Source organism: Faecalicatena contorta (assembly GCF_021531895.1).
Taxonomy (GTDB): Bacteria; Bacillota; Clostridia; order Lachnospirales; family Lachnospiraceae; genus JAFBIX01.
This window is the reverse complement of record NZ_JAFBIX010000013.1, coordinates 1-94,028: the sequence shown is the minus strand read 5'-3', so window position 1 is coordinate 94,028 and position 94,028 is coordinate 1. Positions and strand designations below refer to the sequence as shown.

90 protein-coding genes, 1 pseudogene and 1 riboswitch are annotated in these 94,028 nt (G+C 42.8%); of the genes and pseudogenes, 67 read left to right on the top strand and 24 right to left on the bottom strand.

The genetic code is table 11. The features are described 5' to 3' along the window. The first annotated feature begins 150 nt into the window (after positions 1-150). From glpK to JQM81_RS06740, 3 genes are all read left to right on the top strand, one after another. Positions 151-1,650 (top strand): glycerol kinase GlpK, encoded by a 1,500-nt coding sequence (gene glpK / locus JQM81_RS06750; protein ID WP_235232774.1) that lies wholly within the window; start codon positions 151-153, stop codon positions 1,648-1,650. A 340-nt stretch (positions 1,651-1,990) separates the two neighbouring features. Further along, on the top strand, positions 1,991-3,847 hold the full coding sequence (locus JQM81_RS06745) for an alpha/beta hydrolase (RefSeq protein ID WP_235232773.1): 1,857 nt from the start codon (positions 1,991-1,993) through the stop codon (positions 3,845-3,847). A gap of 212 nt (positions 3,848-4,059) precedes the next feature. Further along, entirely contained in the window at positions 4,060-5,418 is a 1,359-nt protein-coding gene (locus tag JQM81_RS06740) for an MATE family efflux transporter (protein WP_235232772.1), read from the top strand. A gap of 11 nt (positions 5,419-5,429) precedes the next feature. Here JQM81_RS06740 and JQM81_RS06735 read toward each other — a convergent pair whose 3' ends face one another. Together JQM81_RS06735 and JQM81_RS06730 are read right to left on the bottom strand one after the other, a co-directional pair. Beyond that, a complete protein-coding gene (locus JQM81_RS06735) occupies positions 5,430-6,257 on the bottom strand; it encodes a TrmH family RNA methyltransferase (protein WP_235232771.1) in 828 nt (275 codons plus the stop codon). Positions 6,258-6,365: 108 nt separating this feature from the next. Next, positions 6,366-8,636 carry a glycogen/starch/alpha-glucan phosphorylase gene (locus JQM81_RS06730; protein WP_235232770.1) on the bottom strand — a complete coding sequence of 757 codons (2,271 nt, stop codon included), beginning with the start codon at positions 8,634-8,636 and terminating at the stop codon, positions 6,366-6,368. A gap of 140 nt (positions 8,637-8,776) precedes the next feature. On the opposite strand from JQM81_RS06730, the gene JQM81_RS06725 reads away from it, so the two are divergent. Both JQM81_RS06725 and JQM81_RS06720 read left to right on the top strand, forming a co-directional pair. After that, the gene (locus JQM81_RS06725; RefSeq protein WP_235232769.1) at positions 8,777-9,664 is read left to right on the top strand and encodes an AraC family transcriptional regulator; all 888 of its coding nucleotides are present in this window, start codon (positions 8,777-8,779) and stop codon (positions 9,662-9,664) included. Between the two features lie 154 nt (positions 9,665-9,818). Beyond that, the gene (locus JQM81_RS06720; RefSeq protein ID WP_235232768.1) at positions 9,819-10,871 is read left to right on the top strand and encodes a helix-turn-helix domain-containing protein; all 1,053 of its coding nucleotides are present in this window, start codon (positions 9,819-9,821) and stop codon (positions 10,869-10,871) included. Positions 10,872-10,955: 84 nt separating this feature from the next. Here JQM81_RS06720 and JQM81_RS06715 read toward each other — a convergent pair whose 3' ends face one another. Continuing rightward, positions 10,956-12,440, bottom strand: coding sequence for an AAA family ATPase (locus JQM81_RS06715; protein WP_235232767.1), 1,485 nt, complete (start codon positions 12,438-12,440; stop codon positions 10,956-10,958). 80 nt (positions 12,441-12,520) lie between these two features. Beyond that, positions 12,521-12,928: an RrF2 family transcriptional regulator gene (locus JQM81_RS06710; protein ID WP_235232766.1), complete on the bottom strand. Its 408-nt coding sequence runs from the start codon at positions 12,926-12,928 to the stop codon at positions 12,521-12,523. Positions 12,929-13,242: 314 nt separating this feature from the next. Here JQM81_RS06710 and JQM81_RS06705 point away from each other — a divergent pair, with 314 nt between their 5' ends. The 7 genes from JQM81_RS06705 to JQM81_RS06675 all read left to right on the top strand — a co-directional run bounded on the left by JQM81_RS06705 (position 13,243) and on the right by JQM81_RS06675 (position 18,155). Then, on the top strand, positions 13,243-13,902 hold the full coding sequence (locus JQM81_RS06705) for an amino acid ABC transporter permease (RefSeq protein WP_235232765.1): 660 nt from the start codon (positions 13,243-13,245) through the stop codon (positions 13,900-13,902). Continuing rightward, the gene (locus JQM81_RS06700) at positions 13,883-14,557 is read left to right on the top strand and encodes an amino acid ABC transporter permease (RefSeq protein WP_235232764.1); all 675 of its coding nucleotides are present in this window, start codon (positions 13,883-13,885) and stop codon (positions 14,555-14,557) included. Before JQM81_RS06705 ends, JQM81_RS06700 begins: the two co-directional genes overlap by 20 nt. 6 nt (positions 14,558-14,563) lie before the next feature. Then, on the top strand, positions 14,564-15,328 hold the full coding sequence (locus JQM81_RS06695) for an amino acid ABC transporter ATP-binding protein (RefSeq protein ID WP_328282599.1): 765 nt from the start codon (positions 14,564-14,566) through the stop codon (positions 15,326-15,328). A gap of 27 nt (positions 15,329-15,355) precedes the next feature. After that, a complete protein-coding gene (locus JQM81_RS06690) occupies positions 15,356-16,261 on the top strand; it encodes a transporter substrate-binding domain-containing protein (RefSeq protein WP_235232763.1) in 906 nt (301 codons plus the stop codon). Positions 16,262-16,474: 213 nt separating this feature from the next. Continuing rightward, positions 16,475-17,029, top strand: a complete 555-nt coding sequence (locus tag JQM81_RS06685; RefSeq protein WP_328282600.1) for an AzlC family ABC transporter permease — start codon at positions 16,475-16,477, stop codon at positions 17,027-17,029. Further along, positions 17,022-17,345 (top strand): branched-chain amino acid transporter permease, encoded by a 324-nt coding sequence (locus tag JQM81_RS06680; protein ID WP_235232761.1) that lies wholly within the window; start codon positions 17,022-17,024, stop codon positions 17,343-17,345. The genes JQM81_RS06685 and JQM81_RS06680 overlap by 8 nt, the downstream gene beginning before the upstream one ends. 12 nt (positions 17,346-17,357) lie before the next feature. Continuing rightward, positions 17,358-18,155: a glutamate-cysteine ligase family protein gene (locus JQM81_RS06675; RefSeq protein ID WP_235232760.1), complete on the top strand. Its 798-nt coding sequence runs from the start codon at positions 17,358-17,360 to the stop codon at positions 18,153-18,155. On the opposite strand, the gene JQM81_RS06670 is transcribed toward JQM81_RS06675, so the two are convergent. Then, positions 18,127-18,456 carry a helix-turn-helix domain-containing protein gene (locus tag JQM81_RS06670; protein WP_235232759.1) on the bottom strand — a complete coding sequence of 110 codons (330 nt, stop codon included), beginning with the start codon at positions 18,454-18,456 and terminating at the stop codon, positions 18,127-18,129. The genes JQM81_RS06675 and JQM81_RS06670 overlap by 29 nt on opposite strands. Positions 18,457-18,722: 266 nt before the next feature. Here JQM81_RS06670 and tnpA point away from each other — a divergent pair, with 266 nt between their 5' ends. The 8 genes and pseudogenes from tnpA to JQM81_RS06635 all read left to right on the top strand — a co-directional run bounded on the left by tnpA (position 18,723) and on the right by JQM81_RS06635 (position 25,996). Then, entirely contained in the window at positions 18,723-19,136 is a 414-nt protein-coding gene (gene tnpA, locus JQM81_RS06665) for an IS200/IS605 family transposase (RefSeq protein WP_235232758.1), read from the top strand. Further along, positions 19,123-19,299: a helix-turn-helix domain-containing protein gene (locus JQM81_RS13655; protein WP_328282598.1), complete on the top strand. Its 177-nt coding sequence runs from the start codon at positions 19,123-19,125 to the stop codon at positions 19,297-19,299. Before tnpA ends, JQM81_RS13655 begins: the two co-directional genes overlap by 14 nt. Before the next feature lie 12 nt (positions 19,300-19,311). After that, positions 19,312-20,235 (top strand): annotated as a pseudogene (locus JQM81_RS06660) (RNA-guided endonuclease InsQ/TnpB family protein); the annotation flags it as partial. 382 nt (positions 20,236-20,617) lie between these two features. Further along, a complete protein-coding gene (locus JQM81_RS06655; protein WP_235232757.1) occupies positions 20,618-21,538 on the top strand; it encodes a LysR family transcriptional regulator in 921 nt (306 codons plus the stop codon). 167 nt (positions 21,539-21,705) lie between these two features. After that, positions 21,706-23,010: an O-acetylhomoserine aminocarboxypropyltransferase/cysteine synthase family protein gene (locus JQM81_RS06650; protein WP_235232756.1), complete on the top strand. Its 1,305-nt coding sequence runs from the start codon at positions 21,706-21,708 to the stop codon at positions 23,008-23,010. A 150-nt stretch (positions 23,011-23,160) separates the two neighbouring features. Then, positions 23,161-24,486 (top strand): MATE family efflux transporter, encoded by a 1,326-nt coding sequence (locus tag JQM81_RS06645; protein WP_331473097.1) that lies wholly within the window; start codon positions 23,161-23,163, stop codon positions 24,484-24,486. Positions 24,487-24,673: 187 nt separating this feature from the next. Beyond that, positions 24,674-25,117, top strand: a complete 444-nt coding sequence (locus tag JQM81_RS06640) for an Hsp20/alpha crystallin family protein (RefSeq protein ID WP_235232755.1) — start codon at positions 24,674-24,676, stop codon at positions 25,115-25,117. A 96-nt stretch (positions 25,118-25,213) separates the two neighbouring features. Continuing rightward, positions 25,214-25,996, top strand: a complete 783-nt coding sequence (locus JQM81_RS06635) for an arginase family protein (RefSeq protein ID WP_235232754.1) — start codon at positions 25,214-25,216, stop codon at positions 25,994-25,996. Between the two features lie 75 nt (positions 25,997-26,071). On the opposite strand, the gene JQM81_RS06630 is transcribed toward JQM81_RS06635, so the two are convergent. Continuing rightward, positions 26,072-27,400 (bottom strand): Na+/H+ antiporter NhaC family protein, encoded by a 1,329-nt coding sequence (locus tag JQM81_RS06630; RefSeq protein ID WP_235232753.1) that lies wholly within the window; start codon positions 27,398-27,400, stop codon positions 26,072-26,074. A 181-nt stretch (positions 27,401-27,581) separates the two neighbouring features. Here JQM81_RS06630 and JQM81_RS06625 point away from each other — a divergent pair, with 181 nt between their 5' ends. From JQM81_RS06625 to JQM81_RS06555, 15 genes are all read left to right on the top strand, one after another. Then, the gene (locus JQM81_RS06625) at positions 27,582-28,244 is read left to right on the top strand and encodes a Crp/Fnr family transcriptional regulator (RefSeq protein WP_235232752.1); all 663 of its coding nucleotides are present in this window, start codon (positions 27,582-27,584) and stop codon (positions 28,242-28,244) included. 169 nt (positions 28,245-28,413) lie between these two features. Beyond that, entirely contained in the window at positions 28,414-29,439 is a 1,026-nt protein-coding gene (locus JQM81_RS06620; protein WP_235232751.1) for a molybdopterin-binding protein, read from the top strand. A gap of 10 nt (positions 29,440-29,449) precedes the next feature. Further along, positions 29,450-30,478, top strand: a complete 1,029-nt coding sequence (locus JQM81_RS06615) for an XdhC family protein (protein ID WP_235232750.1) — start codon at positions 29,450-29,452, stop codon at positions 30,476-30,478. A gap of 16 nt (positions 30,479-30,494) precedes the next feature. Continuing rightward, on the top strand, positions 30,495-31,460 hold the full coding sequence (gene moaA / locus JQM81_RS06610) for a GTP 3',8-cyclase MoaA (RefSeq protein WP_235232749.1): 966 nt from the start codon (positions 30,495-30,497) through the stop codon (positions 31,458-31,460). Between the two features lie 133 nt (positions 31,461-31,593). Continuing rightward, positions 31,594-32,409, top strand: coding sequence for a molybdate ABC transporter substrate-binding protein (gene modA / locus JQM81_RS06605; protein ID WP_420370569.1), 816 nt, complete (start codon positions 31,594-31,596; stop codon positions 32,407-32,409). A 5-nt stretch (positions 32,410-32,414) separates the two neighbouring features. Then, positions 32,415-33,119, top strand: a complete 705-nt coding sequence (gene modB / locus JQM81_RS06600; RefSeq protein WP_235232747.1) for a molybdate ABC transporter permease subunit — start codon at positions 32,415-32,417, stop codon at positions 33,117-33,119. 16 nt (positions 33,120-33,135) lie between these two features. Continuing rightward, positions 33,136-34,209, top strand: a complete 1,074-nt coding sequence (locus JQM81_RS06595; RefSeq protein ID WP_235232746.1) for a sulfate/molybdate ABC transporter ATP-binding protein — start codon at positions 33,136-33,138, stop codon at positions 34,207-34,209. An 87-nt stretch (positions 34,210-34,296) separates the two neighbouring features. Beyond that, complete coding sequence (locus JQM81_RS06590) at positions 34,297-34,875, top strand: xanthine phosphoribosyltransferase (RefSeq protein ID WP_235232745.1); 579 nt, start codon at positions 34,297-34,299, stop codon at positions 34,873-34,875. Between the two features lie 123 nt (positions 34,876-34,998). Beyond that, positions 34,999-35,697 (top strand): selenium cofactor biosynthesis protein YqeC, encoded by a 699-nt coding sequence (gene yqeC, locus JQM81_RS06585; protein WP_235232744.1) that lies wholly within the window; start codon positions 34,999-35,001, stop codon positions 35,695-35,697. A 3-nt stretch (positions 35,698-35,700) separates the two neighbouring features. Next, positions 35,701-36,525 carry a selenium-dependent molybdenum cofactor biosynthesis protein YqeB gene (gene yqeB, locus JQM81_RS06580; protein ID WP_235232743.1) on the top strand — a complete coding sequence of 275 codons (825 nt, stop codon included), beginning with the start codon at positions 35,701-35,703 and terminating at the stop codon, positions 36,523-36,525. 81 nt (positions 36,526-36,606) lie between these two features. Then, positions 36,607-38,007 (top strand): uracil-xanthine permease family protein, encoded by a 1,401-nt coding sequence (locus JQM81_RS06575; protein WP_235232742.1) that lies wholly within the window; start codon positions 36,607-36,609, stop codon positions 38,005-38,007. A 23-nt stretch (positions 38,008-38,030) separates the two neighbouring features. Next, positions 38,031-38,825: an FAD binding domain-containing protein gene (locus JQM81_RS06570; RefSeq protein WP_235232741.1), complete on the top strand. Its 795-nt coding sequence runs from the start codon at positions 38,031-38,033 to the stop codon at positions 38,823-38,825. After that, positions 38,825-39,283, top strand: coding sequence for a (2Fe-2S)-binding protein (locus JQM81_RS06565; protein WP_235232740.1), 459 nt, complete (start codon positions 38,825-38,827; stop codon positions 39,281-39,283). Before JQM81_RS06570 ends, JQM81_RS06565 begins: the two co-directional genes overlap by 1 nt. 4 nt (positions 39,284-39,287) lie before the next feature. Then, positions 39,288-41,579 carry a xanthine dehydrogenase family protein molybdopterin-binding subunit gene (locus JQM81_RS06560; protein WP_235232739.1) on the top strand — a complete coding sequence of 764 codons (2,292 nt, stop codon included), beginning with the start codon at positions 39,288-39,290 and terminating at the stop codon, positions 41,577-41,579. Then, positions 41,572-42,150: a nucleotidyltransferase family protein gene (locus JQM81_RS06555; protein WP_235232738.1), complete on the top strand. Its 579-nt coding sequence runs from the start codon at positions 41,572-41,574 to the stop codon at positions 42,148-42,150. The genes JQM81_RS06560 and JQM81_RS06555 overlap by 8 nt, the downstream gene beginning before the upstream one ends. A 7-nt stretch (positions 42,151-42,157) precedes the next feature. Here JQM81_RS06555 and JQM81_RS06550 read toward each other — a convergent pair whose 3' ends face one another. Then, positions 42,158-42,685, bottom strand: coding sequence for a YczE/YyaS/YitT family protein (locus JQM81_RS06550; RefSeq protein ID WP_235232737.1), 528 nt, complete (start codon positions 42,683-42,685; stop codon positions 42,158-42,160). A 105-nt stretch (positions 42,686-42,790) separates the two neighbouring features. Here JQM81_RS06550 and JQM81_RS06545 point away from each other — a divergent pair, with 105 nt between their 5' ends. Together JQM81_RS06545 and JQM81_RS06540 are read left to right on the top strand one after the other, a co-directional pair. Next, entirely contained in the window at positions 42,791-43,681 is an 891-nt protein-coding gene (locus tag JQM81_RS06545) for an AraC family transcriptional regulator (protein ID WP_235232736.1), read from the top strand. A gap of 185 nt (positions 43,682-43,866) precedes the next feature. After that, positions 43,867-44,670: an SDR family NAD(P)-dependent oxidoreductase gene (locus tag JQM81_RS06540; RefSeq protein WP_235232735.1), complete on the top strand. Its 804-nt coding sequence runs from the start codon at positions 43,867-43,869 to the stop codon at positions 44,668-44,670. Between the two features lie 71 nt (positions 44,671-44,741). Here JQM81_RS06540 and JQM81_RS06535 read toward each other — a convergent pair whose 3' ends face one another. From JQM81_RS06535 to JQM81_RS06525, 3 genes are all read right to left on the bottom strand, one after another. Continuing rightward, positions 44,742-45,260, bottom strand: coding sequence for an ECF transporter S component (locus tag JQM81_RS06535; protein ID WP_235232734.1), 519 nt, complete (start codon positions 45,258-45,260; stop codon positions 44,742-44,744). A gap of 132 nt (positions 45,261-45,392) precedes the next feature. Next, positions 45,393-46,253: a phosphoribosylaminoimidazolesuccinocarboxamide synthase gene (locus JQM81_RS06530; protein ID WP_235232733.1), complete on the bottom strand. Its 861-nt coding sequence runs from the start codon at positions 46,251-46,253 to the stop codon at positions 45,393-45,395. A 388-nt stretch (positions 46,254-46,641) separates the two neighbouring features. Further along, positions 46,642-47,511 (bottom strand): LysR family transcriptional regulator, encoded by an 870-nt coding sequence (locus JQM81_RS06525; protein WP_235232732.1) that lies wholly within the window; start codon positions 47,509-47,511, stop codon positions 46,642-46,644. 181 nt (positions 47,512-47,692) lie between these two features. Between JQM81_RS06525 and JQM81_RS06520 the strand changes: the two genes are divergently transcribed. From JQM81_RS06520 to pfkB, 4 genes are all read left to right on the top strand, one after another. Next, entirely contained in the window at positions 47,693-48,358 is a 666-nt protein-coding gene (locus JQM81_RS06520) for a CatA-like O-acetyltransferase (protein ID WP_235232731.1), read from the top strand. A 25-nt stretch (positions 48,359-48,383) separates the two neighbouring features. Then, positions 48,384-48,602 carry an aspartate dehydrogenase gene (locus JQM81_RS06515; RefSeq protein ID WP_235232777.1) on the top strand — a complete coding sequence of 73 codons (219 nt, stop codon included), beginning with the start codon at positions 48,384-48,386 and terminating at the stop codon, positions 48,600-48,602. A gap of 128 nt (positions 48,603-48,730) precedes the next feature. After that, on the top strand, positions 48,731-49,660 hold the full coding sequence (locus JQM81_RS06510; RefSeq protein WP_235232730.1) for a DnaJ C-terminal domain-containing protein: 930 nt from the start codon (positions 48,731-48,733) through the stop codon (positions 49,658-49,660). A 32-nt stretch (positions 49,661-49,692) separates the two neighbouring features. Further along, positions 49,693-50,601 carry a 1-phosphofructokinase gene (pfkB, locus tag JQM81_RS06505; protein ID WP_235232729.1) on the top strand — a complete coding sequence of 303 codons (909 nt, stop codon included), beginning with the start codon at positions 49,693-49,695 and terminating at the stop codon, positions 50,599-50,601. A 33-nt stretch (positions 50,602-50,634) separates the two neighbouring features. Here the strand turns inward: pfkB and JQM81_RS06500 are convergent, their stop codons facing one another. Next, positions 50,635-51,786 (bottom strand): FprA family A-type flavoprotein, encoded by a 1,152-nt coding sequence (locus tag JQM81_RS06500; RefSeq protein ID WP_235232728.1) that lies wholly within the window; start codon positions 51,784-51,786, stop codon positions 50,635-50,637. A 163-nt stretch (positions 51,787-51,949) separates the two neighbouring features. On the opposite strand from JQM81_RS06500, the gene JQM81_RS06495 reads away from it, so the two are divergent. The 3 genes from JQM81_RS06495 (at position 51,950) to JQM81_RS06485 (ending at position 55,418) form a co-directional block, all read left to right on the top strand. Beyond that, positions 51,950-53,266: an FAD-dependent oxidoreductase gene (locus JQM81_RS06495; RefSeq protein WP_235232727.1), complete on the top strand. Its 1,317-nt coding sequence runs from the start codon at positions 51,950-51,952 to the stop codon at positions 53,264-53,266. An 87-nt stretch (positions 53,267-53,353) separates the two neighbouring features. Beyond that, the gene (locus JQM81_RS06490) at positions 53,354-54,712 is read left to right on the top strand and encodes an MATE family efflux transporter (RefSeq protein ID WP_235232726.1); all 1,359 of its coding nucleotides are present in this window, start codon (positions 53,354-53,356) and stop codon (positions 54,710-54,712) included. A gap of 19 nt (positions 54,713-54,731) precedes the next feature. After that, positions 54,732-55,418, top strand: coding sequence for a DUF554 domain-containing protein (locus tag JQM81_RS06485; RefSeq protein ID WP_235232725.1), 687 nt, complete (start codon positions 54,732-54,734; stop codon positions 55,416-55,418). On the opposite strand, the gene brnQ is transcribed toward JQM81_RS06485, so the two are convergent. Further along, positions 55,405-56,565, bottom strand: coding sequence for a branched-chain amino acid transport system II carrier protein (gene brnQ / locus JQM81_RS06480; protein ID WP_235232724.1), 1,161 nt, complete (start codon positions 56,563-56,565; stop codon positions 55,405-55,407). The two genes, JQM81_RS06485 and brnQ, sit on opposite strands and share 14 nt — an antisense overlap. Positions 56,566-56,775: 210 nt before the next feature. Here brnQ and JQM81_RS06475 point away from each other — a divergent pair, with 210 nt between their 5' ends. From JQM81_RS06475 to JQM81_RS06465, 3 genes are all read left to right on the top strand, one after another. Then, a complete protein-coding gene (locus tag JQM81_RS06475) occupies positions 56,776-57,477 on the top strand; it encodes a helix-turn-helix domain-containing protein (protein WP_235232723.1) in 702 nt (233 codons plus the stop codon). Positions 57,478-57,495: 18 nt separating this feature from the next. Next, a complete protein-coding gene (locus JQM81_RS06470) occupies positions 57,496-58,047 on the top strand; it encodes a prolyl-tRNA synthetase associated domain-containing protein (RefSeq protein WP_235232722.1) in 552 nt (183 codons plus the stop codon). Between the two features lie 84 nt (positions 58,048-58,131). Further along, positions 58,132-60,870 (top strand): translation factor GTPase family protein, encoded by a 2,739-nt coding sequence (locus tag JQM81_RS06465; RefSeq protein WP_235232721.1) that lies wholly within the window; start codon positions 58,132-58,134, stop codon positions 60,868-60,870. Between the two features lie 37 nt (positions 60,871-60,907). Here JQM81_RS06465 and JQM81_RS06460 read toward each other — a convergent pair whose 3' ends face one another. Then, positions 60,908-62,233, bottom strand: coding sequence for an MATE family efflux transporter (locus JQM81_RS06460; protein WP_235232720.1), 1,326 nt, complete (start codon positions 62,231-62,233; stop codon positions 60,908-60,910). A gap of 82 nt (positions 62,234-62,315) precedes the next feature. On the opposite strand from JQM81_RS06460, the gene JQM81_RS06455 reads away from it, so the two are divergent. Then, positions 62,316-63,128 (top strand): MerR family transcriptional regulator, encoded by an 813-nt coding sequence (locus JQM81_RS06455; protein ID WP_235232719.1) that lies wholly within the window; start codon positions 62,316-62,318, stop codon positions 63,126-63,128. Here JQM81_RS06455 and JQM81_RS06450 read toward each other — a convergent pair. Next, positions 63,079-63,636: a TetR/AcrR family transcriptional regulator gene (locus JQM81_RS06450; protein WP_235232718.1), complete on the bottom strand. Its 558-nt coding sequence runs from the start codon at positions 63,634-63,636 to the stop codon at positions 63,079-63,081. The two genes, JQM81_RS06455 and JQM81_RS06450, sit on opposite strands and share 50 nt — an antisense overlap. Before the next feature lie 149 nt (positions 63,637-63,785). On the opposite strand from JQM81_RS06450, the gene JQM81_RS06445 reads away from it, so the two are divergent. The 3 genes from JQM81_RS06445 to JQM81_RS06435 are packed head-to-tail and all read left to right on the top strand — an operon-like array spanning position 63,786 to position 67,085. Then, positions 63,786-64,649 (top strand): DegV family protein, encoded by an 864-nt coding sequence (locus tag JQM81_RS06445; RefSeq protein WP_235232717.1) that lies wholly within the window; start codon positions 63,786-63,788, stop codon positions 64,647-64,649. 14 nt (positions 64,650-64,663) lie between these two features. Then, positions 64,664-65,812 carry a flagellin lysine-N-methylase gene (gene fliB, locus JQM81_RS06440; RefSeq protein WP_235232716.1) on the top strand — a complete coding sequence of 383 codons (1,149 nt, stop codon included), beginning with the start codon at positions 64,664-64,666 and terminating at the stop codon, positions 65,810-65,812. Continuing rightward, positions 65,778-67,085, top strand: coding sequence for a M18 family aminopeptidase (locus JQM81_RS06435; protein WP_235232715.1), 1,308 nt, complete (start codon positions 65,778-65,780; stop codon positions 67,083-67,085). Before fliB ends, JQM81_RS06435 begins: the two co-directional genes overlap by 35 nt. An 8-nt stretch (positions 67,086-67,093) precedes the next feature. Here JQM81_RS06435 and JQM81_RS06430 read toward each other — a convergent pair whose 3' ends face one another. The 5 genes from JQM81_RS06430 to thiS are packed head-to-tail and all read right to left on the bottom strand — an operon-like array spanning position 67,094 to position 70,576. After that, positions 67,094-67,687 (bottom strand): thiamine phosphate synthase, encoded by a 594-nt coding sequence (locus tag JQM81_RS06430; RefSeq protein ID WP_235232714.1) that lies wholly within the window; start codon positions 67,685-67,687, stop codon positions 67,094-67,096. After that, positions 67,680-68,894: a 2-iminoacetate synthase ThiH gene (gene thiH, locus JQM81_RS06425; RefSeq protein ID WP_235232713.1), complete on the bottom strand. Its 1,215-nt coding sequence runs from the start codon at positions 68,892-68,894 to the stop codon at positions 67,680-67,682. The genes JQM81_RS06430 and thiH overlap by 8 nt, the downstream gene beginning before the upstream one ends. A gap of 12 nt (positions 68,895-68,906) precedes the next feature. Beyond that, on the bottom strand, positions 68,907-69,683 hold the full coding sequence (locus tag JQM81_RS06420) for a thiazole synthase (RefSeq protein WP_235232712.1): 777 nt from the start codon (positions 69,681-69,683) through the stop codon (positions 68,907-68,909). Between the two features lie 53 nt (positions 69,684-69,736). After that, complete coding sequence (gene thiF / locus JQM81_RS06415; protein ID WP_235232711.1) at positions 69,737-70,375, bottom strand: sulfur carrier protein ThiS adenylyltransferase ThiF; 639 nt, start codon at positions 70,373-70,375, stop codon at positions 69,737-69,739. Positions 70,376-70,378: 3 nt separating this feature from the next. Beyond that, positions 70,379-70,576, bottom strand: a complete 198-nt coding sequence (gene thiS, locus JQM81_RS06410; protein WP_235232710.1) for a sulfur carrier protein ThiS — start codon at positions 70,574-70,576, stop codon at positions 70,379-70,381. A 176-nt stretch (positions 70,577-70,752) separates the two neighbouring features. Further along, positions 70,753-70,859: riboswitch (TPP riboswitch) on the bottom strand. A 141-nt stretch (positions 70,860-71,000) separates the two neighbouring features. On the opposite strand from thiS, the gene JQM81_RS06405 reads away from it, so the two are divergent. From JQM81_RS06405 to JQM81_RS06395, 3 genes are all read left to right on the top strand, one after another. Continuing rightward, a complete protein-coding gene (locus tag JQM81_RS06405) occupies positions 71,001-71,888 on the top strand; it encodes a substrate-binding domain-containing protein (RefSeq protein WP_235232709.1) in 888 nt (295 codons plus the stop codon). A 67-nt stretch (positions 71,889-71,955) separates the two neighbouring features. Beyond that, positions 71,956-73,665: a Na/Pi cotransporter family protein gene (locus tag JQM81_RS06400; protein ID WP_235232708.1), complete on the top strand. Its 1,710-nt coding sequence runs from the start codon at positions 71,956-71,958 to the stop codon at positions 73,663-73,665. Continuing rightward, positions 73,665-74,579, top strand: coding sequence for a CorA family divalent cation transporter (locus JQM81_RS06395; protein WP_235232707.1), 915 nt, complete (start codon positions 73,665-73,667; stop codon positions 74,577-74,579). Before JQM81_RS06400 ends, JQM81_RS06395 begins: the two co-directional genes overlap by 1 nt. 577 nt (positions 74,580-75,156) lie before the next feature. Here JQM81_RS06395 and carB read toward each other — a convergent pair. Then, positions 75,157-78,375 carry a carbamoyl-phosphate synthase large subunit gene (carB, locus tag JQM81_RS06390; protein ID WP_235232706.1) on the bottom strand — a complete coding sequence of 1,073 codons (3,219 nt, stop codon included), beginning with the start codon at positions 78,373-78,375 and terminating at the stop codon, positions 75,157-75,159. Positions 78,376-78,530: 155 nt separating this feature from the next. Here carB and JQM81_RS06385 point away from each other — a divergent pair, with 155 nt between their 5' ends. Further along, a complete protein-coding gene (locus JQM81_RS06385; protein ID WP_235232705.1) occupies positions 78,531-79,712 on the top strand; it encodes an MFS transporter in 1,182 nt (393 codons plus the stop codon). 75 nt (positions 79,713-79,787) lie between these two features. Further along, complete coding sequence (locus JQM81_RS06380; protein ID WP_235232704.1) at positions 79,788-80,348, top strand: chorismate mutase; 561 nt, start codon at positions 79,788-79,790, stop codon at positions 80,346-80,348. Positions 80,349-80,619: 271 nt separating this feature from the next. Here JQM81_RS06380 and JQM81_RS06375 read toward each other — a convergent pair whose 3' ends face one another. Next, positions 80,620-81,279, bottom strand: a complete 660-nt coding sequence (locus tag JQM81_RS06375) for a YoaK family protein (protein ID WP_235232703.1) — start codon at positions 81,277-81,279, stop codon at positions 80,620-80,622. A gap of 228 nt (positions 81,280-81,507) precedes the next feature. Between JQM81_RS06375 and JQM81_RS06370 the strand changes: the two genes are divergently transcribed. From JQM81_RS06370 to JQM81_RS06360, 3 genes are read left to right on the top strand one after another with little or no spacing between them, the layout of a single operon-like run. Continuing rightward, the gene (locus JQM81_RS06370) at positions 81,508-82,611 is read left to right on the top strand and encodes a DUF362 domain-containing protein (protein WP_235232702.1); all 1,104 of its coding nucleotides are present in this window, start codon (positions 81,508-81,510) and stop codon (positions 82,609-82,611) included. Positions 82,612-82,638: 27 nt separating this feature from the next. Next, positions 82,639-83,277, top strand: coding sequence for an endonuclease III domain-containing protein (locus tag JQM81_RS06365; protein ID WP_235232701.1), 639 nt, complete (start codon positions 82,639-82,641; stop codon positions 83,275-83,277). A 29-nt stretch (positions 83,278-83,306) separates the two neighbouring features. Then, positions 83,307-83,591 (top strand): hypothetical protein, encoded by a 285-nt coding sequence (locus JQM81_RS06360; RefSeq protein WP_235232700.1) that lies wholly within the window; start codon positions 83,307-83,309, stop codon positions 83,589-83,591. 52 nt (positions 83,592-83,643) lie between these two features. On the opposite strand, the gene JQM81_RS06355 is transcribed toward JQM81_RS06360, so the two are convergent. After that, complete coding sequence (locus JQM81_RS06355) at positions 83,644-83,889, bottom strand: hypothetical protein (protein ID WP_235232776.1); 246 nt, start codon at positions 83,887-83,889, stop codon at positions 83,644-83,646. 93 nt (positions 83,890-83,982) lie between these two features. On the opposite strand from JQM81_RS06355, the gene recQ reads away from it, so the two are divergent. From recQ to JQM81_RS06335, 4 genes are all read left to right on the top strand, one after another. After that, positions 83,983-85,842: a DNA helicase RecQ gene (recQ, locus tag JQM81_RS06350; RefSeq protein ID WP_235232699.1), complete on the top strand. Its 1,860-nt coding sequence runs from the start codon at positions 83,983-83,985 to the stop codon at positions 85,840-85,842. A gap of 74 nt (positions 85,843-85,916) precedes the next feature. Beyond that, entirely contained in the window at positions 85,917-86,663 is a 747-nt protein-coding gene (locus tag JQM81_RS06345; protein WP_235232775.1) for an HD domain-containing protein, read from the top strand. Positions 86,664-86,732: 69 nt separating this feature from the next. Then, positions 86,733-89,165 carry a cation-translocating P-type ATPase gene (locus tag JQM81_RS06340; protein ID WP_235232698.1) on the top strand — a complete coding sequence of 811 codons (2,433 nt, stop codon included), beginning with the start codon at positions 86,733-86,735 and terminating at the stop codon, positions 89,163-89,165. A 34-nt stretch (positions 89,166-89,199) separates the two neighbouring features. After that, positions 89,200-89,712, top strand: coding sequence for an O-acetyl-ADP-ribose deacetylase (locus tag JQM81_RS06335; protein ID WP_235232697.1), 513 nt, complete (start codon positions 89,200-89,202; stop codon positions 89,710-89,712). A 15-nt stretch (positions 89,713-89,727) separates the two neighbouring features. Here the strand turns inward: JQM81_RS06335 and yfcE are convergent, their stop codons facing one another. Beyond that, positions 89,728-90,258, bottom strand: coding sequence for a phosphodiesterase (gene yfcE / locus JQM81_RS06330; RefSeq protein ID WP_235232696.1), 531 nt, complete (start codon positions 90,256-90,258; stop codon positions 89,728-89,730). 114 nt (positions 90,259-90,372) lie between these two features. On the opposite strand from yfcE, the gene JQM81_RS06325 reads away from it, so the two are divergent. The 4 genes from JQM81_RS06325 to JQM81_RS06310 all read left to right on the top strand — a co-directional run bounded on the left by JQM81_RS06325 (position 90,373) and on the right by JQM81_RS06310 (position 93,434). Further along, positions 90,373-91,974 (top strand): potassium/proton antiporter, encoded by a 1,602-nt coding sequence (locus tag JQM81_RS06325; protein ID WP_235232695.1) that lies wholly within the window; start codon positions 90,373-90,375, stop codon positions 91,972-91,974. A gap of 13 nt (positions 91,975-91,987) precedes the next feature. Beyond that, positions 91,988-92,509, top strand: a complete 522-nt coding sequence (locus tag JQM81_RS06320) for a GNAT family N-acetyltransferase (RefSeq protein WP_235232694.1) — start codon at positions 91,988-91,990, stop codon at positions 92,507-92,509. 68 nt (positions 92,510-92,577) lie between these two features. Next, on the top strand, positions 92,578-92,739 hold the full coding sequence (locus tag JQM81_RS06315; protein ID WP_235232693.1) for a hypothetical protein: 162 nt from the start codon (positions 92,578-92,580) through the stop codon (positions 92,737-92,739). A gap of 14 nt (positions 92,740-92,753) precedes the next feature. After that, positions 92,754-93,434 carry an HAD family hydrolase gene (locus tag JQM81_RS06310; RefSeq protein WP_235232692.1) on the top strand — a complete coding sequence of 227 codons (681 nt, stop codon included), beginning with the start codon at positions 92,754-92,756 and terminating at the stop codon, positions 93,432-93,434. An 89-nt stretch (positions 93,435-93,523) separates the two neighbouring features. On the opposite strand, the gene JQM81_RS06305 is transcribed toward JQM81_RS06310, so the two are convergent. After that, positions 93,524-94,028: class I SAM-dependent methyltransferase (locus JQM81_RS06305; RefSeq protein ID WP_235232691.1), on the bottom strand; the 505-nt coding region annotated here is incomplete at its 5' end.

Genomic DNA, 94,028 nt, shown 5'->3' with positions numbered 1-94,028 from the left:
TAATCAATCGGCTTCGCCGCAAATTTTGAGCGATTTGTCAAGCGTTTTTTGCAAAAAAGTGGGTGATTTTTTGAGATAAGGGTCGGAAAGCCTTATAAAATCAGGGCTGAAGATTCCGAGAAGTTATATACTATGAAAGGAGGAATGCATATGAAGAAATATGTGATGGCGCTGGACCAGGGAACCACAAGTTCCAGATGTATTTTATTTGATCATCAGGGACACATCTGCAGTATGGCACAGAAGGAGTTTCGGCAGATATATCCGGCACCAGGATGGGTAGAACATGATCCCATGGAAATCTGGTCTTCCCAACTGGCGGTTGCAGCTGAAGCAATCAGTAAGATTGGTGCTACGGGTACGGAGATTGCGGCAATTGGAATTACGAATCAGCGCGAAACAACTGTGGTCTGGAATCGCCATACGGGACTTCCGGTCTATAATGCAATTGTATGGCAGTGCAGGAGAACCGCAGAAAGCATTGAAAAATTGAAGAAGGATGGATTTTCTGAATATGTACATAACACAACTGGATTAATACCGGATGCATATTTTAGTGCGTCAAAAGTTGCATGGATTCTTGATAACGTGGAAGGAGCAAGGGAAGAAGCAGAAGCTGGAAATCTGATGTTTGGAACGATTGATACATGGTTAATTTGGAATCTAACAAAAGGAACCGTTCATGTCACAGACTATACGAATGCGTCCAGAACTATGATGTATAATATCCATGATCTTTGCTGGGATGAAAAGATACTGGAATATTTTCATATTCCAAAGTCTATGCTGCCAAAAGTACGTCCATCCAGTTATGTGTATGGATATACGGAAACAAGCGTGTTAGGGGGAAGTATTCCGATTACAGGTGCAGCAGGTGATCAACAGGCAGCTCTGTTTGGACAATGCGGATTTTCAGCAGGAGAGGTGAAAAACACATATGGTACAGGTTGCTTCTTGTTGATGAATACCGGTGAGAAGGCTGTAACTTCAGACAATGGGCTGTTAACTACAATTGCAGCAAATGCAGGGGAAAAGATTCAGTATGTTCTGGAAGGAAGTGTGTTTGTTGCTGGGGCTGGAATACAGTGGCTTCGCGATGAGATGCGTATGATAAAAAATGCGGCACAATCTGAGGAATATGCTGTATCGGTAAAAGATACCAATGGGGTCTATGTTGTGCCGGCATTTACGGGAATGGGTGCTCCTTATTGGAATCAATATGCAAGAGGAACAATCGTTGGTGTTACAAGAGGATGTAGTAAAGAGCATTTTATTCGGGCGGTTCTTGAATCTATGGCATATCAGACAAGAGATATTCTGGAAGTCATGAAGAAAGAATCAGGCGTAGATATTACCAGTCTAAAGGTAGATGGCGGTGCTTCTATGAATAACTTCCTAATGCAGTTTCAGGCAGATATATTAGATGTAGAAGTGCTGCGTCCGGAATGTGTAGAGACAACTGCACTGGGAGCAGCGTATCTTGCTGGAATTGCAGTGGGATATTGGAAAAATGTAGATGATGTTCTTGAAAACTGGGCACTTTCCAAGACGTTTGTTCCACAGATTGAAGAAGAAGAAAGAGAAAAGATACTGAAGGGATGGACAAGAGCTGTGAGAGGTGCTTTAGCATGGGCTGATGAAAAACATTGATTTTCGGACAATTATTACAAAAAGATTGACATAAAGGATGAAAAGAGATACAATTTAAACAAATAACAAAGACGAGTGACAATTATTGTATGAGAAGCGGAGACACAATAATCTTTTTAAGAGTATTGTGTCTTTTTTATGTTTTACTTTACGGGGAATATTTGGTATCACTAAAAGAAGGCTCATTACAATTAATCATTTTTTCTACATTTTCGATGACGGGGTCACGGGAATGTTGAATATATATCATTTCCACAAAATGGTCTTTAGAAATCTATAGTATAACATTTATAAGACTTTTATGGGGGGAAATGGCACAAAAGCAGAGGAGGAGATCAGAATGAGAAAAAAGATGACTGCAAAGAAATGGACAGTGGTTGCCTTGATTATCTGTTTAATCAGTATGATTGGCACATCGTTTGTTCAGACATGTAACCAGAAAATAAAAATTAAAAGTATGAAATGGGAAAGCCCACAAGGATGTCTTCTGAGCGCAGATTTGTGGATTCCGCCAAATGCAACGGCTGATACTCCGGCACCTTGTATTATTACTGTCGAAGGGTGGTACAATAATAAAGAGATGCAGGATATGTATAATGTTGAGTTGTCTAGACGTGGTTATGTTGTACTTACACTAGATATGCATGGACATGGCAATTCAGAAGCACTACCGTCAGATCGTTTGTATGAAGGAGCAGTTGGTGTGGATGCAGCAGTACAACTTGCAGCAACGCTTCCATATGTGGATGTGGAAAAAATTGGTGTTACTGGGCATTCTAGTGGCGGAACAGCTGCAAATATGGCGGTGGCAATTGATAATGAGCGCGAGAATCCATTAATTGCATGTGTACTTGAGCAGGCAGGTGACTGGCAAGATGACACAGGCGGAGACCACAGTGGTGATTATGGAAGCAGAAGTGTTGGGATTATCGCCAGTGAATATGATGATTTTTATTTCGGAACCTACGATGAAGAAGGTAATATGTTGACAACTCCAAAACAATTCATGAAGACAGATGGAGCAAAGAAGTTCCTGAACTTCAATGAAGAACCGAACAGTGGGTTTGAGGCAGAAGCAGGCAAATATTATACGAAGGATTTTGATGGAAAAGAATCTATTCGTGTAATTTATCGCCCGACCTGTATTCATCCAGCAGTGACAATTTCATCTGAATGTGCGGGATATGCGATAGACTTCTTTGAAAAAACGCTTGGTGCGCCACATCCATTAGCAGCTACTAATCAGATATGGCAGTGGAAAACCGCATTTAATACACTTGGACTTGTTGGATTCTTCTTGTTTGTTATCTTCTTTACATTGGCAATGTTGGATACCGAATATTTTAAGACTTTGAATGCGAATGGAGAGGTCCAGCCGGTAGCGGTGGCAAATAGACAAGGAAAAGCATGGTTCTGGGGCAGTACGATTGCATCGGTAATTTTTTCTGGTGCATGTTTCCTGTTCTGTATTGAAAAAGTATACTCGAATACGACAGAATTCTTTAGTCAAACTGGACCTCTTACTATAGGTGCGTGGTCTGCTGCATGTGGGTTGTTTGCGATTCTGCTTATGGTGCTTTCTTATCAGATGTATGGAAAGAAAAACGGTGTATCCCTGCGAGAAAGTGGTGTGTTAATATCTAGGACTGAAGTATGGAAGACATTGCTTTTAGGTCTTCTGGTGGTGGGTGTGTCAATTCTTATAGTGTTCTGTGGTGCATATTTCTTTAAGGCTGACTTCAGAATATGGATATTGGCAATTAAAGCTTTTGATGCGGATAAAGTTGTAATCGCGCTGAGGTATCTGCCAATGTTCCTGTTGTTCTATATGGCGCATTCTGTATCAATGAATTGTTTCAATTATAATACGATCGGAGGTAAGAAGGGAAATACAGTACTTCTTTGCTTTGCCAATTCTCTGGCACCAATTGTATTGACAGCGGCACAATATATTTATTTCTATGTAACAAGTCGTCAGTTGTTTGGACTTAGTGAAGGCGAAAGAATAGCCCCGATCTGGTTGATACCTATTATATTCATTTTGTTTGGTGCGGCATTGATGTCAAGAATTGTATATAAGAAAACGCGAAATCCATATATTGCTGGATTAATCAATGCAATGCTCATAACGATTATCAGCTGCTCTAACACATTTACAACATTAAGTGCTGGATCTATGATTTGTACAACATTCTAGAAGGGAAAATCAATAAAGAAAATTTTTAGTGTAGAACAGGGAGAGTGGGCTTTAAAGCTTGCGCTCCTTGTTTTGATGTCGAAGGAAAAGAAGAACTGGTAAATCATTGACTTTCCAGATATTAGTTGATACAATGTGGATGCTAAAAGAATTAGTCCTTTGCCGTAAGGCGAAGGGCTTTTTAATGTTTTGCATCTGGAGGAATATCGAGAATGAGAGAAAAACTATTTTCAGATAAAGTATTTTGGGGTAAACTTTTACATCTAGCCGCGCCGATTGCCTTACAAAATCTGATGCTGGCGTCGGTGGCCGCAGCCGATGCACTTATGCTTGGGCGTGTGACTCAGAATTCTATGTCAGCAGTGTCTTTGGCAACACAGATTCAGTTTGTTCAGAATATGGTGCTGATGGCAATTGTATCTACGATTGTAATTTTGGGTGCGCAGTATTGGGGAAAGAAGGATACAGATACGGTAAATGATATCTTTTGTATTGGACTTCGTCTGAGTGTAGCGGCATCTTTTATCTTTTTCATTGGATGTATCTTTTTTCCGCGTTATCTGATGATGATATTTACGAATGAAGAAGCTTTGATTGTCATTGGAATACGATACCTGAAGATCGCAGGATGGTCTTATCTGTTGACGGGAATCTCTCAGTGCTATCTTGCAATCATGAAAGTCAGTGAGCATGCTGGACAAACGGCACTTGTCAGTTCTGGTGCGGTTATTATTAATATTGTACTGAATGCAGTATTTATCTTTGGTTTATTTGGAGTACCGGTAATGGAAGCGCAAGGGGCAGCACTTGCAACTTTGATTTCGAGAGTGATTGAACTATCTTGGGTGGTCATTGTTTCCTATCGAAAAGGATATATTCATCCGAAATGGAACCGGCTGTTTAAAAGAAACCGTTTGCTGTCAAAAGATTTCCGAAAGTGTGTACTTCCGCTTCTGGGGGCAAGTCTCTTTTGGGGAATCGGGTTCACTTCTTATTCGGCGTTTATGGGGCATCTTGGGACGGACGCGACTGCTGCCAATTCCATTGCAGCAGTGGTCAGGGATCTGGTGTGCTGCCTGTGCAATGGTCTTGCCAATGGAGGGGGAATCCTTGTAGGTAATGAACTTGGTGCAGGGCACCTGGAACGGGGGAAACAATATGGAGATCGGCTGGTAAAGATTGCATTTTTAACTGGCTTTTTGTCTACTGTAATTATGCTTGCGGTAACGCCATTTGTCACGAGATTTGTGAAGATGACAGATCAGGCGAGCTGGTATCTGGTCGGAATGATGATTATCATGGCATTTTACATGATCGGGCGTACTGTGAATACGATTATCATCAATGGCATCTTTTCGGCTGGAGGAGATACGATCTTCGATATGTACAGTCTGGCTGTCTGTATGTGGGGAATTGCCGTTCCACTGGCGGCAGCAGGGACATTTTTCCTGCATTGGCCAGTGTTGGTAGTATATGCATGTACTTGCCTTGATGAAGTTGGTAAGATTCCGTGGGTCATGTACCATTATCGCAAATACATATGGGTTAAGGATCTGACAAGAGAGTGGTAGTGCCAGGGGGATTACCTGCTCCCAAGCTGCCAGAATGCAACAGCACTGGCGGCGGCGACATTCAGAGAATCTACGCCGTGAGACATGGGAATCTTCACAGTATAATCACAGTCGGCAATGGTGCTGGCGGCAAGTCCATCACCTTCGGTTCCGAGAATGATAGCCAGTCTTTCTTCTGCCATCAGTTCTGGATGATCGATGGAGACGGAGTGATCACTTAGCGCGAGGGCTGCCGTTTTATAGCCGGAGGCTTTGAGATTATGAATTGCAGGCTGCGGCCATTCGGATTCTTCCTGCCCGAGAAATGTCCATGGAATCTGGAACACACACCCCATGCTGACACGAATGGCGCGGCGGTATAATGGGTCGCTGCATGCAGGGGTCAGAAGAACCGCATCCATATTCAAAGCGGCAGCCGAGCGAAAGATTGCACCGATATTGGTGGGATTCATTACATTTTCCAATATGGCAATCCTGTGGGCATCTCTATAGATAGACGAAGCTTCCGAAAGCTTTGGCCTGCGCATAAGACAGAGTGCACCCCGAGTCAGATTGAATCCGGTCAGCTGTGTCAGGACATCAAAATCGGCGGTATATACGGGTATATCGCCACAGCGTTCAATGATAGATCGAGCTTCACCAGCGATGTGCTTTCGTTCCAGAAGAAGTGAAACAGGAACGCATCCTGCATCCAGGGCGCGTTCAATCACTTTAGGACTCTCAGCAATGAAGAGTCCTTTTTCTGGTTTATCCCGGTTTAACAGTTGTCGTTCTGTGAGTCGAGCGTAAGGATCTAACTCGGGTGCATGAAAATCGGTAATTTCTATGATATGTGGCATAACAAACTCCTTAAAAATGGTATAGGGATATTATAGCTGTTTTGTGACATATACGCTATAATAAAATAACAGAAGCGCCTATTTTAGGCGCTTCCTTTGGCTATAGATTTATTTGGACAGATGCCAGATATCCCGATTGTATTCTTCAATGGTTCTGTCGGATGAGAAGAATCCGGCTTTGCTGATATTAATTAGTGTGCGGCGTGCCCAGTCAAGCGGGTTGGCTGCGTAATCCGCAATTGCCTGATTCTTACGAACGACATATGCATTGAAGTCTGGCAGAGTCTGGAACCAGTCTTTGCCGCATAGTTCATTGCGAAGGCGAACCAGATTCTCTTCCTGACCGATGTTCAGCATTTTCTCAGAGGTCAGGAAATCAATGGCTCTTTTGATGTTCGGATCGGCTTCGTACCATTCATGGGCAGAATAGTCTCCATTAGCGTATCTTCGGATGACCTGATTACTGCTCTGACCGAAAATATAGATGTTGTCGTTGCCGACAGCCTCTGCAATCTCTACATTAGCTCCGTCCATGGTTCCAAGGGTAAGAGCGCCATTCAGCATGAACTTCATGTTTCCGGTACCGGAGGCTTCTTTGGAAGCAAGACTGATCTGTTCGGACAGATCACATGCCGGTATCATCATCTCGGCAGCAGTCACGTTATAATTTTCGATAAACACAATATGAATCCAACTGGAGACTTCTGGATCATTTTCAAATAGCCTGGACAGAGTAAGCAATGCGTGGATGATATCCTTTGCCAATGTGTAAGCAGGTGCCGCTTTTGCACCAAAAACAGCCGTGATTGGTGCAGTTGGCAGATGACCAGATTTGATTTCAAAGTACTGATGAATCAGATACAAAAGATTCAGCTGCTGACGTTTGTATTCATGAAGTCTCTTGGACTGGATGGTGAATAAGCTGTCGGGATTGACTTGAATGTCCTGCTTCTGTTGCAGCCATTTTGCAAATGCAATCTTATTATCCTTTTTTATCTGCATGAGTTCGCGCAGTACTTTTTCATCATCAACGAACCTGGCAAGCTTTTCAAGTTCGGAAGCATCCTGCTTAAATCCTGGTCCAATCAGATTTTCGATAAATGCTGTCAGTTCAGGGTTGCATTTGATAAGCCAGCGGCGGAAAGTGATTCCGTTTGTTTTGTTGTTGAATTTTTCTGGGTACAGGTTATAAAAATGATTCAGTTCACTATTCTTTAAAATCTCGGTGTGTAATGCGGCAACACCATTCGTACTATGGGAAAAATGGATATCCATATTTGCCATATGTACCTGCTGATATTCGTCAATGATGGCAACGGATTTGTCATCGGTTCTTTCCTGGACGATTGTATCCAGCTTTTTGATGATTGGCACCAACTGAGGAACAACTGTCTCCAGATAAGTTTCCGGCCATTTTTCCAGGGCTTCTGCAAGGATTGTATGGTTCGTGTAAGCGCAGACATCTGTGACGATGGCGACTGCTTCTTCGAATTCAATTCCTTTTTCTTCCAGGAGACGAATGAGTTCTGGAATGACCATGGATGGGTGAGTGTCATTGATCTGGATTGCTGCATAGTCAGCAAGATCGTGGAGGTTGCTTCCGCGTTCCATACATTCTTCGAGAATGAACTGAGCTCCGGCACTGATCATCAGGTATTGCTGGTAGATGCGAAGCATACGTCCTGCATCATCGCTGTCATCTGGGTAGAGGAACAGTGTAAGATTCTTGGCAATATCCGTCTTGTCAAATGAGATTCCCTCGGCAATGATGGAATCGTCGATGGTGTCGAGGTCAAAAAGATTTAACTTGTTCGTACGTCCATTGTAGCCGGTAACAGCAATTTGATATAAACGGGCTTCGTATTCTTTCCCTGCAAGAGAAACCGGATAAGTCTTTTCTGTTTTTTGTGTCCAGTCATGGCTCCCCAGCCAAAAGTCAGGGCTCTCACTTTGCAGTCCTCCTTTTAGATTCTGATGGAAGAGGCCGCAGTGATAGCGAAGTCCGATACCATCACCTGGAAGATTCAGAGTAGCAAGGGAATCGAGAAAGCAGGCTGCAAGACGTCCAAGACCGCCATTCCCAAGACTTGGTTCTGGTTCAGTCTCTTCCAATTCGCCCATCGTCTTTCCATTTTCCTCCAAGATCTCTTTTACATCATCGTAGAGTCCCAGATTAATCAGGTTGTTGCTTAAGAGTTTACCGATCAGGAATTCGGCAGATATATAATATAATTTGCGTCCGTTGACTGGTTGGATATGTTGTGCACTTTCATCATTGACAATCTGAAGCAAGGCAGTGTAGAGGTCTTCGTAAGTGCAATCTGTGAGTTCTTTTTGACAGAGTTCTGTAAGTTTCTTTTTGAGTTCACATTTTGTCATGGATAGAATCTCCTTTCATTTACCAAAATCAGAAATATTACTCTTTATATTTATCACATTTATTAAGAAAAAGCTTGTATAATACGACTGAATTATTGTACAATCCTATCATTAAAGAAAATCGAAAGAAGTTGTAAAAATTGGGAAAAGTTGAAGAAATAAGTAAAAATACATATGATGCTTACTATGAGAGTAAGAGACATTCTGATATTATGTTCGCATATACAGTCTATCCGTGTACCATACCGCAGGATTTCTCTTTTGTGCCGCTTCACTGGCAGGATAGTTTTGAGATTATCTATGTGAAGCGCGGAGAAGGCCAGATCCAGGTAGATTTTGATACTTTCAAAGCGCAGGCTGGGGACATCTTTATTGTGATTCCTGGACATCTGCATGGAATCCGACAGTTTGAAGAGAGTCGGATGGAGTATGAAAACATTATTTTTGATAAGGACTTTCTGGGAAATGCGATTGTGGATACTTGCAGTCAGAAATATTTGCAGCCACTTCTGGAAGAGAAACTGTATTTTCCTGTACGAATCGGAAGAAATCATGAATTGCACGAAACAGTCAGCGGATATCTGGATATGGCGGATGTTCTGTGTGACAAAAGAACGAGAGGCTATGAATTCGGCGTAAAGGGCTGTCTGCAATTGGTTTTTTCCAGCCTTTTTCAGATCTCGAAGGAGAAGCAACGTGGTATGGAAGATAAGAGTATGCAGAAGATTAAAACGGTGTTGTCCTATATGGAAGAGCATTATGACAAGAAGATTACGATAGAAGAAATGGCAGCAGAGTGTGGGTACAGTGCCAGCCATTTTATGCGGTGGTTTAAGGAGATGACAGGGACAAGATTTGGCAATTATCTGATAGAATTCCGGCTTGGAAAGGCCGCATATGCGCTTCGGACCACCGAGGATACTGTGTTGGAAATCGCAGAGCAGACGGGATTTAATAATTTATCGAATTTTAATCGCTTATTTAAGAAGAAATATAAGATGACGCCAAGTTCTTTCCGAAAAAAATAAGCGACGATTCTTAACTTACGGTTAAAAAACTCCCCTTACAATTTAATATCTGCTCAATAGGCAGAATAGAAGCCATCTGCTACAATACAGTTAGAAGCATGAAGATGTGCAGAAGAAGGCCTTCAAAAATAATGAAAAACGAGGAGAGACCATTATGGAGATGAAAGATGTAATTCGTAAGAAGCGAAGGGAATGTGGACTTACGCAAGAACAGGTCGCAAGTTTTCTTGGAGTGTCTACACCTGCGGTCAACAAGTGGGAAAGTGGTGTTACTTATCCGGATATTTCGTTACTTCCATCGTTGGCACGATTGCTGAAGACAGATCTGAATACGTTGATGTGTTTTCGGGAGAATCTGACGCAGGAAGATATTGCCGGAATTATGAATACAATAGTGGAGACTGGCAGAGAAGAGGGAATGGAGAAGGCATTTCTCTTGGTTCAGGAACAGGTAAAAGAATATCCATGCTGTGCAGAGCTTCTGTGTCAGATGGCGACTTTACTGAAAGGAATGGTGATGATACTGCCTTGTACCGATGAACAGATACAAAAGAATCATGCGTATGCTTCAGAATTATATGAGCGGGTGGTGCAGTGTGATGATCCGGTCTGTGGGAATCGTGCAAGATATATGCTTGCCTCAGAAGCAATCCAGAATGAAGAGTATGACAAGGCACAAGAATTGATTGCTCAGCTTCCAGAATATAATACTTTGGATAAGAGACAGCTGCAGATCTCTATGTATATGAAACAGAGAAAAAATGCAGAAGCTGCAGAATTACTGGAATGTAAATTGAACTTTGCCCTTCAGGAAGTATTCTTATTATTAAATCATCTTGCAACGGTTGCTGTCTGGGAAAATGACAGTGAGCGTGCGTGGGAACTGGCAGAATATAGTCAGAAGGTAATGGGAATATATAACTGGAAGTACAGCATGAATACAGTAGCACTTTCTGTTGCAATGGAAGAAAGGGATGCCAGGCGTTGCATATCCATATTAAAGGAGATGCTGGAAGCTTTGTCTAAGCCATGGGATATTAGCAGCTCGATTCTTTATTCGCATATAAAGAAAAAGGAAGCAGATACAACTTTCCAGAGTCAGATGATAAGATCATTACTTACAGCAATGGAAAAAGATGAACAATTTGAATTTCTGTGGGAGAATACAGAGTTCAGAGAGCTATTGGAAAGGTATAAGACAGAATAGGAATTTATTTTAAAATATCAATAAAGAAGGACCTTGCCAAATAGAATTACATAAGCTGGCAAGGTCTCTTTCATTATAATAATATTAAGACAAAAGTTCTCGAACCATCTGTGCATCAAAGGCTACAGAATCTACATGCTCGACTTCAATCTGATATAATGCATTGGCTGCGATATGTTCAGCTGCCTGTTCAAGATCACGGATTCCGCTGGTGTTTTCATGAAGCTTAATGACAGCATCCAGACCATCTGGAGTCAGGCTGCATTCGTCTTTTCGCATACCGATTCGTTTCAGGACCTTTGGAAGAGCATATTGTGAGAAGATTACTTTTTTCTCATCGGCAGTATAGTCTGGGATCTCAATGACAGCAAAACGAGACATCAATGGTGCACTGATCTGATCTTTGTCATTGGCAGTCGCAATCGGATAGACGCCGACGGTAGGAATCATACATTCAATATAATTATCCGTGAATCCAAGGTTGTCCAGAAGGGTCAGAAGGACATCGGCAGGGTTGCCGTTCCCCTTGCCGGAGGCAGCCTTGTCTAATTCATTGATAATAAATACCAGGTTCGATTCGCCCGCCATGGAAAATGCATCCATAATGATACCAGGTTTTGCATTGGCGTAGATACGGGAACTACCGGTTAGCTGTTCCGGATCATTGATGGAGCTCATATCCAGAGTGGTCCAAGGCAGTTTTAAGATACGGGCTACAGCGTAAGCAATCTGTGATTTGCCGGTTCCGGCCGGACCGATCAATAACAGACCATAGGCCGGCAATGTATGGGTACGGTTTATCTGGATGATTGTCTCGATGATTCTCTGCTTGACACGTTCCATGCCGTAGAGTTCTTCGTCAAGAATACGGCGAGCTTCTTCTGGGTCGATGGCTTCAAAGTAATTACTCTTCCATTGGATATTCATCATCATAGAGAGGGCTCGCTGTGCGTGACGGCGTTCTTCAGGTGAGACTTCATTAGAACGGGCAACTGCCAGATTCCTTCTTGCCCAGAGACGAATGTTATCTGGTAAAGTCCTTCCGGCACAATTCATAAAGTCGGTAATACTCTGAAGGCTGGTGAGTTTCATGCTGTCACCGGCTTCTTCCTGATCTTCGTCTACAACCTCTTCGGTAGGAGCGTTGCTTAAAAGCAGACGTTCGATCATGAACTGAAGAAATCCATCTTCTGCAGATAATTTAGATCCACCGCCGAAAGCAATTTCACGAATCTTATATACAGCGTATCCATCTTCACGGTTGACACCGGACAAGCGAACATTAATATGGTTCTCGCCCATCCATTTCAAGAGACTTACGAAACGAGCATCAATCTGAAGAATATCGGAACTGATCGTACCCTCTTCTTCTTTGAATTCAAAGGATGTACGCTTAATAGGATTGGTAAATACACCACAAGAGTGATGTTTTAAGTTCTTACCCTGGTTGTCGAGAATAAGAATTGGTTGTTCCGGTGAGACATCGGATGAATTGGTACGGAAAACTGTATAAGTACATTCGGAAACTTTTGCTTTTTCCGGAGAATTGCTAAAATCAAAAACTGGCATGAAAAGACCTCCTAATTCGGCATAAAATTTTCTTTAGTTTAGCATAAAACGAATGATTCTGCTATAATTCCAGGCAATATTTATAGATTCCCGTTTAGCACATCTTCCAACGTTATATTGTAAAAAAAGTCATGAATGACAGAATCATATTTTTGCCATAAAGGTAAAGTCATACAAGTGTCTTTTCTGGGACAAGGATCAGCGTCAGGCAGCATACAGGCAACCGGCGCAAGTGGTCCTTCTGTTAATTCTATAATCTCTCCGATGACATATTCTTCTGGTGAACGCGTGAGCATATAGCCTCCACCTTTTCCGCGCAGACCTTTTATAATTTTCCCTTTTACGAGAGCCTTTAAGATAATTTCCAGATATTTTTCGGAGATATCCTGCCGGGCTGCAATATCTTTCAATGGGATATATCCATCCTGCTGGTTCTGGGCAAGATCAATCATTACTCTAAGAGCATAACGGGCTTTTGTTGAAATCATAAGACTACCTCCAATCTAAAGTTATTATATCCAGTTATAAAAAATATTTCAATAATAACCCAATAAACATATTGACATAGTAGGTTAATAGTGATAATATGCTTACAAGAAAAATGAAAGGAGAAAAGGTCATGACAAAAAACTGTTGTAAGAACTTATGTTGTTGTCGAATGTTGATTTACCGGATATACTGCGTGATAAGGTGCAGCAGCAGGCTTTGTTGTGCTTAGAGATCTTATCTGTGAAAATGTATGTATATCCGGGGGAATGTATCCTCGGTTTTTTAATGCTTTTTTTGAAGGAGGAAAAGCACAATGAACTGGGAATTTATATGGAAATATCTGCCTATGTATGAGCGGGCCGCGTGGCTCACCGTACGGATCGGCTTTGCCGGAGTTGCATGTGCCATCATACTCGGACTGATCTGTGCAGTCGTACAGTATGAGAAGATCCCTCTTTTGAAGCAAATAGTGGCTGTATATATAGAACTCAGCAGAAATACACCGCTGCTTGTCCAATTGTTTTTTATCTATTATGGACTTCCGAAGATAGGGATTCAGACGGATGCCGAGACATGCGGAATTGTGGGGCTGGCTTTCCTGGGAGGCAGTTATATGGCAGAAGCTTTTCGAAGTGGATTGGAAGCCGTTGCAGATATCCAGACAGAGAGTGCATTGAGCCTGGGTATGAATCGGTTACAGGTTATGCGGTATGTGGTCCTGCCGCAGGCAGTTTCCATCAGTGTTCCGGCATTTATGGCAAATGTAATCTTTCTGTTGAAAGAGACGAGCGTATTCAGTGCTATCAGTTTAATGGATCTGATGTTTACAGCAAAAGACTTGATCGGACTTTATTATAAAACAACGGAAAGTTTGTTTTTATTGGTAGTGTTTTACCTGCTTATACTGCTTCCGATATCAATATTAGGAAGCTTATTGGAAAGGAGGCTGCGCTATGCCGGATTTGGGGCTTGAGGTCCTACTGAAAGGACAGAATTTTGTCAGGCTGCTTACGGGTCTTGGAGCAGCACTTAGAATCAGTCTTATCGCTGTATTGATCAGTATTCCGTTAGGAATCTTGCTTGGAGTATTGATGACATGGAAACATCCGGTCGTTAAGGCAATCCTTCGAATTTATCTGGAGATTGTCAGAATTATGCCTCAGATGGTCTTATTGTTTCTAGTGTTTTTCGGAACAACAAGGGCCTTTGGCTGGGACTTATCTGGAGAAAATGCATCGATTATTGTATTTTCCTTCTGGGGAACGGCTGAGATGAGTGATCTTGTAAGAGGAGCACTGATCAGCATTCCAGTACATCAGTATGAGAGCAGTGAGGCGCTGGGAATGAGTAAAGCACAGACTTATTGGTACATTATTATTCCTCAGACACTGCGAAGATTGATTCCACTGTCTATCAACTTGATTACCAGAATGATTAAGACGACGAGTCTGATATTGATGATTGGCGTTGTTGAGATCCTGAAGGTAGCACAGCAGATCATCGAAGCAAATCGAATGTCCAGTCCGAATGCTGCATTTGGAATCTACCTGGTCGTATTTTTACTATATTTTCTTGCCTGCTGGCCAATCAGCATGTTCGCAAGATATCTGGAAAGAAGATGGAGGTGACGAGTCGTGGCAGAGTCATTGCTTACAATAGAACATCTGGTCAAGCGATATGGTGACCATGTGATCCTGAATGATATTGACTTGAGCGTCAAAAGAGGAGAAGTTATCGTGGTCGTAGGACCAAGCGGATGTGGAAAGAGTACACTGCTGCGGTGTATGAATGCGTTAGAACCGATTCAGGGTGGAACGATTAAGTTACGAGATGAGACCATTGATCCAAAGAGCAGATCACTGACCAGCCTCAGACAGAAGATAGGAATGGTGTTTCAAAGTTATGATCTGTTTCCACATCTTACGGTGTTGGATAATGTTCTGCTGGCGCCGATGAAGGTGCAGAAACGAAAGAAAGAAGAAGTTACAGAAGAAGCGATGAAGCTTCTGGAAAGAGTTGGATTACACGAGAAAGCAGGCAGTTTCCCAAGGGAGCTGTCCGGGGGACAGAAGCAGAGGGTTGCGATTGTCCGTGCACTGTGCATGCATCCTGAGATTCTGCTTTTTGATGAAGTGACGGCAGCGCTGGATCCGGAGATGGTCCGGGAAGTGCTGGATGTTATCTTAGATCTGGCTGCGCAGGGGCGTACCATGATCATTGTGACGCATGAGATGCAGTTTGCACGTGCTGTCGCAGACCGAGTGTTACTTCTGGATGGAGGAAAGATTATAGAAGATGAGCCGCCGGAGATATTTTTTGAGAGTCCAAAAACAGAAAGAGCAAAACAGTTCTTAAATACTTTTACATTTCATGCAGTAAAAACTGTAGCAAAAAAATAGATGAATTAGATGGGAGATTATTATATTATGAAAAATTTGAAATTGAAAAAATTAATATCATTAGTTGCAGTCGTATCTACAGTCTTTGCATTGACTGCGTGCGGAAGCTCTGGAAGTTCTGAAGAAGAGTCTGCAGAGGAGACAAGTGGCGCTGTGGAATCAGAAGAAAGTTCTGATGTTGTTTATCGTACTTTGGATGAAATTAAGGAAGATGGAACGATTAATATCGGTGTATTTTCTGATAAGAATCCATTCGGATATGTGGATGAGAATGGAGAGTATCAGGGATATGATGTATATTTTGCAAATAGAATCGGAGAAGATCTGGGCGTGGAAGTGAACTTTGTATCTACAGAAGCGGCAAACCGTATTGAGTACCTGCAGACCGGAAAGGTAGATGTGATTCTTGCCAATTTCACAGTAACTGATGAACGTGCAGAAGAAGTTGACTTTGCATTGCCATACATGAATGTAGCCCTTGGTGTGGTATCACCGGACAGTAATGTAATCACGAGTCTGGATGACTGGAACAGTGATGACCAGATTATCGTAATTTCCGGTACAACGGCAGAGACTTATCTCACAGAAAATTATCCGGATATTCCGTTACAGAAATATGATTCCTACGCAACTGCAAAGAATGCACTGGAGAATGGAAATGGTGTGGCATGGGCGAACGACAATACAGAAGTAATCGCATTTGCATTGCAGAATGAGGGCTACACAGTCGGTATCCCTGAACTTGGAAGCAAAGATACGATTGCACCTGCTGTTTCAAAAGGAAATGATACTTTGCTGGATTGGATCAATGAGGAGATTCAGTCACTGGCAGATGAACAGTTCTTCCACAAAGACTATGATGAAACTCTGGTGGATACCTATGGCGAGGATTATAAGGAAGAGTTGGTTGTAGAAGGTGGAGTGACTGAGTAAAACGAAACGTACAGATGAATCATATAAGCGGCGGAGAACATGCTTCGCCGCTGATTTTCAATAAGACGAAATGGATGGTCCCAGATGAAAAAAGAAATCTTAAGAAATGCATTTATCAAATCAATACCAATCTTGTGCAGTTATCTGTTTGTCAGTATGGCGTATGGAATCATGATGGAAGAGGCGGGATTTGCATGATATGATTCTCTATTCATCAGTATGACGGTGTATACAGGAGCATTCCAGTTCCTTTTGATTACTTTTTTAAGCAGTGGTGCGTCCATACTTACCATTGCATTGACGGCTTTTTTGATGAACAGCCGACAGACATTCTATAGTCTTACCTTTGTGGATGAGTTCCGGCACATGGGAAAGAAAATGCTCTATATGATTCATACCATGACGGATGAGACTTATGCGGTCAATCTGACTCTTGATTCAAAAGGAAAAGAGAAAGAAGATACCATGTTCCTGATCGCATTGTTCTCCAGGTGTTACTGGATGGTTGGAGCCGTCGCAGGAGGGATTCTGGGGCAAGTGATTCCATTTGATCTGGAAGGAATTGATTTTTGCATGACGGCATTATTTATCATCATCTTTATTGACCAGTGGGAAAAGTCAGAGAATCATCTTCCTGCTTTGGCAGGCCTGGCAGTGGCACTTTTCTGTCTGTTCGTAATTGGAGAGAAGAATTTTATGCTTCCGTCATTACTTGTTATCTCGGGGATATTACTGCTTGTCCAGAATGGAGGAATGAAGAGTGAATAAAAATGATATCATTCTGGCGATTCTGGTATCTGCAGTTATTACATTCGCGCTTCGTGCCCTGCCGTTCGTGGCTTTTCGTAACAGAAGAAAGATGCCAAAGAAACTGATCTATCTTGGGAAGATACTGCCTTCTGCTATCATGGCAGTGTTAATCGTATACTGCCTGAAAAGTACAGTGGCGGACTGGAAAGGACATGGGGTGCCGGAATTGACAGCGGCAGCAGTGACAGCAATCAGCTACAAATGGAAGCATAATACATTGGTTTCTATCGCATTAGGAACAGCGTGTAACATATTATTATTGCATCTGGTATAGAGGAAGAGTGCTATGAAAAATACAGTGTTAGAGGAAGCAATTTATCATCGGTATATTGTACCAACGAAACGAAAAAGGACAAAACTTGCCGGACTGGAATTTGAGCTTCCAATCGTAAACAAAGATAACAGACCGGTTGACTTTGAAATAATCCATAAAGTGACGGATGCTTTTGTCCGGGATTTTTCTTTTCAGAAAATCGGCAGAGATGATGATGGATTCATCTATTCTGCCATCCATGAGCAGACAGGAGATGGATTGTCTTTTGACTGTAGTTATAATACAGTCGAATTTTCTTTTGGAACAGAGGAAAATCTAAACGTATTGTATAAGCGTTTTGTGCAATATTATACTTATCTGCAGAAGCAATTGAGTATATATGATCATACGCTGACGGGTATGGGAATTAATCCGCACTATACAATCAATCAAAATGTGCCTGTTGTCAGTGAAAGGTACCGCATGTTGTATCATCATCTTTCCTCATACAAGAATTATGGTCAGGAAATATTGTTCCATCATTATCCGAACTTTGGTTTATTCTCTTGTGCAAGCCAGATTCAACTGGATGTAGAAGAAGAGAATCTGGTAGAGTCACTAAATACATTTACAAAACTGGAACCATTAAAAGCGTTGATTTTTGCAAATTCAGCATGGGGAGAGCATCAGGAGATTCTCTGCAGCAGAGACCATTTCTGGAGAAACAGCCTTCACGGACTGAATCGGCATAATGTTGATATGTATGGGCTGGAATTTGAATCCATTGATGAAGGTGGTTTATTCAGCTTTTCACATTCTGCTGTCTCATAAGCGGACAAATATCAATGCAGCGAAAATCCGGTCTTCTACAGAGTTTACAGCGACTGCCACACTGCTTGTCACAAAGACAAACGATCTTACAAGTCTTTCGATGAATGCATGGTGGATTCGTATATCCTGAATCAGGACGTTCTTTTGTATGTGCGTGAAGCCGTACTTCTTTTGATATGGTAGATGGATCTTTACCGATAATCCGCCCAATTTCAGCGAAACTTTTATTCTCGGTAAGTCCTTTCTCAATATCCACTCGCTGTTCAAAGGTTAAATGTTTCTGATTGCCTTTATTCTTCATAAATATCTCCAATCTGCACAGGCAGGCAATCAGCTGCAAGTACATTATACAGAGAAATAACAGTAGCAATCAATATGGCAAATATGTGTGCAGGAGTAACTTCGACCTATATGGAATTTACTCTTACATTCTGGAATTTAAAAATGCATTTTAGTCCATCCTCTTAGGTGGTTGGGATGAATTGCAAAGAAAGAACATATGTTCTTGGAATTCGGCGGGCATTGTGGTATAATATACTCAGTCGATAAGAAAGGAAGTCTTATATTATGCGAGAGTTAGACCATAATGCTCATTCAGTTTTTTTGTTGTATTATCACCTTATTTTGGTTGTAAAATACCGACGGGATGTCTTTGATGATACTGTTTCTGACCGTGCCAGGGAAATTTTTTCTTATATCGCACCCAGGTATGGCATTGAGGTGGATGAGTGGAATCATGACGGTGATCATATCCTAGTGATGTTCCGGGCTCAGCCAAAGAGTGAACTCAGCAAGTTTATCAATGCTTACAAGAGTGCCAGCAGCAGACTCCTGAAGAAAGAATTCCCAGCGATTCGTAAAAAGCTGTGGAAGGAAACTTTCTGGAGTCAGAGTTTCTGTCTGATAACAGCCGGTGGAGCACCAATCGAAGTGATCAGGGAATACATTAAAACACAGGGTGAGAAACATGAGAAAGAGTAATAAAGCCTTCCAATTCCGCATTTATCCAACGGAAGAACAGAAAGAATTGTTTGCGAAGACATTCGGAAGTTGTAGATTCATCTATAACCAGATGCTGTCGGATAAGATGGAAGAATATAAGAAGACCGGGAAGATGCTGAAGACGACACCGGCAGCATATTAAAAAGAATTTTCGTGGTTGAAGGAAGTGGATTCTCTTGCCCTGGCGAATGTGCAGCTCCATCTGGAACGGGCATACAGGAATTTTTTTGAACGTCCGGAGATTGGGTTTCCGAAATTCAAGTCAAAGCATCATAGCCGAAATGCATATACTACGAATCTGGTGAATGGGAATATTCGACTTCTTGAGAACGGAATCAAACTCCCAAAAGCCGGTGTCGTAAAGGCGAAGATCCACAGACAGATTCCGGAAGGGTTCGGGATAAAGGCTGTGACAGTGAGAAGACAACCTTCAGGGAAGTACTACGTCAGTATCCTTTTTGAATACTGTGCGGATGAAAACCAAGTCCGGGACAGAGAAGGAAGAGAACTGAAGGTTATCGGTATTGATTATGCGATGCATGGGCTGGCAGTATTTTCCGATGGAAGTAAATGCGAATATCCGGATTACTACCGAAGGTCTGAAAAACGGCTGAACAGAGAGCAGCGAAAGCTGTCACGTTGTAAGTGTGGAAGTTCGAATTATCGGAAACAAAAGAAAAAGGTGGCACTTTGCCATGAGAAGGTCAAAAATCAGAGAAGAGACTTTCATCATAAGTTGAGTCGAAAACTGGCGGATGAGTATGATGTGGTTGCCGTCGAGGATCTGAACATGAAGGCAATGAGCAGGAGTCTGAATTTCGGGAAGAGTGTTGCGGATAACGGTTATGGGATGTTGCTGAACATGCTTAGTTATAAGCTGGAAGACCGTGGAGGACAGCTTGTAAAGGTGGACAGGTTCTTTCCATCCAGCAAAAGGTGCAGTAAGTGTGGAAAGGTCAAACAGGTATTACCATTGTCAGAGAGAGTATATCGATGTGAGTGTGGTTATATAAACGACAGGGATGTGAATGCGGCGATCAATATCAGGAAAGAAGCATTGCGTCTGCTCTCTGCATAAAGTATGTCTGTTTCCAGACTGAATTCATGTCCATGTCTGGACGAAATATAGTTGTTATGCCCGTTTTCGGGCTAGAAATCGAACCGCCGGGCAGGCGGGGATAGCTTATTGATACTTGCCCCATTCGGGGGCATTGAGTAAGAAGCCCCCACCTCAAACAACGTTAAGTGGTGGGAGCATGTCACCAGTGTAAAGAGTATTAATCTGAGAAAAGTAATTGGATATCAGATAGATGGTGAAAAGCACAATTTCCTGGATGATTATAATTCGTAAAATTAATTGTCAGGACATCGCATGGCGAAGCAGAAATATATATGTTACAATGAATTTGTGAAATTCTGTACAGGTAATATGATTAAGACTTTATAGAGGAAAAACGAGTATGACTTTAACGCAGTTAAATTATTTTATAACAATTGCAGAGACAAAATCATTAAATAAAGCAGCAGAACAATTATATGTATCCCAGCCTTCACTGACCAATGCCATGAAGGAATTGGAGAAAGAACTGGGAATCACTTTGTTTTTCAGGAGCGGAAGAGGAGTTACGCTGACTAACGATGGAACAGAATTTCTTCTCTATGCAAAGCAGATATATGGGCAATATGAAAGTGTGTTGGAAAAATACGGAAAAGGTGGATCTTATAAGAAAAAATTCGGTGTGTCTACCCAGCATTATTCCTTTGCAGTGAAGGCATTTGTAGATATGGCGAAAGAATTTGATATGTCAGAGTATGAATTTGCAATCCGTGAGACAAAGACGGCGGAAGTAATCAGCGATGTCAGTACCATGAAAAGTGAGATTGGTCTTCTGTATCTTTGTGATTTCAACCGAAAATCAATGGAAAAGCTTCTGAGATCTACCGGGCTGGAATTCCACCATCTAATCGACTGTCAGGCGTATGTATATCTGTGGAGGGAACATCCCTTGGCAAATCAGGAGTCCATCAGCTTTGAACAGTTGGATGGTTATCCATGTTTATCTTTTGAACAGGGGGACAATAGTTCATTTTATTTTGCAGAAGAAATCTTGTCCACGAATGAATATTCACAGACAATCAAGGCAAATGACCGGGCCACAATGCTGAATCTGATGGTTGGCTTGAATGGATATACACTTTGCTCCGGAATCATATGCGAAGAACTGAATGGAAGTGATTTTGTTGCAGTTCCGTTCCACGATGACGAGCAGAATCCCAACAGTGTCATGGAGATAGGATATATTGTGAGAAAGAATACGATACTGAGTAAAGTTGGAGAACTGTATATAGAGAAATTGAAGTGTTATTTGAATATTGATTAGTTGGAATGGGCGATTTTGTCTTATTGTCAGTTGTGATGTATCTAGTTATAGCTTGAAACTATAACTAGATATTTTTTTTGTATATTGGACATATTAAACCTATCGTGTTAGTATGATTACAGAAAATAAAAAACAAGCAAAAAATAAATAGATCGGAGGACATGAAAATGGCAAATATTAAAGATTCTAAAAACTGGGGTTTTGAAACAAGACAATTACATATCGGACAGGAACAGGCAGATCCGGCTACAGATGCAAGAGCAGTTCCTATCTATGCAACATCATCTTATGTATTCCACAATTCACAGCATGCAGCTGACAGATTTGGACTTCGTGATGCAGGTAATATCTATGGAAGACTTACCAATCCTACCGAGGATGTATTCGAACAGAGAATTGCATCTCTGGAAGGCGGTGTCGCAGCACTTGCAGTAGCATCTGGTGCAGCAGCCATTGATTATACATTTCAGGCACTGGCAAGATCAGGAGAGCACATTGTAGCATCTAAGACTATTTACGGAGGAACTTATAACTTATTAGCACATACATTGCCATTGACCAATGGAGTGACAACAACCTTCGTTGATCCGGAAGTAGAAGGTTCTTTTGAGGCAGCAATTCAGGAAAATACAAAAGCAATCTTTGTAGAGACTCTTGGAAATCCGAATTCGAACCTGATTGATCTGGAAGAATTGGCAAAAATCGCACATAAGCACAACATTCCGTTGGTAGTTGATTCTACTTTTGCAACTCCTTATCTGATTCGCCCGATTGAATATGGTGCAGATATCGTTGTTCATTCTGCAACCAAATTTATCGGAGGACATGGAACAGCCATCGGCGGTGTTATTATTGACAGCGGTAACTTTGACTGGAAAGCATCTGGCAAATATCCATGGATATCTGAAGCAAACCCAAGTTATCATGGTGTGGCATTTACGGATGCGGCTGGTTCTGCAGCTTTTGTGACCTATATCCGTGCAGTCATCCTGCGTGATACTGGTGCAACACTTTCTCCATTCCATGCATTCCTGTTCTTACAGGGATTGGAGACATTGTCATTACGTGTAGAGCGTCATGTAAGCAATGCATTGAAGATTGTAGATTATCTGGCACATCATCCACAGGTGGAAGCAGTTCACCATCCTTCACTGGAGAGTGAACCGAGTCATGAATTATATAAGAAGTATCTGCCAAATGGAGGCGGCTCTATCTTTACATTTGAGATCAAGGGAGATGCCGAGACAGCGCAGAAATTCATTGACAATCTGGCAATCTTCTCATTACTGGCTAACGTAGCAGATGTAAAATCACTTGTGATTCATCCTGCAACAACTACACACAGCCAGTGCACAGAAGAAGAACTTCTGGATCTGGGAATCAAACCGAATACGATTCGTCTGTCTATCGGTATTGAGAAGGTGGAAGATCTGATCGCAGCATTAGATACAGCATTTGAAGCAGTGAAATAATAATATAGATACTATAATGTTTGAGCCCATGTTTTTTGGTTAGGAGAAACATGGGCTCGATTTGTATTGTAAAAATGAAGGAGGCGGTGTACAATTTTGATACTTGGGTTAATATAAGTATTTAGAGATAGAAAAGGTTTTGGGGCAATCATGAACGGTATGGATAGAATCGAAAAAATTTCGACAGAGAGAAAGTTTGCAAAGTATGTATCGCAGAATATATTGGGGATGATAGGAATCTCTGCATATGTTATCGCGGATACTTTCTTTATTTCACGGGCAGAAGGCGCAGGGGGAATTACAGCGTTGAATCTGGTGCTTCCGTTGTATAGCCTGATTTTTGGAATTGGCGCAATGATAGGAGTTGGCTCGGCGACCAGATTTAACATCTTGCGGGCCAGAAATGATGAGAGAGCGGAGCTGTATTTTTCCAATGCTGTGATGTTCGCGGTTATTTTAGGGGCATTATTCATGTTGGTAGGTGCTTTGGTACCGGGACAGTTGATCGCTGTGCTGGGTGGAGATGCGCAGATTGTAAAGATTGGTACACCGTATACCAGAATCTTTCTTATGTTTGCCCCCTTTTTTATGGGAAATCATATCTGCAATGCATTCGTAAGAAATGACGGGAATCCTTCTAGGGCAATGCAGGCGACACTTTTCAGTAGTTTATTTAATATTGTAATGGATTATGTGCTTATGTTTCCACTTGAAATGGGAATGGCCGGAGCGGCACTGGCAACGGCATTTTCTCCGGTGGTTGGAATTCTGATATGTTGTACCCACTTTTTCTCAAAAAAAAGTACGGTGAGATTCATCTGGCAGAGGCCATCTGTTAGAAGAATTGTAGAAGCGTGTCAGTTAGGAATGGCAGCATTTATCGGAGAGTTGTCTTCCGGTGTGACGACAGCCGTGTTCAACTATCTGATTCTGGGACTGGCAGGCAATGATGGTGTGGCAGCTTATGGTATCGTGGCTAATACGGCAATCGTAGCGACCTCTATTTTTAATGGAGTGTCCCAGGGTGCACAGCCACTTCTGAGTGAATCTTATGGAAAAGGAGACAGAACTTCTGTGAAGAAGATCTTAAAGTTGTCGATAGGGACTGCGATTATTCTGGCCCTTTTGGTTATATTTGTCGCGATTTGCTTCACACAGCCAATTGTGAATATATTTAACAGTGAACACAATGCGAAGATGGCAGCTTATGCATTGGAAGGAGTGCGGCTGTATTTTGTGGGATTTCTGTTTGCTGGTTTCAATATTGTCGGGACAGGATATCTAAGCGCTACAGAATCTGCAAAATGGGCATTTGTTACATCTATTGTACGAGGCGTGGTGGCAATTATTGTATGTGCATATGTCCTGTCATGGTTGTTTGGAATGACAGGAATCTGGCTGGCGTTTCCGGCGGCGGAGTTGGTTACTACATTACTGATGCTGGTGGCAATTGGTGGGAATCGTTCATTGAATTAATCACAGAATGTTCACAAAAATATTAGAGAGTTCTATTGACGAAGAATAATATAGGTGTTATAGTTCATATAGAACAAAGGAAAAGGATAAAAATTGAATCCGATTCATATGTTCTGAAAGCGACACCTCGGATTTCTCCGATAGTGCTGAAACAATTTTTGTATCTATTTGAAAGGAGATATGACTTATGATGATGCCTAGTATTTTTGGAGAAAACTTGTTTGATGATTTTATGGATGATTTTGCATTTCCGAATGTTGATAAAGTACTGTACGGAAAGCATGCAAGCAATCTGATGAAGACAGATGTGAAGGAGACAGATTCTGGTTATGAAGTAGACATTGACCTGCCGGGATTTAAGAAAGATGAGATTCAGATGCAGCTGGAGAATGGCTATCTGACTGTCAGCGCTGCTAAGGGACTCAATAAGGATGAAAAGAACGAGGATGGAAGATACGTAAGACGTGAGCGTTATGCCGGAAGTGTCAGTCGAAGCTTTTATGTGGGCGAGAATGTGACAGAGAAGGATATCCATCCGAAGTATGAAAATGGTATTTTGTCATTCAAAATGCCGAAAGATGACAAGAAGGCGGTAGAAGAGAAGAAGCACTATATCGCTATCGAAGGATAAAGTATTCTTGAGTATACGGGACTGCATACTTGCTATTGCGGGTATGCGGCCCTTTTTCAGTTTATTACTGTGTGTCAGATCCCTGAAGAAAGAGGTGTGAAAGAGTTGGACAAGGCGCAGAATTTGATTCTTGATTTTACACATGTTTATCCAGAAGATATTGAGAGTAAAGTTCAGGATATCCGAAGAGTTGATCTGAGTGACATCAGAGGTACAAATATGTATTGCACGGCGGAAGCGAAGCGAGAGATCCGAAAGCGGCTGACTTCATATGGGCCGGGAGGGATTCATTTTCTGGATAATGGGAACTATCATTATGTTACAAAGTTATTCGCGGAGAAGATTCGGGTTCCATTTTCCCTGGTATTGTTCGATTATCATAATGATATGCAGCAGCCTATGATACATGAGTTGACGAGTTGTGGAAGCTGGGCAGGTGAGATGCTTTCAGATAATCCATATTTAAAGCAATTAATTTTAATAGGACCCAATAAGGAAAGTATAAGGGAAATACCGGAAAAATTTAAGGAAAAATTAGTCTGTGTCAGCATGCGGGAGATAGAAGCCAAGACAATTGAAAAAGACCTGAATCAGATACAAAAGGAACTTCCTGCATATATTTCCATTGACAAAGATGTGTTGGACCGGTATGGCGCAAGAACCAACTGGAACCAAGGCGGTATGTCCGTAGATACCTTACAGAAGCTGCTTTCGGAAGTTTTTCGTCATCAGAAAGTAATCGGAGTTGATATCTGTGGAGAATGTAGTCTGGAAGAGCCTTTTTCGCAGCTTGTAGAAGATGAAAAAGTGAATGGAACGACCAATGCAATCTTGTATCATTTTCTTTCAAAATATTTTTCTGAAAAATATGAGTATTGAAAACAATGTGAATATTAGCTAAAAATGCAAATAAAATAAATAGATTTTTTCTTTCACCGGGGGGGACAATTCCTATCATACTTCAACCGCCTCTTTTGCATGCTTTTTCTTAGATTTCCCAGTAAATAATATAGAAAGAATCGCAATGATTGCCACGATATACTGGTACCAGCAGAAGGAGATTACCTGGAATGGGCTGTTCAGATTCTCAAGCATTGCGCAGGCAAACAGAATCTGTGCACTGTATGGCAGGATTCCCTGGAAGACACAGGCAAATAAGTCGAGTAAGGATGCGGTACGTTTTGGATCCACATCATATTCTTCACTTAATTCTTTTGCTACATTGCCGGTCACCAGGATGGATACGGTATTATTGGCTGTTGCAATATCTGCCACAGAGACCATGGCGGCAATCCCTGCTTCTGCGGTGTGCCTGTTCTTGATGACTTTTCGGACCATCTGCAATACCCATTCGATGCCGCCTTCTTCCTCTACCATGGCAGCGAGACCGCCCATCATCATGGAGAGCAGAAAGATCTCGAACATGCCTGTGAATCCGGTATAGATATGATTCGCGAACTCCAGGAGCGTAAAGCTTCCCATCGCAATGCCGATTACTCCTGAGAATACGATTCCTCCGGTCAACACAAGGAACACGTTCAGCCCCAATAACGATGTCCCGAGAACGAATACATACGGTAATACTTTTATAAAACTAAAAGAATACTCGGCAGCTTCCGGCACAACATCTGGCCTTCCGAAGATAAGCAGAAGTACAACAGTGATGATCGCAGCCGGAAGTGCGATCGCAAAGTTGGAACGAAACTTATCCTTCATCTCTACGCCTTGTGTGCGGGTCGCTGCAATTGTCGTATCTGAGATCATAGACAAGTTATCTCCGAACATGGCGCCACAGATGGTTGCTGCAACGACCAGATATACATTCAGGCCGCCGGCTTCGGCAAGCCCTATGGCGATTGGAGTGACCGCAACAACCGTCCCCACAGATGTTCCGGTAGAGATTCCGATGAACCCTGAGATAACAAATACACCTGCAGCAACGAATTGCGGCGGCAGAACAGACATGCCAAGATTTACCACCGCGTCAACACCGCCCATCTCACTGGATACAGTAGTAAATGCACCTGCAAATAAGAAGATAAAGCACATCGTCATAACATCGGTGTGACCACAGCCTTTTAAGAATGTCTCCAGTTTCTCATTGATCGTTCCTTTGAATAAGATAAATGCAGTTATAACGCCGATAACCGCTGCAACCGGAGTGGGAAGCTGATAGAATGCCATTTCCACTCCCTTTGCATTCAGAACGATACCAGTGATCAGATATACCCCAACAAAAACCCAAAATGGAAGGAATGCCTTCCCACTAATTTTCTTCTCCATATTACCTCTCTTTGTACATACATTTTCTTTCTTTTTTATATTTCATAACTATGTGTTTCTGTACCATAACATGGACATCTTATAAAGTCAACAGCTCTTGTTAACGATTTGATGCGATAAACTGGATTGGGAGCGCTTTTTGTTGTAGAATAAAAATCAAGAATGTGAGGAGAGATTATCTATGGAAATGAGGAATGAATTATATCATTGTCTATTATTCTGTGAGATGAATCAGGAAAAGGTAAAAAATATCCTCTCTCGTTTGAATGGAAAGACGAAAAATTATCAGAAAAATGAAATTGTTGTTGAAGAAAAGAACAGAGTGGATGAAGTGGGAATCCTTCTTTCCGGTGAGATCTGTAAAGTGCAGTATTATTCTGATGGGACAGAGCAGATGGTACAGAAGCTCAAGAGATCCTATATGGTTGGTCTGGAGATTGCAGTGAGCCTGAAAAAGACAAGTCCATACACCATGTATGCGTCGCTGCCATCGACTGTATATTGGTTCCCGGTCAGATACATTGAGGAACCGGGAATGCTGGAAGAGGCAGATCGGATATTTCTATATCAGCGTATCGTGTACTTTCTTGCCAACGAAGATATCCGAAAATATCGTAAGATCGAGATATTATCATCGAAAAGCGTAAGGGAAAAGATCGAAAAATACCTGAAGATACAGAAGATCCGATATAAAAGTAATGAATTTGACATAGACTTTAATCGGGAACAGCTGGCGAATTATCTGGGACTGAATCGAAGCGTGCTGTCCCATGAATTAAAGAAGATGGAAAAAGAGGGATTATTGATTGTAAGGAAAAATCACTTTATTTTGTTGCAGATATAGATATGGAAAATCTAAGAATAAAAGTTGCCTGGACAACGTAAATGCGACTGTATTTTTGCTATACTTATGTTGGTCAGAGCAGCAAAGATTGAATGAATGTAGAATTCACAAGAACCATCGGTGCAGGCCGATGGTTTTTGTTATAAAAATCATAAAGAAGGGAATCAAGATGAAACTGGTAAAAACAGAAGACGCAGTAGGACAGGTATTATGCCATGATATTACGCAGATTATAAAAGGTGTGACCAAGGATGCGGTATTTCGCAAAGGTCATGTAGTGACAGAAGAGGATATTCCGGTGCTTCTGTCCGTAGGAAAAGAACATCTTTATGTCTGGGAAAAAGAAGAAGGTATGCTACATGAGAATGAAGCGGCGGAGATATTAAGGAGGATCTGTCAGGGCAATGGAATGCATCCATCCGAAGTAAAAGAAGGAAAGATTGAGCTGATTGCAGATATGGATGGTGTACTGAAGATAGATATAGACAAGCTGAATCGTGTCAATGCACTGGGAGAGATGATGATCGCCAGCTGCCATGGGAACTTTCCGGTAAAAGCAGGAGATAAGATCGCAGGAACCAGGGTGATTCCGCTGGTCATTCATGAGGACAAGATGAAGAAGGCAGAAGAGGTGGCTGGAGAGGAGCCAATCTTCCAGATTCGCCCTTATACGAAGAAAAAGGTTGGAATCATTGCAACAGGAAGCGAAGTCTATCGAGGACGGATTCAGGATACATTTACTCCGGTAGTCCAGGAGAAGCTTGCTGAGTATGGGATTACAGAGACAGATCATGTGATCTGTGATGATGATCATAGAATGATTACGGAAGCGATCAAGGTTATGCTCGAGAAGGGATGTAATATGGTCATATGTACTGGCGGCATGAGCGTAGATCCGGATGACCGGACACCGCTTGCAATCAAGAATACAGGAGCAGACATTGTGACGTATGGTGCGCCGGTGCTTCCGGGAGCTATGTTTCTCTTGGCATATTATCAGGGAGATATTCCGGTCATGGGACTCCCAGGATGCGTGATGTATTCAAGGAGGACGATATTTGATCTGGTGCTTCCGAGGATTATGACCGATGAAAAACTAACGGCAGACGATCTGAACTGTCTGGGACAAGGAGGCTTGTGTCTGTCATGTCCGGTCTGCACATTTCCGAATTGCGGTTTCGGAAAAGGAATGTAGGTGAATCTGTATGAAGACATTGTTTGAAGCGATAGAGCAGACGGATTCTGATTTACGCAGGATGGTCCTGACAGTAATCGATGAAGAGTTCCTTGCGGAAAAAGCAATAACTGTTGAAGGCAGGATTGTCTGGGAGAGCAGGCCAGGTGGATTCTTTGTAGAATATCAAAAAGAGATTCAGGAACTTAGAGATTGTGGAGTCATTGAACTGGGAGGTCATCGGGTGTTCTGTGATCTGTTGGGAGAGGATAAAAGAATCGTGATCTGTGGTGGGGGACATGTGTCTATTCCGGTAATTATGTTAGGAGTCATGATGGGATGTGAAGTGACAGTGCTGGAAGATCGTCCATCTTATGCAGACGATGCCAGACGCGCAGGAGCTACGACCGTCATCTGTGAGCCGTTTGAAAAAGGGCTTGAGAAGGTCTCTGGCAGTGCCGATACTTTCTTTGTAATCGTGACCAGAGGACACCGCTATGATCAGATCTGCCTGGAAAAGATTGCGCAAAAAGAGCATGCTTATATAGGAATGATTGGAAGCCGGAAAAGAACGGCTATGGTGAAAGAAAATCTGAAGGAAAAAGGAATCGATTCAGCTGTGCTGGATGCCGTTTATACGCCAATCGGCCTGAACATCAATGCAGAAACGCCGGTGGAGATTGCGGTTGCAATTATGGCAGAGATCATACAAGTAAAGAATCGACAGAAGAGATCCGGAGGATACACGAAAGAAATGATAAAAGCAGTTCTGGAACAGGAACCGGATCATAGCCCCAAAGTACTTGCAACTATTGTTGCGAGAAAGGGTTCTGCACCGCGGGGAATTGGGACGAAGATGTTGATTCTGTGCAATGGAAAATGTATCGGAACGATTGGCGGCGGATGTATGGAAGCAAATGTCATACAGAAAGCACGGCTTATGGTTGCGACAGGCATGCCAAAGGCACGTATCTGTCAGGTGGATATGACAGGAAATGATGCCGAAGAAGAAGGCATGGTCTGCGGAGGCGTGATCAGCGTGTTGTTGGAATTGATATAGGACAGGAGGTGCAGGAATGCTGGATGGACAGGGAAGAACCATCGATTATATGCGGATATCGATTACCGACAGATGCAATCTGAGGTGTCGGTATTGTATGCCGAACGGGATATCTTGGGTTCCGATGGAGCAGATCCTTACCTATGAAGAGATAAAAGCACTGGCAATTGAAGCGGCAGAACTTGGAATCCGCAAGATTAAAGTCACTGGCGGAGAACCGCTTGTCCGAAAGGGATGTCCGTCCCTTGTGGGGATGCTTAAGAGTGTTCCTGGGGTCGAACAGGTTACACTTACGACCAATGGCGTGTATCTGGAAGAATATGTCGAAGAATTGAAAGATCATGGGCTGGATGCTGTGAATGTCAGTCTGGATACACTCAATCCGCAGCGTTTTTATGATATCACCGGGAGAGATGATCTGAAGAAAGTGTTGGATGGAATTGAGGCCGCATTAAGAGAAAAGATTCCATTGAAAGTAAATGTCGTTCTGCAAAAGGGACAGAATGAAGACGAATGGATGGATCTTGCTTCGCTTGCAAAAGAGCGTAAGCTGGATGTCCGATTTATTGAGATGATGCCGATTGGATATGGAAGAAACTATGAATCGATACCGAATGAAGAGATTCTTCGCAAACTGGAAGTCTGTTACGGTCCGCTGAAGAAGGATATGCAAGTTCACGGGAATGGTCCGGCAGTCTATTATCAGGTGCCGGGATATGAAGGAAGCATAGGATTTATCAGCGCAATGCATGGGAAGTTCTGCCAGTATTGCAACCGAATCCGTGTGACTTCCACTGGGGAGATTAAATCTTGTCTTTGTTATGAGGACCGGATATCCGTAAGAGATGCATTGCGGGCAAATGATACAGAAGAGGTCCGGCGCCGGCTGGCACTTGCTATCCAGAATAAACCGGCAGCACATAAGTTTGAAATACAGGAGCTGATTACGGAACAAAAAGAAATGTCATCTATAGGTGGTTAGATATAGGTGTAAGAATCTGTATCAGAAAATCATGTGTTCAAAATAAACAATGAAAAACACGCGATCAGGAGGAAAGTAAATGAAAAAGAGAACATTTATGAAGAGACTCGCAGCAGTCGCAGTAGTCGTTGCTATGGCAGCAGGACTGATAGCTTGTAGAGCAAAAGAGGAAGAAACAGGCAGTGAAACGGCGGAAGAGACAGAGATTCAGGTATTCATTGCAGCCAGCCTGAATACCGTTATGACAGAACTTGCCGAGATGTACAACGAAGAACATCCGGAAATAAAGATTACTTATAATGCGGACAGTTCTGGTACATTGTTGACTCAGATTGAAGAAGGTTATGAATGTGATATCTTCTTTTCAGCAGCACAGAAACAGATGGATCAGTTAGAAGAAGACGGGCTGGTCGTAGATGGAACAAGAGCGAATGTTGTGAATAACCAGGTGGTAGTTGTTACATTGAAAGACAGTGGAACCAAGGTAACAGGACTTGAGAATATCGGAGATGCAGAGAACATCGCACTGGCAGGCGGAAGCGTTCCAGTAGGAAAATATACCAGACAGGCACTGGTCAATCTTGGAATCCTGGAATCTGTAGATGATGTATCTACGATTACAACAGAGCAGGTATCTGAAGCACTTGGCGGTGTAGAGATCAGTGAACAGGATAATGTAAGCAAAGTGCTTGCAGCAGTTGTAGAAGGGTCCTGTGAAGTAGGAACAACCTATTATTCTGACACATATGGTTATGAAGATGACTTGGATATTCTGGAAACAGTAAGTTATGATCTGACTGGAAATGTAATCTATCCGATCGCTCAGGTATTCAATGAAGAAGCAGATGATGCGCAGACCAAAGCAGCAGAAGATTTCTTAAAGTTTATCTTATCTGACGAAGCAAAAGCTGTATTTGATGCATATTATTTTGATACAAATGTAGAGTAAAACTTATGGAAACAGTAACAGAGATACTGAAGAATCTGGACTGGAGTCCCCTGATCATATCGCTGAAAACAGGTGTGGTGGCTACGATTATTTCATTTTTCCTTGGAATCTTTGCTGCAAGGAAAGTGATAAAGACGACGCCGGGAAAGAAAGCAGTGATTGATGGGATTCTGACTCTTCCTATGGTTCTTCCACCGACGGTTGCGGGATTTTTCCTGTTGTTGCTTTTCAGTAAGCGGCGGCCTCTTGGAATCTTCCTGTATGAACAATTCGATATTAAAGTGGTACAGACTTGGCTTGGGTGTATTATAGCAGCGACCGTTATTGCATTTCCTCTGATGTATCGAAATGCGAGAGCTGCATTTGAACAGATTGACGTGAATCTGGTCTATGCCGGAAGAACTCTTGGTATGTCCGAGACGCAGATCTTCTGGAAGGTGGTCGTCCCGACGGCGGGTCCGGGGATTGCATCTGGCACGATCCTGACATTTGCACGTGCACTGGGAGAATATGGAGCGACATCCATGCTCGCAGGAAATATTCCAGGGAAGACCGGAACAATCTCTCAGAAAATTGCCATGGTCATTCAGGATGGAGATTACCTGACTGCAGGAATCTGGGTTGCAATAGTGATTTTGATCGCGCTTGTGATCATTGTGCTTATGAACCTGATATCAGGGAAGAAGATGAAGAATATCAAGAGATGGTAGAAGGAGATCGCATAAAATGGGAATAACCGTTGATGTAAAAAAGAAATTAGGAGAGTTCTGCCTGGATATCCGGTTCCAGAGTGAGGCTTCCCGTATTGGTATTCTTGGAGCATCCGGGTGTGGGAAAAGCATGACATTGAAAAGCATTGCAGGGATTGAAACTCCAGATGAAGGCGAGATCGTCATCAATGATCATGTCGTGTTTGACTCAAGACAAAAAGTAAATATCAAGCCCCAGAAGCGCAATATCGGATATCTGTTTCAGAATTATGCGTTATTTCCCACTATGACGGTGAACAGAAATATTGCGGCCGGATTAAAAGGAACCAGGCAGGAGAAGCAGGAACGGGTACAGGAGATGATCCGAAGATTCCAGTTAGAAGGCCTGGAAGAACGGCTTCCGGGAGAATTGTCCGGTGGACAGCAACAGAGGGTTGCACTTGCTAGAATTATGGCATATGAGCCGGATGTGATTCTTCTGGATGAACCCTTTTCTGCATTGGATATGTTTTTAAAAGACCGTCTGCAGCAGGAACTGATGGAGATGCTGGAAGGATATCATGGAATTGTAGTTATGGTGTCCCACAATCGGGACGAGATTTATCGGTTCAGTGAAGATCTGTTGATCCTGGATCAGGGAAGAGTTGTCACGAGTGGAAAGACCAGAGACATCTTCGATCATCCGAGACGAAAAGTAGCTGCCCGGTTGACCGGATGTAAGAATTTTTCCAGAGCGAAGCGGTTGGATGAACATACAGTAAAGGCATTAGACTGGGGCGTAGAGCTGAAAACAAGGAACAGGATACCTGAGGATACAACGTGGATCGGCTTTCGGGCCCATGAGTTTCTTCCAATCTGGGGAGAACGAATAGAAAACTGTATCAGAGTTCAAGTGGCTGGAACCGCGGATCTTCCATTTGAAAAGAACTTTTATCTAAAGCCAGAGACAGAACAGCTGCAAGATGTGCGTGCAGAGAATATCTGTTGGTTTCTTCAAAAAGACAAATGGGAGGTCTTGAGTGAAAAAGGAATGCCGGATTACCTTCAATTTCCAGAGGAATACCTGCTGTTTCTGACTGATGATTGCTAGAGGAAATTCCTTTCTTTATTATTTACAACAAAACTGGAAGCTGTTATAATTTTGTTTAAATAAACATAGAAAGAAGAACAAACAGACATGGAACTTTTAAAAGAACGTATTCGAAAAGACGGGGTTATTAAGCCTGGGAATGTACTGAAGGTAGATAATTTTCTGAATCATCAGATGGACATCCAGCTTTTCAATGAGATAGGGAAGGAATTTAAGCGTCGTTTTGCAGACGTAAAAGTGGACAGAATCTTAACAATTGAGGCATCAGGTATTGGAATCGCTGCAATTGTGGCGCAGTATTTTGACTGCCCGGTCGTTTTTGCGAAGAAGACACAGTCCATTAATCTTGATGGTACAATGTTATCCGCGCAGATTGAATCTTTTACACATAAGCGGACATACGATGTAATTGTAGCAAGTCGTTTCATTCAACCGGGAGAAAATATTCTGGTCATTGATGATTTTATGGCAAATGGATGCGCTGCGATGGGGCTGGTGAAGATCATTCAGGAAGCGCAGGCGAATGTTGTGGGAATCGGAATCGTGATTGAAAAAGGATTCCAGCAAGGTGGTGCGAAGTTAAGAGAGCAGGGATTACGAGTAGAGTCTCTGGCAATTGTTGACGATATGGATGCGGATGCGCAGACCATTACATTTCGGGAATAAGAAAGAATGATATATTACAGGTGGGATGAATGCCCACCTGTCTTTGTATTTCTATCTATCTGAAAGAAACTGCAAGTGACAGGTCCTATAAGGTGTAAATATAGATATCAGAGGACGGTAGAGATGTTAGAGAGATTTCCATTTTTAAAAGAAAAGGGGCATGTGATATCGCTTGTCGGGGCAGGTGGAAAGACAACGCTTATGTATGCGCTTGCCAGGCAATTTACGAAAATTGGAGCCAGGACGCTTGTTACGACAACGACACACATATATAAGCCGAAGGAGAAATTGTGGGCATGTAGTTCTGAAGAAATACAGAACTTATGGAGACAAGGCTCTTATGCGGTTGTAGGAGAGGCCGCAGAAGAAGGAAAACTGGCAGGCCTTCCTGCCCAGGAGCTGTCAGCGTATGCTAAACTGGCGGATATTATCTTGATTGAGGCGGACGGAGCAAAGAGGATGCCTTGCAAAGTGCCGGCTGACCATGAGCCGGTATTGTTAGAGGATTCGGATATTGTTGTTGGTGTAATGGGAATGGCTGCATATGGAAAGACTATAGAAGAAGCTTGTTTTCGTAAGGAAGAAGCAGCTCGCCTGTTGGGGATAAGGAAGACGGATCTGCTGACGGCAGAGCGAATGGCGGCCATTCTGGAATCAGATAAAGGAACCCGGAAGAATGTAGGATGCCGAGATTATTATGTCGTCCTGAATCAGTGTGACAACGAAGTCAGAAGGCAGGCGGCTGAAAAGATTCGAAAGCTATTAGAGAAACAAGGAATTCATTCTTGTGTTCTGATGAGCTTTGGAGAAGAGAGGAATTGACAGATGAAGGATAGATTAATCATTGTCCGGGGCGGCGGAGACCTTGCGACAGGAACGATTCACCGCTTGTGGAGTGTGGGACTTCCAGTTCTGGTCCTGGAGACAGCGCATCCGGCTGCAATCCGGAGACAGGTGTCCATCTGTGAGGCTGTATATGATGGACAGACCGTGGTGGAAGGAATGAGAGGAATCCGAATCCATCATTGGAAAGAAGCATTTGACATCATGGAAGAGGGGAATGTTCCGGTTCTGGTTGACCCGATGGGAGAGGTAATTCAAAAGATGCGTTCTCGCGTAGTAGTAGATGCAATTCTGGCAAAGAAAAATCTGGGAACACATCGAAAGATGGCACCACTTACTATAGCACTTGGTCCGGGATTCGAAGCAGGAAAAGATGTGGATGTCGTTATCGAGACGAAGAGAGGACATGATCTTGGGCGAGTGATTCGTAAGGGATGTGCGATTCCCAATACTGGAATTCCGGGCATGATTGGCGGTTATGCTTCGGAACGCGTAATTCATTCCACACAATCAGGAATATTTCATAATATCTGTAAGATTGGAGATATTGTAAATGTGGGTGAAGAAATTGCATGGATCGAGCAGTCGGATGGAAGCAGATGTCCGGTGTTGGCATCCATTCCGGGAATTCTTCGGGGACTGTTAAGAGAGGGCTATTCGGTTCCGAAAGGATTTAAAATTGCAGACATTGATCCAAGAAAGGAAGAACTGAGCCATTGCTTTACAATATCGGATAAGGCAAGGTGTATCGCGGGAAGCGTTCTGGAGGTAGTCGTTTCTGATTTTGATCGAAAAATATTTTTTTGATAGATAAATATAATTTTTCCCAAATTCATAGAGTTTTCTGATATAATGGACTGCGTAAAAATTCTAAGGAGAGAGGATATTATGGGAACAAATAATACGAATGAAAATACTCTTATGAGCAGTCCATATCAATTTGAGGGGCGAATCCCGTTAAAACAGGCAATTCCGTTAGGGCTTCAGCATGTTCTGGCAATGTTTGTGGGTAATCTTACCCCGATTCTTATTATTACTGCGGCTTGCGGATCAGAAGATTTTGCGGCGCTTCAGGTTACATTGCTTCAGAATGCAATGTTGATTGCTGGTATTGTAACATTAGTACAGTTATTTGCAATTGGACCTATCGGTGGAAAGGTGCCGATCATCATGGGAACCAGTTCTGGATTTATCGGTGTATTCCAGAGTGTTGTAGAGATCATGGGCGGCGGTGTCGCAGCTTATGGTGCAATTATGGGGGCAAGTCTGATCGGAGGACTTTTTGAGACTGTCCTTGGTGCGTTCTTAAAACCGCTTCGTCGGTTCTTCCCATCTGTTGTGACAGGTACGGTTGTACTCGCGATTGGTCTGTCTTTGATTGGTGTAGGTGTAAGTTCGTTTGGTGGAGGCTCTTCTGCGAATGATTATGGTTCTATTGAGAATCTTCTGATTGCACTGGTAGTTATGATTATTATTCTGGTATTGAAGCATGGAACAAAAGGACTGACCAGTTCTTCTTGCATCCTGTTCGGTATCATTGCAGGATATATTATTTGTGCAGTGCTGGCAATCTTTTTGCCGACGACTGCAGTCAACGCAGATGGTGTGGAATATACGAAGGCATGGGTCCTGAACTGGGACAAGGTTGCTCAGGCAAAATGGTTTGCAGTTCCGCAGATCATGCCGGTGAAACCGGTCTTTGATATGCGCGCGATCGTGCCGGTTTTAATCATGTTCATTGTTACGGCTGTTGAGACAGTAGGAGATATCTCGGGCTGTATCGAAGGTGGTATGGGTCGGGAAGCAACGGATTCAGAATTGTCAGGCGGTGTTATGTGTGACGGTGTCGGATCTAGCTTTGCAGCTCTTTTTGGCGTATTGCCGAATACATCATTCAGCCAGAATGTAGGACTTGTTACGATGACTAAGATCGTCAATCGTTTTGCATTGGGATGTGGTGCAATATTCTTGATCCTTTGTGGATTGCTGCCGAAGCTTGCTGCACTTGTGTCTATCATGCCACAGTGTGTACTTGGAGGGGCTGCTGTTATTATGTTCTCATCTATTGTTATGAGTGGTATTCAGCTGATCACGAAAGAACCATTGACTGCACGTAATATGACGATTGTATCTGTGGCACTTGGACTTGGATATGGAATTGGTGCGAACAGTGCTGTCCTTTCTGGTCTTCCAAAGGCTGTTCAGCTGATTTTTGGCGGTTCTGGAATTGTTCCGGCCGCATTTGTTGCGATTATTCTGAATGTTCTGCTTCCAAAAGAGGAAGCGTAATATTACATCCGGAGGGTAGAAATATGCTTTCATTTAATCAATATGTTCGGGCACAGAGCCTGGAAGAAGCGTATGAGCTTTGTCAAAAGAAGAATAATGTTGTACTTGGAGGAATGCTATGGCTGAAAATGCAGAGTGGCAATCGTGGTACAGCAATTGATCTGTGTGATCTGGGGTTAGATCAGATTGAAGAGACGCCTCAGGAGTACAGGATTGGAGCGATGGTGTCGCTTCGGGCGCTGGAGAAGCATGCTGGATTGAATGCACTGACACAAGGAGCACTTGCAGAGTCTGTTCAGCATATTGTAGGAGTGCAGTTCCGTAATGTGGCAACACTTGGTGGAAGCATCTATGGACGTTTTGGATTTTCTGATGTTCTGACATTATTTATGGCGTTGGATGCAAAAGTAGAGTTGTATCACGCAGGAATCATGAGCGTGAAAGAATTTGCAGATTTTCCGCGTCAGACCCGTGATATTTTAGTGCGCGTGATTGTGCCAAAGACGGAAAGAAAAACGGTCTATTTGTCCATGAGAAATACAGAGACAGATTTTCCGGTCCTTACCTGTGCATTGTCGGAATTGGAAGGACGTTATACTTGTGTGGTAGGGGCACGTCCGATGAAAGCAGTATTTTTTGACGATGAAAAGCAGATTCTTGCACAAGGGATTACTCTGGAAGTGGCAGAAGCATTTGCGGAGGATATCGCATCCAGAGCAAGATTTGGAAGTAATATACGAGGCGGAGCTGATTACCGCAGAAAAATATGCAGTGTGCTGGTACGTCGTGCAGCACTTGCACTTCAGGAGGTATCATAATGGATATTGAACTGATTCTGAATGGGAAAAAGGTAACGGCAGCAGTTGATCCGGATATGCTGCTGATTGATTTTGTAAGGTCAAAAGGATGTTATTCCGTGAAGCGTGGATGCGAGACTGCTAATTGCGGACTGTGTACGGTTCTGATGGATGATGTGCCGGTGTTATCTTGCAGTGTGCTTGCAGCGCGGGCTTCCGGCCATAAGATTCAGACACTGGAGGGGCTCCAGGAAGAAGCCGAGGAGTTCGTTGGCTTTATTGCAGATCAGGGTGCAGAGCAGTGTGGATTCTGTAATCCGGGATTCGTTATGAATACGATTGTGCTGCTTCGTGAGAATCCCGACCCTACGGATGATGAGATTCGTGCATATCTGGCAGGAAACCTATGCCGTTGTTCAGGATATGAAGGTCAGCTTCGTGGAATTCGTGCATACCTGGACTGGAAGAAAGGAGTGTAGCAGTATGGAACAGAAGTTTAAAACGGTAGGTCAGCCCGTCCGTAAAAAAGATGCTATGCAGCTCTTGCTTGGCAAGCCGGCTTATGTCGATGATATCACTCCGTCTGATGCGCTGGTAGTAAAGGTATTGAGAAGTCCACATGCACACGCTCTGATTGAAGAGATTAAGATAGATACTGCATTGAAAGTGCCAGGAATTGTGGCAGTTTACACTTATAAAGATGTTCCGCAGAAGCGGTTTACCATGGCGGGACAGACTTATCCAGAACCGTCTCCCTATGACCGTCTGTTGTTAGACCAGAGAGTCCGGTTTGTAGGAGACGCTGTTGCCATTGTTGCCGGAGAGACGGAAAAGGCAGTCAATAAAGCATTGAAGATGATCAAGGTGACTTATGAGGTGCTGGAACCGGTACTGGATTTTCGGGCGGCAAAGGATAATCCGATTCTGGTACATCCAGAAGATAACTGGCGTTCCCTGTGTTCGATAGGTGCAGATAATCAGAGAAACTTATGTGCCAGTGAGGTGTCCTCGGATGGAGATGTGGATGCAGTGATGGCAGACTGTGATGAGATCGTAGATCATACCTATCATGTGAAGGCCTGCCAGCAGGCAATGATGGAAACCTTCCGTACTTATACGGAGATTGACCGTTATGGAAGACTTCATGTCATCAGTTCTACGCAGATTGTATTCCACTGCCGGCGTATCATTGCCAATGCATTGGATATCCCGAAGTCTAAAATCCGTGTGGAAAAGCCGCGTATTGGCGGAGGCTTCGGCGCAAAGCAGACGGTAGTTGCAGAAGTGTATCCAGCGTTTGTGACCTGGAAGACGAAGCGTCCGGCGAAGATGATCTATACCAGAGAAGAATGTCAGACGGCAGCCTCTCCTCGTCATGAGATGGAAGTCCATATAAAGCTGGGAGCTTCCAGAGATGGAAAGATCCGGGCACTGGATGTCTATACGTTATCCAATACCGGTGCATTTGGTGAGCATGGTCCTACAACTGTCGGTCTGTCCGGACATAAATCTATCCCGCTTTACACAGGCGGACTGGAAGCTCATCGCTTTGCCTATGATGTTGTCTATACTAATGTCCAGGCGGCAGGAGCTTATCGTGGCTACGGTGCAACGCAGGGAATCTTTGCGTTGGAAAGTGCGGTCAATGAACTGGCAGAACGTCTTCATATGGATCCAATTGAACTTCGTATGAAGAATATTGTCCGTGAGGGTATGGTAATGCCGGCTTATTATGGTGAGAAGGCTAATGCCTGTGCTTTAGATCGCTGTATTGATAAATGTAAGGAACTGTTCCGTTGGGAAGAGCGATATCCGGTTCGTGATATGGGGAATGGGAAAGTACGGACTGCAGGTATGGCTCTGGCAATGCAAGGTTCCTGTATCTCGAATCTGGATGTAGGATCTGCAACCGTTAAGCTTGGCGATGAAGGCTTCTATAATCTGATTATCGGTGCGGCAGATATGGGAACTGGATGTGATACCATTCTGGCGCAGATGGCGGCAGAATGTCTGAATTGTTCGGTAGATGACATAGAGGTCTATGGCGCAGATACGGATTCTTCTCCTTATGATTCTGGGTCTTATGCATCATCGACGACCTATATTACTGGAAAGGCAGTTGAGATGGCCTGTGAAGAACTGAAAGGTAATCTGTGCAAGATTGCTGCAGGAATGCTGGAATGTGAAGAAAGTGAAGTGGAATTTACTGGAGAAGGTGTTCGTAAGTTGGATGGCAGCGGTTTCGTATCAAGATTCGATATTGCTACAAAATCCATGGCAAATAATGAGATAGCTGCCCAGACTACAGCAACCCATAGCTCTCCTGTGTCACCACCACCTTATATGGTCGGAATGGTTGAAATAGAACTGGATAAAGAGACTGGAAAGGTGGATGTGCTGGATTATGTTGCAGTCGTAGACTGTGGAACGCCAATCAATCCGAATCTGGCACGTATTCAGACAGAAGGTGGACTGGTACAGGGAATTGGTATGGCACTTTATGAAAATGTAACCTATTCTCCGACAGGAAGGATCCTGGAGAATTCTTTTATGCAGTATAAAGTACCGACACGTCTGGATATGGGACATCTGCAGGTGGAATTCGAATCCAGCTATGAACCGACGGGACCGTTTGGTGCGAAATCCATTGGTGAGATTGTTATTAACACACCGGCTCCGGCACTGGCGCATGCAATTTACAATGCAACAGGAGTATGGCATCGAACGTTGCCGATTACTCCGGAAAAGATTCTGATGGGGCTTGCAGATGAATAAGCATATTATATATTTGGCGGCTGGAAACAGCCGCCGTTTTGGTTCAAATAAATTATTGCATATTTTTCATGGGAAACCGTTGTACCAATATGGTCTGGATATGGTTTTTAAGTTATGTAAAAAACGGCAGGACTGTTCGCTGTTGGTGATTTCCCAGTATTCAGAGATCTTGCAGTATGCAAGAACAAAAGGAATCCATACAGCAGACAGTCCGGATAGCCGGAAAGGAATGTCTTATACTGTGAAAAGGGCAGTTCAGGCACTTGGCAATATTGCAGAAGAGGATTATATTATGTTTGTCGTGGCAGATCAGCCATATCTGACAGAAAAGACGTTGGAACGCCTGGCAGATCAGGCAGCGCCAGACGTTGAGACAATATCTGCAATATATAAAGGAATTCCGGGAAATCCTACACTGTTCTCCGCCCGACTGATTCCAGAACTTATGGAGTTACAAGGAGATGAAGGCGGGCGGAAAGTAATACGAAGACACGCTTGCATATACGTAGAGGTGGAAGATAAAAAGGAATTATATGATATTGATGAAAAAAGGCAGGTCAGTCCGGATTAAGGGACTGTTACTGTCTTTTCGTATCCGCAGAGTTTTCTTGCGACTGTCTTTGTGAAGAAATTAATAAAAGGTCCCAGACCAAGTGCGCATCCATAATAAGCGAGATGGAGTCATAAGGAGCAATTCCGAGATTAGCCGTCTGATAAAGGGCAGCGGAAAAGGACAGTATGATGACTCCTGTGAACATGAGAATGAATCTGGAGATCATATTATCAGGAGTGGTAAGGAAGTTGTCCAGAATATTTGCCCACATATCAGCAAAAATGCCAACACAGAACCAGTTGAAAAAGGTTCCGATTCCGATCAACTTCCGATTCAGGAAGATTTCCAGAATAAACCATATAGAATTAATGATGATGAGCATGGCAGAAAAAGAAAGTCCGATACATTTGCCGATTGCCATGACCATAGCACTATGTGGGTCATTTCCCATGACAGAGAGTTTAAACAGACTGATGCCCATGCCCATAATAAAAATTCCAAGCAGCATGACAATGAGTCTGCGCCACCAAATCTGATTTTGAAGTTCAATCATATATTACGCCTTCTTTCTATTTATAATAGCATTGTATCATTTGAAATTAGATGATAATATCATATTATAACCTTATTAATAGCACAAAACAGTCAGGAGAAAGAGATGATCTATAAACCCAGAACAGTTTTGACTACGGAAAATGGCGCGGAATTAGGTATGCATGGAACTACCCTTGTTCCTGTCGCTGCATATGATAATGATTTTACGAATTTTGAAGCAATCTGGCACTGGCACAGAGAACTGGAATTTATTTATATGGTAAAGGGAAGTCTGCTTGTATCGCTTCCAAATGAGCAGATCGTTCTAAATCGTGGAGATATAATATTTATTAACAGCGGAGTGATGCATGCAGCTTCTAATGCAGGTGATAAGGAATGCATTTTGCACTCAGTGGTGTTTTTGCCGGAATTTTTGTGCAATGGAGTAGAAGGGGTATTCTGGCAGAAGTATGTATGTCCACTCATAGAAAACTCAAGACTTCATAGCATAATATTTTCAAATGAGTCTGAGAAGAGTGTATGTATGCAAGAATATATGGATCAATTCTGGAAGGCTTGCCTGGATGAACCATTTGGTTATGAATTTGTCATTCGAGAGCAGTTATCGAAGATGATATGTAATGTTGTATCGGAGTACAAGAAAGATATTCGGCCTGTTTCTGCCAAACAGGAAAGAGAAGATGAACGGGTCAAAAAGATGTTGGAATATATCCATGATAATTATATGTCTGAGATTACGACCAAAGTGCTTGCGTCAAGTGCTAATGTCAGTGAGAGTGAATGTCTGCGTTGCTTTCGAAATGTGCTTGGAATCACACCGATTCAATATGTGAAAAAGTATCGTCTGCAGATTGCGGCGGATATGCTGATGACTACAGATTATACAATTACAGGTATCGCAAGTCGTTGCGGGTTTGGACACATGAGTTACTTTGCCAGGGCGTTTCAGGGGATGTTCGGAGTGACGCCAAGGGAGTATAGAAGATATGAATAATACTTCTTTTATTGTAGAATTTGGTGAAAAACATGTCAATAATGTGTTGTAATTAAAAAATTTCTTTTAGTAAATTTGTATAGGTTGATTTATTTTTCTAAATGAGCTATAGTAACATTAACGAATTTATACGCCTTTTTATATTTTTTATAAAGAGTGACATTACAGACTAGGAGGTTTTAGAAATGGACAGATTAAAAGGCAAAGTTGCTATTGTAACTGGTTCAACCAGTGGAATTGGTATTGGAATTGCAAATTTATTTGCAGCAGAAGGGGCAAAGGTAGTTATCTGCGGACGTAGAAAAGAAAAAGGACAGGCTGTTGTTGACAGTATTGTTGAAGCAGGCGGAGAAGCTTCTTATCATTTCATGGATATTACACAGATTGAAAGTGTAGAAGAATTGATCAAAGATACATATGAAAAATATGGAAAGATTGATATCCTTGTAAATAATGCTGCAAATGTTGCATTGAAAGATGGACGTATTGATGAATTGACACTGGAGATGTGGGATGCAATCTTCCAGAGCGATCTTCGCGGAACATTCTATGCTACACAGTGTGTACTTCCTTACATGGAAAAGAATGAAAAAGGTGGTTCTATTATCAATATCGGTTCTATGGCTTCTTGCTCAGGAGACCTTGGCTCTACAGCTTATGCATGTGCAAAAGCAGGTGTTGATATGTTAACAAAGTATACCGCTTTGCAGGTAGGAAAGAAAAATATCCGTTGCAACTGTGTTCGTCCGGGACTTATTGTTACACCACAGAATGAAGCACATGTTCCACAGGCCCTTAAGGATATCTTCTTAAGCAATATCATGGTTAACCGCTATGGATGCCCAGAAGACATCGGTCATATGTGTGTATATTTTGCTTCTGATGAGAGCGAATATGTAACAGGACAGATTATCAATGTTGATGGTGGTATGAATTCTCACGTATCTACTGTTGCTCAGTTTAAAGAATTGAATTCACGTACCTGGTAAGAAAAAGAGATATGGGTATTAAAAAAGAGACGGAGTTTTTTCAAAAATCTCCGTCTCTTTTTGTCATTTTCTTAAGCTACCTGTCGAACTTCAGGAATTGCATTCAGGACTGGATACAGAACACAAGAGATAATGAGTCCGCCAACACCTTGAATGATGTTTGCAGGGATGCTGGCGGCAGAAGCTGAGAATCCATATAAAAATACAGCTTCACACAAAAAGTATCCACCGGCTACCAGCACGATGTCCACTACACCACCAAGGATGACAGCTGTGTAGCGACTTTTAGATGTTGTACCTAATTTCTGGTAGATAAGACCGGAAATCAGGGAAATCAATCCCTTGATGACAAAAGTAATTGGGACATATACAAAGTATCCGCCAAGCAGATCAGCCATTGCAGAACCAATGCCTCCTGCAAGAAATCCCCAGCCTGGACCGAGAAAAACTCCGGCCAGTATTACAATAGCATCACCTGGATGAATATAGCCGCTGGTTCCTGGGGTAGGGATACGTATAGACATCGTGGCAACACAGGCAAGAGCAGCAAACAATGCTGTTGTCACGATCTTTTTTAGATTTGAATTCATAAATAAGACCTCTCTTCCTTTTCCTATGATGTACCATACTTTACAATAGCAATGGCGTGAAATAAATATCCAGTTAATGGAAAAATCAGCAGGCCAGTTTAGAATATAAATCTATGTCCCCGGTTATTTTTATTAAAGCTTCTCCCCTGTAAGCAGCTCATATGCCTGAAGATATTTATCAATAGTCTTTTCTACGATATCATCTGGAAGAGTCCAATTGTTGTCTGGGTTCGCTTTCAGCCAGTCACGTGCGAACTGCTTGTCAAAAGATGGCTGTCCGTGTCCAGGCTCATAAGTATCTGCAGGCCAGAAACGTGAGCTGTCTGGTGTCAGCATCTCATCGCCGATTACGATATCTCCATTTTCATTCAGACCAAACTCAAACTTGGTATCTGCGATAATGATACCGCGACTTAACGCGTAATCTGCACATTTTTTGTAAAGAGCGATGGTACAGTCACGGAGCTTAGTTGCATATTCTTCCCCTTTTCCTGGGAAATACTTCTCCAGATGTTCAATACTCTGCTCGTAAGAAATATTTTCATCGTGATCTCCGATTTCGGCTTTGGTGGAAGGTGTATAGATTGGCTCCGGCAGTTTGTCAGATTCTTTTAAACCTTCTGGGAGTTTGATTCCACATACAGTACCATTTTCCTGATAGCTTGCCCATCCGCTTCCGGTGATATATCCGCGAACGATACATTCGATTGGAAGCATCTGAAGCTTCTTGCACATCATGCTGTTGCCATCAAACTGTGGCTGCTGGAAGAACTCAGGCATATCTTTAACATCTGTAGAAATCATGTGGTTTGGAAGAATGTCCTCTGTAAGATTGAACCAGAACTTAGACATCTGAGTCAGAACAGTTCCTTTTTTGGTTACTTCATTGTTCAAAATAACATCAAAACAACTGATACGGTCAGTAGCGACCATGATTAAGCTATCACCGTTATCATAAATTTCACGTACTTTTCCTTCTTTGATAGGTTTCATTTTACATACCTCACTCTATTTATGTAATATTAATACTCTATATAATAGACAAACAGATTTTCAGATAAAAATCAAGATTATTTTTGAATTTTATACAATTTTTTTTGAAAATATTTGATATAGTAAGAAACATTAGAAAATGTAATGTCAGGATGAAAAAGCTTCATTTCACAAATGTCAGGAAACGTTCTATACTTTAATCAGAAGGAAACATTAAGTGCTTTGTGGGAGGTGTAGACATGATTGGATGGACAATAATTGCAATTGTAGCTGCATATGGATTTGTGAACATTTTCAACAGCGAAAGACATGCACATTAATTTAAGTTAAGTAGATAAAATGACAACCGCAGGGGAATGGCGGTTGTCATTTTTTGTATCAGCGTGGGTTAATCCAGAAGATAATCTTGTGCATATTTGATAAATATTTTCAAGGCAGGGGACAGCTCATCTGATGATGAGATTGCCATGCCCAGTCGCCGGTAAGCACGTGGCTTTAGCGGACGAGCTTCAAAGTTTCCCGTACGCCCTCTAAGAATCATACCGGGTAAAATACTGATTCCAAGATTATGTTCAACCATAGATAGAATGGAAAAATCATTGCTCATGGTGTATTTGATATCTGGTTTTACTTTATATTTTTTCAATAGTCGGTGAACTTCATTGACATAAGTATATTCGGATACTACAAATGGTGTATTCTCGTACCACTCAATGGGAATCTCATCGTATTGCGCAAATGGATGTTCCTTATGCATGACAGCATACATAGGGTCATCAAAGACAGGAATGAATTTATAATTCTGATTCGGCTGATAGCTTGTGAAACCGATATCTACTTTGTGATTCTCGACCCAGTCAGCTAAGTCACGCTCATCTCCTTCAATAATATCAAAAAGAATCTCAGGGTATTCTTTCTGAAAGTTATTAATAATCTCCGGAAGCCAATGGATGGCACAACTAATGTAGGAACCAATCTTTATGGTTCCTTTTTTGGCACCTTTCATAAAAGAAATCTCTTGTTTCAAAGATTCACTGGCAGACAATAGATTACGGATTGCAGGGAGTAATGCTTTGCCTTCGTTTGTCAGAGTAACTCCGTGATGTCTTTTGATGAAGAGTGGAAATCCCACTTCCTGTTCTAAGGATTTCATCATCTGAGTGATTCCAGATTGGGTATATCCAAGGTCTTCACCTGCTTTTGTAAAATTGCCGTAATCTGCAACAGTGAGAAATACCGTTAGCTTTTTCAAATCCATGATGCGGTCTCCTTTGATGAATATTCTGCTATCATACTACAAGTTATTTGTAAGAAAAACAAGATGCATTTGTAGAAAAATCGTGCATTGCGACCGGAGAGTGGTTGAGCTATACTAATACATGTAGAGAAATGTATAGAGTGCAGGAGAGACAATAGATGGAAGAAGTGATGGTGAAGATATGAAGAAGGAATTACCGGCATATGAAAAAATAGATATGGAACATTGGCCACGCAGAGAGCATTTCACTTACTATAGGAATTCTTTGAAATGTGGCTATTCTTTGACTGCGAAGATTGATGTGACGAAGATTCTTCAGTTTGCAAGGTTACATAAAAAGAGATTTTTTGGCTGCTTTTTATATGCGGTTTCAAAGACGGTCAATATGATGGATTCTATGAGGATGATGGTGCCGCCGGAAGGCGGTGCAGGAGTCTGGAAGGTATCTCATCCGAATTTTACAGTATTTCATGAGGATGATGAGACCTTTAGTGATCTGTGGACGGAATACAGGTCGGATTTTTCAGAGTTTTATCAAGGATTTGAAGAGGTCCTCATGAGATATGGGAATCAGCATGGAATTAAGGGAAGACCGGAACAGCCTGCGAACTTCTTCTGTGTCAGCTGTGTTCCGTGGCTTGATTATACCGGATATGCGACCAGCACAGTGGATGCACCTGCTCTTTTTCCTATCATTGTATTTGGAAAATATACGGAACAGGGTGGATGTTATACATTACCTGTGACGGTGACCATCTCCCATGCATCGGCGGATGGTTATCATACCAGCTTGTTTTTTAAAAAATTGCAGGAGAATTTGGAGTTGTTTGATGAGTGCGTGGAATAAGCGTTTGGGATGGTGAGATACAATGATTCATTTATTCAAGAAAAAAGAAGTCATACGAAAAGAATATGATGCCAGGAATCAGAAGCCGGTAATCCATTGCAGTATCTGTACCGGAGAGCAGGTGGCAGGATTCAAGGATATTCATACGGGGAAATTTCAGGATATTATGCTGATTCGGGATGAGTCGGATCTGAAAAAATTCAAAGAGATGTATGGTTTAGGTGATATCCCGAAAGAGTATTAAATCTGCTTAAATCGAAAGGAGCTTCCATTTCTTACTTGAAATTCGAAGAAACAAGTGTTATATTACAAGTAGAACAATGAAATATTCTATATATGTATATGAATTTCCAGGAAAGAAAGGTGAGGACAATGGCAGGAAAGAAAGATTATTATGAAGTACTTGGCGTCGGAAGAAATGCAGACGAAGCTACGATTAAGAAAGCATATCGAAAACTGGCAAAGAAGTACCATCCAGATATGAATGGTGATAATCCTGAAGCGGCTGCCAGGTTCAAAGAAGTAACGGAAGCCTACAATGTCTTAAGTGATAAAGAAAAGAAGAAGTTATATGATCAGTTTGGCCACGCAGCTTTTGACGGCAGTGGAAATACATCTGATTTTTATAAGAATGGAAATGGCAGCTATCAGGAATTCCATTTCGAAGGCGGGGATATGGATGATATTCTTAAGAATATCTTCGGGGATGGATTTAGTCAGAGTGGATTCAGTCAGGGTGGATTCGGTTATGGAGGTTTTCGGCAGAGTAATTTCCGCCAGAAAGGGAAGAATGTATCAGCTGGCATAGAAGTAAGCTTTGACGAGGCGGTATTTGGCTGTGATAAGGTCATTCAGCTCCAGAACCCTGACGGCGTGGTTCAGTCGTTGAAGGTACACGTACCGGCCGGAATTGATACGGGCAAGAAGATTCGGCTTCGCGGACAGGGTATGCCAGGCATGAATGGTGGTGAGGCAGGAGATCTGATGCTGGAAGTAACGGTAGGAAAGAAGCCTGGATATGAGCGCAAGGGTATGGATGTCTATACTACGCTCAATATTCCATTTACAACGGCAGTATTGGGTGGCGAGGTAATCGTTCCGACTCTGTATGGCAATGTGTCCTGTAAGATTCAGGAAGGTACACAGTCTGGCTCGAAGATCCGGCTTCGTGGCAAAGGAATCGTATCTATGAAGAATCCGCAGGTGAAGGGCGATCAGTACGTGACAGTACAGATTCAGGTTCCAAGACACCTGAATCCGGAGGCGAAGCAGAAGCTGCGGGAGTTTAGAGCTGTGGCTTAAGAAGAAAAAGCATAGATTAAGGAGAAACTAAGATGATATATACGGTCACATTTAATCCATCGCTGGATTATATAGTCTCAGTAGATGATTTTCAATTGGGTCTTACAAATCGCACAAGTTCAGAATTGATGTTGCCGGGAGGTAAGGGAATCAATGTATCGACGGTACTGGGGAATCTTGGAATTGAAAGTACAGCATTGGGATTTGTCGCAGGTTTTATCGGACAGGAGATTATCCGCCGTATGGGGGAGATGGGAATACGATCAGACTTTATTGTGCTTGAGAACGGAGTATCAAGAATTAATGTAAAGTTAAAATCTATTGACGGAACAGAAATCAATGGTGCGGGACCAGAGATTAGTGAAGAAGCTGTGGATTGTTTGATGAAAAAGTTAGATATTCTCGGAAGAGGAGACATCTTAGTTCTTGCAGGAAGTATTCCAAAGTCCATGCCGGATGATATCTATAGAAGAATCATGAAAAGACTGGATGGACGCGAAGTTATGATTGTTGTAGATGCAACCAAAGACCTGTTGATGAATGTGCTGGAGTTTCATCCGTTTCTGGTGAAACCTAATCATCACGAATTGGGAGAAATCTTTCAGACAGAACTTAAGACAAGGGAGTCGGTGATTCCTTATGCGAGAAAGTTACAGGCAATGGGTGCTGCTAACGTGTTGGTATCTATGGCCGGAGAAGGAGCAGTTCTGATTGCAGCAGATGGAAAGATATATGATGCTCCTGCACCAAAAGGTACACTGGTCAATGCTGTGGGAGCAGGAGATTCCATGGTGGCAGGCTTCCTTGCAGGATGGATAGAACAGAAAAGTTACGAATATGCATTTCGTATGGGACTTGCAGCAGGAAGCGCAAGCGCATTTTCAGAAATGTTAGCGACAAAAGAAGAAATAAAAAAGTTACTTGGGGACGGGGGAAAATGAAAAACCCCCGTCCCAAATTAGTTTACCGTATCCCTATTTTAATTCTTCAGCCAGTGCTTCTAACTGTGCACGGCTGTCGTCATTGAGTGCTGATAAGATTTTTACGGTTGTGTCGGTGAATGTAAGGTTCTTACTGCCTTCCAGCATCTGTGCCATCTTCTTTGCGGCAGTCGGCGCCCAGGAGCCGTTCTCAATCAGCCCAACGGTACGGTTCTGGTAGTTCCGTTCTGTCAGGTGATTGATGAATTCGCGCATGAATGGGAAGATGTCGTTGTTATAGGTCGTAGTAGCAAGTACCAGTTTGCCATAGCGGAAAGCGTCTTCTACAGCTTCGGCCATGTCTTCGCGAGCAAGGTCACATACAACGACCTTCGGGCATCCTTTTGCTTTCAGCATGTCTGCTAATTCTTCAACTGCTTTCTTTGTATTTCCGTAGATAGAAGTGTAGGCAACCATAACGCCTTCTGATTCTACAGAATAAGAGGACCATATATTATAAAGATTCAGATAATATTCCAGATTCTCGGTAAGGATAGGGCCGTGCAGAGAGCAGATGGTCTGAATATCAAGTTTTGCTGCTTTTTTCAGAAGGGCCTGAACCTGTGTGCCGTATTTTCCGACGATTCCGATGTAATAGCGGCGAGCTTCACATGCCCAGTCTTCTTCAACATCCAGTGCTCCGAATTTTCCAAAGGCATCGGCGGAGAATAATACTTTGTCAAAGCTGTCATATGTTACCATAACTTCTGGCCAGTGAACCATTGGTGCAGTGATAAATGTTAATTCATGCTTTCCAAGAGAAAGAGTATCCCCTTCCTTTACGACCATTTGATGGTCTTTAAAATCATTACCAAAGAACTGCTTCATCATGGCAAATGACTTGGCAGTGGCAACGATAACAGTATCTTTATATATTTCCATGAATTTTGCAATATTCGCAGAGTGGTCAGGTTCCATGTGCTGAATGATCAGATAGTCAGGCGACTTTTCTCCAATCACTGCTCTTAAGTTGTTCAGCCATTCTTCGGTAAAACGGGCATCAACTGTGTCGAATACGGCTATCTTTTCATCGACAATAACATAAGAATTATAGGCCATTCCATTTTCGACAACGTACTGGCCTTCAAAAAGGTCAATATCATGGTCATTGACGCCTATATATTTGATATCGTTCGTAATATCCATTGTAATTCGCTCCTTTTCTTAATCGTTATGGAACATTATAGCATATGTCATAATAAGTGGGTGTATTTTTTTTCATTCAAGAAAAGATTATGTGGATAATCTGCTCACATATGCACAGAATATAATATATCTTTTCATTATGATACAAGAGGAGTGAGGGGAAATGGAGTCAATCTGGTCAGCAAGTGTAGAATTGCCACATTTTAAAAGTATGGAAGGAGATATCCAGACGGATGTACTGATCATTGGTGGTGGTATGGCAGGAATTCTCTGCGCTTATTTTTTACAGGAAAACAGAGTCCCGTATGTTCTGGTCGAGGGGAAGACCATCTGCTCGGGGATTACGAAAGATACGACAGCCAAGATTACGGCACAGCATGGTCTGATCTATCATCGTTTGCTTAAGAGTGCAGGATACGAAAAGGCAAAGATGTATTTGGATGCAAATCAGTCGGCAGTGCAGCAGTTCGTGAAACTGTGTCATGGGATGAACTGTGATCTTGAACGAAAGATGGCATATGTTTATTCGATAAATGACAGAAAGAAGCTGGAGAAAGAGGCAGATGCCCTTTGCAGGCTTGGAGTGGATACGGATATTTCGGAGAAGACAAAGCTTCCTTTCTATCATGTGGGAGCCGTCGGTCTTGCAGGTCAGGCACAGTTCCATCCTTTGAAATTTGTTGCTGCAATTGCAAAAGATCTTAACATTTTTGAACATTCTTTTGTGACAGAATTAAAGGAACATGAGGCTGTAACGGCAAATGGAAAGATTACATTCCATAAAGTAATCTTTGCGACGCATTTTCCTATTGACAATAAGCATGGAATGTATTATCTGAAGATGTACCAGCATCGCTCTTACGTGATCGCGCTGGAAAATGGGCCTCAGATAGACGGCATGTATGTGGATGAGGCAATGTGTGGAATGTCGTTTCGTAATTATAAGAATTATCTGTTGATTGGAGGTGGAGATCATAGAACTGGCAAAATGGGCGGCAACTGGGAGGAACTTCGAAAGTTTGCCGGACAGTTTTATCATGACCGGGAAGAACAATTCTGCTGGGCAACCCAGGACTGTATGACATTAGACGAGGTGCCATATATTGGGCGGTATTCCAAAAACTGTGCGGAATATTATGTAGCCACGGGATTTAATAAATGGGGAATGACTTCTTCCATGGTAGCAGCTAATCTACTGACAGATCAGATATTGAATAAAAAGAATCCGTATGCAGCAGTCTTTGACCCGTCCAGGAGCATGCTCAAGCCACAGCTTCTGGTTAATGGATGCACTGCGGTCGGAAATCTGTTGAGAATATCAGAAAAACGTTGTCCACATCTGGGTTGTGCACTGAAATGGAATGCGGTAGAACACAGCTGGGATTGCACATGTCATGGTTCCCGCTTCGACGAAGATGGGAAGGTTCTTGATAATCCGGCCAATGGAAGTCTGAAGGAGGTGACGGGAAAACAAAATTAATATAATGCTTTACAAATACTTCTCAATGGTGATATGCTGAATAGCATGATATTAGCAGATAAACATTAAAATAGGAAGTAATGAATTATGAGAAGTAAAGATAAGAAAGAAATATCATTTGTAGAGGGCCCGGTGTTCGGGTCTTTGATTCGTTTTGCACTGCCTGTGCTTGGAGCATTGATCTTGCAGGCGGCATATGGAGCAGTGGATCTGCTGGTGGTCGGCAGATTCGGAGATGCAACGAGTATCTCAGCAGTAGGAACCGGAAGTGCATTTATGCAGATGGTGACATTTATTATCACCAGTCTTGCCATGGGCTCAACGGTAATTATCGGACAGCATATTGGAGAGAAGAAACCGAAAGCGGCCGGCGATGCTGTTGGAACAACCATTATATTATTTACTGTATTAGGAATTGTGTTGACGGTTTTACTGGAGGCATTTGCAGGAAATATTGCCGGGCTACTTCAGGTTCCTGCGGAATCTTTTGATAAGACGGTTCTCTATATTCGTGTCTGTTCAGCTGGAATTGTAATCATTATTGCGTATAATGTTATTAGTGGTGTTCTAAGGGGAATCGGCAATGCGAATCTTCCGTTTCTCTTTGTTGGAGTTGCCTGCGTCGTAAATATTATCGGAGATTTGGTGTGCGTTGGGGCTTTACATATGGATGTAGTCGGTGCTGCACTTGCGACAGTGACTGCACAGCTGGTATCAGTAATCATATCTTTGATCGTGCTTCGCAGACAAGACATGCCAATCTCTTTTTCCCGTCAGCAGTGCAGGGTATATCCAAGAGAGTTAAGAAGAATCCTGAATGTCGGCGTTCCAATCGCTTTACAAGAGACGATGGTACAGATCTCTTTTCTGGTGATTAATTCTATCATTAATAATATGGGCTTAATGCAGTCGGCTGGATATGGTGTGGCACAAAAGCTGATTTCTTTCATTATGTTGGTGCCGTCTTCTGTGATGCAGAGTGTCTCGGCTTTTGTGGCACAGAATATTGGAGCAGGACAAAAAGCAAGAGCGAAAAAAGGAGTGCGCACGGCTATGGTTACTGGCTGTACATTGGGAATATTCATTTTCCTGGCCGGATTCTTCGGAGGGACTGTAATGTCTTCGTTATTCACCAATGATATGCAGGTCATCCTGCAGAGCGCGGATTATCTGAAAGGATTCTCGGTAGATTGTCTTTTGACTTGTATTTTATTCAGCAGTATCGGATATTTTAATGGATGCGGTAAGAGTATACCGGTTATGATACAAGGAATTACAGCTGCATTTTGTGTCCGTATTCCAATCTCTATATTTATGGCAAGCCTTCCGAACACATCTCTGATGATGGTTGGTCTTGCGGCGCCAATATCAACAGTATATGGAATCATCTTCTTTATCATTTGCTTTGCATTGGAGAGAAAAAAAGAACGTAACAGAATAAGATAAGAAAGGAACGAGAAATAAGATGTTAGGGACAATTGTGAATACTGGGACAATTCTTGTTGGGAGTGTTGCAGGAAGCGTATTGAAAAAAGGAATCGGAGAAAAATATGAAAATGCAATGTTTCAGGCATGTGGACTTGCGGCTTTTGGAATTGGAATTAATGCAGTGGTATCTAATATGCCAAAAAGCGAATACCCGGTACTCTTTATCGTAAGCCTTGTATTAGGAAGTCTGATCGGAGCCAAATTGAACCTGGATGAGCGGTTCAATCGCTTTGTAGACAGCCATTCCAAAGGGAATCTTGCGCAAGGACTCACAACGGGTATCCTGTTGTACTGTATCGGTTCATTGTCGATTGTAGGTCCGGTAATGAGTGCTCTTTATGGAGATAATACATATCTGTTTACCAACGCATCATTAGACCTGGTGACAAGTACAGTGCTGGCATCTACCTATGGCATTGGGATGGCACTTGCAGCAGGGGTTCTGTTCTGTTGGCAGGGCAGTATCTTTCTGCTCACGAAATATCTGTCGGCAAGCTTTTTCTCTGATGAGATGGTAGCAGAATTATGTATAGTCGGTGGTTTCTTAATTATGTGTACCGGCTGCAGTATCCTGAATATAAAAAAATTTAAGACATTAGATATGCTGCCGGCATTATTTGTACCGATTCTCTTTTTTGTATGCAAAGAGATTATAGGATTCTAAGACTTAGCAGACTGATGCAAAATACCCCGAAAACGGTAAATCGATAGAACATATCCTTGGGAATACGTTTTTGGAATAATCCAAGGAATACCAGTAAGATTAATACCGGATAGAGAATACTTAAGATCGGGGAAGCAAGTTCCAGAATCCGGCTGATTCCAAAGTTTGAGATGATACAGCTTATGCCTGCAAATAAAAAGACAAATGTACGATAGCTGACATGGCCTTTTGTCTGCTTCTCAAAAAAGGAAGCGGCAGATGATAACAGACCGATTGCAGGTGTCATACAGGCAATACAGACCAGTATTCCCAGAAGAATCATTCCTTTTTTTCCTAAGAGGGACTTAGTGATTGCGATTAATAGTACAACCCGGTCAGTATCTGAAGGGTAGATACTGGATACCGTTGCTCCCAGATATGCCAGACCGCCATACACGACGAAAAGAATAACGGCAGCAATGACTCCGGACCGGGCAATCATATCAAATTGTTGTTTGGTATCAGTGTAATGTTTTTGTTGCAGTGTAAGTAAAATAGAGGCAGAGAATATCATGGCAGCCATCACATCCATCGTCTGATAACCAGCATTAACACCGACCGCTACAGCGCTCTGCATAGAGGCAGAAGCATCTATAGAACCAAGGGGTGACAGAATTCCTTTTACAATAAGTATCAGCAGTGCCAAAAGAATCAAAGGTGCAAAGACAGTTCCAATAATATCAATGACTTTAGACTGTTTCAGGCAGAATAAAACGACGATTGCAAAAAAGAGAATAGAAAAATATTTCCCGTCAAAGGACGGAAAGAATGGTGCTATCGAGAATTCATATGCAGTCGCGGCAGTTCGTGGAATGGCAATCAATGGACCCAGGCAGAGTGCATTCAGTGTCAGAATCAGGTAAGAAGGGATTCTGCCCAATCGTTCTGTAATCCCAGAAGCGCCTTTCCCTAATTTGGCAACAACGAGCAGTGTAAGAATACTTAATCCCATATCCATGAACATAAAACATAAAAAACTTAAAAACCACTTTTGGCCTGTGATCAGTCCAAGATAAGGTGGAAAAATAAGATTCCCAGCGCCAAAGAACATGGCAAATATTGCAAATCCAATCACGAAGGTGTCTTTATATTGTCTTTGATTCATCATAATTTCCTCAGTATCTTTCCTTTAATATGATATTATTTTAACGTGAATAAAAGTGCACGGCAAATTGATGAAAGTGTCTTGACAGGAAACTTTTTTCGTGTTTATGTATTAAAGAGAGACTTTTTCTGTAAATCATTAGTAAAAAAGTGATTTCAAATAAATTTGGGATATATTTCATAAAAAAAGTGATTTGTAAGAAACGGAGAGGTTATGAGTATTGACAAACGAGTGGGGACAAATATTAAGAAATATCGTCTGGCATATAAGATGACTCTGGAAGAGCTGGCAAAGCAGATTCATAAGAGCAAATCTACAATCTCAAAATATGAAAAGGGTCTGATATCGCTGGATATGGCCACTTTGGAGGAGATTTCACAAGTGTTGAAGGTTGCTCCGTCACAGCTTCTGGCGGCAGAGGAAGATGAGTTTCACACTGAAGAGCTGGAAGGAGAATTTTTTGATCGGCAATATATGTATTCTTACGATGGAAGAAGTAAGAGAATCTTGAAAAGTATCATAGAGCGATACATATTGTCTGATTTGGGGCAGATGAGAATTCAGTTGTTTTATGATGTGAAGGATGTGCAGAATCCAGGAGACTGTAAAGCTTTGTATGCAGGGATGAGCAGAAAATATGAATTTATAGAGAATTATACACTTCAGAATCAGAATAATCCTACAGAACAGGTGCTAATCTGCTGCATTAATAGTTTGAGCCGTACAAACCGTAAGCTTGGAATGCTTACAGGCCTGTCGTATAAGACGATGCTTCCGGTGGCAATTAAGGTAATGATTGCATCTTCTATACTTAAGGAAGACAGTGAATTGATCGAAGGATTAAAACTGACCAAAGAAGATATAAAGATATCCAAAAAATATAATTTATTTACGATCGATCAGTTCATGGAATAACGATTCAGGAGGAAAGAGATGGAATTGTATGAAGGACGCCCGGTGAATACAGAAGGACGCAAAGAAAAAGAAATCAAAGTTTATGATGTGTTGGATGCTGCAGGAATTCCCTATGTCCGCGTAGATCATCCTCCAGTTGCTACGATTGAGGCATGTATGGGAGTAGATGAGGCACTTGGGATTGAGATCTGCAAGAATCTGTTCCTGTGCAATCGCCAGAAGACAGCATTCTATCTGCTGGTAATGCCGGGAAAGAAGTCACTGCAGACAAAGGAATTATCGAAGCAGATTCCTACATCCAGATTGTCCTTCGCATCGGCAGAAGATATGGAAAAATACCTAAATGTCACACCTGGCTCGGCGACCATTATGGGATTGATCTTCGACCCGGAGAACCGTGTACAGTTGCTGGTAGATAAAGAAGTGCTGCAAGATGAAGAATTCGCATGCCATCCTTGCGTGAACACATCCAGTATAAAAATGAAGACAACAGATGTATTCGGAAAATATCTGGAACTGGTACATCATGATTATATAAAAGTTGCGTTGACGGATGGGAATATACATTAATCATTAGTCGACTTCTGCCCCTTCCTGTGATATAATAATCAGGTTATTACAGATGATTATTTATTGCAGAAAGGGGCTTTTTCTATGGATGTGATATCTGAGAATAAACCCAAAAAACATATATGCGTAGGTATTCTTGCTCATGTAGATGCGGGAAAGACCACTCTTTCAGAAGGCCTTTTGTATCTCGGCGGAAAGATCAGAGAATTAGGGCGTGTGGATCATAAGAATGCCTATCTGGATACTTATGAACTGGAACGGAATCGGGGAATCACCATCTTCTCGAAACAGGCAGTCCTGGAACTTGGAAAGACACAGGTGACGCTTTTGGACACTCCGGGGCATGTGGATTTCTCGGCAGAGATGGAACGAACATTGCAGGTATTGGATTATGCAATCCTTGTGATTAGTGGAATGGACGGCGTGCAGGGACATACCCGTACTGTGTGGAATCTTCTGCGGCGTTACCAGATTCCGACCTTCCTTTTTGTAAACAAGATGGATCAGGATGGAACGGATCGGGAACAGCTGCTGGATGAATTAAAACATAGTCTGGATGAAGGCTGCATTGCCTTTGATGATGAGAAAGAGATACTATATGACAATCTGGCAACCTGTGAAGAGGAGGCTCTGGACGAATATCTGCAGACCGGAGAACTCTGTGAAGAGACGATTGCCCGATTGATCGTGCAGAGAAAAGTCTATCCATGTTATTTTGGCTCAGCGTTAAAATTGCAGGGAGTTCAAGAGTTCCTGGATGGAATGGAACGATATACGTTGCCTTATGCAGCGAAGGATTCTGCGCATTCTAAGGAATTTGGAGCAAAAGTGTTTAAGATATCCCGTGATTCGCAGGGGAATCGTCTGACGTACCTGAAGATTACCAGCGGAATCTTGAAGGTCAAATCCATGTTGTCCAATCATATGTCAGATCATGTAGAGGATGAAGAACGCTGGGAAGAAAAAGTGAATCAGATCCGTATCTATTCAGGAGAAAAGTATGAATTGATACAAGAAGCAGAAGCCGGACGTATCTGCGCGGTGACTGGTCTGAGTCATACCTATCCGGGAGAAGGTCTTGGCATAGAGAAGGAATCTCAGGCTCCGATGCTGGAACCGGTGCTGAATTATCGGATTCTGCTGCCGGAAGGCTGTGATGTACATACCATGTTACGGAATCTTCGGCAGCTTGAGGAAGAAGATCCGATGCTTCGGATCGTATGGAATGAAGAATTAGGAGAGATCTATGCCCGGCTTATGGGAGAAGTGCAGATTGAGATCTTGCAGAGCCTGATTCAGGAGCGCTTCCATGTGCTGGTATCCTTTGACACGGGAAATATTGTATATAAGGAAACAATTCGGAATAAGGTAGAAGGTGTGGGACACTTTGAGCCGCTTCGCCATTATGCGGAAGTTCATCTGATCATGGAACCGGGGAAAAAGGGCAGCGGTCTGGTTCTGGATACGAATTGTAGTGAAGATATGCTGGACAAGAACTGGCAGCGTCTGATCATGACCCATCTGGCAGAGAAGGAGCATCGCGGAGTGCTGACAGGTGCTGTGATTACGGATATGAAGATTACTCTGGCAGCAGGACGAGCCCATCAGAAGCATACAGAGGGTGGAGATTTCCGTCAGGCAACCTATCGTGCCGTGCGTCAGGGACTGATGCAGGCAGAGAGCGTTCTTCTGGAGTCGTATTATGAGTTTTGTCTGGAAGTTCCGTCTGAGATGGTGGGACGTGCTATGACGGATATCCAGAAGATGTCCGGCGAATTTCAGCCGCCTCAGACGCATGGTGAGATGGCGATTCTGACTGGAAGTGCGCCGGTAGCAACGATGCGGGATTACCAGAGAGAAGTCAACAGTTATTCCAGAGGCCGCGGAAAGCTGACCTGTACGTTCAGAGGGTATGAACCTTGCCATAATGCAGAAGAGGTGATTGAGATTAGTGGATACGAACCGGACAGAGATCTGGATAACCCGACCGGTTCCGTATTCTGTTCTCATGGCGCAGGATTCGTAGTTCCTTGGAATCAGGTTCCCGAATATATGCATATTGAAAGCCAGCTGGAAAAGGAAGAGAAGCTGTTGCAGCCGAAGACTGTGAGCCATACAGGGAATCGCTCAGACAAGGGAAGAAGCCGCCAGGCGCTTTTAAGTCGTCAGGAAGAGAAAGAATTAGAAGAGATATTTATCCGAACCTATGGAAAAGTAGAGCGCAGGTTAAGCCCTGCGTCCAGAACGGTAAGTGCTGAAAAAGAGAGACATACGAAGAAGAAAGAAGAGATTCAGGAGTATCTTCTGGTAGATGGTTATAATGTTATATTTGCATGGGATGATCTTAAGGAACTGGCAAAGGAGAATATCGAAGCAGCGAGAAATAAGCTGATGGATGTTCTGTGCAATTATCAGGGCTTTAAGAAATGTGTAGTCATACTGGTCTTTGATGCTTATAAGGTGGATGGCTATGCGCTGGAGATCCAGAAGTATCACAATATCCACGTGGTATACACCAAGGAAGCAGAGACGGCGGATCAGTATATTGAGAAGGTCGTTCATCAGATTGGAAAGAAATATCACGTAACGGTTGTTACGTCAGACGGTGTAGAACAGGTCGTTACTCTGGGACAGGGAGGAACACTGATCTCATCCAGGGAATTCCGGGAAGAAGTAGAGATTGTCAGACGTCAGATCCGGGAGGAGTATGAAAGCCGCCGCGAAAGTAATAAGAATTATCTGTTCGACCATATGGATGCCAAGATGGCCGAAGAGATGGAAGATATAAGATTAGGAAGAAAAGAAAGAATAGGAGAAGATTAGTTATGCATCCGACATTCCTGTTTTGATTGGAGGGTCATTAAGAATGGGTGCATGTTGACCGGTAATACATGAATAATACCAGTGTAAGTACTAGACACATTCCTTCTGCAAGTGTTGCTGCCATCCAGATACCATTTCCCCCAAGAAGTCTTGTCAGGATCCGGAGACTTATGGCAACAAAGATGAATCCTCTTCCCAGAGAGATGGCCATGGCAGACTTGGGATATTCGATTGCAGTAAAGAATCCGCCAATAATCACGTTAAAACCACAGAGCAGAAAGGAGTAAGAAAATGTATAAAAGATTCTTACAGAATCGGCCCGAAGTTGTGCTAATTCCGGTGAGATGAACAAGTTTACAAGTGGACTTGCTACCATTCGGGATATTAGAAAAGCTGCAATGGAAAATACAGTCCCAAAGCAAAGAGCATATTTTAAAAGACGATGATAATTCTGTGGCATCTTCCTGCCATAATGATAGCTGACCAGAGGTTGAATTCCCTGAGCGATACCTGCCATCGACATGACCACAATGGTACTGACGTAGGTGACAATGGTATAGCTTACAATGGATTCTTCGCCTAGATATGCGAGAATCGACTGGTTGAACAGGAAGATGACAATTCCTGCTGAGAATTCTGTGATTCCAGAAGACAGACCGATCTTTATGGTACGCCACATAAGAGACAGAGATGGCGTGAACCTCACCAGTTTCATATGGGTCTTGGTACTGCAAAAGTGAGTCAGATACAGTAATACAACACACAGTTGTGAGAGACCTGTCGCAAATGCTGCGCCCCAGACTCCTTTGTGAAAAGCGATGACAAACAGATAATCCAGAATACAGTTGAGAATCGTTCCGGTAGTGACGATAATCGTTGCTTTCATAGGATAACCATCGGTCTTAATCAATACCTCCAGCGAATAAGAACAGATAAAAAAGACGCTGAAGCATGCAATCGTTTTCAGGTATGTCTGGACGTAATCCATGGTGAGTTCCGTTGCTCCCAGGAATAACGCAATCTCTTCGGATTTCCACAGGACGATCCATGTAATCAACAGAGACACAATAATGGCGGTCAGAATATTATGGGTAAATACTTCCCTTGCTCTTGCATCTTCTTTTTCTCCTAACAGCATGGCAATGATGGTAGAGGAACCTACGGAAAATAATAATGCCACGGAGAAAAGGAAGGTAACGAATGGCATGGCAATATTGACACCGGACAAAGCCAGTTCAGATACTCCTCTGGCAACGAACATGCCATCTATCATCGTGTAAAGTGCATATACCCATTGGGCAACTAGCGATGGAATGATAAAACGAAAGAAATCATGAAGTAATGATTTTCCTTCTAACTTCATAGTAAAACCTCCTTGTTGTATTCTATACTAAACCTTGGTATAATACTAAGGTCAAGTGAAAATGAAAGAAAAAAGGATTTATATGAAGAAATATTTTAAAATCGGAGAGATATCACAGCTATACCATATCGGGGCAGATTCTCTGAGATATTATGAAAAACTGGGAATACTAAAGCCAAAGCGTGGAGAGAATCAGTATCGTCTCTACCATCTGGATGATATCTGGCGGTTGAATGTTATTCGTGAATTGAGAGAACTTGGTTTTTCCATGGAACAGATTGGGGATTACCTGAAGCATCATACGGTTAGTTCTACGAAAGTACTGTTGATGGAAGAGCTTCATATGATCGAAGAGAAGCAGGAGAAGTTGAGGCAACTACAGAAGAATGTAGAAGAACGTATTGAAACTCTTTCAGAATGTGAAGAAAAAGTGCTTGGAGTCGTGCAGTTACAGCAATTGCCAGATCGAAGCTGTTATTATATCGAGAAAGGATATGAGCGGGATGAAGAGATGGATGTGCTGATCAAGCAGCTTCTGAATAAGAATCCCGATAAATCCTATATCATAGGAAGCAATCATATCGGTTCTGTAATCTTGGCAGAAAGTGCAAGGAACCAAAGATGCCGGGAATATGAAGGTGTGTTTATCATAGATACGGAGGGCGATATGGTCATACCGGGCGGAGAATACCTTACCATCAGTTACCGGGGCAATTGCAACCAGAATTATCAGTGTCTCCCCAGGTTGCTTGCTTATGCGAAAGAACATGGGTATCGGATGGTCGGTGATGTGTATGAGATCCTCTGGGTGGATATCCATGTATCTGGAAGAGAAGAAGAACACATTACAGAGTTACAGATTCGGGTTGAGGAGAAGGCACGATTCGATACATGATCTCTGCCAATTCTTCTGGTGATTCTTTAAAACCATTCGAGGACCAGGTAATATAAAGGTTATACAATGCACCGGCAAAAGCCTGAAGACAGTAATAGAGTTCGATGCTGTCTCCTGGGTGATACCAGGTCTCCAGGACATACTGACTGATTGCATTCAGGAGCATATGGCTTAGACCGCTTTTGAAGAGACTGTCAATAAATTCCTGATGTGCTTCAAAGTAAGAAAAACAGTGCAGAAGATTTTCTGAAGAATAGAAATGTTTGTCCAGTGACAGAGATTTTGCTTCCTGCTTGTAATTCATCAAAGCATCTTCCAGATAGGAAGCAAATATATCTTCTTTGGACTGATAATTACGGTAATAAGTCATTCGGGAGACGCCGGCCTTTTCTGTCAGTTCGCAGACCGATATAGCGGATAAAGGTTTTTCCTTTAATAATTGGATCAGTGCGGTAACAATGCATTCCTTTGCAAGGATATTAGATTGATTTTTCCGTTCTTTATTCATGAACAAAACCCCCTGATTTGTAACAGTTATTAGTAATTATCTTGAATTAAAAATTCTGAGATGTTACAATTTGTCACATCTAATTATAAATAGAATGGGAATTTATTTCAAGTTGTAAAAGAATATTTGAAACAGGAGGATATAAGTGGATGAAAACGGCAGTCGTAACAGACAGTAACAGTGGAATTACACAGGAAGAAGCAAAAAAGGAAGGGATATTCATTCTCCCTATGCCAGTCATTGTTGATGGAGTAACGAGATATGAGGGGCAGGATCTTACTCAGGAGATGTTCTATGGAAGCCTCACGAGCGGAATCGATGTCACAACATCCCAGCCTTCTCCGGGGGATGTGATGGATCTGTGGGACAAGGTGTTGGCCGGGGGATATGAAGAACTGGTATATATTCCGATGTCCAGCGGACTGAGTAATTCCTGTGAAACTGCGATTCTCTTGTCCGATGATTATGATGGTAAAGTTCAGGTCGTAGATAATCACAGAATCTCTGTTACGCAGAGAGAAGCTGTTATGGAAGCCGTGAGGCTTGTTGCTGCAGGAACATCTGCGAAGGCAGTCAAAGAAGATCTGGAAGCAAGAGCTTATGATTCTAGTATTTATATTACAGTGGATACATTGGAATATCTGAAAAAAGGCGGCAGAGTCACTCCGGCAGGTGCAGCTATAGGAGCAGTGCTCAATATCAAACCAGTCCTTACTATACAGGGAGAACGTCTGGATGCATTTGCAAAAGTTCGTGGGATGCGTAAAGGAAAGGATAAGATGATCGAAGCTCTAAAGAAAGATATAGAAGAAAGATTTTCAGAGATGGACAGAAGTCGAATAAGGATTGGCACAGCAGGAGCGGGATTGACGGCCGCAGAAGCAGAGGAATGGTGCAGCGAAGTGGGAAAGGCTTTCCCATGGGCAGAAGTTTATTATAATCCTTTGTCTATGTGTATTGCAACGCATACCGGACCGGGGGCTATAGGGATCGGATTTAGTATTGTTAAGTAAAGGGACAAAATGATATGTTGTATACAATTCCAGATTATTATCATATGTTTACCTGTACAGCAGATCAATGTGAAGACACCTGTTGTGCAGGATGGCAGATCGTAGTTGATAAGAGATCTTTGCACCGCTATAAGAAAGTAAAGGGGAATTACCGAAGAAAGCTGTTTCGGTCCATAGACTGGAGAAAGGAGACATTTCGACAGTCAGAAGAGAAAAGATGTGCATTTCTGAATAAAGATAATCTGTGTGATATGTATTGCAATCTGGGAAAGGACAGTCTATGTAAAACTTGCCGCCTATATCCCCGCCATGTAGAAGAATTTGAAGGCGTCCGGGAGATTACTTTATCGGTGTCTTGCCCAGAAGTGGCAAGGATTCTCTTGTCAAAGGAAGAACCGGTGACCTTTTTAAATTTTGAAAAAGATGGAGAAGAAGAGTACGATGATTATGATCCGTTTCTCTATTCAAAGCTGGTAGAAGGCCGGGAGATTATGGTGAAGATTCTCCAGAACCGTGAGATCAGTCTGGAATTAAGGGCTGGTCTTGTACTCGGGATTGCCCATGATATGCAGGTGCGAATCAAAAAGGGCGATATATTTTCCTGTGATGAAGTATTTGTAAAATATCAGACAGAATCGGCACGGGAATTCGTCCGCATGAAGATGGAAGAGGGCAGCAATCATAGAGAACAGAGATACACATGGGCAAAGAACATGTTCGAGCATCTGTATTCCCTGGAATTGCTTCGGGAAGAATGGCTGATACAGTTAAAGGAAACGGAGCATGCTCTGTATACGGCAGGTTCCCTTAGATATGAAGCATTACATCAGGAATTCCGAAACTGGATGGAGGAAAATATGCCACAGTGGAAGATACAGAGGGAACAGTTACTGGTATATTTTATCTTTACATATTTTTGTGGTGCTGTCTATGATGGACAGGCTTATAATAAGGTACAGATGTCAGTCACCAGTGTGTTTTTAATTCGGGAAATTCTGTTGTCTCGTTGGATTAAAAATGAGAAGCAATTGGATTTCGAGGATGTAGTGAATGTTGTCTATCGATATTCGAGAGAAATAGAACATTCGGATCAGAATCTGGAATTGATGGAGAAAGGAAATAGAACCTATGGATACAGTACAGAAATTATTTACTTTCATTGAGAAGAGTCCCAGCCCATTTCATGCGATTGAAAATATGAAGCAAGAATTAGAGGGGCAGGGTTATATTCAGCTTTTGGAAGGAAGTGCCTGGAAACTGGAAGAAGGCGGCAACTATTATGTGATTCGTAATAGTTCCGCAATCATTGCATTTCGGATTCCTAAGAGAGATTTTCTTGGTTTTCAGATTATGGCAAGCCACAGCGACTCCCCAAGTTTTCGTATTAAGGAGTATCCAGAGATGGAAGTGGAGAACCATTATGTGAAGTTAAATGTGGAAAAATATGGGGGGATGCTCTGCGCTCCCTGGCTGGATCGTCCGCTGTCAGTTGCAGGGCGGCTGGTTATCAGGGAGGGGAATCGTCTTGTTACGAAGCTGGTCAATGTGGACCGTGACTTATGCATGATTCCGAATCTTGCGATCCACATGAATCGAGAAGCCAATGAAGGCTATAAGTACAATGCCCAGAAGGACATGCTTCCGCTGTATGGTTGTGAATCAGCCAAAGGGACCTTCATGGCGCGGGTCGCAGAGGCGGCAGGTGTGGAGGAAGAAGACATTGTTGGAAATGATCTGTTCTTATATAACCGTATGAAAGGAAGTGTCTGGGGAGCATCCGAAGAATATATTTCGATTGGACGTCTGGATGATCTGCAGTGTGCATTTGCATCTTTGCAGGCATTTCTGCAGGCAGCAGATGGCGAAAGTATTCCAGTTCATTGCGTGTTTGATAATGAAGAGGTTGGAAGTAGCACGAAGCAGGGAGCCGGATCGACATTTTTATTCGATACACTTCTTAGGATTAATGAAAGCCTTGGGAGGACATCCAGTCAATACCGACAGGCTCTGGCGTCCAGTTTTATGTTGTCTGCTGACAATGCTCATGGCGTGCACCCGAATCAGCCGGATAAGGCCTGCCCGACGAACCGGCCTTATCCGAATGGTGGAGTTGTGATAAAGTTCAGCGCCAATCAGAAGTATACGACCGATGGAATGGCAGCAGCAATCTTCACACAGCTCTGTGAGAGGGCGAAAGTTCCATATCAGACCTATGTGAACCGATCGGATATCCTTGGAGGCTCTACACTCGGAAACATATCGGGAACCCAGGTAGCTGTCAATACGATAGATATTGGATTAGCACAGCTCGCAATGCATTCTCCTTATGAGACCGGCGGAGCGAAAGATACGGATTATCTGATCAGGGTTGCTAAGGAATTCTATCAGTCATCTGTCGTGGAAAATGGACCGGGAGAATATACAATGGAATGGTGAGAGAAGAATTACAGCTTCATCATTCCGGACATAATGCATCCACCTCTGGCGCCGCAGGATAGTACTTCGGATAACTGCTGCGCATCTGGATGTATTCCGCCAATAGCATAGACAGGTATGTCCACACTCTGGCATACCTGTCTTAAAAAATCTGTTCCTCGCGGGGGCAGATTTTTTTTACAGTCTGTGGCATAGATATGACCGGCTGTCAGATAAGCAGCGCCAAGTACCTGGGCTTTCTTAGCATCTTCGACGGAATGGACGGAGGTGCCGATGACAGAAAAGTGCTTAAGAATGGCAGGATGCTCCTGTCGGTAATCTTGAAGCAGATGAAGCGGCAGATGGATGGATGTGCAGTGCAGTTCATGTGCAATTTCCAGAAAGCTATGGAGAATGCAGGGAACATGATTGGCGTTACAGATATCCATTATCTCACGCGCCAGTACACGGTATTCTTCTTCCGGAAGATCCTTTTCCCTTAAGATTACTGCTTTCGGATGTAAGCGGCAGATCCGCGCAATCTGTTCCGGTAATGGCCGGGAGCAGATCGTGCGGTTGCTGACTGCGATGATATTCTGATATATATTTTCTCCTTTATACATATACATAATCATTCATGACTGGCTGGAGATCATGCTCCAGAAGGGCGTTGTATACTTCATCAACGGATCTTCCGTCAGAGATCTCGAACTGGTCGTCTCCTTTTTCTTCAATCTCATCGACATGGCTGCCGATTCCGGTGCTGACACCGGCAGATATCTTGGTGGCCGCAATATTTACCAGATTGTCACGGACACGGGCACATTCACGGGTGGATACAGTGATGCTTGCAAATGGCATGAAGAGCCGGTAAGCACATACCACCTGAAGAAGCTGAGGTTCGTGAACATCTTTTGGATTGATGCGGTCATTATTAATGATCGGACGAAGCCTTGGACAGGAGAATGCAATCTCTGCATGAGGGTATTTGCGCTGCAGAAGATAGGCATGATATCCGGTGGCAAATGCATCCTTGCGGAAGTCATCCAGACCAAGAAGAGCAGCGAATCCGACTCCTCGCATGCCACCCTTTAAGGCACGTTCCTGTGCATTCAGACGATAAGGGAAGATCCGCTTATGTCCGGCAAGATGAAGCGTCTCGTACTTGTCTGAATTATAGGTTTCCTGGAATACGGTCACATAATCGGCACCGCATTCGTGAAGGTATGCATATTCATCGGAGTTCATCGGATACACTTCGAGGCCGATGACCTTGAAGTATTTTCTTGCGATCTTGCAGGCTTCTCCAATGTATTTTACATCAGACATTTTACGACTTTCACCGGTCAAAATCAAGATTTCCTGAAGACCTGTCCTGGCAATGGCAGCCATCTCCAGTTCAATCTCTCGGTCATTTAATTTGGCGCGGTTGATCTTATTGTGACAGTTAAATCCACAGTAGATGCAGTAGTTTTCACAATAGTTGGCAATATAAAGGGGCGTAAACATATTGACACTGTTGCCAAAATGCTTTCTTGTCTCCTTCCGTGCAGCCTGTGCGATCTCTTCCAGAAGTGGAAGTGCAACAGGAGAAAGAAGAGCTTTAAAATCTTCCGGTGTCCGATTATCTCTGGCAAGAGCCTGTCTTACGTCGGCTTCTGTATATTGGTCATAATCATATTGATTCATCTCAGAGATGACTCGGTCCATAACATCTGATTCTAATACTTCCATATCAGGAAGATAGGTCATATGATCGATCCGGTTTTTCTTCTGGTCTTCCAGTATCTCTTCACTTAAGATACTTTCATTTACGTGTTCATCCTTCATCTGTACACCTCCTTAATCCTGTAAGAATCCGGTCAGCGGGGAAGAAGCACTGGCGCCTTTTTCAATCGTCCGTCCAAGACCAGACAGATATGCACTTCTTCCGGCCTCGATTGCCTTTTTAAATGCTTCTGCCATTACCGGAATGTCACCGGCAGTGGCAATGGCAGTATTAGCCATGACTGCAGAGGCACCCATCTCCATAGCTTCACAGGCCTGAGAAGGGCGACCGATACCGGCATCTACAATAATTGGAAGATCGATCTCGTCAATTAGAATCTGGATGAAATCTTTGGTGCAGAGCCCCTTGTTGGAGCCGATTGGAGAGCCAAGCGGCATAATGCAGGCAGCGCCGGCGTTTGCAAGGTCTCTGGCAGCATTCAGATCCGGATACATGTATGGCATTACTACGAATCCCTCTTTTGCCAGGATTTCCGTAGCTTTGATGGTCTCATAGTTATCCGGCAGCAGATATTTGGAGTCGTGGATAACTTCGATCTTCACAAAGTCTCCGCAGCCGACTTCACGGGAAAGACGGGCAATACGGACTGCTTCTTCTGCATTTCTGGCTCCGGAAGTGTTGGGCAGGAGCGTTACATTATCCGGGATATAATCCAGGATGTTGGCAAGTCCACCTTCGTTTGCACGGCGAAGTGCCAGTGTGATAATCTGTGCTTCTGCCTTCTCGATGCAGGCTTTCACAAGTTCTAAGGAGAATTTCCCGGAACCCAGGATAAAGCGGGAAGTAAATTCATGTCCGCCTAGGATAAATTTATCGTCATTCTGATTCATAGATGTTTCCTTCTTTCTTTGATTATTCATAGTTTTCGATGCTTTTTTGAAGATTATACGCTGGTTTCGCCCAGAAGGAGTCGTGTAATCATATTTGCTTCGTGGGCGGCACAGATAGCAACCCGCGGAGCCATGAGTCCATTTCCGGCAGAAGGTTCGGTGGTCTCATCCCCACAGAGATAGAAGTTGGAAGTGACCCTCCGGGTGCGGATGGAATTACTGCTTCCATATCCTGCCATACCGGAACCGGATACCAGCTTCTTTTCAGGAAAATGTTCCAGGATTCCATTGACCAGCAAAGCCTTGGCCTCCGGACGGTCGAAGGCTTCGCAGATAATAGAATCATTCTGAAATAATTCCGGCAGATTCTCTTCTGTGACTTTTACACAGTCTGTGCGGATATCCAGGTAGGGATTGATCCGCAGAAGCTGTGGTTTCAGAGCATCGGTCTTATACATACCGATATGCTCTGTAAAGTATTGTTGACGATTCAGATTCGTAATGTCTACGACATCAAAATCAATCAGATGCAAGTGTCCGACGCCGATACGGGACAGTGCAAATGCAACATTAGATCCAAGTCCGCCAAGACCTGCAATGGCAACTCTTCCCTGAGACAGTAATTCCTGAACCTGTGGGGAATGACGCTCATTGAGTGCTTCATAGATCTGTTCTTTTGTAAGTTGTTTCATATTCTAGCCCCCTCCTACAAAACTTACCACTTCCAGTTTGTCTCCATCTTTCAGTGTAACGGCAGCATAATTCTTCTTAGGAAGAATCTCGCCGTTCATCTCTACGGCAATCCGTTCGATCCGATACTGGTTCTGAGCCAGATATTCGGCAACGGTGATAGGCTTTTCCAGTGAAACAGCCTGTCCATTTACTGTGATCATGTGTGTCTCCTTTCCCGGCAGTCATAAGTGATCAGATATAAAAAAGAGTTCACAAAGTAATACACCCGTGGTGGTGCACCCCTTCATGAACTCTCGCTCACTCTCAACTTTACCGTATTCTGTTTTTAAGATAAGGCCTTCTGTATAAAAAAAGAGAGATACCAAAGCATCTCCCGCATTTTTATTCGATACGTTCCTACGTTGGCATTATCCAAATCAGGTATATGGGTCGAAGTTCTCAACTTCCTCTCAGCCTAGTACATAAGCTCCCCGTTTCTGTTTACAGGAATTAGTATAGGAAAATATGAAAAAAAAGTCAACCAATTTTGTAAAAATAATGATTTTACATAGATTTAACAATTCCCCGATTCTGTTTTTACAAAAGAAGAGTACGCTGAATAACGTAAAATAGGAGGAAACATGCATGAGAGTAAAAAAATTCTTATTAGTTTTACTTGCAGCAAGTATTGTGATCGGCAGCACTGCCTGTCAGGACAGCAGTGAGTCTCAGGATACTGTAAAAGTAGAGGGGCTGGATGAACTGGGAGAGATACAGGTGATCTCCAGAGAAGAAGGTTCCGGTACAAGGAGTACATTTGCGCAGCTTGCAGATTTTCAGGCAGAATCAGAAGATCAGGCGGATCAGACGCGGACGGATGCACAGATTGCCGGTAATGCAGAAGAAGTGATAGATATGGTAAGCGATGATGATGCGGCAATTGGCTATGTATCAGAGGGCTCGATACAGGAAGCAGAAGGGATGAAGCAATTGAAAGTGGAAGGAATTGCGGCAGATGCCGGAGATAAAAAGTATCCTCTGAGCCGTTCCTTTTATCTGACATATGTAGGAGAGCTAAACGAGGTAGAAGAGGATTTCCTGACTTATATCCACGGTGCAGGGCAGGAGATTGTAGGGGAGAATTATGAAACGGTAGCGAAGAGCAGTACGTTTCTGTCGAATAAGGCCGGCGGAACGATTACCATAAATGGATCTACTTCTGTTGCACCACTTATGGAAGAACTGGCAGAAGCCTATATGTTGATTAATCCGAATGCAAAGATTGAGATTGAACAGTCTGATTCTACAGAAGGATTGAATCAGGCGATGTCCGGAAAGTGTGATTTTGGAATGGCCTCCAGAGACTTAAAAGATTATGAGGCAGAATTACTTGATTATGAAATCATTGCCAATGACAATATTGCAGTCATTGTAAATGAACAAAATCCACTGGAAGATATATCATTGGACACATTAAAGAAAATCTATACCGGTGATATCAATGAGTGGAAAGAGTTAAATGAAGCTGGATAGAGTATGAATAATCAGAAAACGTTCCTATAGATTCAAATACAAGTTCATAAGATAGAAGGAGATTAAGATGGATAGTAAAGTACAGATAGTCTTTGGCCTGTTAGGCGGACTGGCAATATTTATTTATGGGATGAATATGATGAGCGAATGCCTCCAGAAAGCGGCAGGAGAGAAGATGAAAAGCATTCTTGCAATGCTTACGAAGAACCCGGTGCTTGGAGTGTTAGCCGGAGCATTGACAACAGCGGTACTTCAGAGCAGTAGTGCGACAACAGTCATGGCAATTGGATTCGTCAGCGCAGGGCTTATGAATCTGCCGCAGGCAATCTCAATTATTCTTGGTGCCAATATCGGAACCACAATGACAGCGCAGATCATTGCATTTAAGATCAGCGATTACATATATGTAATTATCTTTCTCGGATTTATTATTTCCTTTATTGCAAAATCAGAAAAAGCAAAAAGCATTGGCCAGACTCTTTTTGCATTTGGTCTGTTATTCCTCGGAATTGAGACCATGGGAGATGTCATGAAACCACTTGCATCCAGTCCGGTATTTACCGATATGATCGGAAAGGTTGCAGATATCCCGATTCTTGGCGTTGCAGTGGGTACTCTGATGACATTAGTCGTGCAGAGTAGCAGTGCCACGATTGCGGTACTTCAGAACTTCGCTTCACAGGCAGGACCAGATGGAGTGACCAGTATCCTTGGCCTTACCGGTGCCATTCCGATTCTTCTTGGCGATAATATTGGTACAACAATTACGGCATTACTTGCCAGTGTAGGCCAGCCAAAAGATGCCAAGAGAACAGCGGTTGCACATTGTATCTTCAATATATCAGGATGTCTTCTGTTCATCTGGTTTATCAATCCATTTGCCAAATTTGTGCAGATGATATCTCCAAAAGGACCAGAAGTGGAAGTAATCTCCCGGCAGATTGCCAATGCACATACGACGTTTAACTGTGTAATGACATTGATCTGGATTCCGCTGATCTGGCTGATGGTCAAGATTGTAATGCGCATTGTACCGGATGGAAAGAAAGAGCTTTATGATCCGGCAGAACCGTTGTATCTGGATGAGAGACTGGTCAGCCAGCCGACAGCAGCATTACAGCTTGTTGCAAAAGAAGTGGTTCACTGCGGCGAAGTGGTCAGAACGATGCTTCAGGATACATCGAAAGCAGTAAAGAAAGAGGAAATGCCGCTTTTGGAAGATGTATTTGAAAAAGCAGCGATTGTAAGCAATCTGAATGGAAGAATTACAGAATACCTGGCAGATTTGTTCTCTGCCGGTGTACTGACAGAAGAACAGGCAACCCAGACGGCAGGAATTATGTATGTCTTAAGCGATATTGACCGTATGGGATCCTTGTGTGAGGATGTAGCAGAAGGCATTAGAGATAAGATAGAAAAGAAATACAAATATTCTAAAGATGCCATGAAAGATCTGGAGAAGATTCTGAATATGATAGAAAGTATGTATTCAGAGGCAATGCAGGCGATGACCACAGGCGATCTGGAGAATGCCAAGAAGATTCTTAAGAAGAAAGAAAAAGTGATTGAACTTGATATCAATATGAGAAAAGGCCATATGACCAGAGTTGGAAAGGGCAAATGTGCGGCCAACCTTACGGCGCCATTTAACCAGATTCTGCACAGCATTGATCGTATGAGTAATAGTTGTATGAATATTGCAGATGCAGCCCTGGGACAGGTAGATCTGAATTATTTCATTAATGTAACAGCAAATGGAGAGGAAATGAAGGCCTGATGATGATATTGGCTCTGGGAGAGACTTTAGAAAGTATCGATGAAAACCAATTAATACAGGAAAACAAACAGGCAGTATTTATCACAGATTCCCGGCATGCGAAAGAAGCCATGTCGCTTGCCGGGATGATATACGAAGGTGATATCAATCTGTCAGAAGTATGTTTTTGTAAGATCGAGACCCAACAGGAATGTCTGGCAGGGTCTCTTTGTATACCCAAATTACTGGATGTTCTGGGCAGCAGATATCGAATCCTCTTCTTTATTAATCAACGCCATATTGTGATCATCGATGATGATGACTTTGCCAGACGGCTGATCGTGAGGATTCGAAGAAGCAAGTCTAAGCAAGGGAATACCAAAGAACGATTTATCTATAATTTCATCACGCAGTTCATGAGCAGAGACCTGGAACTTCTGGGACGCTATGAGCGTCTGATTATGACAATGGAAGAAAAAGTCCTGGAAGGAAAGACCGAAGGGTTCCAGAATGAGATCATACCAATTCGCAAGGAACTCCTGACTTTGCGGGGATATTATGATGAATTGATGGATATGGGAAAGGAATTGGAAGAGAATGAAAATGGATTCTTTGCCAAGAAACAGCTGCGCTACTTTGGAACCATCGCCGACCGTGCAGACCGACTGATGGGAAGAACGGCGCATCTTCTGGAATATGCACAACAGGTAAGAGATGCCTATCAGTCTCAGGTAGATGCCGAACAGAATAAAAATATGCAGTTTTTAACCGTGGTATCGACCATCTTCTTCCCACTGACACTGATCACTGGATGGTTTGGAATGAACTTCAAAGACATGCCAGGCCTGGAACATGGATATCCCGGCGTCTGTGTGCTTAGTCTCATCGTAGTCGTATTCTGCATCCTGTTCTTCAAGAGAAAGAAGATGCTGTGAAGAGGGGAAATCTTGGTGGTTGGGGGCCGAATTCGAGGGGATGGGCAGATTGCTTCGATGCTTCGCTCTCATTCAACTCTTGCACCGGGATGTAAACTCTCCAAAGATTCGCGCAAAGGCGCTCTTCTCTGGAGAGCCAACATCGCGGGCAAGGATTTTCATTACGCTCCGCTTAGCCTTCTCAATTTGCCCATCTCCTCGAATTCTCCGCCAACTACCGGCAGGGATTCCCAAGAAGCGTAAGGGGCGGAATCCCTCCCCGGATGAAATGTTCCTGCGATTGAGAATGTCAGGCGCGAGGGGTGGATGGAGGGTTTGTAATCCGTCTGGACAAGCGATAGAAGCCGTTACAGAAAAAAGAGTGATAATTTTGCATGAAGATTTGGTTTCAAACCAAATCTGAAAAGGCTGCTGAGCCTCGAAATCATCAAGATTTCGGGGTGAATCAGCCTGGTTGCAAAATTATCACTCTTTTTTCTGTTAAGGATTCTTAGCGAAGGGCATCGGATTACAAACCCTCCATCCACCCCTCGCGCCGTACACTCTCAATCAAAAAACAATCTCATCCAAGATTCCCCTAGTGGATCTCACTGTGCAGCTTCTGCAGGGATTGCACCTCTCCGTTGCCATGTTCTTTTACATAGCGGATACCTTTTGCGGTGGCTCTTGCGGCGGCAATTGTAGTCATATAAGGAATCTTTGCCTTGATTGCAGCTTTTCTCAGGTAGCTGTCATCATGGATACTGTCCTTGCCGACCGGAGAGTTTACGATCAGGTCAATCTTTCCGTTGGTGATCATATCCAGAATATTCGGACGGCCTTCGTATAATTTCTTTACTTTTTCTGCCTCGATTCCGGCAGCACGAATCAGTTCATAGGTATTGCCGGTGGCAATGATCTTGAAACCGTCATCTGCGAAGCTCTGAGCAATCTCAACAACTTCTGCTTTGTCCTTGCGGTTTACAGAGATCAGAACAGTGCCTTCCAGTGGAAGCTTGGATTGTGCAGCTTCCTGAGCCTTGTAGAATGCTTCCCCATAGTAAGAAGACAGTCCTAATACTTCGCCGGTAGATCTCATCTCTGGTCCTAATACAGGATCTACTTCCTGGAACATATTGAATGGGAAGACCGCCTCTTTCACTCCATAGTATGGAATGTTTTGTTCTTTTAAATTTGCCACAGGTGATGGACGTCCGGTAAGTTCAGATGTAATAATGTCGGTGGCAAGCGGCACCATGCGGATATTGCATACTTTAGATACCAGTGGTACAGTACGGGATGCACGTGGGTTTGCTTCCAGGACGTATACTTTTCCTTTTTCAATTGCATACTGCATGTTCATCAGACCTTTGACATGCATTTCTTCTGCAATCTTTCTGGTATACTCTTTAATAGTCTGTACATTTTCTTCGGAGATGTGTACAGATGGAATGATACATGCGGAATCACCGGAATGTACGCCGGCAAGTTCAATGTGTTCCATGACAGCAGGAACGAAGGCGTGGTTACCGTCACTGATAGCATCTGCTTCGCATTCCAGTGCGTGGTTCAGGAAACGGTCGATCAGGATCGGACGGTCAGGGGTTACGCCGACGGCAGCTTTCATGTAGCCTTCCATGCTTTCAGCGTCATATACGACTTCCATTCCACGTCCGCCGAGAACGTAAGAAGGACGAACCATGACAGGGTATCCGATCTCTTCTGCAATCGCGAGTGCTTCGTCTACGGTTGTTGCCATGCCAGATTCAGGCATCGGAATCTCCAGTTTATCCATCATCTCACGGAACAGGTCACGGTCTTCGGCAAGATCAATGACAGAAGGAGAAGTTCCAAGAATCTTTACACCGTTTTTTTCAAGCTCTGAAGCAAGGTTCAGAGGAGTCTGTCCGCCGAATTGTGCGATGACGCCGACTGGCTGCTCTTTTTTGTAGATGCTTAATACATCTTCTAAGGTTAATGGTTCAAAATACAGCTTATCGGAAGTATCGTAATCTGTAGACACTGTCTCAGGGTTACAGTTTACAATAATCGTCTCAAATCCTAATTTCTTAAGAGCCAGAGATGCATGTACGCAGCAGTAGTCGAATTCGATACCCTGACCGATACGGTTTGGTCCGCCGCCAAGAATCATAATCTTTGGCTTGTCTGTCTTGACAGGATTCTTATCTTCTGCATTGTAAGTAGAGTAGTAGTAAGCACTGTCAGGAGTTCCGCTGACATGGACACCTTCCCATGCCTCTTCTACGCCAAGTTCAATGCGTCGGTTACGTACGTCTTCTTCCGGAATATCCAGAATCTGGCTTAAATATTTGTCAGAGAAACCATTTTTCTTAGCAGAAATGAGCATCTCATCAGAAGGCAGGCTTCCTTTGTGTGCAGCGAGTGATTCCTCTTCTTCAACGAGTTCTTTCATTTGTTCAATGAAATAAGTCTTTACCTTCGTAATATCGAAGATCTCTTCAACAGTGGCACCTTTACGCAGTGCTTCGTACATAATGAAATGACGGTCACTGGAAGGAGTGATCAGCATCTGTAAGAGTTCTTCCTTACTCTTCTGGTCATAATCTTTGGCATGCCCAAGACCATAACGTCCGGTTTCCAGGCTGCGGATGGCCTTTTGGAAAGCTTCTTTGTAGTTCTTTCCAATACTCATGACTTCACCGACAGCACGCATCTGAGTACCAAGCTTGTCTTCTACACCTTTGAATTTTTCGAATGCCCAGCGGGCGAATTTAATAACAACATAGTCACCGTCTGGTACGTATTTGTCCAGAGTACCGTATTTTCCACAAGGGATATCCTTCAGAGTCAATCCACAAGCCAGCATTGCGGATACCAGAGCAATCGGGAAACCAGTTGCCTTGGAAGCCAATGCAGAAGAACGAGAAGTTCTTGGATTGATCTCGATAACTACGATTCGGTCAGTTACTGGATCATGAGCAAATTGTACATTCGTTCCGCCAATGACCTGTACAGACTCTACGATCTTATACGCCTGTTCCTGCAGCTTTTTCTGACATTCTTCTGAGATGGTAAGCATTGGAGCAGAACAGAAAGAATCTCCGGTATGCACACCCAGTGGGTCAATATTTTCAATAAAGCATACGGTGATCATATTATTGTCAGCATCGCGAACCACTTCCAGTTCAAGTTCTTCCCAGCCAAGGATGGATTCTTCCACCAGAACCTGCCCTACCAGACTGGCTTGAAGACCTCTGGCACAGACTGTTTTTAATTCTTCTTTATTATATACAAGGCCACCGCCTGCACCACCCATGGTGTAAGCCGGACGAAGAACGACCGGATATCCAAGTTCATCAGCAATATCAAGGGCCTCTTCAACACTGTAAGCGACTTCACTTCTTGCCATCTCAATACCAAGAGCATTCATAGACTTCTTGAATTCAATGCGGTCTTCCCCTCGTTCGATGGCATCTACTTGAACACCAATAACTTTTACATTATATTTATCAAGAATTCCCTCTTTAGCAAGCTCGGCACACAGATTCAGTCCAGATTGGCCTCCAAGATTAGGAAGCAGCGCATCTGGCCGTTCTTTGGCGATAATCTGTTCCAAACGTTCCACATTCAACGGCTCGATGTAAGTAACATCTGCCATCTCAGGATCTGTCATGATGGTCGCAGGATTGGAATTCACCAATACGATCTCATAGCCCAGTTTACGTAATGCTTTGCAAGCCTGTGTCCCTGAGTAATCAAATTCGCAAGCCTGTCCAATGATGATCGGTCCGGAACCGATAATAAGTACTTTGTGAATATCTGTTCTCTTTGACATTTGTTTCCTCCTCAATATGACATACTGTTTTATCTTTTTCTATTATATAGGAGAATTGAAAAAAGGAAAATGAAAATTTATAGAAAAGATGTATTTCTTGCTTTTTTATAACAAAAGTCCTATATTATTAAGAGACAAAAAAAGGAGATTAGAAAATGACATCATTATTATTAGTTGTAATATATCTGGCTTTTATCAGTCTTGGATTACCAGATGCGCTTCTGGGATCAGCATGGCCAACAATGTACCAGGAATTGGGAGCATCGGTATCCTGGGCAGGAAGTGTATCTATGATCATATCGGCAGGAACGATTATTTCAAGTCTTGCAAGTGATCGCCTGACCAGAAGACTTGGGGCGGCAAAGGTTACGACAATCAGTGTATTTATTACAGCAGTTGCTTTATTTGGCTTTTCAGTAAGCCATGCTTTCTGGATGCTGTGTCTATGGGCGATTCCTTACGGACTGGGAGCAGGAAGTGTGGATGCTGCGTTAAATAACTTTGTAGCACTTCATTATCCTGCAAGACATATGAGCTGGCTGCACTGTATGTGGGGCGTTGGTGCCAGTATAGGGCCAATCATTATGGGATGGACCATTACCGGAGGGCTTCGCTGGAATGGAGGATATCGTATTATCTCGCTGCTGCAGATTATTCTGACTGCTATATTGATAATCAGTCTTCCATTATGGAAAAAGAAATCGACAATACATTCAGGAGAAAGTACAGAATCAGAAGGGCAGTCTCTTCAACATCTGACATTTTCACAACTGCTTAAGAGAAGCGGAGTGAAAGAAGTTATGGTATGTTTTTTCTGTTATTGTGCATTAGAGACTACAACAGGAATGTGGGCTGCGAGTTATTGCACGTTAAACCGAGGAATTTCAGCAGAACAGGCAGCAAGATATGCCAGCCTGTTTTATATTGGAATTACCGTGGGAAGATTCATATGTGGTTTTATTACTTTGAAGGTGAATGACCGGAACATGATTCGAATGGGGCAGATTCTGATCGTATTAGGAGTTTTATTGGTGATCCTGCCTCTGAGCCAAGAGCTTTTACTGGCAGGGGTGGTGGTCATAGGATGTGGATGTGCACCAATCTATCCATCCATTATTCATGAAACGCCGCAGAATTTTGGAGCGGATTTGAGCCAGTCTATTATTGGCGTGCAGATGGCTTCGGCGTATACGGGTACTTGCCTGGTTCCGCCAATCTTCGGCTTAATTGCACAGTACATTGATGTTGCTTTATACCCATACTTTTTGGCTGTGATATTGGTTCTTATGATTGTGATGTCAGAAAAGCTCCATATTGCAACGAGCCGTAAAGTATAGTTATTATGATCTTGCAAGATGTAGTCAGATAGACATAAGTTGGATAAAGTTGTTAGGATAATAAGGAGAAATATTATGACATTAGAGGAAGTTCGAAAAGAAATTGATGCGATAGATTCACAGATGAAACCGCTGTTTCTGAAGCGTATGGAGTGCTCCAGACATGTGGCAGAGGCAAAAGCTAAGACTGGGGGCGATGTGTTTTCTAAGGCCAGAGAAGATGAGATTATCAATAAGCGCGCAGCCGATGTGAATGCAGAAGTTCGGGAAGAGTATGTAGCATTCTTGCAGCATCTTATGAGTGTCAGCAGAAGATATCAGTACGGGATTCTGATGGGGATGCAGGATCATGTTCTGGAAGAAGTTCTGAGAACAGCAGGTCTGGATGCAAGAGAGGAACATCATCAGGTGGAAGTTGCTTTTCGCTGCAAGCGCACCGTGGGCAATGTCAATCTGTTCTTGAATATGGCAAACCTGAATAAAATAGACATCTGTCACATGAATTTTGAGACGATAGATGATGAACAGACTGTAACGATGACGCTTTGCGGCAATGTCAGAGAAAGCAATATGAAAAGATTAATCTGCCAGATGGGAAAAGAGGCAGAAGACTTCCGAATACTAAGATTAAAATAAGAGAGAATAACAGCGAAAACCCGTTAACCTTATCGGCTAACGGGTTTCGTTGTTGTTATAGTTATCTAAAAGGAATGAGAGTAAAGTGCGGCACCTGGTATTCAATCCAAGGTGCTTTTACTTTGTGAGGGGGGAGATAGTTGATGTGTTCTTCAACTATCTGTACTAAAGTATAAAGTATAAATGTGTCTAAAGTATGTTAAATCCCTTAAAGAAATCGAAAATTTCTTAAGAAGAAATTAAATTATTATTTCCTTTTTATTCTCAGAACTTATCTTCGCTCTCTGTCGATGAACATAAGAATGAATGCCAGAAACATCATCACAGAACAACATAGAATTGCCTTTTCGTGAAAAATCTTGATAAAAGCATTTCCTATTACAGCACCGATGACAAAGCAAAAGATGATGCCATAATAAAGCAGGCCTTTTTCCAGATGCCCTTTCTCTTTTGTGTAGAAATAACTGCACAGGTTCTGAGTGGCACTTCGCAGATTGCCGATACACATGGTAGTTGCTATACCGTTTCCATGTATCTTGCGGAAACTTTCCACCTGTATTCCGCATGCCAGAGAAGTCAGACTGTTCGCCAACAGGTTCATGTTATGAGGCATAAAACTTACTGTTGCCAGGATCAGAGCTTCAAACAGTACGGAAATCTGCCTCCAGTGTAATCGGATTATTCCTTTTATCCGAACAACATCGGCCAGGGCGATTCCAATGGCAAAAGCCAATACAGGGAATAGATACCGTACGACCAGATGAAAATTGCCTTCAGAAAGAGAGACACCTAAAAGAAGCATATTTCCAGTCTGGGCATTGGCAAATACCCTGCCGCGTTCCAGGTAGGAGTAGGCGTCCATGAAACCGCCGGAAAGTGCTAATATGATTCCTAATTCTATAGATTCAGAGACTTGAAGTGCACGTTTCATAATGAAGTTCCTTTCTGGCTTGCATTGATTTCGCACCAATTATAGGAGGATTCTTTTTCCATGTCAACAAGTCCAGAAGTAAATTAGCACTTTGTATAATAATTGTCAGTTTTACAAATTCTCTTTAGCAAAATTTTAAAGGGCCAAAGGATTTCCCTGAAACTATAGCTGAAAACAGGGAATTGTGGTATGATTAATGACAAGCTAAATATTATGGAGGAAAGCGATATGGAAAAATCAAAAGTTTATTTTACCAATATGAAAGCATCGTTCAATGAGAATCTGCCACAGAAGTTAAAACGCCTGATTCGTACTGCAGGTATTGAGGAGATTGATTTTAAAGATAAATATGCGGCAATTAAGATGCATTTTGGAGAACCGGGGAATCTTGCATTTTTACGTCCAAACTATGCAGCTGTCATTGTAGATATGGTAAAGGAACTGGGAGGAAAACCATTCCTTACAGATTGTAATACTTTATATGTCGGTGGTAGAAAGAATGCACTGGATCACTTGGATTCTGCGTATCAGAATGGATTTTCTCCATTTTCTACAGGCTGTCATGTGTTGATCGCTGATGGACTGAAGGGTACAGATGAGGTACTGGTACCTGTAGACGGAGAATATGTTAAAGAAGCGAAGATTGGACGTGCAGTCATGGATGCAGATGTATTCATTACGTTGAATCATTTCAAGGGACATGAGGCTACCGGTTTTGGCGGAGCACTTAAGAATATTGGCATGGGCTGTGGATCCAGAGCTGGAAAGATGGAGATGCACAGTGCAGGAAAGCCATATGTGGAACAGGAAGAATGTGTGGGCTGCGGTAATTGTATCCGTATCTGTGCACATGATGCACCTTCTATTACAGGTGGCAAGGCATCTATTAATCATGATAAGTGCGTTGGCTGTGGCAGATGTATTGGTGTCTGTCCAAAGGATGCAGTCTGTCCGGCAGGGGATGAATCCAATGATATTTTAAATAAGAAGATAGCCGAATACAGTCTGGCAGTGGTGAAGGATCGTCCACATTTTCATGTGAGTCTGGTAATTGATGTATCTCCGAACTGTGACTGTCATGCAGAAAATGATATTCCAATCGTGCCGGATGTAGGAATGTTCGCATCCTTTGACCCAGTAGCGCTGGATCGTGCCTGTGCAGATGCAGTGAATCGGATGCCGGTGATTGCCGGAAGTCAGCTGGATCAGATGCCGCATGTGCATCATGATCATTTTATTGATTCTGCACCGACTACAAACTGGAAAGTGTGTCTGGAACATGCAGAGAAGATTGGACTTGGAACACAGGAATACGAACTGATAGAGATCTAAGAATGCATTTATAAATTAGGAGGAAATATGACAAAAGCAGAATTGGCACTGGAAGTTATCGAACGTTTGAAAAAAGAATATCCGGATGCGGGATGTACTCTGGATTATGATCAGGCATGGAAGCTTCTGGTCAGTGTCCGTCTTGCGGCTCAATGTACGGATGCCCGGGTCAATGTCGTGGTAGAAGGATTGTATGAGAAATATCCGGATATAGATGCACTGGCTGCGGCAGATGTTGAGGATATCGAGAAGATTGTAAGACCCTGTGGATTGGGAAAAAGTAAGGCGAGAGATATCAGTGCCTGTATGAAGATGCTGAAAGAAGAGTACGGCGGGAAAGTCCCGAAAGACTTTAACGCATTGCTTAAGCTGCCAGGTGTAGGAAGAAAGAGTGCGAACCTTATCATGGGAGATGTGTTTGGTGAGCCTGCAATTGTAACAGATACACATTGTATCCGTCTGGTAAATCGAATCGGTCTTGTAGATGGAATAAAAGAACCGAAAAAGGTAGAGATGGCACTCTGGAAGATCATTCCGCCGGAAGAAGGCAGTGACTTCTGTCATCGTCTGGTATACCATGGGCGTGATGTCTGTACGGCACGAACCAAGCCGTATTGTGAGAAATGCTGTCTGAAAGATATCTGTGCGAAAAATGGAGTAGAGTAAGTTCATAAGAAGTGTATAGGAGGATGGTTATGGCAGATATTGTAGGAATGCTGGATGAATTACAGAATCGTGCTCTGAAAGATGAGAAACTTAAAAAGCAATTGCTTGCAACGCGGACAGAATCAGATCCGGTAGCTGCATTTTGCAGGACATGCAGGGAATTGGGATATGAGATCTATGAGATGGAACTGATCAGCGCCGGGGAGGAATTTCATGCTTCTATGAAAAGAAGTACCAATGGAGGCGGAGAGAATTCACCGATGTTGGAAAGTGAAGATGACTTCTATGAATTGTTTTTTGCAAGTCTGGAATAAAAAGAGATGGCAGGTGAATCGTAATGATTACTTGCCATCTTTCTGTCAAAGCTTATGGTTGATTCAGATTCATGCTTTTCAAAGTTTCAACAAGCTCCATATCGTCTTGTTTTAACTTGATATTTGAGCAATAATTCTTTCCCTCTGGTGTTGTGACTGTGATCTCAATCACTGTTCCTTCCATCAGAGCTTCCCTGGATACTGCGTTTATAAATAAAGGAAATTTGGGATGGTTGGCGCGGAAACGGTCAATACAGCTTTTTATTTTTTGAATCATTGCAATCTGATTGAAGTTCATATTCATGATGATTTCGCCTCCTTTGAACATATACCTATGGGGCATTATACTGGAATTGGAGGAAATAGTCAAAAGGAGAATGAATAAAAGAAAATGGAACCGATAGATATATTAAAGCAATATTTTGGATATGACACGTTCCGTGAGGGGCAGCGCCCATTGATTGATTCTGTCCTGAAGGGACGGGATGTTTTAGGAATTATGCCTACGGGAGCTGGAAAGTCGATGTGCTTTCAGATCCCAGCACTTATGATGGAAGGCATTACCCTGGTCATCTCTCCTTTGATCTCACTGATGAAGGATCAGGTCGGAGCACTGAATCAGGCAGGAGTCCATGCGGCGTTTTTGAACAGTTCGCTGACAATGGGACAATACGTGAAAGCGCTTCGCCTGGCAAAAGAAGGTCGTTATAAGATTATCTATGTAGCACCGGAACGATTGGAGACGGAAGGATTTCTTGAGTTTGCGTTATCTGAAAATGTGCATATCTCCTTCCTGGCAGTGGATGAAGCACATTGTGTCTCTCAGTGGGGGCAAGACTTCCGCCCCAGTTATCTGAAGATTATGGAATTTCTAAAGAAACTGCCATATCGTCCTGTGGTTGGAGCTTATACGGCAACTGCAACAGAAGATGTACGTGATGACATTATGGATATTCTAGAGTTGCAGAATCCATACGTGATGACGACTGGATTTGACAGAGAGAATCTGTATTTTGCAGTAAAAAAGCCGGTAGATAAGTACAAAGAACTGGTACATTATCTGAAAGACAGGGAGAAAAAGTTCTCGGGAAGCAGTGGGATCATCTACTGCCTTACCAGAAAAAATGTGGAAGACATTTGCTATAGATTGAGAAAGGAAGGATTTTCCGTTACGAGATATCATGCCGGATTAAGTGATGAGGAACGAAAAGAGAATCAGGAAGACTTTATCTATGACAGACGTCAGATTATGGTGGCAACCAATGCATTTGGTATGGGGATTGATAAGTCGGATGTGCGCTTTGTGATTCATTATAATATGCCGAAGAATATGGAGAGCTATTATCAGGAGGCGGGACGAGCCGGCAGAGATGGAGAACCGGCGGAATGCATCCTCTATTATGAACCCATGGATGTGCGTACGAATCGTTTTTTTATAGAAAATGGAGAAGATAATGAAGAGTTAGACGAATTCACACGCCAGCTTGTAAAAGAACGGGATATTGAGCGTTTGAAGCAGATGACGTTCTATTGTTTTACCTCCGAGTGCCTGCGCCATTATATATTGAAGTATTTTGGAGAGAATAGTTCGGGGTATTGTGGAAACTGTCTGAATTGTATGACTCAGTTTGAAGAGGTTGATATTACCAATGAGGCAAGAGCCATTATTCATTGTATGGATGCAAATCGAATGAACTATGGTGTTTCTACAATTATTGATATTCTGCGTGGCGCGAAGAATCAGAAGATTCTCTCCAAAGGATTGAATCAGAATCCGGAGTATGGAACTTTGTCACAGATAACAGTGGCAAGACTCAGACAGATCATACAGGAATTAATGTATCAGGGGTATCTGGAATTGTCCGGTGACCAGTATCCGGTCATTCAGACGACGAGGAAGTCAGCCGAATTCCAGCAGAATAATCGTACACTTGTGATGAAACTTGCAAAAGAAAAAGAACAAGAAGAAGTGTCAGGAAGAAAGCAGAAGAGGGGAAGCAGGAAAAAAGCCGGAGCTGCTGCTATGCTTTCGGAAAAGGATCTGGAGCTCTTTGAAACTCTTCGTGTGCTCCGCCGGGAGATTGCCGAGGAAGAAAAGGTGCCTCCATATATGATCTTCTCGGATAAAACACTTGCCTTAATGAGTGCTGCGCATCCTGCGAATCTTGAAGAAATGCTGCGAATCAGTGGAGTGGGAGAATTCAAACTACAAAAATACGGGGAACGTTTTTTGCAAGTTATTTGCAGGTAACCAAGAATCACTGTTGAGAATTATTAATTACTATGTTGTCATATTAATGATACAGAAGAGGGTAGAGAAACATGATGGATTTACAATATGCAAAAAAGCAGTTTGAATGTTATCTGAACCATTATGACAGGGACGATGACAAGATACGGTTGAAGATTGTGCACACATATGGCGTGGTAGAATGTAGTCGCCAGATTACCCAGAGAATGGGACTGCCAGAAGAAGATAGGCAGTTGGCACAACTGATAGGCTTGCTACACGATATGGGAAGATTCGAACAGTTGAAACGATACAACAGTTTTGAACCGAATACCATGGACCACGCCAGTTTTGGTGTGCAGATATTGTTCGAAGAAGGAATGATTCGTCAGTTTGTGCAGGATAATACGTGGGATTCTATTATAAGGACGGCTATTGCAAAACATAGTGATTATAAGCTGGAAGGAATCGAAGATTCCCGAGAACTTATGCATGCCCGTATTATCCGGGATGCAGATAAGCTTGATAATTGCCGTGTCAAACTGGAAGATCCAATTGAGACCATGCTGGGAGTCTCTGCTGAAGAAGTAGGAAAGACGAAGATCAGTCCAGAAGTCATGGAACAAGTTTATAGAAAAGAATCTATTCTTTCTCAGACCAGAAAAACAAAGATGGATTACTGGGTATCTTATCTGGCATATTTTTTTGATATCAATTACGAAGCGACATTTCAGATCATAAGAGAACAAAACTATGTAGACCGCCTGATCAATAGAATCCCATATTCCAATCCTGAGACGGTGGCGAAGATGGAAGAAGTGAGGAGCATAATACATTTTTAAGAATATGTTTATAGAATTCTCTATTTCCCTGGCGTATAATTATTAACATACATGTGAGGAGGCCGTTATATGAAGTGGAAGTCTAGACAGGAAGTACAGGAAAGGGAATATGATTATGAAGTAGAACGAACTCCGGTGACTCGTTACCAGCCGGTATATACAGAAGGCCTTACAAACAGGCAGGTACAGGAGCACAGAGATGGAGGCTGGTCGAATCTGTCCGTAGATCCTCCGGCGCAGACTACTAAGGAAATTATACATGAGAATGTATTTACATATTTTAACTTGATATTTCTGGTGCTGGCAATACTACTCTGCCTGGTGGGTTCTTTTCGGAATCTTACGTTTTTACCGGTGATCATCATTAATACTTTAATAGGTATTATTCAGGAGATCCGGTCGAAGAATGTATTGGCAAAGTTGAATATGCTGAATGCACCGCATGCCAGTGTGGTACGTGAGGGTAAAGAATCAGTTGTGGATTCGGAAGAATTAGTGTTGGACGATATTGTTCTATTTAAAAGTGGCAACCAGATCTGCGCAGATGCAGTCGTTGTGGAAGGAGAAGTGCGGGTTAATGAGGCTTTGCTTACCGGCGAATCGGACGAGATTATCAAGAGATGCGGAGAGCATCTGATGTCCGGGAGCTTTGTGGTAGCCGGACAATGCCATGCCCGGCTGGAAGCAGTAGGAGTGGATTCTTATATTTCAAAATTGACGTTGGAAGCGAAAGCGATGCAAAAGGGCGAACAGTCGGAGATGATTCGTTCATTGGATAAACTGGTCAAGTGTGTGGGGGTGGCACTGATTCCAATTGGAATTGTGTTGTTCGTTCAGGGATTCTTCTTTAATGGAGAGACATTCCGCAATAGCATAACTTCCATGGTAGCGGCAGTGATTGGCATGATTCCGGAAGGATTGTATCTTTTGGCCAGTGTTGCTCTGGCTGTAAGTGCTATGCGTCTGGCGAAGAAGAAGGTGCTGCTTCATGATATGAAAAGTATTGAGACACTGGCTCGTGTAAATGTCCTGTGTGTAGATAAGACAGGAACTATTACAGAGAATTCGATGAGTGTGAAGAAGTTGGTTCCGACCCAATTATATGATAAGGAGACAACACCAGAACTGGAAAAATTGGTCGGAGACTTTGTCAAGGCCATGGGCAGTGATAACAGTACGATGGAAGCGCTGAAAGAATATTTTAAAGATGGAACCGGAGCTGTTGCAGTTCGTACAATTCCATTCACATCTGCGACGAAATACAGTGGAGTCGTGTTTGAGGAAAAATCTTACGTACTGGGAGCGCCAGAGTTTGTGCTGCGTGAGGACTATGAGACTTATCGGCTGGAGATTCAGACTTATGCAAAGCGTGGCTATCGTGTGTTGGTTTTCGGAACATATGAAGGAACGCTGGAAGGAACGAAGTTGACAGAGAAGGTTCTACCGCTGGGGTATATTCTTCTTGCAAACCCGATTCGAAAGGAAGCACCAGAGACATTTGCCTACTTTGCAGAGCAGGGAGTGGAAGTAAAGGTCATCTCTGGAGATAATCCTATGACAGTATCTGAAGTTGCAAAAGAAGCAGGTATTGAGAATGCAGAGGAATATATAGATGCAACAACGCTTACAACAGATGAAGATGTGGAGCGTGCGGTCGCAAAATATACGGTATTCGGACGGGTAACTCCTGCACAGAAGCGGCAGTTTGTACAGGCTTTAAAGAAGCAGGGCAAGACAGTCGCAATGACTGGCGATGGAGTCAATGATGTACTTGCACTTAAGGATGCGGACTGTAGTGTGGCTATGGCGTCAGGAAGCGATGCGGCAGCACAGGCATCTCAGGTGGTATTGTTAGAGTCGGATTTTTCCTGTATGCCATCCGTTGTGTTGGAAGGAAGACGTGTGGTTAATAATATTCAGCGTTCAGCAACACTGTTCCTTGTGAAGAATATCTTCTCTTTCCTGCTGTCCTTGTTCTCCGTGGTATTTATGATTACTTATCCGCTGGAACCTTCGCAGGTATCTTTGATCAGTATGTTTACGATAGGAGTTCCTGCGTTCTTCCTGGCATTGCAGCCGAATAAGGATCTTATTAAAGGTCATTTTTTGCCAAATGTAATTCTAAAGGCATTGCCGGCGGCTCTTACGGATGTTCTGGCAGTAGGTTCTCTGGTAGTATTTGGGCAGATCTTTGCAGTAGGTGCAACCGACATCTCAACAGCAGCTACGATGCTGCTTGCAATTGTCGGATTTATGATTCTGTATAGAATCTGTCAACCGTTTAATGTATTTCGAATTGTGATATGGGTAGGCTGCGTCATCGGGTTGCTGGCCTGCAGCATATTCCTGCCAGATTTATTTGCAATTACAGGAATGTCTACGAAATGTATCATGCTGTTTGTGGTATTTTCAATTGCAACAGAACCGGTGCTTCGTTATCTGACGATGTTGATTGGTGGAATGCAGGATTTACATAAGAAGATCTTTCATAAGAAGGCATAAGAAACCAGAAAACAATAGTAGGAGATGATAGAAAATGAAGTTGCAAGTAGTGTTAGGAGATATTACCAAGAGTACCTGTGATGCAATCGCAAATGCGGCGAATACGTCTCTGCTTGGCGGAGGCGGCGTAGATGGAGCAATTCACAGGGCGGCTGGCCCAGAGCTTTTAAAAGAATGCCGGACTCTGGGTGGATGTAAGACGGGAGAAGCCAAGATTACAAAGGGCTACCGGCTTCCGGCCAGATACGTGATTCATACGCCGGGGCCAGTCTGGCATGGTGGACAGCATAACGAAGAGAGATTGCTCCATAATTGTTATGAAAACTGTCTGAAACTGGCAGTCGATGCTGGATGTAAAAGTATTGCATTTCCGTCAATCAGTACAGGAATCTATGGTTTCCCGTTAGAAAAAGCGGCACCGATTGCGGTAAGTGCCATCTGCAGCTTTTGCACAGAGCATCCGGAAATCGAAGTAGTGCAGATGGTGTGCTTTGATCGCAATACTCTCTCTTATTACGAAAAAGCAGTAAAAGAACAAGACATTTAGTCGAATGTGAGGAACCTAGACAGGGATGATATTACCATCCAGATCTTTCCAGATAAAAGCTCCGTCATAGATCATGTATCCATGGGCGGAGTTTCCTTTTGGAATGGATACAGAGCCAGGATTCATATAGATATAATCGCCCATGTTCTGGTTAGCCGGAATATGAGTGTGACCATTCAGCAAGATATCCCCGTCTTTTAACATCGGCGGATTCTGTGGATTGAAATGGTGCCCGTGTGTGGCGAAGATTGTCTGTCCGTCTAATTCCAGAAAGCAATAGTCAGCCAGAATCGGAAATTCCAGAACCATCTGATCCACTTCGGTATCACAATTACCCCGAACGCACAATAATTCTTGCTTCAAAGGATTCAGCATAGCAATTACTTCTTTTGGATTATAATCCTTCGGCAGATCATTTCTGGGACCATGATATAGAATATCCCCCAACAGCAATAATTTGTCTGCCTGTTCTTTCTGGTAAGCTTCTATCATTTTTTTACAATAATATGCGGAACCATGAATATCTGATGCAATCATTAATTTCATGTAAAGTACCTCTCTTTCTCATCATGTACCTTATTCTAACATAAATCATCAGAGGAGTAAAATTGGATTTCTTTCTGATATTATATATGTTAAAATAAGGATGGAGGTGGCTGAATGCTTATATTACTTGCGCTTGTGTCCATTGTGATTGTGACATGTGTATTATGTAACAAATTATCGAATAGAATGGGGGTTCCCGTGCTTCTGGCGTTTATTTTGCTTGGAGTTGCTTTTGGCTCGGATGGAATCTTTAAGATACATTTTGATGATTTTGTTTTGGTAGAGCGGGTGTGTACGATCGCGTTGATTTTTATTATGTTCTATGGTGGGTTTGGCACCAATTGGAAAGAGGCAAGGGTAGTTGCACCAAAAGCTCTTATGTTGTCTTCTTTGGGTGTTGTTATAACAGCATTTCTTGTCGGAGTATTCTGTTATCATATGCTTCATTTCGAATGGCTGGAGAGTCTTCTGATTGGAGCGGTCTTGAGTTCTACTGATGCAGCTTCAGTATTCTCGGTGCTGCGATCCAAGCAATTGAATTTAAAATATGGAACAGCCTCTCTTCTTGAGTTGGAAAGTGGAAGTAATGATCCGTGGGCATATATGTTGACGGTGCTTATTCTATCTGTGATGCGTGGAGAGAGCGGTACGCCGGTAAGTATTATGACAACAGTGCTGCAGCAAGTCTTAGTGGGACTGATTGTAGGGATGTTGATTGCCTGGATTGGTATGTGGGCGATTCGACACATTGATTTTGAAACTTCTGGTTTTGACACGATATTTGTGGTTGCGATTGCATTGATGGCGTATACATTTCCGTCTTTACTCGGCGGAAATGGTTATCTAAGTACTTACATTGTGGGACTTGTGTTGGGAAATGTAACCCTTCCGGATAAAAAACGAATGGTACATTTCTTTGACGGTGCAACAGGATTGATGCAGATGCTGGTATTCTTTTTGATGGGGTTACTTGCATTTCCATCACAAATGCCATCAATTCTGCTCCCGGCAATTGCAATATTCCTATTTCTTACGTTTATTGCAAGACCATTGGCAGTATGCCCATTGTTATCGGTTTTTCGCTCTAATCTCTCTCAGCAGTCAGTCGTTTCCTGGGCAGGGCTTCGAGGTGCGGCCTCTATCGTATTTGCAATTATGGTAACGGTGGATGATGCATATACGAAGAATGATGTGTTTCATATTGTATTCTGTGTAGTACTTCTCTCAATTGGAGTACAGGGTTCATTACTTCCTTTGATATCCAGAAGATTGCATATGATCGACAACAGTCAGGATGTCATGAAGACATTCAATGATTATGCGGAAGAATCTTCACTGCAGTTTGTAGCCTTGACGCTTGAAAAAGGGCATGAATGGATCGGCCGGCAGATACAGAGTATAATATTGCCGCCACAGATGCGGATTGCATATATCCGAAGAGGAGAAGAGCAGGTCATTCCAAGGGGAAGTACAATTCTGGAGGAAGAAGATATATTAATTATGAGTGCCGTTGAATATCAGGGGTCCCGGCCAATTGCAATGAAAGAGGTCTATGTCGACAAGAAACATAAGTGGAACAACCGGCAGTTGAATGAACTGGAACTTCCACATTCAAGAATTGTTTTGATAAAACGTAAGGGACATTCTTTTGCACCCACAGGAGAGAGCCGGATTGTGGAGGGAGATATGCTGGTACTTATAGGAGATGAGATTTAGAGGAGAGAAGAGGATGGAGCAGACAATTCAAATCCGTTATGCAGAACAGGCGGATGTTCCAGAGATTATGAAGATTATGACAACGGCCAGTCGGCTGGTCGAGGATGCAAAGTGGTACAGCATGGATGATGAAGCTTATGTAAGAAGACATATAGACCAAGAAGGTTTTGTATTAAAAGCGCTGATAGACAAAAAGACAGCAGGATTTCTTTTGGTTCGTTATCCGAAAGACGCCAAAGATAATCTGGGAGAATACTTGAATCTGACAAAACAGGAAAGCTTGATGGTCGCACATATGGAATCGGCAGCGGTACTTCCAGAATATACAGGAAGAGGAATTCAGAGACAGCTGATGTCAGCAGGAGAAGATATCGTATTGCAGCAAGGATATCGTTATCTAATGGGAACTGCCCATCCGGAAAACAGATATAGTGTGAATAATTTTCTGAAATTAGGCTACAAGATTTTGCTTGAGACTGAAAAATACGGCGGTTTGCCACGATATGTATTTTGTAAGGAAATGAACGGGCAATAAGTAGAAAAGTATGGTATACTATAAATGTAAATGATGACAGATCACGTTGAGCAAAAGGGGGTATTCCTATGACAGAAGAACTGATTAAAGAAGTAAAGCATATTCAGCAATGTCTGGTGAATAAGGATATGGAAGGCGACGAGTGGGAAGAGAAGATGGAAATTATCCGTAAGCTGGAAGATGTATCAAGTTATCTGAAAGATGCCCTTGGACGTGGCATAGAGTTCTGATGGATGACGGATCTATGATAGAAGCAATTGTGTTTGATATGGATGGTCTTCTGTTTGATTCTGAGCGAATTGTACAGCGTTCCTGGGAAGAAGCCGGCAATCAGCTCGGACTGGAACATATGGGAGAGACGATATACCATACGTTGGGGATGAATCTGGCAGGAAGAAATCATTATTTTCGCAATACAATTGCGGAGGATTTCCCGTGCGAGGAGTTTGCAAAGCAGGCAAGAATCTGGTTCTATAAGATAGTAAATGAAGAAGGTCTTCCTATGAAGAACGGTGCAAGAAAATTGCTGGAATATGGGAAGGTGAATGGGTATCGAATGGCGATAGCAACTTCTTCTCGGAAAGAGTATGCCTTAAAAAATCTGAAAGCGGCTAAGATATATGATTTTTTTGATGCTGGAGTCTTTGGGGATATGGTGCAGCATGCAAAACCGGATCCCGAGATCTACCTGAAAGCTTGTGACAGCATTGGTGCAGATCCTGTGAACTGTATTGCGCTGGAAGATGCACCGGCAGGTATCCGTGCCGCATATGCAGCTGGCATGAAGCCAATCATGATACCGGATCTTGTAGCTCCGACACCAGAAATCGACGCTCTTCTGTATGGAACATGTGATACACTTCTGGGTGTGATCGGAATCTTGGAAAAATTGAAAAGTAGAAAAAGAATGATTAATATAAAGTAGAATAAAAAGGCAGATGCCAATGTCTGATCGATGACCATGACAAAGGTAGCTGCCTTTTATATTTGTGGAATCCAATTCCTAAGCTTTGATTAGCGTGCTTCCCAGCGGCCGGAAGCTCCACAGGGAAGAACCAGACCTGAGTGAGTGACCGGAAGCCCAATTTCCTGAGAATCTACGGTTCCATGGAATTGTTTTAATTCTGTCCCTAACATATAAGTAAGAACCGCCGGTGCAAGTCCTGTCGTATAGGAATTGACCAGAAAGAACAGTGGCTGATCTGACAGAATCTGTGTACATAATTTAATCAGCGGATGAATAGCATCTTCGATCTTCCAGATCTCGCCTTTTGGACCGCGGCCATAAGATGGAGGATCCATGATGATTGCATCATAATGATTGCCTCTTCGAATCTCACGTTCTACAAACTTTACACAGTCATCTACCAGCCAGCGAATCGGTTTGTCAGAAAGGCCAGAAGAAGCAGCATTTTCCTTTGCCCATGCAACCATTCCTTTTGAGGCATCTACATGTGTCACACTTGCACCTGTTGCCGCTGCCGCCAACGTAGCGCCTCCAGTGTAAGCGAATAGATTC

Coding starts and splice junctions, on each gene's coding strand:
- glpK (WP_235232774.1), top strand. CDS start 151: ATGAAGAAATATGTGATGGCGCTGGACCAGGGAACCACAAGTTCCAGA.
- JQM81_RS06745 (WP_235232773.1), top strand. CDS start 1,991: ATGAGAAAAAAGATGACTGCAAAGAAATGGACAGTGGTTGCCTTGATT.
- JQM81_RS06740 (WP_235232772.1), top strand. CDS start 4,060: ATGAGAGAAAAACTATTTTCAGATAAAGTATTTTGGGGTAAACTTTTA.
- JQM81_RS06735 (WP_235232771.1), bottom strand. CDS start 6,257: ATGCCACATATCATAGAAATTACCGATTTTCATGCACCCGAGTTAGAT.
- JQM81_RS06730 (WP_235232770.1), bottom strand. CDS start 8,636: ATGACAAAATGTGAACTCAAAAAGAAACTTACAGAACTCTGTCAAAAA.
- JQM81_RS06720 (WP_235232768.1), top strand. CDS start 9,819: ATGGAGATGAAAGATGTAATTCGTAAGAAGCGAAGGGAATGTGGACTT.
- JQM81_RS06715 (WP_235232767.1), bottom strand. CDS start 12,440: ATGCCAGTTTTTGATTTTAGCAATTCTCCGGAAAAAGCAAAAGTTTCC.
- JQM81_RS06710 (WP_235232766.1), bottom strand. CDS start 12,928: ATGATTTCAACAAAAGCCCGTTATGCTCTTAGAGTAATGATTGATCTT.
- JQM81_RS06705 (WP_235232765.1), top strand. CDS start 13,243: ATGAACTGGGAATTTATATGGAAATATCTGCCTATGTATGAGCGGGCC.
- JQM81_RS06700 (WP_235232764.1), top strand. CDS start 13,883: ATGCCGGATTTGGGGCTTGAGGTCCTACTGAAAGGACAGAATTTTGTC.
- JQM81_RS06690 (WP_235232763.1), top strand. CDS start 15,356: ATGAAAAATTTGAAATTGAAAAAATTAATATCATTAGTTGCAGTCGTA.
- JQM81_RS06675 (WP_235232760.1), top strand. CDS start 17,358: ATGAAAAATACAGTGTTAGAGGAAGCAATTTATCATCGGTATATTGTA.
- JQM81_RS06670 (WP_235232759.1), bottom strand. CDS start 18,456: ATGAAGAATAAAGGCAATCAGAAACATTTAACCTTTGAACAGCGAGTG.
- tnpA (WP_235232758.1), top strand. CDS start 18,723: ATGCGAGAGTTAGACCATAATGCTCATTCAGTTTTTTTGTTGTATTAT.
- JQM81_RS13655 (WP_328282598.1), top strand. CDS start 19,123: ATGAGAAAGAGTAATAAAGCCTTCCAATTCCGCATTTATCCAACGGAA.
- JQM81_RS06655 (WP_235232757.1), top strand. CDS start 20,618: ATGACTTTAACGCAGTTAAATTATTTTATAACAATTGCAGAGACAAAA.
- JQM81_RS06650 (WP_235232756.1), top strand. CDS start 21,706: ATGGCAAATATTAAAGATTCTAAAAACTGGGGTTTTGAAACAAGACAA.
- JQM81_RS06645 (WP_331473097.1), top strand. CDS start 23,161: ATGAACGGTATGGATAGAATCGAAAAAATTTCGACAGAGAGAAAGTTT.
- JQM81_RS06640 (WP_235232755.1), top strand. CDS start 24,674: ATGATGATGCCTAGTATTTTTGGAGAAAACTTGTTTGATGATTTTATG.
- JQM81_RS06630 (WP_235232753.1), bottom strand. CDS start 27,400: ATGGAGAAGAAAATTAGTGGGAAGGCATTCCTTCCATTTTGGGTTTTT.
- JQM81_RS06625 (WP_235232752.1), top strand. CDS start 27,582: ATGGAAATGAGGAATGAATTATATCATTGTCTATTATTCTGTGAGATG.
- JQM81_RS06620 (WP_235232751.1), top strand. CDS start 28,414: ATGAAACTGGTAAAAACAGAAGACGCAGTAGGACAGGTATTATGCCAT.
- JQM81_RS06615 (WP_235232750.1), top strand. CDS start 29,450: ATGAAGACATTGTTTGAAGCGATAGAGCAGACGGATTCTGATTTACGC.
- moaA (WP_235232749.1), top strand. CDS start 30,495: ATGCTGGATGGACAGGGAAGAACCATCGATTATATGCGGATATCGATT.
- modA (WP_420370569.1), top strand. CDS start 31,594: ATGGCAGCAGGACTGATAGCTTGTAGAGCAAAAGAGGAAGAAACAGGC.
- modB (WP_235232747.1), top strand. CDS start 32,415: ATGGAAACAGTAACAGAGATACTGAAGAATCTGGACTGGAGTCCCCTG.
- JQM81_RS06595 (WP_235232746.1), top strand. CDS start 33,136: ATGGGAATAACCGTTGATGTAAAAAAGAAATTAGGAGAGTTCTGCCTG.
- JQM81_RS06590 (WP_235232745.1), top strand. CDS start 34,297: ATGGAACTTTTAAAAGAACGTATTCGAAAAGACGGGGTTATTAAGCCT.
- yqeC (WP_235232744.1), top strand. CDS start 34,999: ATGTTAGAGAGATTTCCATTTTTAAAAGAAAAGGGGCATGTGATATCG.
- yqeB (WP_235232743.1), top strand. CDS start 35,701: ATGAAGGATAGATTAATCATTGTCCGGGGCGGCGGAGACCTTGCGACA.
- JQM81_RS06575 (WP_235232742.1), top strand. CDS start 36,607: ATGGGAACAAATAATACGAATGAAAATACTCTTATGAGCAGTCCATAT.
- JQM81_RS06570 (WP_235232741.1), top strand. CDS start 38,031: ATGCTTTCATTTAATCAATATGTTCGGGCACAGAGCCTGGAAGAAGCG.
- JQM81_RS06565 (WP_235232740.1), top strand. CDS start 38,825: ATGGATATTGAACTGATTCTGAATGGGAAAAAGGTAACGGCAGCAGTT.
- JQM81_RS06560 (WP_235232739.1), top strand. CDS start 39,288: ATGGAACAGAAGTTTAAAACGGTAGGTCAGCCCGTCCGTAAAAAAGAT.
- JQM81_RS06555 (WP_235232738.1), top strand. CDS start 41,572: ATGAATAAGCATATTATATATTTGGCGGCTGGAAACAGCCGCCGTTTT.
- JQM81_RS06550 (WP_235232737.1), bottom strand. CDS start 42,685: ATGATTGAACTTCAAAATCAGATTTGGTGGCGCAGACTCATTGTCATG.
- JQM81_RS06545 (WP_235232736.1), top strand. CDS start 42,791: ATGATCTATAAACCCAGAACAGTTTTGACTACGGAAAATGGCGCGGAA.
- JQM81_RS06540 (WP_235232735.1), top strand. CDS start 43,867: ATGGACAGATTAAAAGGCAAAGTTGCTATTGTAACTGGTTCAACCAGT.
- JQM81_RS06535 (WP_235232734.1), bottom strand. CDS start 45,260: ATGAATTCAAATCTAAAAAAGATCGTGACAACAGCATTGTTTGCTGCT.
- JQM81_RS06530 (WP_235232733.1), bottom strand. CDS start 46,253: ATGAAACCTATCAAAGAAGGAAAAGTACGTGAAATTTATGATAACGGT.
- JQM81_RS06525 (WP_235232732.1), bottom strand. CDS start 47,511: ATGGATTTGAAAAAGCTAACGGTATTTCTCACTGTTGCAGATTACGGC.
- JQM81_RS06520 (WP_235232731.1), top strand. CDS start 47,693: ATGAAGAAGGAATTACCGGCATATGAAAAAATAGATATGGAACATTGG.
- JQM81_RS06510 (WP_235232730.1), top strand. CDS start 48,731: ATGGCAGGAAAGAAAGATTATTATGAAGTACTTGGCGTCGGAAGAAAT.
- pfkB (WP_235232729.1), top strand. CDS start 49,693: ATGATATATACGGTCACATTTAATCCATCGCTGGATTATATAGTCTCA.
- JQM81_RS06500 (WP_235232728.1), bottom strand. CDS start 51,786: ATGGATATTACGAACGATATCAAATATATAGGCGTCAATGACCATGAT.
- JQM81_RS06495 (WP_235232727.1), top strand. CDS start 51,950: ATGGAGTCAATCTGGTCAGCAAGTGTAGAATTGCCACATTTTAAAAGT.
- JQM81_RS06490 (WP_235232726.1), top strand. CDS start 53,354: ATGAGAAGTAAAGATAAGAAAGAAATATCATTTGTAGAGGGCCCGGTG.
- JQM81_RS06485 (WP_235232725.1), top strand. CDS start 54,732: ATGTTAGGGACAATTGTGAATACTGGGACAATTCTTGTTGGGAGTGTT.
- brnQ (WP_235232724.1), bottom strand. CDS start 56,565: ATGATGAATCAAAGACAATATAAAGACACCTTCGTGATTGGATTTGCA.
- JQM81_RS06475 (WP_235232723.1), top strand. CDS start 56,776: ATGAGTATTGACAAACGAGTGGGGACAAATATTAAGAAATATCGTCTG.
- JQM81_RS06470 (WP_235232722.1), top strand. CDS start 57,496: ATGGAATTGTATGAAGGACGCCCGGTGAATACAGAAGGACGCAAAGAA.
- JQM81_RS06465 (WP_235232721.1), top strand. CDS start 58,132: ATGGATGTGATATCTGAGAATAAACCCAAAAAACATATATGCGTAGGT.
- JQM81_RS06460 (WP_235232720.1), bottom strand. CDS start 62,233: ATGAAGTTAGAAGGAAAATCATTACTTCATGATTTCTTTCGTTTTATC.
- JQM81_RS06455 (WP_235232719.1), top strand. CDS start 62,316: ATGAAGAAATATTTTAAAATCGGAGAGATATCACAGCTATACCATATC.
- JQM81_RS06450 (WP_235232718.1), bottom strand. CDS start 63,636: ATGAATAAAGAACGGAAAAATCAATCTAATATCCTTGCAAAGGAATGC.
- JQM81_RS06445 (WP_235232717.1), top strand. CDS start 63,786: ATGAAAACGGCAGTCGTAACAGACAGTAACAGTGGAATTACACAGGAA.
- fliB (WP_235232716.1), top strand. CDS start 64,664: ATGTTGTATACAATTCCAGATTATTATCATATGTTTACCTGTACAGCA.
- JQM81_RS06435 (WP_235232715.1), top strand. CDS start 65,778: ATGGATACAGTACAGAAATTATTTACTTTCATTGAGAAGAGTCCCAGC.
- JQM81_RS06430 (WP_235232714.1), bottom strand. CDS start 67,687: ATGTATAAAGGAGAAAATATATATCAGAATATCATCGCAGTCAGCAAC.
- thiH (WP_235232713.1), bottom strand. CDS start 68,894: ATGAAGGATGAACACGTAAATGAAAGTATCTTAAGTGAAGAGATACTG.
- JQM81_RS06420 (WP_235232712.1), bottom strand. CDS start 69,683: ATGAATCAGAATGACGATAAATTTATCCTAGGCGGACATGAATTTACT.
- thiF (WP_235232711.1), bottom strand. CDS start 70,375: ATGAAACAACTTACAAAAGAACAGATCTATGAAGCACTCAATGAGCGT.
- thiS (WP_235232710.1), bottom strand. CDS start 70,576: ATGATCACAGTAAATGGACAGGCTGTTTCACTGGAAAAGCCTATCACC.
- JQM81_RS06405 (WP_235232709.1), top strand. CDS start 71,001: ATGAGAGTAAAAAAATTCTTATTAGTTTTACTTGCAGCAAGTATTGTG.
- JQM81_RS06400 (WP_235232708.1), top strand. CDS start 71,956: ATGGATAGTAAAGTACAGATAGTCTTTGGCCTGTTAGGCGGACTGGCA.
- JQM81_RS06395 (WP_235232707.1), top strand. CDS start 73,665: ATGATGATATTGGCTCTGGGAGAGACTTTAGAAAGTATCGATGAAAAC.
- carB (WP_235232706.1), bottom strand. CDS start 78,375: ATGTCAAAGAGAACAGATATTCACAAAGTACTTATTATCGGTTCCGGA.
- JQM81_RS06385 (WP_235232705.1), top strand. CDS start 78,531: ATGACATCATTATTATTAGTTGTAATATATCTGGCTTTTATCAGTCTT.
- JQM81_RS06380 (WP_235232704.1), top strand. CDS start 79,788: ATGACATTAGAGGAAGTTCGAAAAGAAATTGATGCGATAGATTCACAG.
- JQM81_RS06375 (WP_235232703.1), bottom strand. CDS start 81,279: ATGAAACGTGCACTTCAAGTCTCTGAATCTATAGAATTAGGAATCATA.
- JQM81_RS06370 (WP_235232702.1), top strand. CDS start 81,508: ATGGAAAAATCAAAAGTTTATTTTACCAATATGAAAGCATCGTTCAAT.
- JQM81_RS06365 (WP_235232701.1), top strand. CDS start 82,639: ATGACAAAAGCAGAATTGGCACTGGAAGTTATCGAACGTTTGAAAAAA.
- JQM81_RS06360 (WP_235232700.1), top strand. CDS start 83,307: ATGGCAGATATTGTAGGAATGCTGGATGAATTACAGAATCGTGCTCTG.
- JQM81_RS06355 (WP_235232776.1), bottom strand. CDS start 83,889: ATGAACTTCAATCAGATTGCAATGATTCAAAAAATAAAAAGCTGTATT.
- recQ (WP_235232699.1), top strand. CDS start 83,983: ATGGAACCGATAGATATATTAAAGCAATATTTTGGATATGACACGTTC.
- JQM81_RS06345 (WP_235232775.1), top strand. CDS start 85,917: ATGGATTTACAATATGCAAAAAAGCAGTTTGAATGTTATCTGAACCAT.
- JQM81_RS06340 (WP_235232698.1), top strand. CDS start 86,733: ATGAAGTGGAAGTCTAGACAGGAAGTACAGGAAAGGGAATATGATTAT.
- JQM81_RS06335 (WP_235232697.1), top strand. CDS start 89,200: ATGAAGTTGCAAGTAGTGTTAGGAGATATTACCAAGAGTACCTGTGAT.
- yfcE (WP_235232696.1), bottom strand. CDS start 90,258: ATGAAATTAATGATTGCATCAGATATTCATGGTTCCGCATATTATTGT.
- JQM81_RS06325 (WP_235232695.1), top strand. CDS start 90,373: ATGCTTATATTACTTGCGCTTGTGTCCATTGTGATTGTGACATGTGTA.
- JQM81_RS06320 (WP_235232694.1), top strand. CDS start 91,988: ATGGAGCAGACAATTCAAATCCGTTATGCAGAACAGGCGGATGTTCCA.
- JQM81_RS06315 (WP_235232693.1), top strand. CDS start 92,578: ATGACAGAAGAACTGATTAAAGAAGTAAAGCATATTCAGCAATGTCTG.
- JQM81_RS06310 (WP_235232692.1), top strand. CDS start 92,754: ATGATAGAAGCAATTGTGTTTGATATGGATGGTCTTCTGTTTGATTCT.